General features: G+C 33.4%; 111 protein-coding genes, 1 tRNA gene and 1 riboswitch (2 of these 113 running past the window's edge). Of the genes, 34 read left to right on the top strand and 78 right to left on the bottom strand.

All coding sequences use genetic code 11. The features are described from left to right. The 3 genes from ACKI42_RS06780 to ACKI42_RS06770 form a co-directional block, all read right to left on the bottom strand. On the bottom strand, window positions 1–248 hold the 5' portion of the coding sequence (locus ACKI42_RS06780; RefSeq protein ID WP_407403751.1) for an NADP-dependent malic enzyme. The gene continues 2,041 nt to the left of window position 1, outside the view; 248 of the gene's 2,289 nt are visible here — the first part of the coding sequence; it begins with the start codon at window positions 246–248; its stop codon lies off the left edge, out of view. A 12-nt stretch (window positions 249–260) separates the two neighbouring features. Continuing rightward, on the bottom strand, window positions 261–1,112 hold the full coding sequence (locus ACKI42_RS06775; RefSeq protein WP_407403749.1) for a BadF/BadG/BcrA/BcrD ATPase family protein: 852 nt from the start codon (window positions 1,110–1,112) through the stop codon (window positions 261–263). A gap of 85 nt (window positions 1,113–1,197) precedes the next feature. Further along, window positions 1,198–1,461 (bottom strand): hypothetical protein, encoded by a 264-nt coding sequence (locus ACKI42_RS06770; RefSeq protein WP_407403747.1) that lies wholly within the window; start codon window positions 1,459–1,461, stop codon window positions 1,198–1,200. Between the two features lie 228 nt (window positions 1,462–1,689). Between ACKI42_RS06770 and ACKI42_RS06765 the strand changes: the two genes are divergently transcribed. Genes ACKI42_RS06765 through ACKI42_RS06750 form a run of 4 tightly spaced genes read left to right on the top strand, consistent with a single transcriptional unit; the run spans window position 1,690 to window position 5,735 of the window. Continuing rightward, window positions 1,690–2,148 carry a GtrA family protein gene (locus ACKI42_RS06765; protein WP_407403745.1) on the top strand — a complete coding sequence of 153 codons (459 nt, stop codon included), beginning with the start codon at window positions 1,690–1,692 and terminating at the stop codon, window positions 2,146–2,148. A 3-nt stretch (window positions 2,149–2,151) separates the two neighbouring features. Further along, a complete protein-coding gene (locus ACKI42_RS06760) occupies window positions 2,152–2,877 on the top strand; it encodes a lysophospholipid acyltransferase family protein (protein ID WP_407403743.1) in 726 nt (241 codons plus the stop codon). 43 nt (window positions 2,878–2,920) lie between these two features. Continuing rightward, the gene (locus ACKI42_RS06755) at window positions 2,921–4,690 is read left to right on the top strand and encodes an MFS transporter (protein ID WP_407403741.1); all 1,770 of its coding nucleotides are present in this window, start codon (window positions 2,921–2,923) and stop codon (window positions 4,688–4,690) included. Beyond that, window positions 4,680–5,735, top strand: coding sequence for a DUF3810 domain-containing protein (locus ACKI42_RS06750; RefSeq protein WP_407403739.1), 1,056 nt, complete (start codon window positions 4,680–4,682; stop codon window positions 5,733–5,735). Before ACKI42_RS06755 ends, ACKI42_RS06750 begins: the two co-directional genes overlap by 11 nt. Window positions 5,736–6,290: 555 nt before the next feature. Here the strand turns inward: ACKI42_RS06750 and ACKI42_RS06745 are convergent. From ACKI42_RS06745 to greA, 7 genes are all read right to left on the bottom strand, one after another. After that, window positions 6,291–6,364, bottom strand: a tRNA-Met gene (locus tag ACKI42_RS06745). 44 nt (window positions 6,365–6,408) lie between these two features. Next, window positions 6,409–7,692, bottom strand: a complete 1,284-nt coding sequence (locus ACKI42_RS06740) for a TlpA family protein disulfide reductase (protein ID WP_407403737.1) — start codon at window positions 7,690–7,692, stop codon at window positions 6,409–6,411. 61 nt (window positions 7,693–7,753) lie between these two features. Next, window positions 7,754–7,966, bottom strand: a complete 213-nt coding sequence (locus ACKI42_RS06735) for a signal peptidase (RefSeq protein ID WP_407403735.1) — start codon at window positions 7,964–7,966, stop codon at window positions 7,754–7,756. Between the two features lie 4 nt (window positions 7,967–7,970). Continuing rightward, window positions 7,971–9,968 (bottom strand): T9SS type A sorting domain-containing protein, encoded by a 1,998-nt coding sequence (locus tag ACKI42_RS06730; RefSeq protein WP_407403733.1) that lies wholly within the window; start codon window positions 9,966–9,968, stop codon window positions 7,971–7,973. A 55-nt stretch (window positions 9,969–10,023) separates the two neighbouring features. Beyond that, window positions 10,024–11,205, bottom strand: coding sequence for an ATP-dependent Clp protease ATP-binding subunit ClpX (gene clpX / locus ACKI42_RS06725; RefSeq protein ID WP_407403731.1), 1,182 nt, complete (start codon window positions 11,203–11,205; stop codon window positions 10,024–10,026). A 74-nt stretch (window positions 11,206–11,279) separates the two neighbouring features. Further along, a complete protein-coding gene (locus ACKI42_RS06720) occupies window positions 11,280–11,669 on the bottom strand; it encodes an HIT family protein (protein WP_407403729.1) in 390 nt (129 codons plus the stop codon). Window positions 11,670–11,687: 18 nt separating this feature from the next. Beyond that, window positions 11,688–12,158, bottom strand: a complete 471-nt coding sequence (gene greA, locus ACKI42_RS06715; RefSeq protein WP_407403727.1) for a transcription elongation factor GreA — start codon at window positions 12,156–12,158, stop codon at window positions 11,688–11,690. A gap of 230 nt (window positions 12,159–12,388) precedes the next feature. On the opposite strand from greA, the gene ACKI42_RS06710 reads away from it, so the two are divergent. Then, window positions 12,389–12,727 (top strand): hypothetical protein, encoded by a 339-nt coding sequence (locus tag ACKI42_RS06710; RefSeq protein WP_407403725.1) that lies wholly within the window; start codon window positions 12,389–12,391, stop codon window positions 12,725–12,727. 1 nt (window position 12,728) lies between these two features. Continuing rightward, entirely contained in the window at window positions 12,729–13,178 is a 450-nt protein-coding gene (gene dtd / locus ACKI42_RS06705; protein ID WP_407403723.1) for a D-aminoacyl-tRNA deacylase, read from the top strand. A 62-nt stretch (window positions 13,179–13,240) separates the two neighbouring features. On the opposite strand, the gene ACKI42_RS06700 is transcribed toward dtd, so the two are convergent. The 9 genes from ACKI42_RS06700 to ACKI42_RS06660 form a co-directional block, all read right to left on the bottom strand. After that, window positions 13,241–13,756: a hypothetical protein gene (locus tag ACKI42_RS06700; RefSeq protein ID WP_407403721.1), complete on the bottom strand. Its 516-nt coding sequence runs from the start codon at window positions 13,754–13,756 to the stop codon at window positions 13,241–13,243. A gap of 48 nt (window positions 13,757–13,804) precedes the next feature. Then, window positions 13,805–14,332 (bottom strand): hypothetical protein, encoded by a 528-nt coding sequence (locus ACKI42_RS06695; protein WP_407403719.1) that lies wholly within the window; start codon window positions 14,330–14,332, stop codon window positions 13,805–13,807. 8 nt (window positions 14,333–14,340) lie between these two features. Then, a complete protein-coding gene (locus ACKI42_RS06690) occupies window positions 14,341–15,711 on the bottom strand; it encodes a DUF4153 domain-containing protein (protein WP_407403717.1) in 1,371 nt (456 codons plus the stop codon). Between the two features lie 33 nt (window positions 15,712–15,744). Beyond that, window positions 15,745–16,230 (bottom strand): Coq4 family protein, encoded by a 486-nt coding sequence (locus ACKI42_RS06685; RefSeq protein ID WP_407403715.1) that lies wholly within the window; start codon window positions 16,228–16,230, stop codon window positions 15,745–15,747. Window positions 16,231–16,242: 12 nt separating this feature from the next. Then, complete coding sequence (locus ACKI42_RS06680) at window positions 16,243–16,539, bottom strand: hypothetical protein (protein ID WP_407403713.1); 297 nt, start codon at window positions 16,537–16,539, stop codon at window positions 16,243–16,245. Window positions 16,540–16,544: 5 nt separating this feature from the next. Next, the gene (locus ACKI42_RS06675) at window positions 16,545–17,381 is read right to left on the bottom strand and encodes a metallophosphoesterase (RefSeq protein WP_407403711.1); all 837 of its coding nucleotides are present in this window, start codon (window positions 17,379–17,381) and stop codon (window positions 16,545–16,547) included. Window positions 17,382–17,394: 13 nt separating this feature from the next. Beyond that, a complete protein-coding gene (locus ACKI42_RS06670; protein ID WP_407403709.1) occupies window positions 17,395–17,691 on the bottom strand; it encodes a hypothetical protein in 297 nt (98 codons plus the stop codon). Window positions 17,692–17,749: 58 nt separating this feature from the next. After that, window positions 17,750–18,040 carry a winged helix-turn-helix domain-containing protein gene (locus tag ACKI42_RS06665; RefSeq protein ID WP_407403707.1) on the bottom strand — a complete coding sequence of 97 codons (291 nt, stop codon included), beginning with the start codon at window positions 18,038–18,040 and terminating at the stop codon, window positions 17,750–17,752. A gap of 187 nt (window positions 18,041–18,227) precedes the next feature. Next, window positions 18,228–18,845: a hypothetical protein gene (locus ACKI42_RS06660; protein ID WP_407403705.1), complete on the bottom strand. Its 618-nt coding sequence runs from the start codon at window positions 18,843–18,845 to the stop codon at window positions 18,228–18,230. A 156-nt stretch (window positions 18,846–19,001) separates the two neighbouring features. Between ACKI42_RS06660 and ACKI42_RS06655 the strand changes: the two genes are divergently transcribed. Next, the gene (locus ACKI42_RS06655) at window positions 19,002–20,603 is read left to right on the top strand and encodes a class I SAM-dependent methyltransferase (RefSeq protein ID WP_407403703.1); all 1,602 of its coding nucleotides are present in this window, start codon (window positions 19,002–19,004) and stop codon (window positions 20,601–20,603) included. A 72-nt stretch (window positions 20,604–20,675) separates the two neighbouring features. Here ACKI42_RS06655 and ACKI42_RS06650 read toward each other — a convergent pair whose 3' ends face one another. Next, complete coding sequence (locus tag ACKI42_RS06650) at window positions 20,676–21,770, bottom strand: T9SS type A sorting domain-containing protein (protein ID WP_407403701.1); 1,095 nt, start codon at window positions 21,768–21,770, stop codon at window positions 20,676–20,678. Between the two features lie 200 nt (window positions 21,771–21,970). On the opposite strand from ACKI42_RS06650, the gene ACKI42_RS06645 reads away from it, so the two are divergent. After that, on the top strand, window positions 21,971–22,510 hold the full coding sequence (locus ACKI42_RS06645; protein ID WP_407403699.1) for a GNAT family N-acetyltransferase: 540 nt from the start codon (window positions 21,971–21,973) through the stop codon (window positions 22,508–22,510). A 68-nt stretch (window positions 22,511–22,578) separates the two neighbouring features. Here the strand turns inward: ACKI42_RS06645 and ACKI42_RS06640 are convergent, their stop codons facing one another. From ACKI42_RS06640 to ACKI42_RS06555, 18 genes are all read right to left on the bottom strand, one after another. Further along, complete coding sequence (locus tag ACKI42_RS06640) at window positions 22,579–23,343, bottom strand: enoyl-CoA hydratase/isomerase family protein (protein ID WP_407403697.1); 765 nt, start codon at window positions 23,341–23,343, stop codon at window positions 22,579–22,581. A 54-nt stretch (window positions 23,344–23,397) separates the two neighbouring features. Then, the gene (locus ACKI42_RS06635) at window positions 23,398–26,106 is read right to left on the bottom strand and encodes a DEAD/DEAH box helicase family protein (protein WP_407403695.1); all 2,709 of its coding nucleotides are present in this window, start codon (window positions 26,104–26,106) and stop codon (window positions 23,398–23,400) included. 138 nt (window positions 26,107–26,244) lie between these two features. Further along, on the bottom strand, window positions 26,245–28,737 hold the full coding sequence (paaZ, locus tag ACKI42_RS06630; RefSeq protein WP_407403693.1) for a phenylacetic acid degradation bifunctional protein PaaZ: 2,493 nt from the start codon (window positions 28,735–28,737) through the stop codon (window positions 26,245–26,247). Continuing rightward, window positions 28,734–29,504 (bottom strand): hypothetical protein, encoded by a 771-nt coding sequence (locus ACKI42_RS06625; RefSeq protein WP_407403691.1) that lies wholly within the window; start codon window positions 29,502–29,504, stop codon window positions 28,734–28,736. Before ACKI42_RS06625 ends, paaZ begins: the two co-directional genes overlap by 4 nt. 114 nt (window positions 29,505–29,618) lie before the next feature. After that, window positions 29,619–30,197, bottom strand: a complete 579-nt coding sequence (locus ACKI42_RS06620; protein ID WP_407403689.1) for a transposase — start codon at window positions 30,195–30,197, stop codon at window positions 29,619–29,621. Window positions 30,198–30,258: 61 nt separating this feature from the next. Further along, window positions 30,259–30,852, bottom strand: a complete 594-nt coding sequence (locus ACKI42_RS06615; protein WP_407403687.1) for a transferase hexapeptide repeat family protein — start codon at window positions 30,850–30,852, stop codon at window positions 30,259–30,261. A gap of 99 nt (window positions 30,853–30,951) precedes the next feature. Continuing rightward, window positions 30,952–32,160 carry a 3-oxoadipyl-CoA thiolase gene (pcaF, locus tag ACKI42_RS06610; protein ID WP_407403685.1) on the bottom strand — a complete coding sequence of 403 codons (1,209 nt, stop codon included), beginning with the start codon at window positions 32,158–32,160 and terminating at the stop codon, window positions 30,952–30,954. 95 nt (window positions 32,161–32,255) lie between these two features. After that, window positions 32,256–32,669, bottom strand: coding sequence for a hydroxyphenylacetyl-CoA thioesterase PaaI (gene paaI, locus ACKI42_RS06605; protein WP_407403683.1), 414 nt, complete (start codon window positions 32,667–32,669; stop codon window positions 32,256–32,258). 92 nt (window positions 32,670–32,761) lie between these two features. Further along, complete coding sequence (locus tag ACKI42_RS06600) at window positions 32,762–33,895, bottom strand: 3-hydroxyacyl-CoA dehydrogenase NAD-binding domain-containing protein (protein WP_407403681.1); 1,134 nt, start codon at window positions 33,893–33,895, stop codon at window positions 32,762–32,764. Between the two features lie 130 nt (window positions 33,896–34,025). Further along, window positions 34,026–34,289, bottom strand: coding sequence for a four helix bundle protein (locus ACKI42_RS06595; RefSeq protein ID WP_407403679.1), 264 nt, complete (start codon window positions 34,287–34,289; stop codon window positions 34,026–34,028). Between the two features lie 35 nt (window positions 34,290–34,324). Further along, entirely contained in the window at window positions 34,325–35,128 is an 804-nt protein-coding gene (locus ACKI42_RS06590; protein ID WP_407403677.1) for an enoyl-CoA hydratase/isomerase family protein, read from the bottom strand. Window positions 35,129–35,220: 92 nt separating this feature from the next. Beyond that, entirely contained in the window at window positions 35,221–35,685 is a 465-nt protein-coding gene (paaD, locus tag ACKI42_RS06585) for a 1,2-phenylacetyl-CoA epoxidase subunit PaaD (RefSeq protein WP_407403675.1), read from the bottom strand. Between the two features lie 64 nt (window positions 35,686–35,749). Further along, a complete protein-coding gene (gene paaC, locus ACKI42_RS06580) occupies window positions 35,750–36,499 on the bottom strand; it encodes a 1,2-phenylacetyl-CoA epoxidase subunit PaaC (RefSeq protein WP_407403673.1) in 750 nt (249 codons plus the stop codon). A gap of 130 nt (window positions 36,500–36,629) precedes the next feature. Next, a complete protein-coding gene (gene paaB, locus ACKI42_RS06575; RefSeq protein WP_407403671.1) occupies window positions 36,630–36,911 on the bottom strand; it encodes a 1,2-phenylacetyl-CoA epoxidase subunit PaaB in 282 nt (93 codons plus the stop codon). Window positions 36,912–37,006: 95 nt separating this feature from the next. Further along, window positions 37,007–37,942 (bottom strand): 1,2-phenylacetyl-CoA epoxidase subunit PaaA, encoded by a 936-nt coding sequence (paaA, locus tag ACKI42_RS06570; protein ID WP_407403669.1) that lies wholly within the window; start codon window positions 37,940–37,942, stop codon window positions 37,007–37,009. Window positions 37,943–38,055: 113 nt separating this feature from the next. Beyond that, window positions 38,056–39,141, bottom strand: coding sequence for a 2Fe-2S iron-sulfur cluster-binding protein (locus ACKI42_RS06565; RefSeq protein ID WP_407403667.1), 1,086 nt, complete (start codon window positions 39,139–39,141; stop codon window positions 38,056–38,058). Then, the gene (locus ACKI42_RS06560; RefSeq protein WP_407403665.1) at window positions 39,138–40,457 is read right to left on the bottom strand and encodes a phenylacetate--CoA ligase family protein; all 1,320 of its coding nucleotides are present in this window, start codon (window positions 40,455–40,457) and stop codon (window positions 39,138–39,140) included. The genes ACKI42_RS06565 and ACKI42_RS06560 overlap by 4 nt, the downstream gene beginning before the upstream one ends. Window positions 40,458–40,640: 183 nt before the next feature. Next, on the bottom strand, window positions 40,641–41,216 hold the full coding sequence (locus ACKI42_RS06555; protein WP_407403663.1) for a TetR/AcrR family transcriptional regulator: 576 nt from the start codon (window positions 41,214–41,216) through the stop codon (window positions 40,641–40,643). A gap of 334 nt (window positions 41,217–41,550) precedes the next feature. Here ACKI42_RS06555 and clpB point away from each other — a divergent pair, with 334 nt between their 5' ends. After that, complete coding sequence (gene clpB / locus ACKI42_RS06550) at window positions 41,551–44,145, top strand: ATP-dependent chaperone ClpB (protein ID WP_407403661.1); 2,595 nt, start codon at window positions 41,551–41,553, stop codon at window positions 44,143–44,145. Between the two features lie 102 nt (window positions 44,146–44,247). Here clpB and ACKI42_RS06545 read toward each other — a convergent pair whose 3' ends face one another. Beyond that, window positions 44,248–44,952 (bottom strand): FKBP-type peptidyl-prolyl cis-trans isomerase, encoded by a 705-nt coding sequence (locus tag ACKI42_RS06545; protein WP_407403659.1) that lies wholly within the window; start codon window positions 44,950–44,952, stop codon window positions 44,248–44,250. Between the two features lie 347 nt (window positions 44,953–45,299). On the opposite strand from ACKI42_RS06545, the gene ACKI42_RS06540 reads away from it, so the two are divergent. From ACKI42_RS06540 to ACKI42_RS06530, 3 genes are all read left to right on the top strand, one after another. Beyond that, window positions 45,300–45,776, top strand: a complete 477-nt coding sequence (locus ACKI42_RS06540) for a hypothetical protein (protein ID WP_407403657.1) — start codon at window positions 45,300–45,302, stop codon at window positions 45,774–45,776. A gap of 689 nt (window positions 45,777–46,465) precedes the next feature. Next, a complete protein-coding gene (locus ACKI42_RS06535) occupies window positions 46,466–47,194 on the top strand; it encodes a sensor histidine kinase (protein WP_407403655.1) in 729 nt (242 codons plus the stop codon). Between the two features lie 2 nt (window positions 47,195–47,196). Beyond that, the gene (locus ACKI42_RS06530) at window positions 47,197–47,838 is read left to right on the top strand and encodes a response regulator (RefSeq protein WP_407403653.1); all 642 of its coding nucleotides are present in this window, start codon (window positions 47,197–47,199) and stop codon (window positions 47,836–47,838) included. 59 nt (window positions 47,839–47,897) lie between these two features. Here the strand turns inward: ACKI42_RS06530 and fabV are convergent, their stop codons facing one another. The 5 genes from fabV to ACKI42_RS06505 all read right to left on the bottom strand — a co-directional run bounded on the left by fabV (window position 47,898) and on the right by ACKI42_RS06505 (window position 55,712). Further along, window positions 47,898–49,100, bottom strand: a complete 1,203-nt coding sequence (fabV, locus tag ACKI42_RS06525) for an enoyl-ACP reductase FabV (protein WP_407403651.1) — start codon at window positions 49,098–49,100, stop codon at window positions 47,898–47,900. 97 nt (window positions 49,101–49,197) lie between these two features. Continuing rightward, entirely contained in the window at window positions 49,198–50,079 is an 882-nt protein-coding gene (locus ACKI42_RS06520) for an SDR family oxidoreductase (protein ID WP_407403649.1), read from the bottom strand. Between the two features lie 146 nt (window positions 50,080–50,225). Continuing rightward, window positions 50,226–51,200 (bottom strand): D-2-hydroxyacid dehydrogenase family protein, encoded by a 975-nt coding sequence (locus ACKI42_RS06515; RefSeq protein ID WP_407403647.1) that lies wholly within the window; start codon window positions 51,198–51,200, stop codon window positions 50,226–50,228. Window positions 51,201–51,230: 30 nt separating this feature from the next. Further along, window positions 51,231–54,155, bottom strand: a complete 2,925-nt coding sequence (locus ACKI42_RS06510) for a M16 family metallopeptidase (RefSeq protein ID WP_407403645.1) — start codon at window positions 54,153–54,155, stop codon at window positions 51,231–51,233. A gap of 222 nt (window positions 54,156–54,377) precedes the next feature. Then, the gene (locus ACKI42_RS06505; protein WP_407403643.1) at window positions 54,378–55,712 is read right to left on the bottom strand and encodes a dihydroorotase; all 1,335 of its coding nucleotides are present in this window, start codon (window positions 55,710–55,712) and stop codon (window positions 54,378–54,380) included. A gap of 119 nt (window positions 55,713–55,831) precedes the next feature. On the opposite strand from ACKI42_RS06505, the gene ACKI42_RS06500 reads away from it, so the two are divergent. From ACKI42_RS06500 to ribA, 8 genes are all read left to right on the top strand, one after another. Next, window positions 55,832–57,292 (top strand): lipopolysaccharide biosynthesis protein, encoded by a 1,461-nt coding sequence (locus ACKI42_RS06500; protein WP_407403641.1) that lies wholly within the window; start codon window positions 55,832–55,834, stop codon window positions 57,290–57,292. Window positions 57,293–57,347: 55 nt separating this feature from the next. Continuing rightward, window positions 57,348–58,367, top strand: coding sequence for a sugar phosphate nucleotidyltransferase (locus ACKI42_RS06495; protein ID WP_407403639.1), 1,020 nt, complete (start codon window positions 57,348–57,350; stop codon window positions 58,365–58,367). Between the two features lie 92 nt (window positions 58,368–58,459). Then, window positions 58,460–59,305, top strand: coding sequence for a DUF4292 domain-containing protein (locus ACKI42_RS06490; RefSeq protein ID WP_407403637.1), 846 nt, complete (start codon window positions 58,460–58,462; stop codon window positions 59,303–59,305). After that, window positions 59,302–60,858, top strand: a complete 1,557-nt coding sequence (locus ACKI42_RS06485) for a peptidoglycan DD-metalloendopeptidase family protein (RefSeq protein ID WP_407403635.1) — start codon at window positions 59,302–59,304, stop codon at window positions 60,856–60,858. The genes ACKI42_RS06490 and ACKI42_RS06485 overlap by 4 nt, the downstream gene beginning before the upstream one ends. Window positions 60,859–60,890: 32 nt before the next feature. Further along, entirely contained in the window at window positions 60,891–61,103 is a 213-nt protein-coding gene (locus ACKI42_RS06480; protein WP_407403633.1) for a twin-arginine translocase TatA/TatE family subunit, read from the top strand. Window positions 61,104–61,117: 14 nt separating this feature from the next. Continuing rightward, window positions 61,118–61,729, top strand: a complete 612-nt coding sequence (locus ACKI42_RS06475; protein ID WP_407403631.1) for a DUF4254 domain-containing protein — start codon at window positions 61,118–61,120, stop codon at window positions 61,727–61,729. Beyond that, window positions 61,726–62,199, top strand: a complete 474-nt coding sequence (locus ACKI42_RS06470) for a hypothetical protein (RefSeq protein WP_407403629.1) — start codon at window positions 61,726–61,728, stop codon at window positions 62,197–62,199. Before ACKI42_RS06475 ends, ACKI42_RS06470 begins: the two co-directional genes overlap by 4 nt. Window positions 62,200–62,210: 11 nt before the next feature. After that, window positions 62,211–62,801, top strand: a complete 591-nt coding sequence (ribA, locus tag ACKI42_RS06465; protein ID WP_407403627.1) for a GTP cyclohydrolase II — start codon at window positions 62,211–62,213, stop codon at window positions 62,799–62,801. A 121-nt stretch (window positions 62,802–62,922) separates the two neighbouring features. Here the strand turns inward: ribA and ACKI42_RS06460 are convergent, their stop codons facing one another. Beyond that, window positions 62,923–63,453, bottom strand: a complete 531-nt coding sequence (locus tag ACKI42_RS06460; protein WP_407403626.1) for a hypothetical protein — start codon at window positions 63,451–63,453, stop codon at window positions 62,923–62,925. 113 nt (window positions 63,454–63,566) lie between these two features. Between ACKI42_RS06460 and ACKI42_RS06455 the strand changes: the two genes are divergently transcribed. The 5 genes from ACKI42_RS06455 to ACKI42_RS06435 all read left to right on the top strand — a co-directional run bounded on the left by ACKI42_RS06455 (window position 63,567) and on the right by ACKI42_RS06435 (window position 68,734). After that, entirely contained in the window at window positions 63,567–65,276 is a 1,710-nt protein-coding gene (locus ACKI42_RS06455) for a glycoside hydrolase family 3 protein (protein WP_407403624.1), read from the top strand. 32 nt (window positions 65,277–65,308) lie between these two features. Next, window positions 65,309–66,469, top strand: a complete 1,161-nt coding sequence (gene bshA / locus ACKI42_RS06450; RefSeq protein ID WP_407403622.1) for an N-acetyl-alpha-D-glucosaminyl L-malate synthase BshA — start codon at window positions 65,309–65,311, stop codon at window positions 66,467–66,469. Between the two features lie 260 nt (window positions 66,470–66,729). Beyond that, on the top strand, window positions 66,730–67,995 hold the full coding sequence (locus ACKI42_RS06445; protein WP_407403620.1) for a DUF2851 family protein: 1,266 nt from the start codon (window positions 66,730–66,732) through the stop codon (window positions 67,993–67,995). Window position 67,996: 1 nt separating this feature from the next. Then, the gene (locus ACKI42_RS06440; RefSeq protein ID WP_407403618.1) at window positions 67,997–68,218 is read left to right on the top strand and encodes a PspC family transcriptional regulator; all 222 of its coding nucleotides are present in this window, start codon (window positions 67,997–67,999) and stop codon (window positions 68,216–68,218) included. 3 nt (window positions 68,219–68,221) lie between these two features. Then, a complete protein-coding gene (locus ACKI42_RS06435; RefSeq protein ID WP_407403616.1) occupies window positions 68,222–68,734 on the top strand; it encodes a GNAT family N-acetyltransferase in 513 nt (170 codons plus the stop codon). Window positions 68,735–68,770: 36 nt separating this feature from the next. Here ACKI42_RS06435 and ACKI42_RS06430 read toward each other — a convergent pair whose 3' ends face one another. The 5 genes from ACKI42_RS06430 to ACKI42_RS06410 are packed head-to-tail and all read right to left on the bottom strand — an operon-like array spanning window position 68,771 to window position 71,890. Next, entirely contained in the window at window positions 68,771–69,505 is a 735-nt protein-coding gene (locus ACKI42_RS06430; RefSeq protein ID WP_407403614.1) for an SIMPL domain-containing protein, read from the bottom strand. Window positions 69,506–69,551: 46 nt separating this feature from the next. Next, entirely contained in the window at window positions 69,552–70,346 is a 795-nt protein-coding gene (locus tag ACKI42_RS06425; protein WP_407403612.1) for a hypothetical protein, read from the bottom strand. Window positions 70,347–70,361: 15 nt separating this feature from the next. Beyond that, window positions 70,362–70,892, bottom strand: a complete 531-nt coding sequence (locus ACKI42_RS06420) for a hypothetical protein (RefSeq protein ID WP_407403609.1) — start codon at window positions 70,890–70,892, stop codon at window positions 70,362–70,364. Window positions 70,893–70,910: 18 nt separating this feature from the next. After that, window positions 70,911–71,129 carry a hypothetical protein gene (locus ACKI42_RS06415; protein ID WP_407403607.1) on the bottom strand — a complete coding sequence of 73 codons (219 nt, stop codon included), beginning with the start codon at window positions 71,127–71,129 and terminating at the stop codon, window positions 70,911–70,913. A 14-nt stretch (window positions 71,130–71,143) separates the two neighbouring features. Next, entirely contained in the window at window positions 71,144–71,890 is a 747-nt protein-coding gene (locus ACKI42_RS06410) for a carboxypeptidase-like regulatory domain-containing protein (protein ID WP_407403605.1), read from the bottom strand. A 137-nt stretch (window positions 71,891–72,027) separates the two neighbouring features. Here ACKI42_RS06410 and ACKI42_RS06405 point away from each other — a divergent pair, with 137 nt between their 5' ends. Next, complete coding sequence (locus ACKI42_RS06405; RefSeq protein WP_407403603.1) at window positions 72,028–75,216, top strand: UvrD-helicase domain-containing protein; 3,189 nt, start codon at window positions 72,028–72,030, stop codon at window positions 75,214–75,216. 57 nt (window positions 75,217–75,273) lie between these two features. Here ACKI42_RS06405 and ACKI42_RS06400 read toward each other — a convergent pair whose 3' ends face one another. The 7 genes from ACKI42_RS06400 to folE form a co-directional block, all read right to left on the bottom strand. Continuing rightward, window positions 75,274–75,783, bottom strand: a complete 510-nt coding sequence (locus tag ACKI42_RS06400; RefSeq protein ID WP_407403601.1) for a ferritin — start codon at window positions 75,781–75,783, stop codon at window positions 75,274–75,276. A 126-nt stretch (window positions 75,784–75,909) separates the two neighbouring features. Then, window positions 75,910–76,377 (bottom strand): hypothetical protein, encoded by a 468-nt coding sequence (locus ACKI42_RS06395; RefSeq protein WP_407403599.1) that lies wholly within the window; start codon window positions 76,375–76,377, stop codon window positions 75,910–75,912. 211 nt (window positions 76,378–76,588) lie between these two features. Next, entirely contained in the window at window positions 76,589–77,536 is a 948-nt protein-coding gene (locus tag ACKI42_RS06390; protein WP_407403597.1) for a hypothetical protein, read from the bottom strand. 141 nt (window positions 77,537–77,677) lie between these two features. Continuing rightward, the gene (locus tag ACKI42_RS06385) at window positions 77,678–80,329 is read right to left on the bottom strand and encodes a 4-alpha-glucanotransferase (RefSeq protein WP_407403595.1); all 2,652 of its coding nucleotides are present in this window, start codon (window positions 80,327–80,329) and stop codon (window positions 77,678–77,680) included. Between the two features lie 126 nt (window positions 80,330–80,455). After that, on the bottom strand, window positions 80,456–81,622 hold the full coding sequence (locus ACKI42_RS06380) for a T9SS type A sorting domain-containing protein (protein WP_407403593.1): 1,167 nt from the start codon (window positions 81,620–81,622) through the stop codon (window positions 80,456–80,458). Window positions 81,623–81,759: 137 nt separating this feature from the next. Then, window positions 81,760–83,226 (bottom strand): cysteine--tRNA ligase, encoded by a 1,467-nt coding sequence (gene cysS / locus ACKI42_RS06375; protein WP_407403591.1) that lies wholly within the window; start codon window positions 83,224–83,226, stop codon window positions 81,760–81,762. Window positions 83,227–83,498: 272 nt separating this feature from the next. Then, window positions 83,499–84,164, bottom strand: a complete 666-nt coding sequence (folE, locus tag ACKI42_RS06370; protein ID WP_407403589.1) for a GTP cyclohydrolase I FolE — start codon at window positions 84,162–84,164, stop codon at window positions 83,499–83,501. 98 nt (window positions 84,165–84,262) lie between these two features. Here folE and ACKI42_RS06365 point away from each other — a divergent pair, with 98 nt between their 5' ends. Further along, window positions 84,263–85,420, top strand: a complete 1,158-nt coding sequence (locus ACKI42_RS06365; RefSeq protein ID WP_407403587.1) for a hypothetical protein — start codon at window positions 84,263–84,265, stop codon at window positions 85,418–85,420. A gap of 37 nt (window positions 85,421–85,457) precedes the next feature. Here ACKI42_RS06365 and metF read toward each other — a convergent pair whose 3' ends face one another. From metF to ACKI42_RS06325, 8 genes are all read right to left on the bottom strand, one after another. Further along, window positions 85,458–86,414: a methylenetetrahydrofolate reductase [NAD(P)H] gene (metF, locus tag ACKI42_RS06360; RefSeq protein WP_407403585.1), complete on the bottom strand. Its 957-nt coding sequence runs from the start codon at window positions 86,412–86,414 to the stop codon at window positions 85,458–85,460. 146 nt (window positions 86,415–86,560) lie between these two features. Continuing rightward, complete coding sequence (gene metH / locus ACKI42_RS06355) at window positions 86,561–89,263, bottom strand: methionine synthase (RefSeq protein WP_407403583.1); 2,703 nt, start codon at window positions 89,261–89,263, stop codon at window positions 86,561–86,563. Between the two features lie 82 nt (window positions 89,264–89,345). Continuing rightward, window positions 89,346–89,645, bottom strand: coding sequence for a four helix bundle protein (locus ACKI42_RS06350; RefSeq protein ID WP_407403581.1), 300 nt, complete (start codon window positions 89,643–89,645; stop codon window positions 89,346–89,348). Window positions 89,646–89,648: 3 nt separating this feature from the next. Continuing rightward, the gene (locus ACKI42_RS06345) at window positions 89,649–90,707 is read right to left on the bottom strand and encodes a homocysteine S-methyltransferase family protein (protein WP_407403579.1); all 1,059 of its coding nucleotides are present in this window, start codon (window positions 90,705–90,707) and stop codon (window positions 89,649–89,651) included. Beyond that, window positions 90,704–91,069, bottom strand: coding sequence for a four helix bundle protein (locus ACKI42_RS06340; RefSeq protein WP_407403577.1), 366 nt, complete (start codon window positions 91,067–91,069; stop codon window positions 90,704–90,706). The genes ACKI42_RS06345 and ACKI42_RS06340 overlap by 4 nt, the downstream gene beginning before the upstream one ends. Before the next feature lie 46 nt (window positions 91,070–91,115). After that, window positions 91,116–92,300: an O-succinylhomoserine sulfhydrylase gene (locus ACKI42_RS06335; protein WP_407403575.1), complete on the bottom strand. Its 1,185-nt coding sequence runs from the start codon at window positions 92,298–92,300 to the stop codon at window positions 91,116–91,118. Between the two features lie 25 nt (window positions 92,301–92,325). Next, window positions 92,326–93,873: an ACT domain-containing protein gene (locus tag ACKI42_RS06330; RefSeq protein WP_407403573.1), complete on the bottom strand. Its 1,548-nt coding sequence runs from the start codon at window positions 93,871–93,873 to the stop codon at window positions 92,326–92,328. Continuing rightward, a complete protein-coding gene (locus tag ACKI42_RS06325) occupies window positions 93,863–94,813 on the bottom strand; it encodes an alpha/beta fold hydrolase (RefSeq protein ID WP_407403571.1) in 951 nt (316 codons plus the stop codon). Before ACKI42_RS06325 ends, ACKI42_RS06330 begins: the two co-directional genes overlap by 11 nt. A gap of 60 nt (window positions 94,814–94,873) precedes the next feature. Next, window positions 94,874–94,984: riboswitch (SAM riboswitch) on the bottom strand. A 185-nt stretch (window positions 94,985–95,169) separates the two neighbouring features. Between ACKI42_RS06325 and ACKI42_RS06320 the strand changes: the two genes are divergently transcribed. Continuing rightward, window positions 95,170–97,782, top strand: a complete 2,613-nt coding sequence (locus ACKI42_RS06320; RefSeq protein WP_407403569.1) for an MGH1-like glycoside hydrolase domain-containing protein — start codon at window positions 95,170–95,172, stop codon at window positions 97,780–97,782. Window positions 97,783–97,826: 44 nt separating this feature from the next. Here the strand turns inward: ACKI42_RS06320 and ACKI42_RS06315 are convergent, their stop codons facing one another. Genes ACKI42_RS06315 through ACKI42_RS06280 form a run of 8 tightly spaced genes read right to left on the bottom strand, consistent with a single transcriptional unit; the run spans window position 97,827 to window position 105,038 of the window. Further along, window positions 97,827–98,246 carry an OsmC family protein gene (locus ACKI42_RS06315; RefSeq protein ID WP_407403567.1) on the bottom strand — a complete coding sequence of 140 codons (420 nt, stop codon included), beginning with the start codon at window positions 98,244–98,246 and terminating at the stop codon, window positions 97,827–97,829. 11 nt (window positions 98,247–98,257) lie between these two features. After that, entirely contained in the window at window positions 98,258–98,737 is a 480-nt protein-coding gene (locus ACKI42_RS06310; protein ID WP_407403565.1) for a DUF2314 domain-containing protein, read from the bottom strand. Window positions 98,738–98,764: 27 nt separating this feature from the next. Beyond that, complete coding sequence (locus tag ACKI42_RS06305; protein ID WP_407403770.1) at window positions 98,765–100,087, bottom strand: DUF58 domain-containing protein; 1,323 nt, start codon at window positions 100,085–100,087, stop codon at window positions 98,765–98,767. A 6-nt stretch (window positions 100,088–100,093) separates the two neighbouring features. Further along, window positions 100,094–101,119, bottom strand: coding sequence for an AAA family ATPase (locus ACKI42_RS06300; RefSeq protein WP_407403563.1), 1,026 nt, complete (start codon window positions 101,117–101,119; stop codon window positions 100,094–100,096). 9 nt (window positions 101,120–101,128) lie between these two features. Further along, complete coding sequence (locus ACKI42_RS06295) at window positions 101,129–102,286, bottom strand: hypothetical protein (protein WP_407403561.1); 1,158 nt, start codon at window positions 102,284–102,286, stop codon at window positions 101,129–101,131. A gap of 14 nt (window positions 102,287–102,300) precedes the next feature. Beyond that, window positions 102,301–103,098 (bottom strand): DUF4129 domain-containing protein, encoded by a 798-nt coding sequence (locus ACKI42_RS06290; protein ID WP_407403559.1) that lies wholly within the window; start codon window positions 103,096–103,098, stop codon window positions 102,301–102,303. Beyond that, window positions 103,091–104,053, bottom strand: coding sequence for a DUF4013 domain-containing protein (locus ACKI42_RS06285; RefSeq protein WP_407403557.1), 963 nt, complete (start codon window positions 104,051–104,053; stop codon window positions 103,091–103,093). The genes ACKI42_RS06290 and ACKI42_RS06285 overlap by 8 nt, the downstream gene beginning before the upstream one ends. Beyond that, window positions 104,037–105,038 carry a stage II sporulation protein M gene (locus ACKI42_RS06280; RefSeq protein ID WP_407403555.1) on the bottom strand — a complete coding sequence of 334 codons (1,002 nt, stop codon included), beginning with the start codon at window positions 105,036–105,038 and terminating at the stop codon, window positions 104,037–104,039. Before ACKI42_RS06280 ends, ACKI42_RS06285 begins: the two co-directional genes overlap by 17 nt. Window positions 105,039–105,065: 27 nt before the next feature. On the opposite strand from ACKI42_RS06280, the gene ACKI42_RS06275 reads away from it, so the two are divergent. Next, window positions 105,066–105,812 (top strand): RDD family protein, encoded by a 747-nt coding sequence (locus ACKI42_RS06275; protein WP_407403553.1) that lies wholly within the window; start codon window positions 105,066–105,068, stop codon window positions 105,810–105,812. Between the two features lie 68 nt (window positions 105,813–105,880). Continuing rightward, entirely contained in the window at window positions 105,881–106,171 is a 291-nt protein-coding gene (locus ACKI42_RS06270) for a GNAT family N-acetyltransferase (protein ID WP_407403551.1), read from the top strand. A 69-nt stretch (window positions 106,172–106,240) separates the two neighbouring features. Here ACKI42_RS06270 and ACKI42_RS06265 read toward each other — a convergent pair whose 3' ends face one another. The 3 genes from ACKI42_RS06265 to smpB all read right to left on the bottom strand — a co-directional run bounded on the left by ACKI42_RS06265 (window position 106,241) and on the right by smpB (window position 109,083). Next, complete coding sequence (locus ACKI42_RS06265) at window positions 106,241–106,981, bottom strand: YebC/PmpR family DNA-binding transcriptional regulator (RefSeq protein WP_407403549.1); 741 nt, start codon at window positions 106,979–106,981, stop codon at window positions 106,241–106,243. A 93-nt stretch (window positions 106,982–107,074) separates the two neighbouring features. Further along, window positions 107,075–108,547 carry an OmpA family protein gene (locus tag ACKI42_RS06260; RefSeq protein ID WP_407403547.1) on the bottom strand — a complete coding sequence of 491 codons (1,473 nt, stop codon included), beginning with the start codon at window positions 108,545–108,547 and terminating at the stop codon, window positions 107,075–107,077. Between the two features lie 77 nt (window positions 108,548–108,624). Continuing rightward, on the bottom strand, window positions 108,625–109,083 hold the full coding sequence (smpB, locus tag ACKI42_RS06255) for an SsrA-binding protein SmpB (protein ID WP_407403545.1): 459 nt from the start codon (window positions 109,081–109,083) through the stop codon (window positions 108,625–108,627). A gap of 118 nt (window positions 109,084–109,201) precedes the next feature. Here smpB and ACKI42_RS06250 point away from each other — a divergent pair, with 118 nt between their 5' ends. Beyond that, entirely contained in the window at window positions 109,202–110,824 is a 1,623-nt protein-coding gene (locus ACKI42_RS06250; RefSeq protein WP_407403543.1) for an ABC-F family ATP-binding cassette domain-containing protein, read from the top strand. Window positions 110,825–110,895: 71 nt separating this feature from the next. Here ACKI42_RS06250 and ACKI42_RS06245 read toward each other — a convergent pair whose 3' ends face one another. Then, window positions 110,896–111,711, bottom strand: coding sequence for a M48 family metallopeptidase (locus ACKI42_RS06245; RefSeq protein WP_407403541.1), 816 nt, complete (start codon window positions 111,709–111,711; stop codon window positions 110,896–110,898). Between the two features lie 311 nt (window positions 111,712–112,022). On the opposite strand from ACKI42_RS06245, the gene recJ reads away from it, so the two are divergent. Genes recJ through ACKI42_RS06230 form a run of 3 tightly spaced genes read left to right on the top strand, consistent with a single transcriptional unit; the run spans window position 112,023 to window position 114,695 of the window. Next, complete coding sequence (gene recJ, locus ACKI42_RS06240) at window positions 112,023–113,735, top strand: single-stranded-DNA-specific exonuclease RecJ (protein WP_407403539.1); 1,713 nt, start codon at window positions 112,023–112,025, stop codon at window positions 113,733–113,735. Further along, window positions 113,736–114,320: a nicotinate (nicotinamide) nucleotide adenylyltransferase gene (gene nadD, locus ACKI42_RS06235; protein WP_407403537.1), complete on the top strand. Its 585-nt coding sequence runs from the start codon at window positions 113,736–113,738 to the stop codon at window positions 114,318–114,320. Between the two features lie 36 nt (window positions 114,321–114,356). Then, a complete protein-coding gene (locus ACKI42_RS06230; protein WP_407403535.1) occupies window positions 114,357–114,695 on the top strand; it encodes a DUF3817 domain-containing protein in 339 nt (112 codons plus the stop codon). Between the two features lie 54 nt (window positions 114,696–114,749). On the opposite strand, the gene ACKI42_RS06225 is transcribed toward ACKI42_RS06230, so the two are convergent. Further along, window positions 114,750–115,343, bottom strand: the end of a protein-coding gene (locus ACKI42_RS06225) for a carboxypeptidase-like regulatory domain-containing protein (protein WP_407403533.1). Its footprint extends 1,167 nt past the window's final position; 594 of the gene's 1,761 nt are visible here — the last part of the coding sequence; its start codon lies beyond the right edge, outside the window; its stop codon occupies window positions 114,750–114,752.

Below are 115,343 nucleotides of genomic sequence, written 5' to 3'. Positions count from 1 at the left end.
ACCGCTGTACCATTAGAAATTACCGCTACCAAGTTTCCTTTTCCTGTATAATCATATACTGTTTCTGGATGATGGTGGATTTCCATACACGGTACGGCTACACCTGGTGAATAAGCTAATGATAAGTCTCTTTGCGATGAGTGGGGTTTAGACGGAATTACTTCAATCTTCCCTTTCGGCTCCGCTTTATGATAATCTAGCGCGGCTTGATTAAAGTTTTTCTCGTCGCGATGCGTTTTATTTGACATAGAATATTTTTTTTAAAGTATATATTGAATGTGGTAGTCTACTAAACTTTCTATAGGTTTTTGTACAACGTGTCCCACATTTAGATTAAATTCTGTAGCTACAGAACGTAATATTGGTTCATAGTAATAAGCAATTGATCCGATAAAGTTTATCTCGGATGCTTGTGCTTCTTGATAAGGTATAACTTGATACTCGAAGAAATTTTTCATCTCTTCGTACACCATCTTTTGAAAATAAGGATGCTCTTTTCTCTCGACAACAAATTTATTAAAATCTGCTAAATATGCATTGGGCCTAGAATTATGATACATATTTCTCAATGCTTCATCAATAGTAAGATGATACGTATTTTCAAATTCAAGATGCAAATCCAGAGGAAGTTTTTGCATAAAAAATCTTCTGACCAATTGTTTTCCAATGGCACTTCCACTTCCTTCATCACCTATCAAGAATCCTAATGAAGGTAACTGTATCTTCACTTGGTTACCATCAAAATAACAAGAATTAGATCCTGTACCCAAAATACAAACAATGGCAGGTTTCCCGTTATAAGCAGCATAGGCAGCTGCAGTAAGATCTTCCTTTACTGTAATGGTTGCTTTATTAAAAAACTTGAGCAGTTCTGTCTCAATGATTTCTTTGTTTGCCGGAATTCCGCACCCAGATCCATAGAAAAAAACTTTTGTGATAGAGTTTTTTACAGAACTCAAACTCGCGTTTTTCTCAATTTCTGGTACAATAAGATTCGCTGCAATATTGTTGGGATTAAAACCTATCGTTTCCGTTTTTAGAAAAACTTTTTTGAAGTCATCTAAGATTACCCAATCACATTTTGTAGATCCGCCATCAACGATTGCAACCATATTTCTTTATTTATAGTATGCAAAATTAGGAATTTATCTTTAAATAGAAATTAAAAACAATTGCCGATGAATAAAGCGTAAATAGTTAACTGTTGATTTCGTTTCTATTTTGATTATATTGTAATAACCAATCTTCTATCTCATCTTCCAAATAATTGGTCTGTAAGATAATTGCATTGATAAAATCATCAGGGATGGATTTGTCTTTTGTGGTTTCAAGCTCCTGAAGATCATGGTATAGATTTTCATACTCAGAATAAATTCGTCTGAAACGAGAATTCTGCTTTTCTAAAGCTTCTATATTTTCATGTTGAAGCTGAAATTTTCTGTACTTGTTTTGAGATTTCATACAAATATTTTATTGTTAGGTGTGTAAAAATTTGAGCCAAGAAATCATTCTCGCATTACAAGATAGGAAAAACCATCAACAGAAGTAGTTGAAAATGAATTTATTACCAGGTATCTTTCCGATTATTTGAAGTAATAAATGTAGAAATAATTTCTAATGTACAAAAAACTTTAACATCTTTTTTTACTGTTTAACATATAATTATAAATTTGCACTTTACAAAAAGAAATGAAAGAGCTACTAGAACGCCACAAGCAAATTTTATTATTTATCATCGCAGGTGGGTTAAGCGCCATTATAGAAATTGGAAGTTTCAAAATATTCAGTTCTCAGCTTCCTCAATTTTTCCCTCAAGAATTAGATTTCAACGGAATCCATTATCCACTGAGCAATATATTATCCACTAGTTGCGGAATAATGACTAATTATTTTCTGAGCATTTGGTTCGTCTTCGAGCGAGGAAAACATTCCAAAAGGAAAGAATTTTTCTATTTTATGGTAGTTTCCTTTTTTTCTACGCTACTTAGTTTGTTGTTTTTCCAACTATTCTACAGTTATATTTTTAAAAGTAATATTGATTTAATTTTTTATACCTTGAGCACAGAAATGATTAGCAAGATTGCTGCAATCTTATTGGTTTCTATTTTGAACTACTCTATAAAAAAGAAAATAATATTTAACGGATAACTTGTGGGAAAAATTCTTAATTACATTTGGCGAGGATGGATGGTGGTCTTAGCATTCGTGCTTACCATTACCTTAGGAATACCAGTTTACCTATTATCATTAAGCAATAACACCTTCAAATATGCACATATCTTTATTAGATTATGGTGTTATGGGATGTTTTTTGGGATGGGAATGAGATATGAGCTCATTAATCTTACCGATAAAAAAATTGATAAAAATAGGCAATACGTTATTATCTCTAACCATACTTCCATCATGGATATTATGCTTCCTTGCATGCTGTTTCCTCATCATCAGCTTTGCTATGTGGGTAAAAAGGAATTGGTGAAAATTCCGATTTTTGGAACTATTTTAAAGAGAATATGTGTGTTAGTAGACCGAGGCAGTGCAAGAAGTCGCGCCGAAGTTTACAGAAGATGTGCCGATAAAATGGAGGAAGGCAATTGTATAGTTTTGTTTCCTGAAGGTGGAGTTCCAGATGATACGTCCATAATTTTAGACGAATTTAAAGATGGAGCATTTACTTTAGCATCCAAACATAAATCCCCATTGGCCGTATTTACCTTTGTTGGATTAAAGGAAATGTTCCCATTTGATAATAGTAAAGGTCATCCAGGTAAAGTGAAAATTTACTTTAATGACGTCATAGAACCCATTACAACCCCTAAAGAGATGAAATTGTCTGCTTTTGAGACAATAAATAAAACTTTGATAGAGCATAGCTAAGAAAAAATGATTTATATTTGTTTTCTTAACAATATAATGCTTTATGAGCTCAAATCAGCAACAGACCAAATGGTCACAATTCTTATCATTAATTGTAGTATTCTTTTTTTGGGGATTCGTCGCATCAAGTAATGATATATTAATTCCGGTTTTCAAAAAGTGGTTTGTGCTTTCGCAAGTACAAAGTCAGCTTGTAGCCTGGGCATTTTATGTAGCCTACTTTGTGGGATCGGTGATATTCTTTATCATCTCTCTTAAAAGTGATATTCTGCAAAAATTTGGATACAAAAAAACTTTGGCTGTAGGTTTATCAATCTCCGCAATTGGAGCTTTCCTATTTGTACCAGCTGCAGCTTCTGCCAATTTTTGGTTTTTTCTTACGGCACTGTTCACTGTAGGACTAGGATTTTCTGTACAACAAATTGTTGCCAACCCACTCGCTATTAAAATGGGTAGCGCTGAGACGGGTGCTCACCGATTGACATTGGCTGGAGGGATCAACTCTTTGGGAACTACGATTGGACCAATTCTACTAGGAATTATCCTTTTTGGAATGGGTGACAAAGAAGATACTGCAACAAAAGATGCTTCTTTATCTAAAATTGAAGTTGTAAAAAAAGAATACATAGCTCACAAAGAAGAGCTTTCTAAAAATATATTAGAACTAAAAAACGATCAACAAGATGATCAAACTAAGGTAAATGAAGTAATTGGTTTAGTAGAAAATAATATTAAATTATTAGACGCTCAAATTTTATCTATTGATCAAAACCTGGTCTCTACCGATTCACAAATAGATGAATTCACGAATAAACTGAGTGACATTAAACAATCTTCTAGTAGTATTACATATCCTATAGCATTTGTAAAAGATCAATTAAAAGAAGTAAAGATGCCATTTGCAGTATTGGGTGTAGCTTTTATTTTAGTTGCAATATTTATGTTGTTTTCTAAAATTGAAGATCCAGCAAAAGAAGAAGTGGCAAACGAAAAATCTGAAGAAGACAATAAGCCCTTCAGGATTTTTGATTATCCTCAGCTTTATTTGGGAATGCTAGCAATATTCATCTACGTGGGCGTTGAAGTTTCCATTATTAGTAACCTTCCTGCACTATTGCATACCAAAGAATTTGGAGGCGTATTGGAGCACAATATAGCGCCATTCGTTTCTCTATATTGGGGAAGTTTGATGATTGGTAGATGGAACGGAAGCATTAACGTATTTAATATGTCTAAAACCACCAACCTAATCATGAAAATTGTTGTGCCATTTGTTGCATTTGCCATTATTATTTTTGCAAATGAGCTAAGTGGAAAAGACGTATCATCATTTTACATCTATGCATTATGGATTTTTGCCTTTATCCTAATGAGTTTCATTGGTGGTAAACAAGCAGGGAAAACATTAATGATATTCGGTATCGCTGGTGTTGTTATGACGTTCTTAGGTTTGGTGTATCCTGATAAAGAAATCGCAAAATACTTCTTAATTTCTGGCGGTTTATTTTGCTCTATAATGTGGCCTTCTATCTTTGACTTAGCCATTGCGGGTCTAGGTAAAAATACGGGTAAAGCTTCATCTTTCTTAGTTATGATGATTTTGGGTGGTGGTATTATTCCACTTATCCAAGGTTGGATTTGTGACTTTGACAAAACAAGTCCAGAAGGAATAGCAGGGTTAACATGGACTCATTTCTCTTACGTGATTCCTATTTTATGTTTTGCTTATCTAGCTTTCTATGGTTTGGTAACTCCTAAAATCCTGAAAAAACAAGGTATAGTAATGGGCGAAAATTCTAGCAATGCACATTAATTTTAAACAATTATATCATAAAAAAAGATTTTGGGCAGCTATTTTAGTTGTCCAATTTCTTTTGTTCTACCTATTCTCCAAAATAGGTGTCGCTATTTCCTTCTTTAGCACTTTTTTTAAGTTACAAAAAAAGCTACATCAGCTTTTGTTTTCTTGGATTCCCTTTTCATTTGGAGACTTATTATACATTGTTCTTATTCTATTTTTAATCTACAATTCAATCGGAATATTAAATTCGAAAAGGAGAGCTACTTCAATATTTAAAATAATTATAGTTCTCAACATTTTCTATTTTTGTTATCAGGTATTTTGGGGAATGCTTTACTTCCAAGAACCTTTACTTAATAGACTACCTAAAATAGAAGTTACTTTAGAAAAAAGAAAAAATTTGGCGCTTACATATTTAGAAAAATGCAAAAATTCGAGATCTAAGGTTCATGAAGATAAAAACGGAGTTTTTGCAATAAAAGATTGGCGAGCAATACAACAAGAAATTATAGTACAACAAAAGTATATACCAAAACAGTTTTATAATCATGGAAAAGAATCTATACTTTCTTTTAAACCTAGTTTATTTGGCCATTTAATGAGTTTTACTGGTATTGCTGGATACTATAATCCTTTTTCTGCAGAAGCCCAATATAATGAAAATTTGCCAGCAAGTTCTTTACCATTCACGCTCGCTCACGAGAGCGCTCATCAAATTGGTTTCGCACGAGAACAGGAAGCCAATTTCATAGGCTATCTCATAGGTACTTCGTCTAAAAACAATGAGCTAAGATATAGTGCTGAATTTTTCACGTTAAGGAGCCTACTAAACTCCATTGTTGTAGAGGATGAAAAATTTGTAAAAGGAGTTGTAAAACAATATTCTGAGGGGATGCAAAAGGACAGAGCATATGAAAAAGAATTCCAACTTCTGCACCAAGGGATAATTGATGAAATATTTTCCTTCACCAATAATATATTCTTAAAGAGCAACCAGCAAGAAGGTAGTGTTACCTACTCTTATTTTGTAAATCTATTGGTAAAATATGAAGAGTAGGTAATAAAAAAGAATCGTATCAAAAGATACGATTCTAAAAACACAAATGATGAAAAAAAATTTATTACCTTGACTTGTTCCCTCATTCAAGGCACTGTAAAAGTACAATAAAATTTCTTATTTCAAAATTATAATTAGTAGTTACCCTAAAATTTATGAAAACTTTATGATTGTATTATTTATTCCTCACACTGTAGAGATTTATCATTTTATAAAATAAATCATAATTATTATAATAATAATTAAATTCAATTATTATTTATTAATACATTTGTAACAATTCATTAATTATTTGAAATTTGTGAAAATTAAATAATTTTATAAGTATTTAATTTTTTAAAATTGGTATTTAATTTTATGCATGATTATTTATTCAAAAATCTTGATCATAATGCAATAAATTCTGTAGTATGATCAGAAGAACCTACTCATTTTTTGCTTTTTTTTGCAGACAACAGCTGTTTGTTAGAAATAATATACTGGTAAAATAGAATATTTACTCTGATTTTTGGTCATAAAAAAACCACAGAAATTTATTCTGCGGTTTTAATTTTGTAGCGAAGACGGGAATTGAACCCGTGACCTCAGGGTTATGAATCCTGCGCTCTAACCAACTGAGCTACCTCGCCGTTTTGGTGTTGCAAATATAGAAAAAATTTGCAACTCTCCAAAATTATTTTGCATTTAAATATTCTAAAACATCTCCAACATGGTCTGGTTTGCTGATAATCTTATTGTTAGCATCCAAAATAAAATAACTTGGAGTGGCATGAATATTATAAACTTCAGAATAAGTACTGTTCCAACCTCTTAGTTCGGAGTCATTAATCCATGGAAATGCTTTGATTCTACTGGTATAGGATTGTTTGTCAGAGTCCAAAGATAGACCAATTATCTGTACATTTTTTTCTTTTAGAGCATTATATTTTTCTAATAGTTTTGGTAACTCAGTTTCACAATGAGAACACGTTGAAGACCAAAATACAATCACTTTTTTGTCTGCTTTTACATCATAAATAGACTTAGCTGTTGTATTTACCGCAGATTGAAACTTATAATTTGGAAATATGGCTCCAATTTCTGTATTAGCGTTAGCTTTTAGGGTATATGATAATCGATCAGTGATCGTACATTTCAAATTATTAGCTAAACTCAAATATTTTGTTTTGAGATCTTTCATTTCATAAATATCAAATATATCAATCAATTCTGATAAAACCATTTGCCCTCTAGGCGTCTCCACTTTTAGTACCTCCAATAATTTGTCCACAGAATTAGCAACATTAGTATTACCACCCGTATTAAGATACGCTACTAATAAAGGCCTAACCATAGAAGATGCTTCTAGCATATCATTGGATGTATTAAAGAAGCTTATAATTTCTTCTTGTGTAACTTTTTTTGAGTTTTCGCCTGAAAGATATTTGTTGTAATTGTCATTATAGAAGTATATAAAAGGATGTTTGGAGGAATCTACACTTGTAGATCCAGATATTCTTCTCAATTCAGAAGCTATAGCCTTTCCAAAATCTGTATTATCCTTATAATATTCTTTTATTTGAACCAATGCAGGATAAATTATCTCTTTCTTCTGAGATGTCTCTTGAATTGAGTTCATCAATGAATTGGCTTCATCTTTATAATCAATATTTTTAATCTTACCATGAACAGCCTCAAACGTAATCATTACATTCTTATTTTCTGAAATAAAGGTAATAGAATTATTGCTTGAGGGAAAATACACCTTCATCATTCCAGAATAACTCTTTGGATACTTGAAAGTCCAAACATTATTCTTACTTTGTTCTTGGGTAACGATAACGTCTTTAGAACCACTTAAAGTATATAATAAAGCTTCTTTATCCTTAAAATCATTTGGAGCTTGTATACTGACAGTAAATTGCGCATTAAGAGCTAAAGCGAATATCATACTTGATAAAACGATTATTTTTTTCATAGTGTAAAAATAAAAAAACTCTCTGATTAATCAGAGAGTTTTATATATATAAATGTAGTAATTATAATTTTTGAGCTTTATATCTTCTACCGAAATAAACGATTCCAAAAATTGCTATTCCTCCTAAAATATATAAATATAAGTCAATCGGTGATTTAGGACATCCATTTGGATATTTAAAAGGATCACATCCAGGGCCGTTAGATTGAGCATTATAAAAATTAGCTAATACAATAAATAGTGCTAAAAATATTTTGTTAAAGTTAGTTTTCATATTGTTAATGTATTACTATTTTAGAATTTACAATTGTACCATCATTACCTATAATTTTTACTACATACATAGATTTCAAGCTTGCATCTAATTTTATAACGTAATCACTATCAGCCTTTACAGATTTCTCTGATATTACTAATTTTCCACTAGCATCAAACACTTCTATTGATGCTGATTTCCAATCTGGATCAAATCGAACAATATAATTTTTCACAAGAGGATTATAGGTAACCAAAGTTCTAGAAGATTTTTTCGCAATGTCTGTAGTACCCAAACTTGCATTTTGAGGTGCACCATAATATAATCCATAAGTTGAACCTGTCACAGGAATGATATCGCCTTGTCTAGCTTCAGCAACTTGTCCATCAGGTTTAGCATAATAAAAACCTACGCCTCCAGACAGTATATGAGAACCATTATTGATAAGGTTAACATTATCTCTAATTTCGAATTTTAGAGAAGCTATATTACTACCATAAACCCCTAAGTCAATTCTTTTTCCAAGAAAGTTAACTTCATTGGCTTGATTGATATACAATCTATAGTTTGAGGAAAAGTTTGGGTCTGTGCCTCCAGCAGAACTTTCTTCAAATGTTTGAATTATAGCATTTGAATCAGTCATAGCTTGTATAGAGTGTGAGGCTAAAGGATTTACCATATTCCCAGTTACCAAATCATTAGAAACAACATAGTAAGTTTCTCCAATTTGATTACCGGCAGCATCTAATGCGAGAATACCCAATTGTTTAAGAGTATTAGCAGATCCATTTTTATTAGCAGTTACAGAATATGGAGTTGTAATTCTTGCGTTGGTGCTAAATAACCTTAAGTTATCAAAATTAAGTGTTTGAGGCGTACCATCACTCAACTTAATTTTAAATGTTCCTAATGGCTTAATGTTCAGCGCGGGAATATTACCAGCAGGTGTTCCATTACTATTAAATGTAGCCGTTTGTGTATTAGCATATCCAGAAGTTGTACCAGAACCAGAGTTATAAACAACATTTTGTGGATTCACGGAGATTGCCACTAATTTACCTCCGAAATTATTATTATCAGTAACTAGTCCTCCTTCAATATAACCAATATAAGACAAGTCTAAATTTGTTAGATAAGGATTGGAAAATTGATATACATTTTTTCCCCAAGTGCCTACCCATGGAGTATTTGCACTCTCAAAATTATCCCAAATATATGTATTATACTTTTCTTGATAAATGTTTCGGTCATTACCTCCAGCACCGAAGTTCACATTACCAGGAGCTAGTTGGATTGATTGTCCTCCATTTATTCCATCAGCATAAGGAATCCCTTTGAAGGTGTGTAAAGTTTCAGAATTAAATCCAGCAGAACCTACAGAAAAATATCCTGTTCTATCGGCTGATGTTAAGACGTAGGTAGGTTCAAAAGTAATCCCTGTAACACTCCCACTAGTGATAGGTGCGTTTGGGATAGTACTTCCATCAAATCTTAAATTTGTATTACTCCACTTTAGGATTTCTCTTCCGCCCCATCGTGTATTATTAAATGTATTACCCGCATCAGCATTAAAGCTGGCTATTGTTTTACCGAAGAAAGGAATACCTATCTGTTGATATGATCCATGTTTAGTAGCAGCATATTCTTTATCTACAATTCCTGTAATTTTATCTTGAGTGATTCCAGTAATATAAAGTTGACCGTATTGAGAACTAACAGGAGAACTTGGATTATGAATTCTCACAATAATATTTCCACCATCACTTTTAGGATTATTATTTGTATCCAATGTTCTCAATACATCGGTACCTCCACTACCTACAATCATCATATTTCCATGAAGATCTATATTTCCACTACCTTTTGTTTGGACACCACCTCCATTATACACTAAGGTTCCAGAACTTACGTACATTTTAGCAGTATTATCTACATGTAGGAGTACATTTTCAATTGGTAATTGTGCCTGAGCGGAGTAGCTTATAGCAATCAGCCCAATCGTTAATAAATTTTTTTTCATTGTATTTTAAATTTGTGTTTATACAACATTGATTTGCAAAGATATATATTTATTTTTAATTTAAAATATTATCTTTAGTTAAAATTATCTCTGCATCTTCTCCTATAGAAAACATATAATCCTCTAAAACTTTTTCAGTAGTACCTCTCAGTCCTCTTGCTCCAAGTCCTTTTTCCATAGTCTCTTCAACAATTTTTTCAATAGCGGAATCGGTAAATACCAATTTTGTGCCATCCATTTTAAATAATTCAATAAATTGATTAGCAATTGAATTTTTTGGCTCTGTCATGATCTTTATCATCGTTTCTTTGGTAAGTTTTTCCAAATAAGTAATAATAGGAAATCTACCTAATAACTCTGGAATTAGACCAAAAGATCTTAAATCGATTGCATTTAGATTTTTTAAAATATAATCATCCTCATCAATCTTATTTATTTTTTCAGAGCTAAAACCAATTGCTTGTTTGTTCATTCTTCTTTCGATGATTTCTTTTATTCCATCAAAAGCTCCACCTGCAATAAATAATATATTTTGTGTATTTACCTGAATATACTTTTGATCAGGATGTTTTCTTCCTCCTTGTGGTGGCACATTCACAATACTACCCTCCAAGAGTTTCAATAATCCTTGTTGTACTCCTTCTCCAGAAACATCTCTTGTAAGACTTGGGTTATCAGATTTTCTAGCAATTTTATCAATTTCATCTATGAAGACAATACCTTTTTCAGCTTTCTCCACATCAAAATCTGCAACTGCTAATAATCTTGATAATATACTTTCTACGTCTTCTCCTACATACCCTGCTTCTGTAAGGATGGTAGCGTCTACTATACAAAAAGGGACATCCAACTCTTTAGCAATTGTTTTTGCCAATAATGTTTTTCCTGTTCCCGTTTCTCCAATCATAATTATATTGGATTTTTCTAGCTCAACCTCTTTATTTTCTTCCTTTGCATGGAGTAATCTTTTGTAATGATTATATACCGCAATAGACAATTGTTTTTTTGCTTGATACTGACCAATTACATATTGATCTAGAAAAACCTTTATTTCTTTAGGCTTTTTCAATTCTTCTATACTTTCTGCAGGTGAAAATCCAGAAAATGATGTGGAATCTTTCACAATAGAATGCGCCTGTTCTATGCAGTTTTCGCATATATAGCCATTCTGCCCAGCGATGAGCATTTGCACTTCATTTCTCTTCTTACCACAGAAAGAACATTGGTTTGAATTCATGTTGATATAAATATATAAATATAATTACATATAATCCAAATTATATATGTAATATAAAGGATTAATGTCTTTGTTTAAGAATTAACGATCGAATTTTGTATTTCTGAATATTCTTCTGGGGATAGTTTTAACCTTTCATTTTTAAAATTCATGTCCTCTACAGTCTGAAGAGGAATGAGATGAATATGTGCGTGAGGAACTTCTAGCCCTACTACCGCAACGCCTACCCTAATACAAGGTATTGCCTTTTTTACCTTTTTTGCTACATCTTGAGCAAATGCCCAAAGATTTTTATATTCTTCACTCTCCATATCGAAGATGAGATCAGTTTCTTTTTTGGGAATCACCAAAGTATGGCCTTTTACCAAAGGCATAGCGTCCAAAAAGGCAATAAAATAATCATTCTCCGCAATTTTGTAAGCAGGAATTTCACCATTAATGATTTTTGTGAATATAGAACTCATTATTGAGAGGTATCCTGATTAAAGCGTAATTTCTAGCACATCAAAAGATAGCTTATTACCATTAGGCAATACAATCTCTGCAGTTTCTCCTATTACTTTACCTAACAATCCCTTTGCGATAGGTGTATTCACTGAGATTCTACCCGTTTTCAGGTCGCTTTCATTATCTGGTACCAATGTGAAAGATTGCTCTTTTTTGGTTGCGTTATTCATCAATCTCACCGTTGTCAAAATAGAAACTTTTGAAGTATCTAACTGAGTTTCGTCAATGACTTTAGATGTAGTTACAATATCTTTTAGCTTAGAAATTCTCATCTCCAACATTCCTTGTGCTTCTTTTGCAGCATCATACTCGGCATTTTCAGACAAATCTCCTTTGTCCCTTGCCTCTGCAATTTGCTGTGTAATTTTTGGCCTTTCTATCTTTTCTAGTTGTTCTAGCTCGGCTTTCATTTTCTCTAATCCTTCCTTAGTTACATAGCTTGCCATAATATTTAAAATTTTGTTTTAGTATAAAAAAATAATCCGACATTTGTCGGACAATGTTTTTGCTGGTTAATTCGTTATTGATTTACAAATATATAAAAAATTATCTTGAAATGAAAAAAATATCATCATTCATATTTATTTACAGCTTGTTGATTTTCAGCTTTTTAAGTATAAATTCATGTAGTAGCAGTGAAGAAACGGTAAGCTGTTTTCCTAACACTCCTATAAGTGTGAATCTAAATTTAAATTATGCCAACTATAATAATTTAAATTACGTTGGAGGATGGATATATGTGGATGAACAACAATCAGGTACCAGAGGTCTTATTGTTGTAAGAACCTCGGATAGCCCTGCATCTTTCAAGGTTTATGATAGAAATGCGCCTCATCTTTGTCCCGATAATACTACTACTTTACAAGTAAAAGATGGCATCAGTATTATTTGTCCAAAAGATAATGCGACTTGGATTATGCTAAGTGGACAGCCAACATCTATTTCTAGCGTACCGCCAAAAACTTATTTCTGGAGTTATGATGCATCTTCTAAAAATCTTAATCTATATAATTAAAATGAAAACAGTTGTACAAAGAGTATCTCAGGCAAATGTAGGGGTAGATGGCAATACAGTAGGCGCCATTGATAAGGGCTTTATGCTTTTGGTAGGAATTGATGAAAATGATGAAAAATCTGATGCAGATTGGCTGGTACAAAAAATTCTGAATCTAAGAGTTTTTGCTGACGAAAATGAAAAACTAAATCATTCTATTTTAGATATAAAAGGCGAAATCCTGTGCATTAGCCAATTTACGCTGATTGCAGATTACAAAAAGGGAAATCGACCTTCATTCATCAAGGCAGCAAAACCCAATAAGGCAATCCCGTTATTCGAATATTTTAAAGAGCAGCTAGCAAAATCTGAGCTAAAGATTGAAAGTGGTATTTTCGGAGCAGATATGAAAGTTTCGCTCACCAATGATGGACCTGTAACTATTGTGTTGGATTCTATCACCAAACAATAAAAACAAAAAAATGCATTCCCTAATTTTAGAGAAAGCATTTTTTATTGATATCTAAAGATAAATTATCTTACAGGAACACTACTGAAATTAAGTGCAACTTTTAAATTCATATCGGTAGAAGTTTGATTTTTAAGCTCGTAGACCGTCCTTACTGTTACTCCACTACTTTTTACTACATCATCCAAAAATCCAGTATCATTATTCAAATCCAAATTTAAACTAGATGTTGAAGATGAAATATCCGTTCTGGAAGCGACTAATTTTTCTGATGATCCATTAGAAGAAATATAAACTTTCACAGATTTTATTGCGCTAAGATCACCGCCAACAGGAGTAACTACTGATAGTTTGGCATCCGACACTCTTACATCTTTTATTTGAGCATTATTGTTACCTCCAAACCAAGATTGAATATTAGTAGCTGTTGCTGTAGAAGATACTTCTTTCCCCGCTGGCACGCCTGTTGAAACTAGAACGTTTGCAGTGTAAGGAAATGTATTTTGAACGATAGATTGCACAGTTCCACAACTTACCAATGCAGCAGATGCTACAATGGCCATTGAAAATATATTTTTCATAATGATTTCATTTTTTATAGTTGGATATTTGCACAAATTGTACCAAATCTACTCTACCAACACAGAAAATTTGCCAATTGCCTTACCTTCAGCTCTATTGTTAATGCCAATGATTAACCAAACTTCTCCCTTTTTAGGCATCTTATAGGTGATTTCCTTTGAAAATGGTCCGTCCAACTCTCCGTTTGCTAATTTTATTTGATTAAATTGAACATTAAAATCTTTTTGCTCAGTTGTAATGCTTGCTCTAAGTTGAGGATTATTATATTTTAAAATTTTTATGATTAAAAGATTTTCTTTGTTCGTAAACTCTGAATCTAAAGTAAATGGCAAATGTTCACCATCTACTAACTTCACAATTGTTCCTGATTTTGAAGATTTATTTTGAATTGAATTTGTTACGACTTCATTATCCTTATCTATTGAATGACTTATTTTGATGTAAGCAGAATCTTCTTTATTGGAAGGTTCAGAAAATTCGGTTTCCATAACAGATTGTTTAGTAGTTGAAGCTACGGTTTCTTTTTTACAAGAAATTACAAATATGGGCAGAAGGAATATAATTAATTTTTTCATGCTATTTATTATTGAATGGTTTCGAAATATAAAATTTTAGACAGAAAACTATCCGATTTTTCCTCTTGAATTTTTTGTTTTACTTCTTGATAAAAAACTTCGTCATTGGATTTTTCTGCGTACTCTAACAATTCTTTTTGATTAAAATGAATTGACTGAAGATGGAAATCTTTAGCAAAATCTTTTCGTTTACTGTTTTGAGAAGTAATTACACTTCCCCAATTGACGTAACTGCAAACCAAAATTGTTCCGAATACACACCAAACCATCGCATTGAAAAGGTAAGCATTGGTTTTTTTATTCTGAATTTTTATAAATGTGAATACCAATCCCAACATGCCAACCATTATGAAAGCAATCACTCCCAATCTTTTGTACGTAAAGCCATAATTCAAGATATATTCTGTGTTTTTTAATAAAGTAATTATCATTAAAATTGCATTAAGCAGAATCCAAATTTTAGATATCAATTTTAAAAATTGAGCTTTTGTATCAAAATTAAAATAAGATTTAAAATAAAAAAGAAGCACAAAAATGGACATTACTATTGAAACGATAACCGCGGTTACTCTTTGATGCGTCTCGTCTGAAAGCTGATTGGGGGACTTTGGAAGCTCGTAAAATAGTTCTATCGTAAATGTGATAATAAAGAATAAAAGAAGTACACATAAACTTGTGATTGTTATAATACCACTCATTCTTTCTGTAGGAACATCGAGAAATGTAAAGGTAGATTTTTCCTTGTAATCATCAACTTTAAAGTCATTTTCAAAAAGATAATTTTGCTTGTAAATTTGCCTTTCCACATTAAAATTAAAATAATTAAAGGCAATAAAAAATCCAACAACCGAAATACAGAAAGCTTCCCAAATATTAATATCCAATTCGTAGTTTGTAAATAATTCTGCAAAATGCGTACTTCCAGCCGAATAAACTCCAAAAAATAAGAGAACTAATATTAACGGAAATAAGAAAAATGCAAACATTTTTTTCAAGCTTCCCGAATTTTGCCTTCTAGGAATCCATTTATCAAAACTAAATATTCTGCATAATGAGGTAGCAAAATTGGTAATGAATACAGGAATGAGTAAAATAATATTCATTCTTTTTTCTCGAGATCGATAAGAAAGCATTAATAAACAAGAAACCAAAGCCAAAAATGATGCATAGTCTCCGTACCAAGCAAATGCAAAGCTAGAACAAATGCTGAGTACGAATAATACCAAAAAACTAGAGTTTCTATGTGATTTGTTTGTCTTAAAAAAAGTGAGAAAGGAATAAATAATTCCTAAAATTCCCAAATTGAGTCCCACATTTTCTTCATAAAACAGGATTAAAAATATAAATGTAGAAAGAAATATATAGTGATGTGTTTTCATAATTATCAACGTTGAATAGTGAACGTACAGTCGTTAGAAACTAACAGGAGTTTCTTTTTGCCTTAGAAAATCTTTAAGATGATAAAAATTTTGCCACAGTAATTCTTCAAAATTCAGATGGTGAAACGTTTTCATCTCTTTGCCTTTATGATAGGCTTCATAATACATTTTGTAATATTCTGGGAAAACAAGCGTTCCCAAAAGCATCGTACCTAGTAAATAGGCTGTTTTTTTACCGTTGCCGAAAAGCAAATATTGCATAGCAATCTCATCTTGAATATTGGTAGAAAAATCGGTTATAAGATGGTAGACATCATGATTTTCCATTTTCGGGATCATTCTGAATCCATGTTTTTGATAGAAATCTCCCAAAACTTTCCCTAAAGAATCGTTCTGAAAATTGAGCAATTGCGCTTCTGAAAATTGCCATTGCCTTTTTTTCTTTTTAAAGTACTTTCTGTATTGCTTTTGAGAATTTTCGTACATGAAAAGGATAAACTGAACGCGAAGTTTTTTCATCGTTTTTTATATTTAATTAATAATAAATAAGCCAATGATTGCGTAGAGAAACGCAATCGGAATGTTGAGAAGTATAAATCCTATTGCTGCAAAACAATCTTTTTTTCGATCATCATTCAAATAAGAATAGATCAAAAGGAAAACAATAATTACAGAATTGATGATGCTTCCGTGGATGAGCAACATAAATCCAAAGATGGCAAAGTCTTCGTTTTGTGTAATTAAATCTCCTATTAATGCAATATTACCAAAGGCAAAAAAGAGCCAAAAAATAAATTTACCAAATGTGATTATTGAAGTATTTTTCATAGTAATTATGATGTAAGTGTGAAAACGGTGATTTCTGGTCTTACCATAAATCTTACTTGAAAAGAATGTCCCAATGCTCTATTGATATACAACATTCTGCCATCCAAAAGATCAATTTCTCCACTGATGTAATTTTTGTTTTTTACAGGGAGAATTGGCGTTACAAATCCTGGGATACGGCATTGTCCACCATGCGTATGTCCACTCAGAATCCAACCTTGGTAGCCATTCCAAATATCTTTATCGCAAGCATCAGGATTATGACACAGTACAATATTGGCTTTGGAAGCATCGTAAGCACTCATTACTTTTTCTGGATGAAAATTGGGCGACCACAAATCTTCAAAACCAATAAAATGAAGACCATCACAGGATTTTTGTTGATTATTAAGCATTGAAATTCCGTGATTTTCTAACATTTCAGAAATTCTAGATGCTTGCTCTGTATTTTTCCAATTTTTACCATAATCATGATTCCCTAGAATACCGAAAGTTCCCAATTTTCCAAGTACAGCTTGCTTCATTACCATTTCCAACTGAGCGAGTTCAGTTTCATTTCCTTTATTTACAAAGTCGCCAGTATAGACCACGAAATCTGGGTTGAGAAGTTTTGCTTTCTGAAAAGAATCAACTAGAAATTTAGGATCAAAACGGTTTCCAACATGCAAATCCGAAATTTGCATCAGCTTTTTACCTATAAGATCTTGAGGAAGGTTTTTTATTGGTAACTTTTTCTCTACAAATTCTACCCAAAATGGTTCTATTTGCCAAGCATACAAACTTGGGAATAAAGCCAATATACCAGCTTGAGCTACTCTTTTTAGAAATAATTTTCTCGTCATTGATTTACTATTTTTAATTTCCTGCGATTGGACTTCCGAAAATGCCAACAGCTATTTCTACCCAAAGAATCATAAATGCGAGGAATGCAATAATCATCAATATCATTTTTGATCTTCTAGGCTTTATTTTATTTATTATTAAATTTAAAATGAAAGCCAATGAAAATAGAAGTACAGCAGCGACCCCGAAATCTGAAATTGTCCAATTGACTTCTCTCGAGAACTGCATGGCAACATAAGGTAGAAGCAATAATATCCCTGCAATGGAATAAATTATTCTGCTTGTTTTGTTTTTTTTAATTAAAATCATAACTAATATATTTAAAAGTACTTTGAATTACAAAGTTTAAACTCAAAAAAATAGAGCGTTACCTTCCTATTAATTTTTCTAAAGCATCTAGATGATCATTAAAAGAACTTCTTCCCGCTTGCGTTACTCTGTATGATGTTTTGGGCTTTTTGCCTATAAATTCTTTCTTTACTTCAATGAAATTTGCTTTTTCTAAAGCATTACTATGACTTGCTAGATTGCCATCCGTAACTTCCAAAAGCGCTTTCATTTCAGAAAAATCAACCCAATCGTTTACCATAAGAATAGACATAATGCCCAATCTTACTCTACTTTCAAATTCTTTATTAAGTTGATTTATTTTTATCATTATTGATTAGTTAAACAGTTGGTTAGTTATTAAGTTTTATAGTTATTTTAAATAATAGAAATCTTGATGGAAGTTTTGGAAATTTTAAAAATAGTCACCTAATAATTTTGATAAATATCTAAACGTGTTGGTGAGATTTCTACCTAAGAATTAATGTCTCCAATTTTAAATCTAATTAACTAAATAACTACTTATACTTCTTATGCATAATTATTCCGTAGATAATATGCAAAACTCCAAAGCCAATAGCCCAAGTAATAAGTCCCCAACCCAAGAAAAACAAGGATATAATACCCAAAATAATTTCTAAGTATCCCAAAAACTTTACATCTGTGAAGGTGAAATTACCTGCATTGACAAGTGCTAAACCGTAGAATATCAATGTTGCTGGTGCAATAAGTGGGAATAAATGATGGTACAAAAGTGCCAAACATACAATTCCTCCTGTAGCCAAAGGCGCTGCAAAATTAATCAATAATCTTTTACTAGTGGCATCCCACATCTTTTTTCCTTGCTTTTTGCTTTTATTTCTAGTAAAAAAATAACCTCCAACAATCGCAAATAGCAAAACTAATATCGCAACCACCAAAAGTTGGTCTACTATTTCTGGAGAATAGATATTTCTTCTCCCATCTAGATAGTCTATACCGTTCTTTTCAAACAAAAAATAAGCATAAGCTGCACCCCAAAGTGCTACTACCCCAGCGAAGGCTCCTGATAATCCACTGAGTGAAATAAATTTTGAAGAACGCTCCATCATAGAGCGAATGTGTAATAAATCTTCGTGATACTTTTTTGATTCCATAAAAAGAACTTTGAATTACAAAGCTACAAATTCAATTGAATAAACCAAGTATTTTTTCAAGAATTTTTAAAATCTAAATTTTAGGATACAATTAACAAGCTGGCAAAGCCTTTATACAGAAAAAATCAATAACTTTAGTTTAAAGAAATAAACAAAATGGATAAAGATTTTTATCGTTCGATATTATTCAGACATCTAGACGGAATTGTAACTGCTCCTTCAGCAGTAGAGCTTATAAACAGCGGAATTGTACAATCTATCTTAGAATCTAAAGAAATTACCCTCAAAAATATATCACAAAAATATCCTTCTAACGATGGATATCTTAATGTTGCCTTGAAGACTTTGGCTTCACAAGGTTTCATTAAATATCAGATCAATCATATCAGCGATGAAATTGTATTATCTACTAATGAAGCCACTTCTACCCTTTTGAAATATGGACATTTGTACGAAAAAGTAATTCCGTTTTTAAAAGAAGCGTCTTCTATAAAATCCAAAATTGATGAAGCCGAATTTATTCAATTATTATCAGAATTAACGGAATCTTCAAAAAATAAATTCAACTTAGAGCCTGCAAGTAATGAGGAAGAAAAAGCAATTCAGACACAGATATTAACCCATATTGAAGGTTGTATTGTTGGACCCATTGTGGTGTATCTTGGGATGAATGGCATGTTTCATAAGTATTTTATGGAAACATCATTTCAAGCAGCCGAGTTTCATAAGAATGCAGAAAATTTTGAAATGATTTTAGACTTTCTTACTTACTTAGGTTGGTTTACTAAATCCAATAGCAATTACAAATTTACAGAAACAGGAATTTATTTTGCCAAAAGAGCGCCTTCATATGGAGTAACTGTTTCTTACCTTCCGTTGCTTAATAAAATGAATGATTTGCTTTTCGGTAATCCTTCCAAAATAAGAGAAATCGCTGAAGGAGAAGATGAAATTCATGTGGATAGAACGATGAACGTTTGGGGAAGTGGTGGCGCACATTCCAATTATTTTAAAGTTGCTAATGACTTTATCATCGAGATTTTCAACCAGCCCATCCATCTTCAGCCCAAAGGAGTTTTGGATATGGGATGCGGAAATGGTGCATTTATACAACATATTTTTGAAACCATAGAAAGACAAACACTAAGAGGTAAAATCCTAGAAGAGCATCCATTGTTTCTTGTAGGAGCCGACTATAATGATGCTGCTCTGAAAGTAACTAGAGCCAATCTTATTAATAATGATATTTGGGCAAAAGTAATTTGGGGAGATATTGGAAACCCAGAACGCCTTGCCAACGATTTGAAAAGTGATTATAATATTGAGCTTTCAGATTTGCTAAATATAAGAACATTTTTGGATCATAACCGTGTTTGGAATGCGCCAAAAAATGAAGATCCTACAAGAATTAGTACTTCCGAAGGAGCTTTTGCCTATCGTGGGAAAAGACTTGCTAACCGATTGGTGGAAGAAAGCCTGAAAGAACATCTTGAACTTTGGCTTCCTTACATCAAGAAAAATGGCTTGTTGATTATAGAGCTTCACGGTTTGCCATCTCAACTCATAAGTGAGAATTTGGGAAAAACCGCAGCTACAGCATATGAAGCTACGCATGGATTTTCGGATCAGTATATTTTGGAAGTGGATGTTTTCAGGAAAATATGTGAAGAGGTTGGATTAAAAATAGATAATCATCTATCTCGCAAATTCCCTAATAACGATTTGGCAACAGTTTCCATTAATCTTTTGAAAGCTTAAACTAAAGCATATCTAAAAAAATAGCCTGCACAATATTTTGATGCAGGCTATTTTTTTTTTTAAATTAAAAATCTATTTCTTTTCGATTTTTTTAGAGAAAGTAGTTCCATCTTGAAATTTAAACTCAATCATATAGATTCCTTTTACCAAATGATCTAAAGAAATACTTTTTAAATCTTTGTCGGAGAACGAAACAATCTTGGATCCAACCATATTATAAACCGACGCTTGAGTCACTTTATTTTTAGATTTTATATTTAAAATTTCCTGAGTTGGATTCGGGAAAATAGAAAAATCCGATGCCACCTGATTATTTTCTGAAGTACTAAGGCAACTTCCCAAAGTAGTTGTAATTGGGAATCTGCTTTGGCTTTCGCATAAACTTACGGTTTGAGATGCGTAGTAGGTAGTTCCACTGACCAAAGGTGTTGTAGATGGTAAAACACTTCCTCCTGTTGGTGTAGTATACCAAATAATATTGCTACCATTCACTACCAAATCTGCAAGCGTTTGCGCTGCACAAAAACTCTGAGTAGAAGATCCTGTAGGCGCTGTAGTAGCGCATTGTGTGAAATTGACGTTATCTAAATAAGCAAAATTGCCAGCTTGGTTCACATTGTTTTTAATCCCTTTAAAATTTACTTTATTGGTGCCTGCAGGTAATACTAGAGATTTGGTTACCCATTGTGCAGTTGTAGGTGTAAAAAATGCTGGAATTGTACCACCCGTATTCAATTCTCCAGTTCTTCCGATTTCGTAATCTTTAAATTGAGTATATGTTGCACCATTATCAGTAGAATATTCAATAATAATATGATCATCAGCAAATACAGTTTGTATTGCAGCGGGCATTGTATAACGGTTGGCAGCCGCAAAATCGAAAGTTACCTTTATTGGTGATCCATTGGTAACCAAAGTTGGAGAAATAACGTTGTAGGTAGATTGCCCTTGAGAGTTGTAGAAATTGTACATGAAACTCCCCACATTACCACTTGGCGAGCCCACATCTGGATTGCTTATCACAATAACCGCAGCATTAGTGGCATTCCATTGAGATTGTGTAGAACTAGAGCCAAAAAGCTCTGTAAAAGGCAAAGTAACTTGCGAAAACAAAAAATTGCTCGAAAACACTGCTAAGCCTAATAAAAAATATTTTTTCTTAATCATAAATAATTATTTTATATAAAAAACTTAATTAATTTATAAATATAATAATTTCAAGCAAACACTAATAATTTATTTTTGCGGTACTCACAGCATTACCTTACAATTTAAAAACATATTGTTCCATGGGATAAACCAAGTGAATAATAAAGAATCTGTTGATATTATGTCAACAATTTTCTTAAATTTAATAAAAATTAAAAATGATATTTGATACTATAGAAACACCTCGCCTTCTGCTTCAAAAATTGAGTTCTGAGGTAATGACTACAATATTTAAAGAAAATGATAAAAAAGAAATAAAATCGATCTTGGGACTTAATGATGATGAATTTGAATATCAGCAAAATATCTATAAAAAAGGATACGATTCTTATAACCAGAGCATGCTCAATTTTCAGTTGGTAGAAAAAATTAGTAATAAAATTATTGGAAATTGTGGCTTTCATACATGGAACCCTAAACATCAAAGAGCTGAAATTGGCTACGATCTTAGATTTGAAGAATACAAAAACAAAGGTTACATGAAAGAAGCGCTTGAGAAAATATTAGAATTTGGCTTTGCAGAAATGAAATTAAATAGAATTGAAGCTGTGATTGATGCGAATAATACTCCATCTTTGAAATTGTTGCAATATTTCAAATTTACAAGAGAAGGCAGAATGCGAGGACATTATTTGGTAGACGGAATTTTCGAAGACTCAGATTTGTATTCTTTATTGAAAGTAGAATTCACAAAATAAAAAAACTCAACCTTGTAAGATATTTATTCATTTCAAGGTTGAGTATTAAAATTTGAAAATAGTAAATCCTATTTTGCTCTTAGTCTTTCTTTAATTTTTCCGATATTTTCCTTGGCAGAATCTTCCAAAATAAGGCTTGCACTCATATGAATTCTTGCAGGCATCAAATCATTGAAATGATCTGTTCCTTCCCAAGACACTTTTTTTATCAACGCCAAAGCATCATCACTTCTACCAGAAAGAATGGTTAAAAACTTCTCTAGTTGCTCATCCATCTTTGAAATAGAATCTGAAACAGAATGATACACGTTGTGTTGTTCTGCCCATTGTGCACTTCTAAAATCTGCATCAATAGCCATCGCAGCAAACTGAGATTTCCCAATTTTTCTTTCCACATACGGTCCAATCACGAAAGGTCCAATCCCTAAATTAAGTTCTGTAAGTGCCAAAGCAGAATCTTTGGTCGCGAAACAATAGTCTGCACCACATGCAATCCCTACTCCACCACCAGTAGTTTTCCCTTGTACTCTTACCACTACAATTTTTCCGCAATTGCGCATGGCGTTCAATACTTTTGCAAAACCACCGAAAAACTTCGTTGAAGCATCTAGCTCTTCAATTGCTAATAATTCATCAAAACTAGCTCCTGCACAAAATGCTTTTTCACCAGCACTTTTTACCAAGATTGCTTTTACTTCTTTTTTGGCTCCTTCTTCCAGAATTGTTTGTGCTAAATTTTCTAAAATTGCACCTGGAAGTGAGTTGCTTTTTGCAGTTCCGAAAGTAATTTCGGCTATATTATTCTTAAATTCTGAAGTTACAAAATCTGTCATTTTTATTTTTAGTTTTTTATTGATTGTTGTAAAATTAATATTTATCTAATAAAATTATCGTGTCCATTTATTCAAATGTTCGATGTGTTTATGTTTGTTCATTAGTGTTTTGAAGCGTTCTTTTAATAAAATTTGCCTTCCTTCTATTGTTCTCGTATATATCAATTGGCAATTTGAAACTTCATTATTCCATATTTTGCGGAAAAATTCGGCACTTCTTTTATTTTTTGCAAATATTTCTGGAATTGCAAAATACGTAGTTTTGTCGCGACCAAAAAAACTTTTATTTTCTTTAATCAAATATCTAGGATTGTCTACCGGTGAAAGAGTTTCCTGCAAAAGACTAATGAATTGGCTATTCTCGTATCTATTACCACCAGAAAGATAACAAACTGAATTTCCATTGTCATCATTTTCAGAAATTATTTGTAATTTTTGGTAGGGTGTATTTATCAAACGTTCATTAATAGCAGTCTTTAAGACAACTTCACCATATTTTTGAACATTTTTTGCAATATTTTTATACTTTAAAAACTGTCTAAAAGCTCTATAAAATTTACCACCAAAGGTCAAAAATCCTGCAATTCCAAACAACGTAGTAAAAATGGTAAAACTCCGCGGATCGTTTATTCTATTCCAACTTTTAATAATTGTAGAAGCAAAATTACCCAAAAACATGAAAAAAGTGGAAAATAAAGTAAGTGATAAATTTCCTAAGGTTTTCCCTAAAAACTTAGACTTTATCGTTTTGAAATCTTTATCTTCATTAAAAGGAATCTGAATTTCTTCAATTAATATTTTTCCTTTTGATAAAGCTATTTTCCAACGATTCAGAATATCCTTTCTATTCTTAGCCAAAACCATGGTTTGATTATTCATCTCTGAAATCTGATTAGTTGTCACAATTTCTTTGAAGCCAAGACGATCATATTTATTTTCAATCACTGGATCGTTTGTATTCGAGATACCAACAAATGTTTTGAAACGTTTTTTGATATTAATATAGTCGCTTCCTCCTTCAGAATGATTAGGATCGAAACATACCAAATGCCAAACATTGCTAGCTTTATTTGGATTGGACTTATCTACACGAATGGCTCTGCCACGCATTTGATTAGATAAAACATATGAACTAATAAAGCTTGCCAAAACCAGAGAATTTATTTTGGGAGCATCCCAACCTTCACCTAAAAGAGATTTTGTCCCAATTAAAATATGAATTCCTCCACTTTCGAAAATTTCTGTTATCATTTGAACTATTTCATATCTTATACTTTCGTTTTGTTGTATTAAAACATAGTTTTCGTCAAATGCTAACGTCGAGTACTGAATTTTTTCAATATTTTTTCTTTCACAAATTACTAGGAATTGTGCAAGTGAAACTTTAGGCAAGATAACGATACTTCCCGTTAAGACCCCAATTCTTCTTTGTTGAGAGTTTTGTCTCCTAAGATTTTCAAAAATAGGAATAGCTCCTATTTTATCGATAACTAATTCGTTTGTTTTCTCACTTACTAAAAATTCTTTTCTAATGAAATCGGTTAAAATTAACATTCTCAAATCTTCACCAAGAGTAGAAAACTCAAATTCTGAAATTTTATTGATTGCATCTAGTTTTCCGAGACTTTGATTAAAAATTTGGTTTAAATTTTTAGTATTATAAAAGTTCACAAATTTATTCTCGATGAAACCATTATGACGAAGTCTATTTTCTAAGTTTGTGCGATGTTCTTGAAAATTTTGAAAATGTAGTGTATCCACAAACAAATAGAAATCCAACAATTCTTCCCACCAAAAAATTGTAATTTCCGGAACGAGGTTTTGATCATCATCCAATATTTCAAAGTGAATTTTAGGAATCTCGATTCCCTTATACTTTAAATAAATTAAACCCGATGAATAGGAAGAAATATTATCATAAATCCAATCTAAATTCTTTTGGGGATTTTGATAAATGGGATGAGATAAGATTGCATCCAACAAAGCCGAATCGTTAGAGATTTCCAATATCATATTTTCAGCACGTTGATAATGATCTTCTACGGTTTTTTGTTCTTGTTCTGTAGGCAAAGTAAAATATACAAAGTCTTGATGCGGACAAAGATCTCCTTCCAACATCAATTCGGGCACCGAGATTTCTACATCTACTTCGCCATTTAACTGAATATATTTCTGCCATTCCAATCCCGAAACTTCAAAAGGTGGTGTGGCAGTGAGTGCTACAATAGTAGGAGAAATTCCATTTTTTAATTCCATCAATGAAGACCACCATGCTTTTTTGAGGTGATGTGCCTCATCCAAAATAAAAGTTTTAACCTTTTGTTTTTTTAGTTCTTGTAGAACCTCCTTTATCGCTTTTGCATTGTAAGGCGTCTGGAAATCGTCAGCAGTTACCTCTTCATCATTATTGGCTTCTTTCTGATGATTACAAGCTGCATGAATACCTTGATAGGTTGTTACCGTAATTTTTTTTGGGTTTTTGAAATCTTTGGAAATCCAATCTACTTTTTGATCCGTTTGAAGAAATAATTCGTAAAATCGAGAAATCCATTGATCACGAATTGCTAAAGTGGGTGCTACAATTAAAGTTGGCTCATCTAGTCGCAACATAATTTCTAGCCCTAAGACGGTTTTTCCAGAACCTGGTGGTGCCACTACATGCAAATGATGGTCTGAAAGATTATCTTCCAGACCATCCAAAAAATGTTGTTGGTATTTTCTCCAAGGATATTTAAAAGTAATTCCTTCGGGAAAGTTTTTCATAGAAATTAGATGTTACAATAAACGTTTGTAAATTACAATAATTTCAAATAAACTTTTTACCGTACATCAAAATTCTTTTGAAAGAATAGTAAGTATAAAACTTTTAAATGTCGGTTTGTGAAAGTTTAATATTTCAATTTACAAAAGACCAAACTGTTTGAAGTGATAAGTAAAATGCTTTCTTTGGAAAAGCTCCATCATTTCTTTGTTTAATAATCCAAATCTAGGGTGGAAATGTTCTGCTTGTCCATTTTCTCTGTAGTAGACAAGAAACTCTTTCACGGCTTCTGCTAATCTATCTTTAGCTTCAGAAAGATTTTTATATTTTGCTTGCAAAACATCTCCTTCTTTCAATAAAGGATAATGCGCGCCTTGCTGAATTTCTTTGTTGGAATACAACCAATCTTGTAATTTTTCTAAGTGTAATTCTGGAATTTCTGGGAAGTCTGTAGATTGCAAATCACCGAAACCGTTTCTAACAACTTCTTCCAAATGTTCTACCATCAATTGAGGCGTCATTGTTCCGAATTGTGCTGGTGTAGATTCTGTAAGACCTTTCAATATCTTTTCAACATTTTTTGCTTTAAGATCAATAAAAGGAGATTGCTTAGCTACCAACGTCAAAATAGTTGCAACACAAACTACCTCATCTCTTTGGTTAACCACTTCTACTAACCACTTTACAACACCAGAAGGAATATTTCTTCCTTTTACTCCTTTATTTATTTTTTCTTTTGCTGTTAAATATACTGTAATGGTATCACCTGCATAAACTGGCTTGAAGAAACTTGCGTTTTCTAAACCATAATTTGCAATTACAGGACCTTTTTTACCAGAAACAAACAATCCTGCAGCTGCTGATAAGATAAAGTATCCGTGAGCAACCGTTTTGTCGAAGATAGTTCCTGTAAGAGAAGTTGCATCTGTGTGCGCATAGAAATGATCCCAAGAAACATTAGAGAAATTCACGATATCTGCATCTGTTACCGTTCTACCTGCAGTTTCTAGAGAATCTCCAACTTCTACTTCTTCGAAATATTTTTGGAATGGATGTTTATCCGAATATTTTTTCTCTGCACCTTGCTGATAAAGCTGAGTAATTGCAGTTACGATATCTGGAGAACCTTGGATCGCTGTTTTTTGTAAGAAAAAATGAAGACCATTTAGTCCACCCATTTCTTCTCCACCACCTGCTCTACCAGGACCACCGTGCATCATCGTTGGAAGTGGCGAACCATGACCTGTACTTTCCTTAGCCGAATCTCTGTTTAGAACGAAAATTCTTCCATGCTGAGAAGCCATTCTCCATGCTGTTTCTGCTACGAATTTTTCATCGTGAGAAACAATAGAACCTACCAAACTTCCTTTTCCACGTTTTGCCAATGCAGCAGCTTCTTCAGCATCTTTGTAAGGCATAATAGTAGATACAGGACCGAAGGCTTCAACATCATGAGAGATATTTTTGGTAAACGGACTGTCGTTTAAGAATAATTTTGGCGTCATAAATGCACCACTATCAAAAGAAGCATCTACTAGATCTTGTTTTCCGTCGTAGATCAGTTCTGTTTCAGATTTTAGGATTTCAATTTTTCTAAATACCTCATCAAATTGTTGTTTCCCTACCAAAGATCCCATACGAGTTTCCCTAGAAAGTGGATTTCCTATTTTTACTTGATCTAAAGCTTTTGATAAAGCATTCTGAACATCTCCAACTAAATCTTCTGGAACGATAATTCTACGGATAGACGTACATTTTTGTCCCGCCTTGGTAGTCATTTCGTTTCTTACTTCTTTGATAAATAAATCGAATTCTGGAGTTCCTGGTTTTGCGTCTAATCCCAAAATAGAACAGTTCAGAGAATCTGCTTCCATATTGAAACGTACGGCACCACCAGAAATATTAGGTAATGATTTTAGTTTTCTACCTGTAGATGCCGAACCTGTGAATAATACAGAATCTCCATCTTGTACAAAATCTAATATATTTCCTGGATCTCCACATACCAATTGTATTGCGCCTTCTGGTAAGAAGCCACTTTCTATCATATCTTTGAAAACTTCATAGGTAAGATAAGAACCAAATGGAGATGGTTTTACTACCGCTGGAACACCTGCCAATAATGAAGTTGATAATTTTTCTAGCATTCCCCAAACTGGGAAGTTGTATGCGTTGATCTGTACAGAAACTCCTTCCGAAGGCGTAAGAATGTGCGCTCCGATGAAAGTTCCGTTTGCAGATAATTTTTGCGTGTCGCCATCTACCCAAAAAGTAGTATTAGGCAACATACGTTTTGCCAAACCAGAGTACGCGAAAAAAGTTCCGAAACCACCTTCTATATCTACCCAAGAGTCAGCATGTGTAGCTCCTGTTTTATAAGATAGTTCGTAGTATTTTTTCTTTCTTTCGGCTAGATATAAAGCTACATTTTTCAGCATTTGTCCTCTATCATAGAACGTCATCGAGGATAAGTTTTTGTATCCTAAAGTTCTACCATAGTCTAAAGCTTCTTCGAAATCTAAACCTGCAGTATCTGATATGGCAACCAAATCATCATTCACTGCATTGAATAAAGGAATACCTTCTCCGTTACCTTCTACCCAACGGCCTGCTATATAGTTTTTTAGTTTCATTTTTTTATAAATTTTAGATATTCGTTGTAAAAACTTATTGTATTTTGTAAATATTTTCGTGGTTTACTAGAAGCTGAAAATTTAAATTTGTTATAGTACTCGTACATATTTTCATAATTATCATAAACAATAAATGGGAAATACTTTAAATTTAAGTGATTAATTTTCCCTGATTTTAATGGAGTTATAATTTCAAATAATTGCTCTTCAACATCTTTAATCTCATTTTCGTAAATATATCTATCAATTGAATTATGCGCAACTGCTCCAAAATAGTCAACATCTTCTTGTAATTGAAAAGAATCTATTAATGCTTGTCCGAAAAAAATTTGTTTTTCAATATCAACACTAACTTCACCGTGTGCAAAAGCTCCTTTAACAGGTATTTCTATTTCAATAATTCTTGCAAAAATCCAATTTAAAGATTCAATAAAAACCTTGAATGTTTCAATAGAATCATTTTTTGAAAAAATTATTATTGAGTCAGAAAAAGTAATTAATTCAATTGGCTTGTATTTATCATTTGAGAAATCTTTTTCTGTTATTTGAGGATTTATTTCTTTTCGTAAATTAGAAATCCCTAATAAACTTTTAAAAATTTCGCTGTGAGTATTTCTTAAAACTAATTCTTTAAATCCCAAAATATCGAAAAAAGCAACAAATCTCTTTTCTGTAGTTTGCCATTCGGATTTATCTTCATAGTTTTTTACACTTTTCAGCAGATCTGTATGTGATTTGCTTAAAACTCTAATTGTTAATGTAGCCATGTTCTAGTGTTTTATTATTTAAGAGGAAAAATTTTCACTAAACCTTCTTGCAAACTTCTATTTTTTTATAAACCTAACGGGTTTTAAAAACCCGTTAGGTTTGGTTTGTAACAATTATTCAAAATTTAAGAAATCATATTCAACACTAGATTGGTGATATTTTTTAAAAATTTCAAATGATTCAAAGTATTGCATAATCTCTTTCCTACTCAACTTACTATCTTTTTCTGGATTTATATATGAATGATATGAAGAGTATTTCCATTGTTCAATTTTATCTACGAGACTATGATTAACCGAATTATTATGGATGTAATGCAGAACTTTCAGTAAATATTTCTCATCTGTTATTTTCTTTCGCTTTATGGCATTCAGAAATAACGCACCTTTTCGGTTATACTTTTTATTAAATGCTTTAGCGTAAGAGTTCAAAAAATTACCAAATTTTCTCATTAGATATTTGTGTTCGTCCTCAACATTTAAATTTTCAATATTTTTAAATCTTAATAATAAATGAAAATGATTTGGTAAAAGACAATATGAATAAATATCTGCAATCGGGAGAATATATTTTTCTAATTGCTTCAAAAAAAATTGATAATTTGTTTCTTCACGAAAAATCAATTCTTTTCCATTGACATGAGAAAAAATGTGATAAACAGAATCAGATTCAAAATTTTCTGTGTTAATCATAATAACTTACCTAAAGACCTAACGAGTTTTAGAAATCCGTTAAGTCTAAATACTTTTCAATTTATTTTACATCATCCCAGATCCCATAATCCACAATTTTTGTAGGAATTTGTTTTACGTATTCTGTGTAAGGTTCGCAAGGTTGAATGGCTTCTTTGCCTTCTCTTGCTAGCTCTTGGTATAATTTTGTGCCTTCGGTTTTCCACTTGATCATTTCGTCTGAAACATCACGAATTACTTTTGCAGGACTTCCAACAATAAGTTTTCTAGGTTCGCATCTGAAATTAGCTGGAACGAATGCCAAAGCACCCACGATAGACTCGTCACCGATGTAGGCTTTATCCATAATCACAGCGTTCATCCCGATTAAACAGTTTTTCCCGATGTGCCCAGAGTGGATAATTGCACCATGTCCAATATGAGCAGATTCTTCTAAAATAGTTTCTATCCCAGGAAATACGTGTAGCGTACAATTTTCTTGAACGTTGGCGCCATCTTTAATAATAATTTTCCCCCAATCTCCGCGTATTACTGCGTTTGGACCAATATATACATCTTCACCAATTTCTACATTACCAATAATCACCGCTTGAGGATGAATATAGGCTGAAGGCTTGATGATGGGACGAATCCCGTGATAGGAATAAATATTCATAAGTTTAATTTGAAAATGAGGTAATTTTAATTTAGATATTTGAAAATGCGATAATTGTGTAAGAGTTATCACATCTTCAAACTATTAATTTAGCCCAATTTATATTTTTTCAATGACCATTGCATAGCCTTGTCCTACTCCGATACAAAGTGTGCAAAGTGCATATTTTTTGTTTTGCTTGTTGAGTTCTAAAGCTGCAGAACCAATAATTCTTGCTCCAGAAACACCTAGTGGATGTCCAATTGCGATAGCTCCACCATTAGGGTTGATTCTTGCATCGTCATCTGCTAAACCTAAGCTTCTAGTTACTGCTAATGCTTGTGCTGCGAATGCTTCATTCAGTTCGATTACATCCATTTCGTCTAACGTTAAATTTAGACGAGAAAGCAATTTGTTAGTAGCTTCTACAGGACCAATTCCCATAATACGAGGTTCTACACCCGCAACTGCTGACCCAACAATTCTTGCGATAGGTTTTAGGTTGTATTTTTTTACCGCTTCTTCACTTGCTAAAATTAGTGCAGCAGCTCCATCATTCATACCTGATGCGTTACCTGCCGTTACTGTTCCGCCTTCTTTTTTGAAAGCTGGACGCAGTTTGCCTAATCCTTCTAATGAAGAAGTTGGTTTTATAAATTCGTCTTTATCAAAGATAATAGCATCGCCTTTTTTCTGCGGAATTTCTACCGCAACAATTTCTTCTGCTAATCTTCCCGATTCTTGTGCTTTCGTGGCTTTTTGCTGAGACCAAAGTGCAAATTTGTCTTGGTCTTCACGAGAAATAGAATGCATTTCTGCTAAGTTTTCAGCAGTTTCGCCCATTCCGTCTACCCCATACATTTGCTTCATCTTTGGATTTACAAATCTCCACCCGAAAGTTGTGTCAAACATCTGAGAATCTCTACCAAAAGCAGTACTCGGTTTGGACATTACATAAGGAGAACGCGTCATATGTTCTACTCCACCAGCGATATAAAAATCTCCTTCTCCTGCAGAGATAGCACGGAAAGCATTGGCTACAGCCGACATCCCAGATGCACACAATCTATTTACAGTTTCGCCACCTACTTTGTAAGGTAAACCAGCCAAAAGACCTGCCATTCTTGCAACGTTTCTGTTGTCTTCACCAGCTTGGTTGGCACATCCTAATATAACGTCTTCTATTTCTTCAGCAGGAACTTCAGGATTCCTAGCCATAATTTCTTTGATAACAATCGCCGCCAAATCGTCTGGACGAACTTGAGAAAGACCACCTGCCAATTTGGAAATCGGTGTTCTTACATAATCTATGATATATACGTTGTTCATAATTTTAATTTGAGAATTCATTAATTTGAGAATTTGAAAATGATATATGGCGTACCAAATCATTATCAAATTGCCTCATTATCAAATTTTAAAATTTATAATTCGGTTACTTTTTTACCAATTTTATAGACTGTTCCTACAAATTTCGCCACCAACTCGTTGTTTTGGTTGGTAACATTAATGTCGTAGATCGCCGTTTTTCTGGTATTATTTACCAAAATACTTTCTGCTCTGAAAACATCACCTTCTCTTCCAGCCTTCGTGAAGTTGATAGTCACACTTAGTGCAACAGCAGCATTGCCATCGTTATTAGAAGAAAATGCAAAAGCAGAATCTGCAAAAGCAAAGGTGACTCCTCCGTGCACAGTGCCCAACCCATTCAGCATTTGTTTTGTGATCGTCATTTCAATTAAAGAATATTGCTCTTTAATATCAATAACTTTTATTCCTAGAAACTGAGAGAAGTAATCCTTCTCCATCATATAGTCTACAACTTGATTGGGTGTCATATTTTAAATTTGAAAATTAAACCATTTGAAAATTTGAAAGTATGTTAATTCGAAAATTAAAATTATTACTCATTTTCAAATTAACACATTATCTAATTCAACTTACTTAGTAATGGGCTTTGTCTGTAACGTTCTTCTTGGTATTCGTTGTAAAGATCCGTTAAGGTTTCAGATATTTTTTGGTAACCTATTTCTTTTCCCCAAGCTAATAATCCTTTAGGATAATTCACGCCTTTCTGCATTGCCAATTCTAGATCTTCATCATTTGCCACTTTCAATCTTTTGGCTTCTACTGCCTCATTGATTAACATAGAAATGATTCTTAAATAAATCTGCCCGTACAATGCTTCATCTTTTTCAGCAATTGGGTTTTGTGCATTTTCGCTATAATCATAGAAACCTCTTCCTGTTTTTCTACCATGAAGTTTAGCCTCAGACATCCTTTGTTGCAACAAAGATGGTTTGTATTTGGCATCATAGAAATAATCTTTGTAAACCGTTGTGGTAACAGAGAAATTAACGTCTACTCCAATAAGATCCATCAATTCAAATGGTCCCATTTTGAAACCGCCTAAAGTTTTCATCGCATCATCCACTTGTTCTGGAGTGGCAATATTTTCTTCCACAATTCTCAAGCCTTCGCCATAGTAAGGTCTAGCAATTCTGTTCACAATAAAACCAGGAATATCCTTCGCCAAAACAGGTATTTTTCCCCAAGATTTCATCAGATCAATCATTTCTTGAGGTAAATTATTCTCCGTTAATAATCCTGGAATAATCTCTACTAAAGGCATCAGTGGAGCTGGGTTAAAGAAATGGATTCCGATAAAACGACTTGGTATTTTCAGCTCTGCACTCAGAGATGTTATAGAGATAGAGGAAGTATTAGAACCAATAATACAAGAATCTGAAACATAAGTTTCTAGTTCTGTAAACACTTTGGTTTTTATGTCTTTGTTTTCGATAATTGCCTCGATAATAAGATTGCATGGTGCAAAATCTTGTAATTCTTTGGCAATAGAGATATTATTGAAAATTTCTTCTTTTTTGTCTGCAGTTATTTTTTGTTTTTCTACTAAACGGTTCAGAGTTTTGTCTAAACCTAAAAGTGCCTTTTCAGCCTGAGCAATATTTGCATCAAAAACTAAAACTGTACAACCATTGGAAGCTGCTACTTGTGCAATACCAATACCCATTGTTCCGGCACCTATAATTCCTACTTTCATATTTTATATTTGAAAATTTGATAATGAGTTAATTTGAAAATTATTTAAGCTTAGAGCTTGCAATAATTTTAGAAAGAATTAAAATGATTTCTTTTAATTCTGAAATTAATTCCTCTTTTGGAGATTGTAACTAAGGTGATTTTGAGCATAACAAAAGCCAATACTCAGTTTCATCTGCTTCTTTGGCAGCAATTTTTAATTTATGAATAAAATATGCTTTACTTTCTGCATTTTGAGCTTCCCATGCATTAGCGCCAATTGAAGTTCCAGATTTAAAAATTTGGTTTGCTAAAGGAAATTTTCTAGTTCCGTACAAATTTTCTAAAAATTCAACAATTTTCAATGCAAAATCAAAAGTTTTATTAACTATAATATTTTCTTTGTCATTTCTCATTTTCAAATTTTCAAATTAATTCATCTTCAAACTAATTATTTTCCTTTATATTCTGGTTTTCTTTTTTCCAAAAATGCTGAAACACCTTCCTTAAAATCTAAAGAATTAGCTGCTTCTTGCTGGTAAATACCTTCTAAATCTAGCTGTTCTGCCAACGTATTATTATAAGATTTGGCAAATGCTTTTTTGGTTAATCCAATTGCTTTGGTGGGTAACTGAGCCAAATTCATCAAAATTTCTTCTGACCTTGCTTCAAATTCTTCCTCATTGAAAACTTCTGCTACTAAACCTAGTTGTTTCGCTTCGTCTGCTGATAGCTTCTTCCCTGTGAAAGCTAAATAACTTGCTAACTGACGACCTAAAAGTTTCGGTAAGTAATATGTTCCTGCCGTATCAGGGATCAATCCAATATTTACAAATGCTTGAGAGAAATAAGCGGTATTTTTAGCAATTGCAAAATCACATATAAGAGCCAACATTGCACCTGCTCCCACTGCAGGACCGTTTACCAAAGCAATTATTGGTTTAGAATTATTAATGATAGATTCTACCATCGGATTATAATATTCTATCACGATGCGCTGGATCATACTTTCATCTTCGTCATCACTGCCTACAGAAAGCGCTTCTTTAAGGTTTTGACCAGAACAGAATGCTTTTCCTCTACCAGAAATCGCAATACAACGAACGTTTTCGTCATCATTACATTCATCAAAAAAATCTTTTAATTCCTTCAACATTCTCATATTCAAAGAATTAAAAGATTCTGGCTGATTAAGGTAAACGATTTTAAGTTTTCCGTCTAATTTATTTTCGATATCGAATTGTGAATACGTCATTTTTTTTAATTTGAAAAATTAGATAATTAATAAATTTGAAAATATATGTAATTGGTAATTATCAAAATAATACATTTACAAACTATCTCTTACTAGTGACATTTGAAATAATCAAATGGCTCTAAACAGTCGTTACACTGATAAGAGGCTTTACACAATGTAGATCCAAATCTACTAATTTGTTTGGAGTTGGTAGATCCACAACGTGGGCATTTTTTTGGAGTTCCGATATGCGTTTCGTTGGCTCCTTTCTCTGGCGGCGTAATTCCGTAAACACGGAGTTTTTCCCTTGCCTCATCTGTAAGCCAATCTGTTGTCCATATAGGAAACATTTTGGTGACTACTTTCGCTTCCCATCCATTTTCCTTCATCATTTTGATGATGTCTTCCTCTATGGTGAACATTGCAGGACATGCAGAATAAGTAGGTGTGATGGTAATATCACAAGTATTTTCGCCCGTTACCACTGCTTCCCTTACAATTCCTAATTCTACAATATTGATCACTGGAATTTCCGGATCTGGAATGGTTTCTAATAATTCTATTAAATCTGTCATATTTTAAAATGTACCAATTTATCAATCTAACCGTCTAGCAATTGGTAGATTGATATATTAATCTTTACCAAGTACATCCTGGATAAGCTCTTTGCATGTATTGTAATTCGCAAAGCATATAACCGAAATATTCTGTGTGATACCCTGTTCTAGATTTTGGTTGCATGAATGGATCTGTAGGATATTCTAACCCGAATTCTGCAAAATCTTTCTGGGTAATACTTAGAAAATCATTGTATAAAGCATCTGAATCTGGAGCAATATTAAGTGCTACCAAATCATTTTCGCCTTCTACTTTTGCGAATAAACCTTGAGTATATTCCCAAACGTTTCCTAAAGCTTTTACCAATCTGTTTTTACTTTCTTCTGTACCTTGTGCGAAAATTTTCATCCAAGATGCAGCGTGAGTGTAATGATATCTAACTTCCTTTAAAGATTTTTGTGCAATTGCCATCAATTCTTCGTCCGCAGAATTGGACAAAGCTTCGTACATCAATTTTTGGTATACAGAAAACACATATACTTTAAGAATAGTTTGTGCATAATCTTCGTTTGGAAGTTCTGTAAGATGTGCATTCACATATTCGTGCTCATATCTTAGGAAAGCCAAATCGTCTTCACTTTTACCATTATCGGCAACTCTAGAAGCGTACACATAAAAATTGTTTGCCTGCCCCAACTCGTCTAATGCGATATTGGTAAGTGCAATATCTTCTTCAAGATAAGGACCTTCTCCACACCATGCAGACAATCTTTGTCCCATGATAAAGCTATCGTCAGCAAATTTTAATAAATAATTATATAATGGATTCATTTTTTTTAATTTGAAAATTTGAAAATTAATTAATTTGAAAACTGATCTATCTGATTAATTGAAAGCTTGATTATTTTAACCTTGATTACTTCAACTTTCAAATTAGTACATTTTCAAATTATTTATTAATCTACATATTTTTAACGTCGTTCGGGATGTCGTAGAAAGTTGGGTGACGGTACAATTTGTCGTCTGCCGGATCGAAGAAAGCTTCTTTATCTACGCCTTCAGAAGTTACCATATATTTGCTTGGTACCACCCAAACAGAAGTTCCTTCTTTTCTTCTAGTATATACGTCTCTTGCGTTTTGCAAAGCCATTTCTGCTGTTGGTGCTTGTACAATACCAACGTGTTTGTGAGATAATCCCGGTTTAGTTTGAATAAACACTTCCCACATATCTAAATTTGCCATATTTTTAAATTTGAGAATTTGAGAATGAGGAAATTTGAAAATTAATGTACAATGATGACATTTTCAAATTATCACATTTTCAAATTAAATAATTTTTAAACTAATTTTTCTTGTTTCTCTGCAAAAGCTACCGCAGCTTCTTTCACCCAAGAATTTTCTCTTTGCGCTTTTCTTTTTGTTTCGATGCGCTTTTTGTTACAAGGTCCGTTTCCTTTAAGAATTGTCATAAACTCATCCCACGGAATTTCGCCAAAATCATAATGTTGAGTTTCCTCATTCCATTTCAAATCTTTATCCGGAACCGTTAAACCTAAAAATTCGGCTTGAGATACGGTAACATCAATAAATCTCTGACGAAGGCTATCGTTACTTTCTCTTTTCACTCTATAGTTCATAGAGATTTTAGAGTTTGGAGAGCTATCATCATTAGGACCAAACATCATCAAAGCTGGCCACCAAAAACGATCTAACGAAGCCTGAGCCATTTCTTTTTGTTGTTTCGTACCTCTACAAAGTGCCATTAGGATTTCATATCCTTGTCTTTGGTGGAAAGATTCTTCCTTACAAATCTTCACCATTGCTCTAGAATATGGGCCGTAAGAATTACCCATCAGCATTACCTGATTCATAATTGCAGCTCCGTCTACCAACCAGCCGATAGCACCAATATCTGCCCAGCTCAACGTTGGATAGTTGAAGATACTAGAATATTTTGCTTTACCTTCTAGCATATCTTCGTAAGTAGCGTCTCTATCTGCACGGATGGTACCATTACCCAAAGTTTCTGTTGCAGAATAAAGATATAAACCATGTCCTGCCTCATCTTGTACTTTAGCCAAAAGTGCCATTTTTCTTCTTAACGAAGGTGCTCTAGAAATCCAGTTGGCTTCTGGCAACATTCCCACGATTTCAGAATGGGCATGCTGAGAAATCTGACGAACCAAAAGTTTTCTGTAATCATCTGGCATTACATCCTTTGGTTCTACTTTATTTTCGTCTTGTACATATTGTACAAATTTTTCTAAATCCATTTTTTTTAAATTTGAAAATTAAATAATTTGAAAACTGATGAGGTCGGAAATTCAAAAATACGATACAATGATATCATTTTCAAATAAACTCATTTCCTCATTTTCAAATTGTCTTAGACATCATAATTTAGCATCACCACATTGGTAGTTGGGTGACATTGGCAAGTAAGTACAAAACCTCTTGCTACCTCATCTTCGGTAAGCGCAAAATTCTTTTCCATGAAAACTTCACCTTCTAGAACTTCTGCCTTACACGTACAACAAACTCCACCTTTGCAAGCAAATGGTACTGGAAGATTGTCTTTCAATGCTTTATCTAATATACTTTCTTTTTTAGAATTCAAGTGGAAAGAATACTCATCGTCATCAATAATTACCGTTACCATACTTTCTATATTGGCAATCGCTTTGAATTCGTCGCTCATTTCCTGAGAATTTTCTTCATCTGGAGCCGAGAAATATTCGTACAACACTTGTATAGCGGGTACTTTTTTATCTTTTTTAAGGTAATCTGAAATTCCTTTTATCATTTCAGAAGGTCCACAGATAAAATAGGTTGCTTCTTGAACGTTTATTTCAGAAAAACGATCAAATAAATGATCTAATTTTTCTGCGGAAATTCTTCCTTCAAATATTGGATCTTCATGCTTTTCACGACTTACTAAATAAACTACTTTTAGTCGTCCTTTGAAATCTTCTACCAATTTTTCAATTTCTGCTTTCTTCATCACGCAATCCATGCTTCTATTGCTGTAGAATAAGTAAGCATCGCTATTAGGTTCCTGATGAAGACTCTCTTTCAAGTTGGATAATATAGGGCTGATACCACTTCCTGCAGCCAAACCAATATAAGTTTTTGTATTGGTTGGGTGATAAGTAGTATTGAATCCTCCCATCGGTGGCATTACTTCTAAAACTTCATCCATATGAAGATGCTCATTGAAGTATCCCGAAACCTTACCCCCCTCTAGCAATTTTACCAAAACTTCAAGCGTATTGCTTTTTTCGCTTGGTGCATTGCAAATGGAGTAAGAACGTCGTTCCTCCACGCCATCAACCATTACTTTAAAGTTAAGATACTGTCCTTGTTTGAATTTGAATTTATCTTTCAATTCTTCTGGGATTTCCACAGATACATTTACTGCATCTTTGGTATCCTTCTGAACTTTTACAGTCTTTAATTTATAAAATGAATTCATTTTGTCTTAAGTATTCTATTAATTTTTCCACCTTCACACTTAGGAAGGGTATCTTGTCCGTGTATTTTCACTTTAGTAGTAATGCCTACTCTTCTTTTTATTTCGGCTTCCACTGCGTATCCAAAATTTTCTATAAAAATAGTATATTCTTGGCTATTAAGCTCCAAATGTTGAGATTTCAGAAAATCATCTGCAATTTCTACGTCTACATCTAATGCTACACACATTTGTTCTTTTTCTATTGGCGTAAGATAATAGTTGGGTACTACTCCTTGTACATGAGAAAAAGCTTCTTCTATTTGGCTTGGATATACATTTACACCTCTTACAATAAGCATATCATCAGATCTCCCCAATATGGGTTTCATTTTGATCATGGTTCTCTTAGAATTTTCATCATAATATAAACTTGTTATATCATTGGTCCAATAACGAAGAAGCGGCATCGCTTGTTTGGTAAGTGTGGTAATTACCAAAACACCTTCCTCACCAAGAGGTAAAGGTTGTTTTGTAATAGGGTCTAGGATTTCTGGGTAAAAGTGATCTTCCCAAATATAAGAACCACCCTTCTCTTCTACATCTTCCATAGATACTCCAGGACCGATAATTTCACTTAGTCCATAAATGTTAGTTGCCTGAACGCCTAGTCTTTCTTCAATATGGTGTCTGATAATTTCTGTCCATGGTTCTGAACCCAATACTGCATATTTTAAGCTAATATCTTCTGCTGCAATTCCTCTTTTGGTAAATTCATCCGCTATGGTCAATGCATAAGATGGGGAACAACAAATTACCTCAGGTTTGAAATCGATAATTAAATCTACCTGTCTAGAGGTCATTCCACCAGAAATAGGCAATACGCTCATTCCTAATTTTTCGGCTCCATAATGCAATCCTAAACCACCGGTAAAAATGCCATATCCATACGCATTATGCAATTGCATTCCTGGTTTTGCACCCGCCGCATTCAATGATCTTGCAACCACTTCACTAAAAAGATCTACATCATCTTTTGTATATCCTACTACAGTAGGTTTTCCTGTGGTTCCACTAGAGCAGTGTATTCTTTGCAATTCTTCCTTAGGTACCGTAAACAATCCAAAAGGATACTGATCTCTCAGATCTTGCTTATAAGTTATTGGCAGTTTTGAGATATCTTCGATGGTCTTAATATCCGAAAATGATATTCCGAGTTCATCCAATTTATTTTTATAAAATTCTGACTTGTCATCAAGATAATTCATCATGGTTACTAATCTTTCAGATTGTAACTTTCTCAAATCATCACGTTTTAAATATTCAACTGAAAAATCCATAACCTAACTAACATTTGTTAGGTGTAAATTTAAAATTAAAATTCATCATAGCAAAATTTTTATGACTTTTATCATTATTAATGGCTTTGTTTGTAAATAATCAATTGTTAATCAATAATTTAAATTTAAAACAATGAAATAATTTTAATCAGTTCACTTGGATAATACATAGCCAAAAATAGACTATTTACTGTTTCCAATAAGTCCAAACAGGATCTTATCTCGTATCTCGTTGGTAATTTCTTTGGTAGATTCTACATTTCTTTTGAACCAGAAATAAGAATTATTGAGCGTATGAAGAATAAATCTTGTGGTAAAAACGGGAGATTTCAGTTCCCACTTCTCAGCTTTATATATTTCGGTGATCATTTTTTCTACATCTAGCTGATACTTTTTTCTCAGCGCAATGAACTCAGGGAGTCTTTCCTCGAGATGCATCCAATCATTAGAATAAATATGCGTAACATCAGGATTTTTGAGAACAATAGTGAGATGACTTTCTATCAGGAGATTTAATTTTTCTTTAGGATCAAGGGAAGTATCTTTTACCATTTCAAGATTTTCGAAAAAATCCTGCGCAATACCAAAACATATCCACTCTAGAATCTCCTCTTTAGAACTTATATGCGCATATAAAGATGCCGCTTTTATATCTAGCTTTTTCGCCAAATCTCTCACAGAACTTCCCATATAGCCTTTTTCTTTAAAAAGCTCTATAGCGACGTCCAGTATTTTCTGTTGTTTTTCTTTTAACTCCATTTGATAATTGCAAAAGTAAGTAATCTGTTTTACATAATTCAAAAATAAATACGACGAGTTTACCTTAATATTTCCCAAAATAGATACAAATCGGAAATTTTGTCTTGTTAAAATGATGTTAAAATTACAATATTCGGAAATTTTGACTTATTTTTCTGTAAATTTAATAATTGAATAGTTTTTGAGATAAAGTAATAGAATTAAATGATTAAACAAAGAGGAAGACCTCAGAATTTAGATTTCAGCTTTTCAGAAAAAAGATTCAGTCATTCTGAAATCTGATGTTCCAATCTTTACGAAAACAAAGTATCAATCAACCTTAATATATAATAATATGAATCTTAATCAATATACTGTAAAATCACAGGAAGCCATACAAGCTGCGCAACAAGTAGCGATGGAGTTTGGCAACCAACAAATAGAACCTCAACATTTACTGGAAGGAATTTTCCAAATAGATGAAAACATATCGCCGTTCTTGCTTAAAAAATCGGAAGCGGATGCGAGTTTAGTTAGAGAAAGAAACAGAGAATTACTCCAAAAACTACCCAAAGTAGAAGGCGGAAATATTTATCTTTCTCAGTCTGCGAACAAAGTTTTGCTAGACGCACCGAATATCGCTAAAAAAATGGACGATGAATATGTGACCATAGAACATCTTTGGCTAAGTTTAATTGAAACCTCATCTCCCGTTTCGCAAATGCTAAAAGACATGGGCGTAACGAGAAAATTATTGGAGGGAGGAATCAACGAACTAAGAAAAGGCTCGAAAGCAACTTCTGCAAGTTCAGAAGAAACGTATCAAAGTTTAAATAAATACGCAAAAAACTTCAACGAACTAGCGGCTGAAGGAAAATTAGATCCCGTAATTGGTCGTGACGAAGAAATAAGAAGAGTTTTGCAAATTCTATCTAGAAGAACGAAAAATAATCCCATCTTAATTGGGGAACCTGGAGTAGGTAAAACTGCCATTGCCGAAGGAATTGCCCACCGTATCATTAATGGTGACGTACCCGAAAATTTGCAAGATAAAACGCTATACTCTTTGGATATGGGCGCATTGATTGCGGGTGCAAAGTACAAAGGAGAATTTGAGGAGCGACTAAAATCTGTAGTGAATGAGGTAACGAAAGCCGAAGGACAAATTATTCTTTTCATTGATGAGATCCATACTTTGGTTGGCGCTGGAGGTGGCGAAGGTGCAATGGATGCCGCTAATATCTTGAAGCCAGCTTTAGCAAGAGGCGAGCTGAGAGCAATTGGTGCAACGACTTTAAATGAATATCAAAAATATTTTGAAAAAGATAAGGCACTCGAAAGACGTTTCCAAAAGGTAATGGTAGAAGAACCTGATACCGAATCGGCGATTTCTATCCTTCGTGGAATTAAAGACAAGTATGAAGCGCATCATAAAATTAGAATAAAAGATGAAGCAATAATTGCTGCGGTAGAAATGTCTCAGCGTTATATTTCGGACAGATTTTTACCAGATAAAGCGATTGACTTGATAGACGAAGCTTCTGCTAAATTGAGAATGGAAATTAATTCGAAACCCGAAGAATTGGATGTTCTCGATAGAAAACTAATGCAAATGGAGATTGAGTTGGCGGCAATTTCGAGAGAAGGAAACCAAACCAAAATAGATCATCTAAAAGAAGATTTATCTAAAGTTTCTGAACAGCGAAACGAGATCAACGCAAAATGGCTGAAGGAAAAGCAAAAGTCGGAAGATCTCACGCAAATCAAAAAAGATATTGAAGCTTTAAAATTGGAAGCTGAAAGAGCTTCTAGAATTGGTGATTACGCCAAAGTAGCCGAAATACAATACGGAAAAATAAAGGAAAAAGAAGATGCTTTGCAAACGCTAGAACTAGAAATGCAAAATCATCAAAATGAACTGATCAAAGAAGAAGTTACGGCTGATAATATCGCAGAAGTCATTGGAAAATGGACAGGAATTCCGGTAACCAAATTAATTCAGTCGGAGAAAGAAAAACTATTGCACTTGGAAGACGAATTGCACAAACGTGTAGTTGGACAAGAAGAAGCGATAGAAGCTGTTGCCAACGCGATTAGAAGAAACAGAGCGGGATTAAGTGACGATAAAAAACCCATCGGATCTTTCCTATTCTTGGGAACAACGGGAGTGGGGAAAACAGAGTTGGCAAAAGCTTTGGCAGAACTACTTTTTGATGATGAAAATAATATGACGCGAATTGATATGAGCGAATATCAGGAACGTCACAGTGTTTCTAGATTGGTAGGCGCGCCTCCAGGATATGTAGGTTACGATGAAGGTGGACAATTGACGGAAGCCGTGAGAAGAAGACCTTATTCTGTGGTGCTTTTGGATGAGGTAGAAAAAGCGCATCCCGATGTTTTCAATACATTGTTGCAAGTTTTGGATGACGGAAGATTAACGGATAATAAAGGTCGTGTAGTGAATTTCAAAAATTCTATAATTATTATGACGTCTAATTTGGGATCGCATATTATCCAGGAGAATTTCGAGAATATTACCGATGATAATCAGGAAGAAATAGTGGATAAAACGAGAGAAGAAGTTTTTGATTTATTAAAACAAACTTTACGTCCAGAATTCTTAAATAGAATAGATGAAACGGTTTTATTCCAACCTTTAACCAAGAAAAATATTGGCAAAATTGTTCAGTATCAATTACGAGGTCTCAATACGCTTCTTGCCCAAAGAAATATCATGATGACTTCTACCCAAGATGCTTTGGATTATCTAATGAATAAAGGTTACGATCCAGTTTTCGGCGCTAGACCGTTGAAAAGAGTAATTCAGCAAGATGTTTTGAACAAATTATCTAAAGAGATATTAGCTGGAAATGTAAATGATGGCGACAGAATCACTATGGATTTCTTCCCAGAAACAGGTTTGGTTTTTAGACCTACAGAATTATAATTAATAATAAGAATTCTGAGCGAAGCCGAAGAATATATTAATATAAAAAAAAACCTCAGCCATTTTGGTTGAGGTTTCTTTGTTATAATTTGTCGGGAAGTATTATTTAATACTCACCAATTCTACATCAAAAATAAGGGTAGAACCTGCAGGAATTGCACCCCCAGCACCTTGGTCACCATACGCTAGATCCGAAGGAATGTAAAATCTGTATTTTGCACCTTTGCTCATCAACTGAATTCCTTCTGTCCATCCTTTGATAACGCTACCTAGATTGATGTCCATGGGCTGACCACCATTTTTATCGGTAGAATCGAAAACCGTCCCATCTAATAATTTACCTGTATATTTTACTTGTACAATATCTGATGCTTTCGGCATTGTTTTACCATCCCCTTCTTGTACTACTTCGTATTGTAAGCCTGAAGCTGTAGCTTTCACTTTTGGGTTACTTTTATTTTTAGCTAAAAAATCTACTCCCTTTTTCTTGTTTTCGCTAGCTTCTACTCCTGCTGCCGATTGCATTTTTTCCTGTTGCTTTTGCATATACCCTTGCATAAAACTGTTCATATCCTCAGCGGGTAATGATTTTGGCTTTCCTTCCATTTCTTCTTTTATAGCTTGCGCCATAATATCAGCATCTACTTTAAAACCTTCTTGTTTCATACTTTGTGCCATGTTAAGACCAATATAGTAGGAAGCTTTTTGGTCATCTGTGTATTTACTAGTGTCTTTAGATTCATTTTTATCAGAACAAGAGATGCCAAATGTTGCGATGCATAGCAATGCAATGGTATATTTTTTCATTTATAAATTTAAATTAATAATTATCGTATAAAATTTCAGCTGCAAATCTATCATTTTATTACAGAAACTTCCTTCTATAAAGGTTTATTTAGTTTAAATTTTCAAGGTTTGCTTAAATTAAAAATTTTAAATAAAAATTAAAAATTATCAATCATAAATAATTATCTATAAATATAAAATTAGTTAATTCATTTTATGACAAAATAAAGTTTAAGATAAATTCATTTATGAAAATTTAAAATAATGTACAATCCGTAAAATCACGATATTTTAAACCGTAAAATAGCATATGCTTTTCACAATTTTTTTTCGGTTCTTTGCTTTAACTAATAATAAAACTTTATACCATGAACAATCATCATATTGATGAGAATCCTTCTACATTGCCTGTAGAACACATTCGAAATTTAGTTGCTAACTATCGTAGCAAACAGCAAGCTTATATTAATCAGAATATGGGTTTTGAGGACGCTAACTCTATACATTTTGATCTCCGAACTCTGAAAAAATTTATTTCGGATATGGAGCTACTTGCAAAATTAGAAGATCCCAATATAACTGATGTGGATCTTGGTATACGATTTTATTATGCAGCCTATCCAGAGTTTCCAGAATCTTCTTTACCAGAAGACTACGCCTTGAGACACACTTTGGTTTTAATACCTACCATCAATAAAGAGGTAGAAGGAGAAATAAAAAATATGGATTATAACCCTCTAGAAAATAGCTTAGCCCCAATAGTCACCGATAGAGAGATCTTAGCACTAGCCCAAAACCATGGCACACTCTCTCCTCCCTCTACAAATTGTATAGAGTCGTATTAACAATTTGTATTTATGGATGAAGTTATAATATTTCTACAAAACTGTATTATCGCGAGTGAAGGCATTGCCGCCATTACTGCATTGGTGATGTTTCATCGAAGTAAAGAAAACCGATGGAAATATTTCGCTTTTTATCTGTTAATCATTTTTTTATGTGAACTTTTTGGGAAATGGGGGGACTTTATAATTGAATATAAAAAACCTCCTTATTTTAATTTTTTTGTAATCCCCTTACAATTTTTATTTTTCTATTGGTTGTATGCTATGAAATCGTTTGATAAACCTAAGTTATTTTACATGATTTCGATACTATATCTACTTTCTTTTATCCCAAGTGAATATTTATTACAAACTAACCAAGTTATTTTTTCACTCAACTATACTTTTGGGTGCCTTGTATTATTGATATTGATTATCATGGAGTATTATAAGCAAATTAATTCTTCTGATATTATTAATTTTTATAAAAATCAAATGTTTTATGTCAATTAGGGAGTAACTTTGTTTTACATCGGGACATTGCCATTCTGGACGTTTTTCGATTTGATAAGCAAGCATAAAGAAATGTGGAATTACTATTATTTATACTTTGCCACATCAGGAATTGTAATGTATCTTTTATTTTCAATATCATACCTATGGGGGAAACGGAGCTCTTAATCACTATTATTTTATTCAACCTTTTTTTTGTGGTTTTTATTGTTGCAATTATTATTTACATTAATAAATACCGTCTAAAAAAGAAAGAATACCTCAATGATATAGAAATAAACAATGAAATTCATCAAAAAGAATTGTTAGCGACACAGCTAGAAATTCAGCAAGCAACGATGCAACAAATCGGAAGAGAGCTGCATGATAATATTGGACAAAAACTCACCCTAGTAAGTTTGTACACGCAACAATTATTATATGAAAATAAGGTTGCAGAGGAAAGCGAAAGAATAGATCAGATATCAGAAATCATTAATCAATCTTTACAAGACCTCAGAAGCTTGTCTAAAACTCTGACAGATGATAATATAAACCAGAAAGAAATTATTACGCTCATCCAAGAAGAAGTAGACAACATTAATGCTATCAAGCGTTGTGATATAAAATTTACGCACAATTTTGAGCATTTAGAGCTAGAATTTATTCAAAAAAATGTGCTTTTAAGAATTACTCAGGAGTTTCTTCAAAATAGCATCAAACATTCTAAATGCAAAACCATGAAGATAGATCTCAGTATATCTGAGAAATATTTATGGAAATTAACTATTGATGACGATGGTATTGGGTTTGATACTGCACAAACCAAAAGCAATGGTATTGGACTCACCAATATGAAAAACAGAGCCAAAATAATAGGAGCCGAATTTTATCTACACAGTGAAATAAATGCAGGTACCCAACTTCAAATTGCCTTAAAAAAATAAATATGAAAAAAACAATAGTTATTGTAGATGATCATCTTCTTATTGCAAAAGCCTTGCAAGGCATCATCAGTAACTTCGATGGTTTTGAGGTCATTTATGTAGCAGAAAACGGTAAAGATCTTATTGATAACTTCGAGAGTGGGAAGGCAATTCCAGAGATAATTTTACTTGATATCAGCATGCCCATTATGGATGGTTTTGAAACAGTAGCTTGGCTAAAAGAGCATCACCCAAGCATCAAAGTAATGGCCCTAAGTATGCAAGGAGACGACAATAGTGTAATCAAAATGATAAAAAATGGTGCAAAAGGCTATTTGCTAAAAAATACGCATCCAAAAGATCTAGAATACGCACTAAACAACCTAAACGATAATGGATTTTTTTATCCTGATTGGGCATCAAAAATTATTTTTTCTAGCCTAAATAATGAAAAGAACGAAAAAACGATAAAAATTTCTGAAAGAGAAAAAGAATTTCTTTCGTACACCGTTTCAGAACTAAGCTACAAAGAAATCGCTGAAAAAATGGTATGTAGTCCTAGAACGGTAGAGAGCTATCGAGATCAATTGTGTGCCAAGTTAGACTTAAAAACAAGAGTGGGATTGGCGGTTTTTGCCATTAAAAATGGATTTGCAGAATCATAATAAAAGCCCTTCTAAAATTACATTAGAAGGGCTTTTTTTTGGGGTATTAAAATTATAAATTAAGCTTCTATGCTTGGGATTTGTACATTTTCATTAGCCTCTTTTTCATAGTCTATACCATCGATTTGGAAACCGAATAAATTAAAGAAATCTTTTCTGTATCCTTCAATATCAGAAATTTCTTCTAGATTTTCTGTAGTCACTTGTTCCCAATATTGAGCTACCTCGGCTTGAACTTCAGGATCCATTTCTAGATCATCTATTCTTATTCTTCCATTATCATCTAGCAATACTTCACCATTTTCCGTGTATAATCTTTCTGCGAACAGTCTTTGCATTTGCTCTATTGTTCCTTCATGAGTTCCTTTTGCTTTCATTACTTTGTACAGTAAGGATATATATAAAGGGACTACAGGTATTGCAGAACTAGATTGCGTTACCAATGCTTTATTTACAGAAACGTAAGAAACTCCATTGATGTCTTTTAACAAATCATTAAGTATAGGAACTGTAGCTTCAAGATCATTTTTAGCCTGACCAATGGTACCGTTTCTGTAGATTGGGAACGTTAACTCTGGGCCGATATAAGAATAGGCCACTGTTTTTACACCATCTGCTAAAACGCCAGCTTCTTTTAGATCTTCCATCCAAAATTTCCAATCTTCACCTCCCATTACTGCAACGGTATTATCGATGTCTTCTTGGTTTTCTATGGGTTGAATACTGATGTCTGTAACTGCACCTGTATGGAAATCTACTGTTTTGTTCGTAAATGGTTGTCCAATTGGCTTAAGCACTGAAGAATAAGCAACTCCTGTTTTGGGATGCGTTCTTCTTGGTGAAGCCAAACTATACACCACCAAATCTACTTGTCCAAGATCTTGTTTGATAAGATCTATTGTTTGTTTTTTTATTTCGTCAGAGAATGCATCTCCGTTGATACTTTTTGCATAAAGACCAATATCATTTGCTTCTTTTTCAAAAGCAGCTGTATTGTACCAACCTGCGGTACCCATTTTGCCTTCAGAAGCAGGTTTTTCAAAAAATACTCCAATAGTTGCAGCACCAGATCCGAAAGCAGCAGAAATTCTAGAAGCAATACCGAAACCGGTAGATGCACCTATTACCAAAACTTTTTTTGGTCCGTTTTTTATTTCACCTTTAGATTTTACGTATTCTATCTGATTTTTAACGGTCTGTAATGCACCATCTGGATGAGCAGTAAGACAAATAAATCCTCTTGTTCTTGGTTGAATAATCATTATTGTATTATTATTTAAAGCATTGCAAATTACGGAAATTTATGGAAATCTCATAGGATTTAAAAATCCCTGCTTAGCTTTAGAAGCAAAACTGCTTCTAGCTAGATTTTTTTGCTTTGATCATTGCCTCCAACATATCCCACATTTCTTTAGGAACTTCCTCCAGCATATTGAATTCTCCAGCGCCTTGCAGCCATTCTCCTCCGTCTATAGTCACCACTTCACCATTCATATAAGCTGAATAATCGGAAACCAAATACGCCGCAAGATTCGCTAATTCTTGGTGATCTCCTACTCTTCTTAATGGCACTTTCTTTCTCATATCAAATTTTTCTTGCAAATCTCCTGGAAGCAATCTATCCCAAGCTCCTTTGGTTGGGAAGGGTCCTGGCGCTATTGCATTAAATCTAATTCCATATTTTGCCCATTCTACAGCCAAACTTCTCGTCATGGCAAGAACTCCTGCTTTCGCACAAGCTGAAGGAACTACAAATGCAGATCCTGTCCAAGAATAAGTAGTAACAATATTCAAAACCGTACCTGGAGTTTTAGAATCTATCCAATGTTTACCAACAGATAACGTACAGTTTTTTGTTCCTTTAAGCACAATATCCAAAATAGAATCAAAAGCAGAATGCGTCAACCTTTCTGTGGGAGAAATAAAGTTTCCTGCCGCATTATTTAGTAGAATATCTATTTTCCCAAATTCTTTTAGAGTCGCCTCTTTCATTGATTCTACTTCATCCCAATTTCTTACATCACAAGCTATACAAAGGACTTTTCCACCTGTTTGTTCTTCTAATTCTTTAGCAGTTCCTTGCAATTTTTCTAGATTTCTAGAGGTAATTACCACTTTTGCGCCTAATTCCAGAAAATATTTGGTCATTGCCTTTCCAAGACCACTTCCCCCACCAGTTACAATGGCAACTTTATCTTTTAATGCGCCCTCACGCAACATAGGCTGTGTATATAAACTCATATTCTGTTTTTTGTAAAATTAACTAATATTTAAATGTAGGATTTATTTTCGAATAAAATTGAAATGCATTAAATACAATAAAAAAGCAACACCTAGTAAAAGATGCTGCTCAATTTTATGATTTTTTAAAATTAAATTGAATTGAATCAATTTAATGTTTCGGAATTTGCAATATTCGTAGGGTTTCCGTTGATATATAGCATTACATTTTCAAAAGCTTTTTCGAAGTATAGTTCGTAGCTATTTTCTTCCACGTATCCTAAATGAGGTGTACAAACCACATTTTCGTATTGAAACAAAGGAAAATTACGATCAAAAATAGGTTCATTTTCAAAAACATCAAATCCAAAATTAATTTTTTGTCCGCTTTTCAAAATTTCTTCAATCGCTCCGTTCTCTACCAATTCTGCTCTTGCTGTATTAATGAAACAAGCATTATCCTTCATCATTTGGATATCGTATTTTTTCACAATTTCGGAAGTTGCCTCATTTAGTCTTAAATGTAAAGTGATAATATCGGCAGTTTTGAAAAAATCTGCTTTCGAATTTGCTTTCAAAAAACCATCTTCTACTGCTTTATTTCTAGATTTTTCGCTACCCCAAACCAAAACTTTTGCTCCAAAAACTTGAGCATATTGCGCAATCTTTTGTCCAATTTTTCCGTATCCCCAGATTCCGATGGTTTTCCCATGGATAGAGGTTCCCATGTTTATTTGCCATTTCCCTTGCTGCATTGCCTTTATGGCTTGCGGAATCTTCCTTACGGTGTTCATCAGCAATGCCCAAGTGAGTTCTGACGGCGCAATAGGCGATCCAATACCTTCTGCTACAGAAACATTGTATTTTGTACAAAGTTCTAATTTGAGGTGATTTGAAATTTTACCGGTCTGACTGATGAGTTTCAGATGTGGTAATCTCGATAAAAGTTCTTCTGTAATTTCCGTTCTTTCTCTTATTAAAACTAAAATCTCAGTATCCTTTAGCTTTTCTGCCAAAACAGGAACTTCTTTCTCTGAAGTAGACAAAACAGTAACGTCTTGATTTTTTAACAAAGAAAAACATGCTAAATCTTTTACCACATTTTGATAATCATCTAAAATTGTAATCCTCACTTTCCCCATACTCTCATCTTTTAATTAAAATGCAATTATCTAATATCCAAATAACTCTTCAAGCGTAATCTTTTTTACCTCGCCTAATTTTTTCAATTCTTCCATCGGAACTTTCTTCTCAGATGCAACAATTGCGTAGGTGTAAGGCTTACCAGAAATATTGGTTGTATGGAATTTTTTAACGTCATTCATTGTTATACCATCTACTGAAGTGTAAACTTGTTTTCTATAATCATCATCCAGTCCCAACTCTTTAGCGGCAAGATAAGTATAGATAATTCCGTCTTGGGTAATCCTTTCGGTTTGAATATCTTTCTTTACCCCATTCTTTGCTAATTCTAAGTTGGCTGGTAGTTCTGGCATTTTGGTAAGCAATTCGTTCATTGCTCCTGTTGCGTCTTTAAACTTGTCTGCTTGGCTACCTACGTAGCTCATCATATAATAATCATCAGTCTTTTTAGATGGTGCTACATAATATCCGTAGGTACTGTAAGCCAAAGCCTTGCTCTCTCTGATGGTTTGGAAAACGATAGAACCCATGCCTCCACCAAAATAATTATTAAACACAGTATTAATAGTAGTTTGTTTAGGATCATATCTATTGGTATTTCTTATCCAACGTGTTTCCGCTTGTACCATTTCGTAATCTGTAAAAAGAACCTGATTTTTTGTCATTGGTACTTGCTTAAACTCTTTTGTTGCTTGCGGTTTGGCAAAACTAGAAGGTATTTTGTGTGCAGATTTCAATTTATCTGTTACTTCATTCAAGGTTGCAGGACCATAATAGATCACTGTTTGCTCATATTGATTAAGCTCTTTCAGCTTATTTACTAATTCTGTAGAAGAGATTGAGTGTAGCTCTGCATTAGAAAAGGTATTATTAAACTTATTTTTAGGCCCGTATAATGCATAGCTGGTAAGACCTTGAAGAATGGCACCTTTATTGAGTTTAGAGTCACTTCTCGATTTTGCAATTCTTGCCTTTAAGGCAGTAAGTGCAGCATCGTCTGCTTTCACATTAAGGATTAAATTTTCATACAATTGTACCGCTTTATCAAAATTCTCTTGCAATCCTGATAGGGTTACAGTAGTATATTCTTCACCTGTGGATACGCTGAAGTTAGAAGCTATTTTATAAAAATCTTTAGAAATTTGCTCAGCTGATTTTTTATCAGTTCCTAAAAACTGAAGGTATTGTGCAGCGATAGGCATTTTCATATCATTCAAAGATCCTATTTTATAACGATATCTAAGACGGTAGATAGCGTTATCCTTATTTTGTACGTATAAAACTTCTGCATTTCCTACTTTAGATTTTTGGATGTCTTTATTAAAATCCAAAAATACAGGCTGGGAAGGAGTACTTGGCATATCATCTACCATTTTCACAAAGGCAGATTGCTTATCTGGATTTGTTTCAACAGGAGTAATTGTAGGTTTCTCTATTTTTTGTAAATCTTTTCTTTCTCCTTTTCTTTTAAGGATCGCAACATAATTATTTCCAAAATATTTGTTGGCAAAAGCTACCACGTCTGCTTTAGTGATTTTGGATAAATCATTAACATAAGCAACTTGTGTTTTCCAATCTAACTCTGCAGTAAAGGCACTTACAAGAACATTTGCTCTACTGTTGTAGCCCTCAGTTTCCTCAATTTTATCCTTTTTGATATTATTGACAATAGAAGGAATCAAATCATCATCGAAATTTCCTTTTTTCAAGTTTTCGATCTCAGATAAAACCAATCCTTTTACTTCGTCCAAAGATTGTCCTTGTGTAGGCGAAGCTGATAAATACAAAATCCCATGGTCGATCAAAGTATAGGTGAATGCACTCGCTCTAAGAAGTTTTTGTTTTTTAACTAAATTTAAATCTAACAAACCTGCTTTTCCGTTAGTCAATATAGAACCTACCAAATCTGCAAGAAGTACATCCTTGTCTTTATTTCCAGGAAGCCTATAGCCTAAAGTTACACTTTCAGCATCTGGCCCTACAATTTCTTTAACAATAGGTTGTGCAATTGATGTTTCTGGCTTAAAGGTATATTTTGGAATAGTTTTAGACTTCATATAAGAGAAATCTTTATCTATTTTGGCAATGATCTCATCGGGATTAAAATCTCCCGACATGACAATTCCCATATTATTAGGAACATAATATTTATTGAAATAGTTTCTGATTTCCACCAAAGAAGGGTTCTTCAAGTGCTCCACTGTCCCGATGGTAGTCTGCAAACCATAATTATGATTTTTGAATAAGCTAGAAAATAATGTTTCGAAAACTTGGTTACCGTCATTATCCAATGTTCTATTTTTCTCCTCATACACTGCTTCCAACTCTGTATGGAAAATTCTAAGAATAGGATTTCTAAAACGCTCTGCTTGCACCGCTAGATACTTATCTATAGAAGAAGAAGGAACATCATCTGTATATACTGTTTCCTCGAAATTTGTCCATGCATTGGTACCTTGCGCGCCCATACCAGACATCATTTTATCGTACTCGTTGGCAATAGCATATTTGCTGGCTACTCCAGAGATAGAATCTATTTTTTTATAGATTACCTTACGTTGAGCTTCATCTTTGGATTTATTATACTGCTCATAAAGAGCGTCAATTTTATCGAGTTCTGGTTTTTCTTTGCTCCAATCTAGAGATCCATATTTATCAGTCCCTTTGAAGAGCATGTGTTCCAGATAATGTGCCAAACCTGTATTAGTAGAAGGATCAGTTTTACTTCCCGCTTTTACAGCTACATAAGCCTGTATTCTTGGATCTTTTGGGGTAGGACTTAAGATTACGGTAAGACCGTTCTTTAAGGTATAAAATCTTGAGTTGGTAGGATCATTTGTTACAAATTTATAAGTGTAACCTCCACTTTTAGCCTCTTTCCATTCATTGGATTGGGCGTACGCGTTGAAGGATAATGCTGCAACCAGTAATACGGTAGAAATTCTTTTGATCATATATTATGTAAAATTGGGTGAAATAATTGAATTTTTCAATTGTAAATTTAAATGCCAAATTATCAAAAAGATTTTATTTACCTGCTGATTTTTATGATTTTATTTTAGTTTATAAAAATAACCCCACAAAAAACTCTCACTTCCAATTGTAGTTTTTACCATTTCTATTGTAAAAAGTAAGTCACAAATAAAAGTGAGAGTGGAATTTTTTTTCCCAATTATTTAAATCTCAAACAACATTCTCTCTGCGAATTTTTGTTCGCTAATTTTTCCGTTATCGTAAACCAGATTTCCGTTGACAAAGGTTTTATCAATTTTTGTAGAAAACTCGGTGCCTTCTAATGGACTCCAACCACATTTTGATAGGATATTTTCTTTTGCGACTGTCCATTTTTCATTCATATCAACCAAAACCAAATCCGCTTTATAACCTTCCTTAATAAATCCTCTTTTCTCGATTCTAAAAAGGATTGCAGGATTGTGAGCCATCTTCTGAACAATTTTTTCTAAAGTGATCTTACCATTCTTATAATTTTCTAACATTACATTCAAAGAATGCTGAACCAATGGCGCTCCAGAAGGACATTTGGTGTAAGAATTTTGTTTTTCTTCGTAAGTATGTGGCGCATGGTCGGTCGCAATCACATCTATTCTGTCATCTAACAAAGCTTCCCAAAGTCCATCTTTATCAGCTTGGGTTTTTACGGCAGGGTTCCACTTAATATACACCCCTTTTTTATCGTAATCTTCATTGGTAAACGTGAGATGATGTACACAAACTTCTGCAGTAATTTTTTTATCTTTTAACGGAATATCATTTCTAAATAAAGCCGTTTCTTTAGCGGTTGAAAGATGGAAAACGTGCAATCTAGCGCCTGTTTTCTCTGCCAATTCGATTGCTTTTGATGATGAAATATAACAAGCTTCTTCACTTCTTATCAAATGATGAAATTTAACCGGTATATCTTCGCCATATTCTACCAAATATTTTTCTGTATTGGCTCTAATGGTGGCTTCGTCCTCACAATGCACCGCAACAAGCATTTTGGTGTCGCTGAATATTTTTTCTAAAGTTTGTGGATTATCTACCAACATATTTCCTGTAGACGAACCCAAAAACAATTTTATTCCAGGAACATTTCTAGGATTGGTTTTTAGCACTTCTTCCAAATTATCATTGGTTCCACCCATCATAAAACCATAATTGGCGTACGCTTTTTCTGATGCAATTACATATTTAGCTTCCAACAATTCTTGAGTTACAGCATTAGGAACTGTGTTGGGTTGTTCTATAAAACTTGTAGTTCCACCTGCAATTGCTGCCCTAGATTCGGATTCTATATCGCCTTTGTGGGTAAGACCTGGCTCGCGAAAATGAACTTGGTCATCTATCACACCTGGCAAAAGATATTTGCCTTCGCCATCAATTATTTTGTCGGCGCTTTCTTCTAAAATATTTTGAGAAATTTTCGAAATCAAATCATTTTCCAGCAAAATATCACTTTCCACGATTTGTCCTTCATTAACGATTTTTACGTTTTTTATTAGCGTTTTCATTTTTACTTTTTAAATAGGAGATTTACTTATTATACAAAATTAACGTTTATGAATGAATTTTTATCTCACGATTCAAAAATCAGTTTCTAAATATTACATTTGTAGTAAATTTCAGAAAATTGTATAAAAAACTACTTGGGCAAACAGCGCTCTATGGATTAACTACGGTTATAATTAGACTTTTCCCCTTCATCGTAAACCCAATTATTACAAGGACATTTGGCCCTGAAGCATATTCTCCTTTTGCAGATTTTTATTCGGTGGCTGGGGTCATAGCTGTATTACTTACACATGGTATGGAAACTACCTTTTTTCGCTTTTCGTTAGACGAAAAAGATGATAGAAAGCTGACATCTACTGCATTTTTCAGCGTGGCATTTTTCAGTTTGGTATATCTCTTTGGTTCGCTTATTTTCAAACAAGATTTAGCTAATGCATTTAAAACTCCAGACCAAGTAAATCTTTTGACGCTTCTTACCATCACATTGGTTCTGGATGCGTTTTGCGCAATGCCATTTGTACTGCTTAGAAAAAACGAAAAACCATTAAAGTACGCTATCATTCGTATTTTCAATGGCGTTGTCAACTTTTCTATAGTCGTATTTTTCATTGCTTATTTACCAATGCATCCTGAAGGAATTTTTGGTTTAAAGTTTGATCCAAAATTTGGTATTGGATATGCTTTTGCGGCTAACTTGGTGGCAAGTGCACTTACTTTTATACTGCTATCTAAGGAAATTTTAATGGCTAAAATAAAATACTTTTCATGGGATCTTTGGAAAAAAATGATTAGCTACTCTTGGCCTATTACAATTGCAGGATTAGCGGGAATCATCAACGAAACATTCGATCGACAATTTCTTAAATTTTTGCTTCCAGAAAATATAGGAAGACACGAGTTAGGGGTATATGGGGGTGTTGCAAAAGTAGTGACATTTGTTATCTTATTTAGACAAGCTTATTCATTGGGTGTAGAGCCGTTCTTTTTTAGTAATTCTAAAAATGCAAACGCCAAGCAAACTTATGTGAAACTTATGGATGTTTTTATAGCAGTAAACTGTATGATTGTATTATTCTTAACTGTAAATATTGAATGGATTTCGCACTATTATATAAGAAATGAAGCTTATTATGAAGGAATTCCTATTCTTCCTATTTTATTTTTTGCAAGTTTGTTTTTAGGAATTTATCTCAATCTTTCAATTTGGTATAAACTAAACGACCAAACAATTATTGGAGCGTATATATCAGCAATTGGTGTTATAGTAACTATTGCAATCAATTTTTATTTTATCCCAGATTACGGATATTGGGCTTGTACATGGGCAACTTTTGTAAGTTATTTTGTAATGATGCTAATTTCTTATGTGTGGGGACAAAAAAAACATCCAATACCTTACAATGTGTTCCAAAACTCAGTAATTATACTGATAACTATTATCATTTCTTTACTTTGTTACCAATATTTAAAAGAAACCGTTTGGATAGGTAATCTTATATTTATACTTTTGGCGGGCATTTTGATTAAAACTCAGAAATTAATTCCAGAATCGCTACATAAAAAGTTTTCAAAACAATAAGACTTTATAAGCGCATTTTGCTTTAACAAAATTTTTATTTAATAAACATTCACATATGAAAATCATAGTTCCTATGGCGGGTCGCGGCTCAAGATTGCGCCCCCATACTCTTACCGTTCCAAAACCATTAATCCCAATTGCTGGTAAGCCAATTGTACAAAGATTAGTAGAGGATATTGCTAAAGTTGCAGGAGAAAAAATAGAAGAGGTAGCATTTATTATTGGAGATTTTGGTGATGAGGTAGAAAAATCTTTACTTCAGATTGCCGAAAGATTAGGAGCCAAAGGAAGTATTTACCATCAGCTAGAACCTCTTGGTACTGCACATGCAATAAAATGTGCTGAAGATTCTATGCAAGGTAATGTTGTAGTGGCATTTGCTGACACTCTTTTCCGTGCAGATTTTATCTTAGACAAAGAAGCTGATGGAGTAATCTGGGTAAAAAGTGTAGAAGATCCTTCAGCATTTGGAGTTGTGAAATTAGACGGCAACGATACCATTACAGATTTTATAGAAAAGCCAGAAACTTTTGTTTCAGACCTAGCTATTATTGGAATCTACTATTTCAACAGTGGAGAAAAACTGATGGACGAGATCAACTATATCATCTCTAACGACATCAAAAATGGTGGCGAATATCAACTTACTTTAGCACTAGAAAACCTAAAGGCAAAAGGAGCGAAATTCACAGCGGGTAAAGTTAATGATTGGATGGATTGTGGTAATAAAAATGCTACTGTAGAAACCAATTATAAGATATTAGAATACGAAAAAGAAGAAATGGCAACGTTTGCTGCTTCATCAGTAATCGAAAATTCTCTTATTATTCCTCCTTGTTTTATCGGAGAAAATGTAAAAATTTCAAATTCTAAAATTGGACCTGGTGTCTCTATCGGAAATAATACGATTATTGTAAACTCGAATATAGAAAATTCTCTTATTCAAGAAAAAACAACCATCAACCATGGTAATCTTTCCAACTCAATGATCGGTAATTCGGCTCAATATTTTGGGGTTTCAAGAGAAATATCGTTGGGCGATTTTTCAGTCTTAGATTTTATCAATAAAGATTAAATATCATTATATTAGCAAATCATTCCAAACCACACAACTCATATTGTGTGGTTTGGCTTTAATATTGCAAAATGTTATAATAAAAAATACATATGAAAAGATGGATAGCACTTCTATTGGTAGCCACAGTTATTCTCTCTTGTAAAACAAGAAAAATTGCTGATCCCAATTCTTCTGAAAATGATAGCATAAAATCTGTAGGTTCCGAGAAATATACGAGCTCTGAAAAAGATAAAAATATATCAGATAGATTAGCATTCTACGAAAATATCTACATCCATCCCAAATTTGAGTATGTAAAAATAAATAGTAAAATAACTTCGGATAACATCGGGGTAAGCCCATTGGATGCCACAATCTATATTGAAACCGACAAGAAAATATGGGCGAATATTACATTTCTTATAATTCCTGCGGCTAGAGCTCTTATCACACCAGAGGGCTTAAAAGCGATGGATCGTTATAACAAAAATTATATAGATTCTGATTTCGAATACCTTAATAACCTACTTAATACCAACCTGATTGATTACAAAAGTCTTGAGAAGATTCTTCTTGGTAGAACGTTTTTATCAGTAAGCGACAGAAACTCGAAAATAATAAAAAATAAAGAAGGTTATCAACTCGCTTCCATCGTGAACCAAAAAATTGTTACCAATGATCAGGTGCGAGAATATAAAGTCAATATGCAATATTCTAATGATTATAATTTAATTTTTGTAAAATTGCAAGATGTTAAAAGTAATGATGCAATAGAAATTGAATATGACAATTGGGTAACTCTAGAAAGTAAGATTAAACTTCCTAATTATGTTAAAATAATTATAAAAGGATCAAAAAACAGCCAGATTGTAGTAGAAAACACGAAATTTGGATTCACAAAAATGGAAACACCTTATTCAGTTCCAGCTAATTATAACAAAATTGAGATTAAATGATTAAAAAATTTAGCTTTTTAATAGGGATTTTGTTGTTCTCTTTGCACTCGGGGCAGAAAAAAGAGCAGTTACAAACGCAAAATGCCGAGCTTAAAAAACAAATTGCACAAATAAATTCTGATTTAGCAAAAACAAGAAATGAATCTAAACTTTCTTTATCTTATCTAAATAGTGTCAACGAGAAATTAGCACTTAGAGAAAAAGTATATACCAATACTCAAAAGGAAAAAAGATTTATAGAAGATGAAATTTATCTTCGCCAATTGGAAATTAATAGACAAAATAGGGAACTTGCGGTTCTTAGAAAAAACTATGCACAAGTACTTGTAAATGCGTATAAAAATAATGGGGTACAAAATAAAGTAACTTTTATTCTTTCTTCAAAAAACTTTGGAGAAGCTCTAAGGAGAGTACAATACTTGAAACAATATTCGGATTATCAAGATAAAAAAGCAGCTGAAATTACCAATGCAGCTATACTGCTAAAAAATACAGTAGCTTTAAAACAAAAATCTGCAAACGAAAAGCAAAATCTACTTGTCAATCAGCAAAAAGATCTTACAACAATTAATGCTGAAAAAGCGCAAAAAGCACAGCTTGTTGCTGAATTTAAGAATAACGAGACCAAACTTAGTGCGGAACTAAAGCAAAAGCAAACACAATCTAAAGTTTTGGAAGGGCAGATAAGAGCTATTATCTCAGAAGAAATAAGGATTGCAAAAGCTGAGGCGGAAGCTAAAAGAAAAGCTGAGGCAGAGAAAATTCGTTTGGCTAAGATTGCTGCAGATCGCGAGAAAGCTAGAATTGAAGCTGTAGCTAAAGCAAAAGCCGATGCCCTAGAAAGAGAGAGAAAATTGGCTGAAGCTGAAGCCAAAAAAGCTTCTGAACTTGCTTTAAAACGTGCTGAGGAAGAAAGAAAGCGTACAGAAGATGCGGCAAAAAGCGAAGCTAATGCGAGAGATGAAGCTAGAAAAGTAGCAGCAAAACAAGCTTCAGATGAAGCAGCAGCAAAATCTAGAATCGCAGCAAATAGAGTGGCAGCCGCAAAGGCAGCAGAAGCAGCTTTAGAAAAGAAAACAACTGATGATAAAAAAGCGGCAGAAACAAAGGCAATGACCAACTATGGCGTTTCTGGACCTGCGGCAGGTAATAATATTACCGCTAATAAAGGAAGGCTAGCAATGCCTGCAAGCGGATCTATAACGCATCGATTTGGTAGACAACCCCACCCTATTTTCAAGAATATTGTGGAGGAAAATAACGGAATTAAAATTTCGGCGGGGAAAGGATCTTCAGCAAGAGCAGTTTTCCCTGGTATTGTATCATCTATTACACCATCTTCTGATGGTACAAAGACGGTAATCATCAAACATGGGGAATATTTTACCATCTACTCTAATCTTAGTACCAATGCAGTATCCAAGGGACAGCAAGTCTCTGCAGGAACGGCAGTTGGAAATATTGCTCAAGATTTCGATGGCTCTTATACATTAGATTTCCAAATTTGGAATGGAACCACACCGGTTGATCCATTAGGTTGGGTTTCCTATTAAAAAAAAAAGTAACTTTGTAAAAAATTTAAGAGATGCAAACACTTACCATATTAGCCTTATCTTGGCAACACATATTGATTGTAGCAATCCTACTCGTTTTATTATTTGGTGGAAAAAAAATCCCTGAACTAATGAGAGGAATGGGATCAGGAATTAAAGAATTTAAAGATGCAGTAAAAGAAGAGGAAAAACCTGTTTCAAAAACAGACAATTCATCATCTACTCCTAATAATACTAGCAACTAAGAGTTCTTTAAAAAATGAATTTTACCGAAAATGCATGGATAATCTTCAATAAATCTATTGAAGATTATCATATTTATGATTCTACTCATACTCCAATTAATAACAATTATCCTAACGATAGTTTGGAACGAATTTTGTATGCTAAAAACTGGATTGACACCGTTCAATGGCATTTGGAAGATATTATCCGAGATGAGAATATAGATCCTGTAGAGGCTCTAGCATTGAAGAGAACGATAGATGCCTCAAATCAAAAGAGAACAGATCTAGTAGAGTATATTGATAGTTGGTTTTTTGAGAAATTTAAAAATATTACCCCAAAAGGAGATGCAAAAATTAATACAGAAACTATTGCATGGGCTGTAGATAGGCTATCAATTTTATCTCTAAAAATTTATCACATGTCTCTTGAAGCCAATAGAAAATCTGCTTCTGAGGAACATCGTATCAACTGTCAGACGAAACTAAATGTACTATTAGATCAAAAAGAGGATCTATGTATATCGATTGAGCAGTTACTTGTAGATATTGAAAATGGTGATGTTAAGATGAAGGTATACAAGCAGATGAAGATGTATAACGATGATAGTCTTAACCCAATCCTTTATCAAAAGGATCAAAAATGAAACAATTATTTTTAGTAGCAATATTGGTTGCGATCGTCAATACATCTTGCGCTACGGAAAAGCTTAATACTTCTCCGCTTTCTAGTAATTTTTATAGCGAAGCAAAAACTGCTCAAGCTGAGATTGAATCCAACAACGAAATTAATATCAATATTAGAGATAATGTGAACGCTTCTGAAATCACCAATTTAATTTCTACATTTCCAAACTTTAAAAATAAAGGACTAAATGAGCAAATTCAAATATTGAAATACAATTTGCAGAATTACCTGTATGCTATAGATGCAGGAAACAGATCTGGAAAAAATAGGAATATCAAAAGCGTAGAAAAGTCCTATAAAAATATTCAAAAATTGAGAAGTAGTCTTGATAATGATGACAACGAACTTTTGAATAGATATTTAGTTAAAATAAAAACCAACGTTTCGGTAATTGAAGATTCTGTAAACGGTAATGGTAACAAAAAATAAATACCTACTTAATGATCAAAATTCAGGCGGAATCTAATGTCCCAACCGAATATGGGATTTTCCGGATGATAGCTCTCTCGGAAGAATCTACAGATTGGATGCCTCATATGGCGCTTATTGCGCAGAATACAGATTTTTCTCAACCTATAAATGTGCGTTTTCATTCAGAATGTATAACAGGCGAAGTATTTCATTCCAAAAAATGCGAATGTGGTCAGCAACTCGATGCAGCAATGAAATATATGCAGGAAAATGGTGGAGTTATCGTCTATCTGAGACAAGAAGGGAGAAGCATTGGGATTATTAATAAGCTAAAAGCTTATTCTTTGCAAGAACAAGGATTTGACACGGTAAAAGCTAATTTGGAATTGGGTCTACCTGCAGATAACAGAGATTTTAGTGTTGCTATTGACATTTTGAATATACTTAATGTTAAAAATGTTAACTTGCTTACCAATAATCCTGAAAAAGTGAAATTTGTAGAACAAAGTAAAGTTCGACTTAATTCTAGAATTCCTTTGCAAATTGCTTCCAATGAGAACAGCAGAGAATATCTACAAACAAAAAAGGATTATTTTGGACATATGCTAAAGGACGAGTAATTAAAAACAAAATAAATAAAGGTAAAACTAATAAAAGTTTTATCTTTTTTCTATTAAAAACTAAAAAAAGCTCCAGAGTAAATTCTAGAGCTTTCTTTTTAAATATTTGAAAAGATATTTATTATTTAATAATAAAAGATTTTACATTATAATCATTTAGATTATAATATTTTACAACTGCATTATAGTCTTGCAAGTCTACAGCATTTGCTGTTTTTGCAGCACTTGCCGGAACCAAAACTACTCTGAATGTTTGATTGTTCAAATACTGATTTCTTTCCGTTGCTGACATCTGTGTAGACTGGTCAAAATTTGCTGACGTCATAATGTTTACTTCATTTGTATTGAAATTGAAGTTGTAATCTAATTCTCTACCTGTTGTAGGAGCTGATACATTATCTAGAAAATACGTTTTTGGTACGCTAACCCAATAATTTCCTTCTTTTCTGTAAACCAATACTACATCCGTATTTTGGATCGTAATATCCATACTTAGGGTATAATTGTCAGCACTTGTAAAGCTACCTGTGGCATCTCTCATCTGCGAATAAGTGTCATAATCAACACTATCATAGTTGTCATCATTACTATCACAACTGAATATGAATAAGCCAACAAAAGCTAGCATTAAAATCGGAAAAAACTTTTTCATTTTTAAAAATTTAGAATATTATATTTTAGCAGAATCAAAACATATACCAAAAATGTATAAAAGATGCGTATGGTTTTTTTTTTAATTGTATTTTTGTTCTTAATCAATCTATCATGAAAAAAGTAGTTACCAATATACTATTGTTTATCACAGTTATTAGTGCTAACGTATATGCGCAATATCAGCCCAAAAATGCAACAGCATCAGATGTACAAAATGCAAACATTTGGGTAAATAAAACTTACAATTCGCTTTCACAAGATGAAAAATTAGGGCAATTATTTATAGTAGCATTATATACCAACAAGGATGAAAATCACATCAATACGGTGAGAAAAATCGTAACCAATGAGAAAATTGGAGGACTTATTTTGATGCAAGATGATGCGGCAAGAGAAATAAATTTGGTAAACGAATTTCAAAAACAATCTAAAGTTCCGTTGATGATTGGTATGGATGCCGAATGGGGAATTCATCAAAGAATTGCCAAGGCACATAAATTTCCTTGGGCTATGGCATTAGGCGCTATACAAGATAAAAAATTAATATATGACATGGCTGCCAAAATTGCCGAAGACTGCCGTAGAATGGGCGTTAATTGGGACTTTGCACCCGTTGTGGATGTAAACACCAATCCTAATAATCCTATTATTGGGAATAGAAGTTTCGGGTCTGAAGTGGATAATGTAACAAATTCTGCACTTGCCTACTCCAACGGGTTACAAGATCATCAGATTTTGGCGGCGATAAAGCATTTCCCTGGTCATGGAGATACCAACACAGATTCTCACTTGGATCTTCCCGTAGTTTCTCATTCTTTAGAAAGGCTAAATGCTGTAGAGCTTGCACCGTTCATAGCATTGAAGGATAAAGGGATAGGTGGCGTAATGGTGGCGCATCTCTATGTTCCTAGTTTGGAACCTAAAAAAGGAATACCTGCTTCTGTTTCCAAAAACATTGTTACTGGATTATTAAAAGAAAAACTCGGGTACAAAGGTCTAATTATTACCGATGCTCTGAATATGGGCGCAGTGGCGAATAAATATAAAGCTGGTGAACTAGATGCAATGGCTTTTGAAGCAGGAAATGATATTATGCTTTTTTCTGAAGGAGTTTCTGAGGGAAAAAGACTCATCCAGAAAGCCTTGGAAAATGGTACTATTTCTCAGTCTCGAGTGGAGGAAAGTGTAAAGAAAATTTTATTGACTAAATATTATTTAGGTTTAAATAATTATCAACCAAAAAATCCTGAAAATGTAAATTTGGATATCAATAATGATACGCATAAAGTTTTGGTTCAAGATCTGTATGCAAATGCACTTACAGCGATAAAAGATGATAAAAAACTACTTCCATTGAAGCAAAATGCAACCTATTATTATGTGCCATTAGAAGAAGCACCTTATCAAACTTTTGCAGAACAGTTGGCTAAAAATGCATCAATCATAATTAAAAAACCTTCAGAAATAAATACAATTCCTGCCAATTCTACGGTGATTGTAGGTTTTCACAAAGACAATTCTTCAGCTTACAAACCATATAAAATTTCATCTGAATCTAAGAAAGTTTTAGATGAACTTAATAAAAATCAAAGTGTGATTCTGAATGTTTTCGGTAGTGCTTATGCATTGAAAGATGTAAATAGTAACACTACTTCTACCGTTTTGGTAGCTTACGAAAACAATGAAGATTCTATGAAATCAACTGCTGATGCTCTATTTGGCAAAACAAAAATCTGGGGAAAAATTCCTGTACTCGTAAATGAAAATCTAAAACCAGGAGTGGGTTTAACGATAGAAGCAATCCGATCTCAGAAAAATTAAATAATTACTCCATCTAAATAAAGATAATTACAATGAAAATAGGTATACTTTGCTACCCAACCTACGGAGGAAGCGGAATTGTAGCCACTGAACTCGGCATGTCACTTGCCAACAAAGGCTATGAGGTACACTTTATCAGTTCTGCATTGCCCGCAAGATTAGATATTACCAATCCTAATATATTTTTCCATAAGGTAAACGTTCAGACTTATCCACTTTTCCAGTATCAGCCTTATGATATTGCGTTGAGTTCTATGATCTACCGAGTGGTGAATCTTTATAAGCTAGATCTTCTGCACGCACATTATGCAATTCCGTATGCGTATGCGGCGTTTACAGCGAAGCAAATGTTGCAAGAGGACAACAACGACATTCCTTTGGTAACGACGTTGCACGGCACTGATATTACATTGGTAGGACAACATCCCAGCTACAAACATGCGGTAGAATTTTCTATCAATAAGTCGGATGCAATCACGTCGGTCTCAGAAAGTTTAAAGAAGGATACGCTTCAGTTTTTTAGCATAAAAAAAGAAATTCAGGTGATTACCAATTTTATTGATAATTCTGAATTTGATGAACCTAGCGATTGCCAGAGAACACAATTCGCAAGTTCGGACGAAAAGATACTGATTCACGTTTCCAATCTTCGCCCCGTAAAAAGAGTGGAAGAAGTTTTACAAATCTTTAAAAACGTAGAGAAAAAAGTAAAATCTAAATTAATTATCATTGGAGAAGGTCCAGAAATGGAAAAAGTAAGTCAGTTTTTGGAGGAAAATCCAGAGCTAATTTCGAAAATACGTCTTTTGGGAAAAGTGAACGATTTGTATAGAATTCTTCAGCTTTCTGATGTTTTTTTATTGCCATCTGAGCAAGAAAGTTTCGGGTTGGCAGCATTAGAAGCAATGGCAGCTTATACGCCTGTGGTCAGTTCTAACGCAGGAGGAATCCCAGAAGTAAATATACAAGGAGAAACAGGATTTTTGGCAGAAATAGGAAACGTAGAAGCCATGAGCAACTACACGATAAAACTTCTTACCAATGAAGAATTGCTTGCCCAAATGAAAATTAATGCAAAAGAACAAGCGAAGAAGTTTGATCTAAAAAACATTCTTCCCATCTACGAAAATATGTACAAAACAACAATAGAAAAATTCAAGGAGGAGAAAGAAAAAACAGCAATTTCTAACTAATTTTTCTCTATTTTAAATATTAAACTACTCTATTTCGGGGTAGTTTTTTGTTTTAAATATTATTTTATTTAAAATAATCTCTCGAGTTTCTAGCCTCGATAGAAGCGACATCCTTTTTTTTGAGAGGAAAATGGGATGGAAAAAAAAAGATACAGCGGATAGCGAGTTTGGCTTCTAAAAAAAACATTGAAAATTTTATTAGACTATGTTAACTTGAGACCGTTTTTCTTGCTAAATTAGTGTTACACAACACTTTGAAAATGAATGAAAAATTATTGCAGTATCTCTGGAATTTTAAAATATTTAATAAGTATAATTTTAAAGATACCGAAGGAAATAGCATAGAGATCGAGGATTTTGGGACTTGGAACACCAATGCAGGGCCCGATTTTTTGATGGCAAAAATAAGGATTAAAGAAATCACGTTGCATGGAAATATAGAGCTGCATATGAAATCTTCGGATTGGATTTTTCATCAACATTCTACCGATGCTAACTATAATAATATCATCCTTCACGTGGTGTATGAAGAAGATGCTGACATTGCTGAACTGAAAATAAACAACATCTCAACTCTGGAACTGAAAAATCATATTGATGCTAACATTATAGAAAAATATAAGAAATTGCTGACGGAAACTCAGTTTATCGCTTGTGAAAATATTTTTCGCCCCGAGAAAATTCCATTTTTATTTTTTGAGGAAAGTCTTGTGAAAAAATTGGAAGATAAATCGGTAGAAATAGAGCAAGAACTGAAAAAATACCAGAATAATTATGAGGCCGTTTTGTTTCATAGCCTTGCGTATTCTTTTGGATTGAAGGTAAATGCCGAACTTTTCAAACTAATTGCTGAAAGTGTAGATTTCGGAATCATCAATAAAATAAGGCAGAATAACGTACAACTGGAAGCATTGTTTTTTGGAATTGCCGACTGGCTAGAAAACCCTGAAGATGCACCAATGAAAGTGTGGCAGACTGAATACTATTTTCTGAAAACCAAGTTTGGAATTTCGGATCTTAAGATTCGTCCTAAGTTTTTGAGACTTCGTCCGCCCAACTTCCCTACTATTCGGCTATCGCAATTGGCGCACCTTTATTATCAGGAAAAAAATCTATTTTCTAAAGTCATAAATGCTACAACCACGGAAGAATTATTACAAATATTTACAGCTGTAAAAGCATCAGAATATTGGGATAATCATTATAATTTCGGGAAGATTTCGCCTGTACAATCTCCAAAATTAATCAGTAAAGATTTTGCAGAATTGATTCTTCTCAATTCTATCTTACCTTTGAAATTTGCTTACCAAAAATATCATCAGGAGGAAATAACAGATGAGATCTTGGATTATTACAGAGAATTATCTGCTGAGAAAAATAGCATTATGGTAGGTTGGAAAGATCTGGGTGTAAAAATAAAGAACGCGTTGGAGTCTCAAGCATTGATTTATCATTACAAAAACTATTGTACACCAAAAAATTGCTTAAATTGCAGCATAGGATTTAAAATTTTAAAAGAAGAATAACATGTTTGATAATTTACGCCACAAGATGGAGAGAGAATGGTTCGGCGTCCTTACAAGAATGGGAGCAAAACTGGGAATTCCGGTTTCTAAACTGAGAGTTTTCTTCATCTACTCTACTTTTGCTACGGCAGGATTCTTCTTTTTAATCTATCTAGGTTTGGCTTTTACACTTTGGGTAAAAGATATCTTCGTTACCAGAAGACCTAGCGTATTTGATCTATAAATTATGGAATTTTTACACATCACAAGCGCTGTAGACTACAGAGTTGAAGCCATATACAACTCGTACTCTAATACTTTTCCGCCTGAGGAAAGGAGAGATCACAAGCAATTTTTGGATTTGTTTTCTAACGATAAAGTACGCGTAATCTCTGTATTGAATGAGAATCAGAATATCGGATATCTAGTACTTTGGCAACTAAGTAATACTACTTTCGTAGAGCATTTTGAGGTTTTCCAAGAATTTAGAAGTAAAAAATTAGGTTCTAAAATCACCGATTATTTATTTGAAAATCATGATAAAATTATCTTAGAAATAGAACATGAAACGTTGAATGATTATGCAAAAATGAGATATACATTCTATCAAAAGAACGGATTTTCTATCATCGATGAAACCTATGTCCAGCCAAGCTATGGTGAAGGAAAACCACCTTTGGATCTTTGGCTTTTGGCTAATTTTCAGCCTGAAGACATCAAAGCATTGAAAGAAGAAATCTATGATGTTGTTTATCACTAAAATAAAAAAGCCAGAATCAAGATTCTGGCTTTACTTTTAATCTACTTCGTATTCTAATTTTATTGTAATACTTGCTTCTTTTTCTTTTGAAGAAGTATTGAAAGTTCCTCCATAAGAATAATCTTCATTAGAATTGGGTGCGGTTATCTGGATAACGCCTGCGGATGCTTTCTTAAGATTTCCTAAGCTGCTCCCAGAATTTTCTGCTATTTTCTCGGCTCTTTCCTTAGCATCTTTTGTGGCACTGGCAATCATTTCTTGTTTTACAGTTGCCAATTTGGTGTAAAAGTACGAAGGTGAAGAAGAGGTAAATTCTATTCCTCTGTTGATAATTTCAGTGATATTTCTAGACAAATTTTCTATTTTGCCTACTTCCTTACTTTCGATAGATACTTTCTGAGTAAGATCGTATCCTACAAATTCGCCTTGGATATAATTTCCACTAGTGTCATTATAGTTTGTAAATTTTTTCTCTATATCTACTGAGGAAAACACAATTTCAGATTGTTTTATTCCTTTAGATAAAAGATAATCGTTTATAACTTTTCTATCCATCGCCAGCTCATCGTAAGCAGATTTTAGATCATAATTATTTTTAGAAAAACTACCAGACCACGTAATAAGATCTGACGTAAATTGTTTGGTTCCCAACCCTGTAACCGCAATGGTATTTTCAGATTTGTTCCGATTTTTCACGGCATTTCCGAGTAATCCCAAACCTACCACAAAACCTAAAGAGGCAATGGCAATAGAAATAATTGTTTTGTTCATTTGATGTGTATGTTTCTAGAATTACCATCAATATGCATTCCGAAAACTAAGAACTGATCTTGTGATTCTTTTTATATTGGTTGAAAGAACCCATGAGAATCATTGTAATTTCTTCTTTTTTGAAATTTTTTCTAAATCTTTTGGATAGATGATTTATTTTTTCTGTGTACAATAAAAAATGATCTATTCTTTCTTCATTCATGCCATACTTTGTAAGAAAAGATAAGTTGATTTCTGTTTTTATTTTATTTAAAAAATCTTGAGATTCATAAAAGTCAGGAGTTGTTATTTTTGGCTGAGATGCTTTATCTATAAGACCAATTGCAGTGGCAACAACAGCTATTATATCTACATTTACGGCTGAAAAATCGTTTCCCTGAAATGTTTTTGGAGCATCATTTCTAGGCAAAGGATCTTTCAAACCTGCCTTTATATAATCGTACACATGAGTTTTCATAGAAGCTACTTTCTTGGAGTCGTTGTAATGCTCGCTATCTTTTTTCAAGTCTCCAGTAGGTTTTATATTTATTTTCACTTCAGGAATTAATGTCTCTGCCCTCAATATCATCACTTTCATTAAAGAATTTATATCCTCTTGGGTTACAATTCTATCGGTTCTATAATAACCTTCTTTCACGAAACGAATCTCGTCATTTAATTTTACTTCTATAGAAAAACGACCAGAATAATCAGTAATTACAGATTTTTGAGAATTAACATTTAATACAAAAACCGAATTTATAGATGTGAAATCTTCACTCGTTACAAGTCCTGATATTTTTTGTTGAGAAAATGCACTGACGAAAAATAGGGTTAACAGTGAAAATAAAATTTTATTCATCGAAAAATTACGTATTTATATTTCTGAAGTTTTCAATCGTGCTACATAAATTGGGATTACATCTTCAAATTTCAACATGACTTTAGATAGATTATTTGCTTTGATATCGGCTCGAACTTCTGGTTTAATGATAAAACTGAATTCTAAAAATTCATTTATTTTTAATTTTGGAATTTCTGCTTTTATAAAATAATCATCTTCTAAACCTTTTTTAACCCAAAGGATATCATCCTGAATATCTTCATATTTATACCATCTTTTTTGCCTTCTTGCTTTACCACTTACCAAGTCATAAACGCCTTGTACATTCACTGCACCCGAAAGTGCTGCAACAACAACTTCTTTTACTTCTGCTGGTTTTTCACGAGGCTTTTCTGGAGATTTTGGCAATCCAATATCTTTTTGGAGTTGAGCAACTTTATCTTCTTTATTTACTTTTTTAGAGTCATTCTCCAAATTTCCGGACAATCCAAAAATATTCACAGTTTCTATTTGTTCTGGAATTCTAACTAAAATGATTGATAATGGAGAATTGGCGAGATTCACTTTTACCGCGTTTCTTTCTTATCCAAATTTAGAAAATCTAATCTCATCGCCAATTGAAGCGTCAATACTAAACTCGCCTCTCTCGTTGCTCATTGTTTTTTGATCGTTTGCTGTATTGACAACAAGTACTGAAGTGATTATCTTATCGCCTTCGCTCCGAATGGTACCAAAAATTTTTGTTTGAGAATATGATAGCGCAAATAATAAAGCAAATAGTAATGAAAAATTTTCTGACACCAATCTTCATCTTTTTATTTTTTGATAAGTGGTGCCCTGTAAGCATCGATCCTTTCTAGTACAGCTCTATGAAATCTATTCATATCTGCATGGTCCAAATATCCGTATTTAAGTATCTTTTTGCGTTCAAAGCCACCAGCTAACACATATTGTATAAAATGAAGACTTTGCTCAGGATTGATTTTTAAGTCTGTAAAATATTTCTCTCCTAATGATTTTTGTAAATAAGCCATCAAATCTATATCGTCCCATTTGTCTTTCACTTTCCCGATATTGAAACCTTGCCCTTTGGGTTGTACAAATTCTCCAGGTTTTGCCGCCAAAATTCTAGGATCAGATTTTTGGGAAATGTAGGCAGCCATGTCACTTTTCAGCTTTTCTACTTTTTTGGGAGGATTCATGGTTCTGGAATCCATTTTCAAATCTCCCGTTAGTCCTTTTTTGATCTCTACTTCTTGTATGAGTGCTGCTGCTCTCTTTAAAGTAATATTAATGGGTTGAGAAAGATTTTCTGTACTCACACTTACTTGCTCTCTTTCGTAGCCTACTTTTATAAATCTTAGATTATCTCCTGTTCTACCAGATATCATAAAATGCCCATCTTTATTAGTACTTACCCTCTCGTCGGTTCGTATATTAATCACAGTAACATCTATGATTTCTAGTTTTTCTTCGGTAACAATTTTTCCAAAAATATAATCTTGAGCCGAAATTTTTAAAAATAAAAAGAAAAATAAGAGAAATAGTAATTTTATTTTCACGGAGTAAGGTTTTATGGAGCAAATCTAAATTATTAATTTAGAGAAAAGTAAAGTTTAACCACAGTTAACGCTTTTAGTATATTTTTTAGAGTAAATCTTTTTTAAACTGTTAAAAAGCGCTGTTTTTTTGTTAAAATATGATTGAATTTTTGGTTAAATTGCACACAAAATCTATCGTTACCATGCAAAATTCTTATACTGTAATCAACGCTTCGGCAGGCTCGGGAAAAACCTATGCTCTTGTACAAAGATTGCTTATGATTTGCTTGAAATATCCCAACCAGCAACATTCTATCCGTACCGTTTTGGCACTTACTTTCACCAACAAAGCTGCCAACGAGATGAAGGAAAGAATACTATCATGGCTAGGAAACTTTACGCAACCCAATTTTGCGAGTAATGCAGACTTACAAAATATCCAATCTTCATTTGAAAAAGAAGGTATAAGAATAACACTAGATGAATTGCATGTACGTTCTCAAAAACTGCTAGACTACATTTTGCACAATTATTCTACTTTGAATATTGGGACGATAGACCGTTTCAATGCGCGTTTGGTGAGAAGTTTTTCTTATGAATTGGGTTTGGCGAAAAATTTTAATCTGGAAATTGACCCCGAACCTTACCTGATAGAAGCGGTAGACAAAATGCTAGAACAAATAGGTGAAAACGATAGCATTTCTAGTTCTTTCATGGATTATATAGATTATAGCCTTGATAATAATGAGAGAGTAAATCTTAATAAAAATCTGTACGATTCTGCAAAAGAATTCGTAAAAGACATCCATTACGAACATTTAAAAGAAAACAACAGCTTTGATAACGCTAAGTATGAGGAAATAAAAGATACGCTGAGAAAAGAAATACAAGCCAACAAAAAAAATGCGATAGAATTAGCACAAGAATCTTTGGCTCTTATAAAATCTAGAGATATTGAAATTGAAGATTTTGCCAATGGTAAAAATGGTATAGGAGGTTTTTTTGTGAAAGCGTACGAATTTTATTTAAAAAAAAGAGATAGCTTTCCGTTTCCTACAAACGAGGAAAATGCTAGAAAAAATTTTCTGAAAGGCGCTGCCACAAAGGCAAAGAATAGAGAGGCAGATATTGTTGAAATCTTGGACGAATTGATAAAAAATAGAATGTTCCAAATTTTACTCTATATCGAAACTCAAAAAAAGGAAAAAATTCTCGCCGCGCTTTTACCTTTAAAAGTAAATAAAGACATCCAAGATGAACTAAAAAAAATTGAGATAGAAAACGATTTGGTTTTGCTTTCAAAATTCAATATCATCATCAACGAAAATCTTAAAAATGAACCTTCGGCATTTATCTATGAAAAAGTAGGCGCGCAGTTTCACCATTATTTCTTCGACGAATTTCAGGATACGTCAGCATTACAATGGCAAAACTTTGTACCGTTGAGAGATCATTGTGTATCGTCTGATAATACTTCATTTACCATTGTTGGCGATCCAAAACAAAGTATCTACAGATTTCGAGGTGGAGAGAGCAAATTGATGCTAGATATCATTAATAAAACGGAACCTTCTCCTAAGGATGCAGATTTGTTGGTTCTAAAAGACAACTGGCGAAGTGCTAAAAATATTGTCTTATTTAATAATGAACTGTACCAATATCATTCTAAAGACTTGATGGAGGAGCATCAGGATATTTTCGGAATTGGAGCAGAACAAAATCCAAAATCTACGATTGAAGGAAGAGTAAGAATCAATTTAATAGAAAACCTAAGCAAAGAAGATTTCTACAATGATGTTTCTAACAAAATGCGTAATGATATCCAACAATGTTTAGACAATGGTTTCCGTTTTTCTGATATTACCATTTTGTGTAGAGGTAACTTTGATATTTTTAGTTATTCTCAAAAATTGGGAAACCTAAAAGTAAATTATCACGGCGAAAGTACCAATATAAAAACTATCTCTGATAAAGGTCTTACACTAGAATTATCTAATACTTTGCAAGCGGTAATTTTCTATTTGAAATGGGAAACCAACCCCAAAAGCAAACCTTTTCTTATCATGATGATGTTTTATCTCCATCGGTTGGAAAGAATTTCTATGCGCGATTTTAGTCTTGGGATGATGGAAATTTTAGCATACGAAACGCATGAAGAAATAATTGCTTTCATCAAGGAAAAATATGCTTTGGAGCTGACACAAGATCAGTTTCCGAAATTTAACCTTTATAATTTTGTTGAATATTATATTAATGAATTTTCTGTAGAAGATAAGGAAACAGATTTCCTACTGAATTTCTTGGAAATGCTTTTTAATTTTACTCAGAATGCTGGTGCTAGCACCAAAGAATTTTTGAAATATTGGGACGAAGAAGCCTCGAAATACACCATACAAGCCTCAGATAATATAGATGCAATACAAATTATGACCATTCATAAGGCGAAAGGTCTTGAGTTCCCGATTGTATTTATTCCCTTAGAAAATAAAAATTCTGATGGCCAATTTAACAATTGGTTTGACACGCATGCAGACGATGCCTTGAAATCGGTAAATATTAATCAGTTTAATAAAAATTTGGAAGCTTATGATCCAGAGATTCAAGAATTTAATAGTGTTAATGGTTATAAAAATCTAGTAGATCGACTGTGTTTGCAATATGTGGCGACCACTCGACCTGTAGAACAACTTTTCTTCTATCTGCAGAAAGCCAATAAAACGTCCAACCATCTAGAAATTTTAGATTTTATACAATCTAAAAATCCTGAGAATTTAGATGAATTTGATTTATATGAAATAAATGCAGAATCTCTAAAAAAACACGCCAAACATAAAGTTGCCACTTACCAAAGTCAGGATATACAAAACTTGAAAAGTAAGCATGAGAGCACAACATCTATAAAAATTGCAACACCCTCCAAAAATTATCAAGAAAGAAATAAAAAAGTGCGTACCGGTATTTTTGTTCACGAATTATTATCAAAAATAAAAACCGAAAAAGATATTCCAAAAATTCTAGAAAGTTATATGATGGAAGGTCTCATTACAGGTGAAGAAAGAGTAATCATCGAGAAAAGTTTGCTAGATATAACTTCAGAATATGCCGAATTTTTTGATGAGAAATGGGAAGTAATCAGCGAGAAAGATATTATGATTTCCACTAATAGCGTGAGCAAAATCTACAGACCAGATAGAATATTGAAAAGCGATGAAGGTTGTATAATCCTCGATTTCAAAACCGGTAGAGAATCTGCCAAAAACGATAAACAGATAGAAACTTACCAAACAGTTCTAGAAAATTTGGGATTAAAAGTTTTGAAAACACAATTGATCTATGTTAAATCCTAAGCGGGGCACCAAAGGTGCCGCCGCTTAGGATTTCAAATATCAGCCTAAAATAATAAATTACGCTGTAGGATCTGCAACAAAAACTCTCTGAGATAATTCTTGATCAAAAAGGTATAATGCAGAAGGATTATCGCAAACCATTTTAATTTTGGTTACATACTGAGAAGCACTTGCTTCTTCTTCTACTTGCTCGTTGATAAACCATTGTAAGAAAGAAGTGGTAGCAAAATCACCTTCGTCGTTGGCATTTTTTACAATATTAAAAATACTTTTAGTCACGATTTTTTCGTGCGCCAAAGCTTTCTCGAAAATATCTGTAGCACTTTCAAATTCATGTGGAGGTTTTGCAATTTCTCCCATGATGATTTCTCCACCTACATCGTTTAGAAAATCGAACATTTTGTCTGCATGCATCAATTCTTCTTTGCTTTGTACTCTAAAATAGTTGGCAATACCATCTAGATCTCTACTAGAAAACCACGCAGACATAGAAAGATAATATTGAGAAGCATATTGTTCGTGAGCAATTTGCTCGTTGATTAGTTTTGCAATTTTTTCGCTTACCATAATTAAAAATTATATCCAAAAGTAGGTATTTTAAAAACCAATTCAAAAGATTTCATAAAATTTAATATAAAAAAAGGGCAGAATTACTTCTACCCTTTCCACATTAAAATCAAAAATTATAAACTACTAGTTTACTTGAGATTGAGAAGCTTCTTTCAATCCGTGCTTCATGATATTTCTCTTTCCTTTCATTCCTTTTTCCTTCATCATTGCTCTTCTCTGATCCATTTTTGCTTTATTTGTAGCTTCCCATTTTGAAAACTGCTCTGCAGACAAAATTTTCTTCATATCATCATTCATCTGCAATTTTTTCGCCTTCATTTCCTCCCTCATCGCTTGTCTTGCAACGGAATCCTTTTCGAATTTCACTTTCATTTCCGCCTTTCTTTTTGCATGCAAGTCTTTAATTTGAGAAACCTGACTTTGGTTTAGATTAAGCTCTTTCTGCATTTCTTGCATTCTTGCTTGCTCTCTCTGCTCCATTTTTTTATGCATTTCTTCTTTCGTCATCTTTTTATCTTGTGGTACAGTTTGTTGAGCCATTGCAAAACTCCCCATTCCTATAAATGCTATTGCTAATATTAATTTTTTCATTTTATTTAAATTTAATTATTTATATATTTATTGTTTTGTTACATTTGTTTGATGATCAAAAAAGGCGTAAGTTAAATGCAATATTCATAAAATTTGTTAAAGTTTTATTGTTATAAATTAACATATTTTGAAAAAAAAAGGAGATCAGGCAACAAAACCTAATCTCCAACACTCAAAACACAAATTATGAACTTTCGTTTTTTCTAAGGCTTCATCTAAAACCTCCACCCTTTACCTGGCCATTATTATGCTGTTGTCTCGGACCCGAATTTTGTATTCTCGGAGCAGATTTCTCATTTCTAGATTGATTTCTAAAACCATTGTTACCCCTTGTAGAATTATTCACAACTTTAGGAGTTTCTTGTCTAGGGTGATTTACTCCCCCATTGCGGAATCCCCCATTGTTAGAATTTCCTCTTCCTCCATTATTAGGATTTCTTACCCCGATATTACTATTGCCTAGAGATGAATTGATCTGGGAGACTCTACTAGGGTTTCTAAATCCATTATTAGAATTAGCCTTTACACCACCTTCTCTGAAACCATTGTTTCTAGCTGAGGCAAAAACTTTGAAAGAAGGGTTATCTAGTCTTCTAAATTGACTTCTATCTACTCTGTATACATTTACGTTTACATTTCTATATCTTGGCATTACTGCATATCTTGGTACGTAGTAGGTTCTTCTATAATTTTGAAAATAAACCGTTGGACGATGTCCTTGATAATAGTTGTTTTGGAAGATTACAAAAACTCTTGGTCCTAGAATTCTTTCCATCGCGTAGAATCTATCATAATACCATCTATCAGGGTTGTTTTGGTAAAAATTATTCCAAGATGAGAAACTAGAGTACAAATTATTTAGATATAATATTTGATCTATTTGTGCTCTACTCAATCTATTTTGCTGGAAAAAAGAATTCCAATTGATATTGATAACACTATTTCTGTAGTCGTTGTAGTAACTTTGGTAATACTCTTGCGGATAATAGTTTTGCGGATAATTGTAATAATAATCATCTGGGAAATTATTTTGATCATAATCATCATAACCGTCATTATTTCCGTAATAGCTATCATCTCCCCAGCCGTTGTTTGGATATTGTTGTGCAAAAGTAAAAGTACCTGCTACTAATAATAAACCGAATATTATTTTTTTCATTTTATTTAATTTTATAGATCAACAAATACCAACTTGTCTTTCTTATCTTTTGGATATAAATAAAAAAAAGAAGTTAAACCCTAAAGTAAAACTTCTTCTAAAAATATTTTAACGTATTGATTTACAATAATAAAACTTTAATTAAGACCTACCACTATCAACTACCCAGCCTTTTATTTTATTGTTAAATTTTTCACTCTCCAAAAGCACATTCATATTAATATGCATTCTATATCTCCAATAATGAGGAAAAACAGCCGGATTATTTATTCGCTCATTATCCATATTTGGGTTGGTAAGTTCTCTGTCGGTTGCCAAAAATTCTTGTAATGGGAAAATAGCCAACATGGCATCATTATACAGATGCTGTTTCATAATTATTTCAGCTAACTCAGGTTCTAGGATTTTAGGCGCCTCACCATACTGATTTAATTGATGATTATAGTAATTCTGTGTAAGATCTGTATCTTCCTTCCACCACTGTCTCAAAGTAGAACTATCATGCGATGATGCCGTTACCACATTTAGGTAGTCCGCATTTTTTGGATCGTAGAAAGAGATATTATCTGATGGCATTCTTTGGACTTTTAGCGCAACTATTGCAAGTTCATCCATCACCTCAGGAACACAATCTGGTACCATACCTAGATCTTCTCCACAGATTAACATCCTAGTAGAATTGAGTATTACAGGAAGTTTTTCCATAGCTTTCTCTTTCCACAAATAATCTTGTCTCTTGAAAAAATAATCATTATAAAGTTCATAAATGCCAGATTTTTCCCCATCCGAAAGATAGTGATAGGAGGCGGTTTGATAGACATTGAATCTAGGGTGATAAACCTGTTCACCTTTTACTTCCTCTGTTAAAAATAAAACATTAGCGCACAAACTAATCAAACTATCCTGAATAGATCCCTCAGGATTCTCGGAAAAATAATCTGTAAGCTTTCTTTGGGTATCGAACTCAATTTTAAAATAATAAGTACCGTCTTCATTCGAATCTAGAAAACGAAATACGAATTCTTTATTTTCACCGAAATAATCAGTTAAAATCTGATCATTGATATAAGGTCTACAATATCGATTATAATTAAAAGGGATATTCCTTGCATTAAATTCTTCCTGTGAAACTGGCACTGCAGGATAGAAATAACCTAGTATACCTTGGGTTGCAGAAATGGGCATTCTCCAAATTCTGAAAAACCCCAAAATATGATCTATTCTCATGGCATCAAAATACTGCTCTAATGCTTTGAATCTATTTTTCCACCATTGGTAATTATTGGCTTTCATCGCTTCCCAATTATAAGTGGGAAATTCCCAATTTTGACCCAACTCCGTAAATTGATCTGGTGGTGCACCTGCCTGGAAATCCATCCCAAAAAGTTCAGGTTCCGTCCACGCCTCTACAGAATGTCTGTAGATGCCTATAGGCAAATCTCCTTTTACAGAAATCCCTAGTTGATGTGTATATTCTATAGCATCTGTCAACTGAAGATGAAGCTGATATTGTACCCAAGCATGAAGCATTGTAGCTTCATAATAATCGCTTTTTGGGGAGAAAAATTGGTTGATCTCCTCCGCTCTGCAGATGGAATGTGATGTCCAAAGGTTGAAATTGGGTGTATTATTTTCATCTCTTAGTACACAAAATGCTGCATAAGGAATTAACCAATGTTCGTTGTCTTTGATAAATTTTTTAAATAAATGATCATTAAGAATTACTGCGTGTTCTGCTTGAAAAATGGCCTTCAAATACTTCCATTTACCAGCAATCATTTTCTCATAATCAATTAATTCTAAACTATTTAAATATAATTTATCTTCATTATAACTAGTAACTAAGTCTTTAGGTATTTTGAATTCTAAATTTTCTAAATAGATATATTGAGGATGTAATGCATAAACAGAAACTGCTGCATACGGGTAAGAATCCGTCCAAGAATAGTTTGCCGTAGTATCATTGATAGGCAATATCTGAAGAACACTTAGAGAAGTGTTACTCGCCCAATCTGCTAATTTTTTGATATCAGAAAATTCTCCTACTCCAAATCCCTGCTCTGTTCTTATAGAAAATACTGGGATTGCAACGCCTGCAGCATGATACATTTGGTAAGCACTGAATTTGAAATAATGATCATTCTGTACATGCAATATTCCTTTCTGCGAATTGGGGGAAGCCATTCTGTTTTCCCCAGTTTCCACCTCTACTATTTTTCCTAGTTTATTATCGAAAATAGCATATTTATATTCAATTGTTTGAGGTTGTTCTATGCGTAAAGATAGTTCCCAAACTCCATAACTAGTATGAAATAATGGTAAAGCTTTATCATATTCCCAACCACCAAGTTCAGTACTATTACCTATCAAAACAATACACCAATCTGGGTTATATATAGGTGCTTCTATCCTAAACAGATGCGTACAATTTTCCTGAATGACATTCTTTTGAGGATTGAAATTATAGAGTTTATTATAAAATACCTTATTATTTAGATAGTTTTCGGGAAAATTTTTATTGTTCCAGACATCCTCAATTGCTAGTGCCTTGAAGCTTTCTGGGATAGATAAATAGTGCGGACTAAATTCTGATCGCACAGTGTTTCCATTTTTATCAACAACTTGATAATGATAGGAAACAGTTTTACTAAAAATCTCAATTTCTACATTCCAAACATCTTGGTTTACTAAAAACATTTTATATTTTTTACTAGGCATTCCCTTTTCTAGCAACACCCAATCTAATGTTTCGCCCAAGTTAACCTTATAATTAACTTTAAAATATAATTTCATCTACAAATTTTTCTATAAAAATACATCATAAAATTTAAAAATTTAAATTGTCTAATTATTTATTTAATAAAAATGCCCTTTCTTAAAGTCAGAAAGAGCATACTAGCAATCTTATTATTTAATCTATTATTTGGTAACTACTATTTTTTTAGAAAGAATAATATTTCCTTTTTCATCGGTGAGGGTTGCAATATAAGAACCCACTACAAAATTGGTAAGATGTATTTGGTTATCTACTCTACCATTGGTTGGAGATATCTGTTGTTTCAGGTTTTCTCTACCTGCAATATCAAATATTTTTAGGGTTAAATTTCCTTTAACCTGATTGTCATTAACTTTTATATTCAATATATTTTGATCTACTTTTGTTGGGTAAATATCTATGTCTAGCGTACTAGTGGAAATATTCATTTTTTCATTTAAAATATATTTACTCGCCAAATCATAAATAGGCTGAGTATTTTCTCCTGAAATCTTTTGAGCAACCAAATCTTTTAAATGTACCTCAAATAAAGATCCGCCTTTTGCGCTAGCAATCACAATATTTCCTTTCGCATTTACTGCTGCGCCGTTCACCGAATATTTCTCTGGTAAACCTTCTATTTTACCAATAAACTTAGCCTGTAATTCTTTAGTTAAAATTTTAAATACATTTCCGGAAGTTGAAAATACATAGAAATTATGGTCTGCATCTGCGATAATATCACCACCAAAACCTGTTTCTACAACAGTAAATGAGTTTTTACCATTAGAAGAATCATCTTTTACAATCCCTAAATCTTTTACGGAATATTGATTGTTTTTCTTGCTAATTTGAATAAACTGCGTTCCAGAATTATTCATTGCGTAGATAGAACCATCAGCACCCGTAGTCATCCTTGTAATGTGAGAATTGATATCACAAGCTGAAACTCTTGCAACTTCGTTTTCTACTAATATTGTCTCTTTAGTTTTTGGATTGTACACATAAATATTAGACGAAAACATAGGCATATAAACAAGATTTTCGCTATTTGGCTCCAAGGCAAGAGCTGCTAATGTGGTAGATTGTGAGTTTCCATAAGCGTTCTTATCTTCTGTAATCGCAGATTTTCTAGCTTGAGAAAAAATCTTTGGTTCAGCGTTTACCGAAAATAAAATCTCATCACCATTACTTTTTGAAAGATCCAAAGATCGAATATCGTTGAACTGAATAGTTGGAGAAATTTTGCCTGTGATAGCAAAAAAGTCTTGCTGTGCAGAAAGTGTACTTCCTAGCAACAACAAGACTATAGGGAATAAATGTTTTTTCATTTTGTAGATTTTAGAGTCTTAACCATTTTGTAATGACTAAGTTAACAAATTTTTGTATTCGCTGCTCAAATTTTCTACTATTTTGAAAAAGCATCATTTTTTTATTTAAAAATATTTATTTTGAGAACTTAATAATGTTAATTGATCACGTAAGAAGTTCCTTCTCTGCTGTCTTTAAGCTCTATTCCTTCTGCCAACAATTTGTCTCTAATTTGGTCTGAAAGATCGAAATTCTTAGATTTTCTAGCTTGATTTCTCAATTCTATTAAAACTTGAAGAGTCTGATCCAACTTCTCATTATTGTTTTCTTCAATCTGTTGCAATCCTAAAACGTCAAAAATAAATGCGTGTAATGTAGATTTCAAATCTTCTAAATCTGCAGAAGAAATTGTTTCTTTACCCTCTTTAAGGGCAAAAATAAACTTCACAGCCTCGAATAAATGCGCAATAAGAATTGGTGAATTAAAATCGTCTGTAAGCGCTTCGTATGCTTTGTTCTTCCAATCTGAAAGTCTGAAACCAGATTCTACTGCATCGTTTGCAGAGATAGATTGCAATACCTTCATCGCTTCCATTAATCTTGTAAAGCCTTTCTCGCTTGCTAACATTGCGTCATTCGAGATATCCAAAACACTTCTGTAATGCGCTTGTAAGAAACAAAATCGTACAATAGTTGGATGAAAAGGTTTCTCGAAAAAATCGTTTTCTCCAGAGATTAATTGCTGTGGAAGGATGTAATTTCCTGTAGATTTACTCATACGTTGAGAATTCATGGTCAACATATTGGCATGCATCCAATAGTTCACAGGTTCTACATCGTTACAAGCTTTACCTTGAGCAATTTCGCACTCGTGGTGAGGAAATTTTAAATCCATACCGCCTCCGTGGATATCAAATTTGTCTCCTAGATATTTTGTACTCATCGCAGTACATTCTAGGTGCCAACCGGGGAAACCTTCTCCCCAAGGAGAATTCCAACGCATAATGTGTGCTGGAGAAGCTTTTTTCCAAAGGGCAAAATCTTGTGGATTTTTCTTTTCGCCTTGTCCATCTAGATCTCTAGTATTTGCGAAAAGCTCTTCTATATTACGTTTTGATAACTCACCATAGTTGAGTCCTCTTTTGTTGTATTCTAAAACATCAAAATAGACAGAACCATTACTTTCGTAAGCGAATCCTTTTTCTATAAGCTTTTCTGTAAGTTCTATTTGCTCTACAATGTGTCCTGTTGCTGTAGGCTCGATATTGGGTGGAAGAAGATTGAACCAATCTAAAACTTTATGAAAATCTACCGTGTACTTTTGTACAATTTCCATAGGTTCAAGTTTTTCTAGACGCGTTTGTTTTACGAATCTATCGTTGTTTACATCGCCATCGTCTGTAAGATGTCCTGCATCTGTAATATTTCTCACATATCTCACTTTGTACCCAAGATGCATCAAACTTCTATAGATAAAATCGAAAGATAGAAAAGTTCTTACATTCCCCAAATGCACATTGCTGTAGACTGTAGGTCCGCAGACATACATCCCAACGTTACCTTCTAGTATGGGTGTAAAGATTTCTTTTTCTGCTTTGAGTGAGTTGTATATTTTTAGTTGCATATTTTTTATTATTAAATGATGATGATTAAAAAATGAGTTGTCATTGTTTATTTGGTTCCACATTATTGATATGATGTGAATATTGCAGCCCGACTTGAGCGGAGCTCTTTTTTCGTAAGCTGAGCGAATGCTCAGCTTACGAAAAAAAGCGGGAGCGGTTGGCGGAAATAGCTGCCCAAATAAAAAAGTTTAGCTATAAACGTATATCTAGCTACAACAAATAATTGTGGTGCTGAAAATGGACGTTAAAACTTTTCTAAATATAATCATTGTTAATCTATTTTTGCGTGGCTTCCTACATAATGTAGAAATTCTTGGCGAGTAATTGGGTTGGTTCTGAAAATCCCAGAAAGCTCTGCGGTAATGGTAGAACTCGCAGTATCTTTGATCCCTCTACAATTCACACAAAGGTGCTTAGCATCTATAATACAAGCTACATTGTTGGTTCCTAAAGCTTCTTTTAGCGCATTAACAATCTGCATGGTCAATCTCTCTTGTACTTGAGGTCTTTTGGCGTAATAATCTACAATTCTGTTGATTTTTGATAGCCCAATAACATCGCCGTTGGATATATAAGCAACGTGCGCGCGCCCAATAATAGGCAAGAAATGATGCTCGCAGAATGAATATACGGTAATATCTTTTTCCACCAACATTTGGCGGTATTTGTATTTGTTTGAAAAAGTGGATATTCCTGGTTTGTTTTCAGGTAAAAGCCCTCCGAAAATCTCGTTCACATACATTTTGGCTACACGTTTTGGAGAATCCTTCAGGGAATCGTCTTCCATATCTAGACCCAAAGTTTCCATAATCTCGCCAAAAAGTGCTGTGATTTTTTCTATTTTTTCTTGTGGCGATTTATCAAAAGCATCTTCTCGTATAGGTGTATGTTCTGTTCCTGTGAAAATATCATCATCGTTATCGGTAAAATCAACCATTTTTTATTTATTTTGCAACAAAAATACGGATAAAATTAATTTCTGTATTTCATATCTTATCAAATAAATGTTCTAATCCTATATATTTTAGCCTACAAATGATGATTACGGTTGAAGAAATGAATAATTCTGCACAAAAAAAAGAGTTTCTAGATTTCCCAGATAGACTTTATAAAAACGATAAATCTTATATAAGACCGCTAGATAATGATATAGAAGCAACCTTTGATCCTTCAAAAAACCCTTTCTTCGAACACGGCGAGTGCAAGAGATTTTTGTTTAAAAATGATAAAAATGAAACTGTTGGTAAAGTTGCGGTTTTTATAGATCGTCAATACATACAGAGCCAACCCACCGGCGGAATTGGTTTTTTCGATTGCATAAACGACCAAGATACTGCTAATTTTATTTTTGATTTTTGTAAAAAATGGCTACAAGATAAGGGCATGGAAGCGATGGATGGCTCCATTAACTTTGGAGAAAGAGATAAATTTTGGGGTATTTTGGTAGATGGCTATTCTGAACCTTTGTACGGAATGAATTATAACTTTCCTTATTATAAAGATTTGTTTGAAAATTATGGTTTCAAATCTTATTACAATCAGTTGTGTTTTAGTAGAAAAATACATGATTCTACCTCTAGAATTTTGAATTTGATGCACGCCAAGCATTCTAAAAACCCAATATTTTCTGCGAAACCTGTCAATAAGAAAAATATAGATGATTTTGCTCACGATTTTTTCGTCATTTATAATAAATCTTGGGAAAGCCATGGTAGTGGAAAACAAATGTCTCTAGAAGAAGTAAAAAAGACCTTTAGGAATATGAAACCCGTGATGAACGAACATATCGCATGGTTTGCTTATGAGAACGGAAATCCTATTGCCATGTGGATCAATATCCCTGACCTCAACCAATGGTTTAAATTTCTAAATGGGAAATTTGGATTGTGGGAAAAACTAAAATTCTTGTATTATAAAGCTACGAAAACCAATACCAAAATGGTAGGACTAATTTTTGGCGTAGTACCAGAATGGCAAAACAAAGGGATTGAAGGGTATATGATTATAGAAGGTACCGAGCACATCCGAAAAAACACGAATTTTAAAGATTTTGAAATGCAATGGATTGGAGATTTTAACCCCAAAATGCTAGGACTTGCCAAACATCTGGAAACAGAAACTACCAGAACGTTTTCTACTTACAGATATTTATTCGATCGTGATAAAGAATTTGAAAGACATCCTACCCTATAAATCAACAACCTCATCAGTCCGATGAGGTTTTTTATTTTTAAAACAAAGCATTCGCTACTTTTTGTGTATTGCTGGAGTTACTCATGGTGTAAAAATGCAATCCTGGAACGCCAAATTCCAGCAATTCTTTACATTGATTAATACACCATTCCAAGCCAATTTGTTTAATGGCTTCTTTATCTTTCGCTTTCAAAACTTCCATGGCTAAAGTTTCTGGCAAGTCAATATAAAAATTCTTAGGAATAGATGTTAAATGTCCAAAAGTAGTCAACGGCTTAATTCCCGGAATAATAGGAATGTTGATATCCATTTCACGACATTTCTTTACAAAATCAAAATATTTTTGATTATCAAAAAACATCTGCGTCACGATATAATCTGCGCCCAATTCTACTTTTTTCTTTAGATAGTAGAGATCCATTGCTAAATTCGGAGACTCAAAATGCTTCTCAGGATAACCCGCAATTCCGATGCAAAAATCCATATTCTGAGTTTCTTGCAGCTCATCATCCAAATAATTCCCGTGATTAAGACCGTTAATTTGCTCAATCAATTCCGAAGCGTAAGAATGTCCACCAGGTTCTGAAGCAAAAGTTTTTTCCGTTTTTATAGGATCTCCACGAAGTACCAAAACATTATCAATCCCCAAAAAATTAAGATCAATCAACGCATCTTCCGTATCTTCTTTCGTAAAACCGCCACAAATCAAATGCGGAATTGCATCAATTTTATAATGATTTTGTATTGCCGCACAAATCGCCACCGTTCCAGGTCTTTTTCGCACTTGGTACTGCTTCAACAATCCATTTTCCTTTTGTTTATAAATGTATTCCTCTCGATGATAGGTTACGTCTATAAAGGCAGGCTTCATCTCCACCAAAGGATCCAAAGTTTTGAAGGTACAACCCACGTTTTGCCCTTTCAATGGAGGTAAAATCTCCACCGAAAACAACGGCTTTCCGTTCGCTTTTTCTATATGTTCGGTAACTTTCATTACTTATAATTTTAATTTTTTATTGGGCGTATCCCTTGCCAAAGCTTTTGCCAATACTCGGGTCGCTACGTTCGCTACTATCTTTTATTCCAATGCTTTTTCCTTTGCTTATAAAAGGATATCCGCTACCATCGCTTACGCAACTTTTAGTCTGCCAAATTTGGAGAAAGCCATTTTTTAGCATAATCCAAATCAACATTTTTACGTTTTGCAAAATCTTCTAATTGATCTTCTTTTATTTTTCCAACTCCAAAATATTTGGCGTGGGGACTTCCGAAATAATAGCCAGAAACCGCCGCTGTTGGCCACATCGCCAAACTTTCGGTAAGTGTTACGTCAATATTTTCTTTCACTTTCAATAAATCCCAAATCGTCAGTTTGTCCAAATGATCTGGACAAGCGGGATACCCTGGAGCGGGACGAATTCCTTTATATTTCTCTGAAATTAAATCTTCATTACTCAAATTTTCATCGTAAGAATATCCCCAAAAATCGGTTCTTACTTTTTTGTGCAAATATTCAGCAAAGGCTTCTGCAAAACGATCCGCCAATGCTTTCACCATAATGGCAGAATAATCATCGTTTTCGTCCTCATATTTTTTAGCCAATTCATCGGTTCCAAAACCTGCAGTTACACAAAAAGCACCAACATAATCGGTTTTATTAGACGATTTTGGAGCGATAAAATCCGATAAAGCCAAATAATCTTTCCCTTCCGACTTTTTCAATTGTTGACGAAGTGTTCTGAAAAAGAAAGTTTTTTCTCCATTCTTTAATTCAATATCATCTTCCTCATTCGAGTTGGCTGGAAAAACTCCGAAAACTGCTTTTGCAACCAATAATTTTTCATTAATGATTTTTAGAAGCATTTTTTTAGCATCATCAAATAATTCTGTCGCTTGAACTCCAACAACTTTATCAGTTAAAATCTGTGGATATTTTCCGTGCAAATCCCAACTCCTAAAAAATGGACTCCAGTCGATGAAATCAACCAATTCTTCAAGATTTTGACATTCAATCACTTTTACACCCAAATTTTTCGGTTGGAAAATTTCTTCTTTTTCCCAATCGATTTTAAATTTTTGCTCGCGAGCTTCTTTAATGGAAACATATTCTTTGTCCACTTGACGATTCAAGAATTTCTCACGAAACTCCTCGTAATCGTTTCTTAACTCTAATTTATATCCGTTTGATTTTTCTTTATTTAAAAGCGAACTCACAATACCAACCGCTCTAGAAGCATCATTAACGTGAACGACTGTATTTCCGTATTTCGGAGCAATTTTTACCGCAGTATGCGCTTTAGAAGTTGTTGCACCACCGATCATTAAAGGAAAATTAAGATTTCTTCTTTCCAATTCAGCAGCGAGATGTACCATTTCGTCCAAACTTGGAGTAATCAAACCACTCAATCCAATCACATCTACATTTTCATCAATCGCCGTCTGGATAATCTTTTCGGCAGGAACCATAACGCCCAAATCTATTATTTCATAATTATTGCAACCCAAAACCACACTCACAATATTTTTTCCAATATCGTGAACATCGCCTTTTACAGTTGCCATCAAAATTTTTCCGTTCGCTGGTCTTGTACCATCTTTTTCGGCTTCAATAAAGGGTTGAAGATACGCTACGGCTTTTTTCATCACACGAGCAGATTTTACCACTTGCGGCAAAAACATTTTTCCACTTCCGAATAAATCACCAACAACGCTCATCCCCGTCATCAAATTAATTTCGATAACGTGCAATGGTTTTTCGGCTTGTTGACGAGCTTCTTCCACATCTTCTTCAATAAAACGATCAATTCCTTTTACCAAAGCGTGTGTTATTCTATCTTGTAAAGGCATATCGCGCCAAGCCAAATCTTCTGCCTTTTCTTTTTTGGTAGACTTTACCCTTTCAGAATAATCGAGCAATCTCTCGGTTGCATCATCTCTTCTGTCGAGCATCACATCTTCCACCAATTCTAATAATTCTTTTGGTATTTCGTCGTACACTTCCAACATTGTAGGATTCACGATTCCTATATTCATTCCCGCTTTGATAGCATAATACAAGAAAACAGAGTGCATCGCTTCTCGCACTGAATCGTTCCCACGAAACGAAAACGAAACATTGGAAACGCCACCACTCACTGAAACGTGAGGAAGATTTTCGCGAATCCATTTTGTAGCTTCAATAAAATCGATGGCATTTCTACGATGCTCATCCATTCCCGTTGCGACAGGGAAAATATTGAGATCGAAAATTATATCTTCCGCAGGAAAACCAACTTTATTTACTAATATATCATAAGAACGTTTGCTAATTTCCAAACGTCTTTCGTAATTATCAGCTTGTCCAACCTCATCAAAAGCCATCACAATTACTGCCGCACCATAACGTTTTACTGCTTTTGCGTGCTTGATAAATTCCTCTTCACCTTCTTTCAAAGAAATGGAATTCACCACCGCTTTTCCTTGTACAACTTGCAATCCAGCTTCCAAAATCTCCCATTTAGAAGAGTCTATCATAATCGGAATTCTAGCAATATCAGGTTCTGAAGCAATTAAATTCAGGAATTTCACCATTGATGCTTTTCCATCAATCAAACCATCATCAAAATTAACGTCTAAGACTTGCGCACCACCTTCCACTTGATTTCTTGCAATATCAAGGGCCTCCGCAAATTTTTCTTCTTTTATTAATCGTAAAAATTTCTTAGAACCCGCCACATTGGTACGTTCCCCAACATTAATAAAATTGGATTCTGGAGTGATAATGAGTGGTTCTAAACCTGATAATTTTAAATATTTGGGTGTCAGTTGTTGATTGTCGGTTGTTGGATATATGTTATTTCCCATCGTTTAATTTTTTGTAATAATTAATAAATCCATTAATTAATTTTTTGCAAATAAGAGCTTGAAGGTTTAGGACTTCAAATTCTTATTTTATAATATAATTTTGATCCAATGCTATATAAATTTGAGTTTCTAATTCGAAAAGCGAACCTTTCTCGATATACAAAAAATGGATGGTCTCTTTAGAAGATTGCCTACCACATCCTTCAGCAATATTAGAAGGTATAGAAACAGAACTTCTTCTCATTTGATTGGTTAAACCAAACTGCTCTTCCTTAGGAAATTGCTTTGAAGTGCTATAAAATAAATTGGTAAGCTTTCTAAACTCTGTCCAAACTTCTAATTTTTGTGAAATCCATTTTTCTCTATTATTAAAATCCGACAACCATCAACTATTAACTCTCAACCGTCTTGGTTTATAATTCTTCGTTAAATCAGCGATTGCTTTGATGTGTGGCGGCGTTGTTCCGCAGCAACCACCGATAATATTAATGAGCCCTTTTTCTAGATACTCTTTAATTTGTTCTGCCATTTGTTCTGGAGATTCGTCGTATTGACCGAAAGCATTAGGTAAACCTGCATTGGGATACGCAGATATACCGAATTCTGATTGTGCAGAAATGGCTTCTAGATAAGGCGTTAATTGTTTTGCACCCAAAGCGCAATTAAAACCAACACTCAACAAATTAAGATGAGAAATAGAGATTAAAAATGCTTCTGCAGTTTGTCCGCTCAAGGTTCGTCCGGAAGCGTCGGTAATGGTTCCTGAAACCATAATTGGAATTTGAATTCCTCGTTCTTCTTGAATTTCATCTATCGCAAAAAGTGCGGCTTTCGAATTTAAAGTATCGAAAATAGTTTCTACCAAAAGAATATCAGAGCCTCCGTCTAGCAAAGCTTCTGCTTGTTGTTTGTAAGCAACTCTTAATTCGTCAAAAGTAATCGCACGATAACCAGGATCGTTAACGTCTGGACTTAAACTTGCAGTTCTGTTGGTTGGTCCGATAGATCCTGCAACAAATCTAGGTTTATTAGGATTTTGAGCCGTGAATTCATCGCAAACTTGACGAGCAATTTTTGCCGATTCGAAGTTAAGTTCATAGACCAAATTTTCCATATGATAATCCGCCATTGCAATAGTTGTCCCCGAAAAAGTATTGGTTTCGATGATGTCAGCACCAGCTTCCAAATATTTACGATGAACTTCAGCAATTGCTTGTGGCTGGGTTAAAGAAAGCAAATCGTTATTTCCTTTCAAGGGAGATTTCCACTCTTTAAATCTTTCTCCTCTATAATCTTCTTCTTCAAATTTGTATCGCTGAAGCATTGTTCCCATCGCTCCGTCGAGAATGAGGATTCTTTCAGAAATGGCTTTATATAGTTTTTGGTTATTGGCTAACGGTTGTCGGTTATCAGCAACAACTCGATTAATATTTTGAGTACTCATTTTTGAAATGTTTTGTAATAGTTAATAAAACCATTTAATAATTTTTTGCAGGAAAGAATTTTTTCTGCAACAGATTTAAAATCTTCATCAGATATATAGTTTTGATCTAATGATAAGTATAATTGTGTTTCCAGCTCATAAACCGAACCTCTTGCAATATGTAAAAATTGAATAGTGTCGTTTGCTGTTCTTCTTCCACAACCTTCGGCAATATTTGACGATATAGAAATAGCAGCTCTTCGAATTTGATTAGTTAAACCAAATATCTCTTCTTTAGGGAATTTCTTTGTGAGAGTATAAACTAAATTCACCAATTTTCTAGACTCTTGCCAAACTTCTAATTCTGTATATTCCTTTTTCATCTCACTATTTTTACCAAAAACTGACAACTATCAACTGATAACCAATTTAATCTAACGCTTGTTTCAAATCGGCAATAATATCTTCTACATTTTCTAAACCTACGGAACAACGCACCAAACCTGGCGTGATTCCGACTTCGTTTCTCTCATCATCAGAAAGTTTAGAATGTGTTGTAGAAGCAGGATGTGTAACAATTGTTCGGGTATCTCCCAAGTTAGCAGAAAGCGAACACATTTTTATTCTGTTCAAGAAATTTCTACCTCCTTCAATACCACCTTTTACTTCGAAAGCAACAATGTTTCCACCTAATTTCATTTGTTTTTTGGCCGTTTCGTAATTGGGATGCGACGGTAAGAATGGGTATTTCACCAATTCAACATTTGGATGATTTTCTAGAAATTCAGCTACTTTCACGGCATTTTCACAATGCTTTTCTACTCTAATAGCAAGCGTTTCTAAACTTTTGGAAAGTACCCAAGCATTGAAAGGTGACATTGCCGGACCTGTATTTCTAGCAAATAAATAAATTTCACGAATCAGATCCTCGCAACCCACCGCTACACCACCTAATACGCGACCTTGACCATCAATTAACTTCGTTGCAGAATGCACGACGATGTCCGCTCCGAACTTAATGGGTTGTTGCAAATAAGGCGTTGCAAAACAGTTATCCACAATGAATAGTAAATTGTGTTTTTTCGCAATTTTGCCCATTAATTCTAAATCTAAAACTTCAATCGCAGGATTGGTCGGCGTTTCTAAATATAAAATTTTGGTATTGGGTTGAATGTACTTTTCGATATCGTTTTCTTCCTCAGCTTTGAAATACGTCGTGTTGATGGTCCATTTCGGAAAATATTTTGTAAACAACGTGTGTGTAGAACCAAACACGGATTGGCAACTTAATATGTGGTCGCCCGCGCTTAACAATGCCGCCAAGGTGGAATAAATGGCCGCCATTCCTGTTGCGAAGGCGTAACCCGATTCGGCTCCTTCCATCTTGGCAATTTTATTAACAAATTCCGTAACGTTAGGATTCGAAAAACGGCTGTATAAATTCTTTTCTTTTTCTTCTGCAAAACTGGCGCGCATATCTTCTGCATCTTCGAAAACGAAGCTCGACGTGAGATACAAAGGCGTTGAATGTTCATCAAATTGAGAACGTTCCGTTTGCGTACGAACCGCAAGGGTTTCGAAATTTTCTGATTTTGGATGATGTATATGACTCATTTTGGTAATTTAAAATGTTGATTTCTTATTTCGTTTCACTCAATCTTAAAATATCTCCGAAAACTCCTCTTGCGGTAACTTTTGCTCCAGCTCCGGCCCCCATAATAACGATAGGATTTTCAACGTAACTTTCTGTATAAATTTCAAAAATGGAATCCGAACCTTTCAGTTGTCCTAAAGCGGAGCTTGCGGGAACGGAAATTAGTTTAACATCTAATTCTCCTTTGTCTTTATTCAAATCGCCATGTAAATCGCCAACGTAACGAAGTACATGATTCGGTTCTTGATTTTCTTTTATTTTTTGATATTCTTCATCTAATTCTTGCAAACGAGCAATAAATTCTTCTTTCTTGATATCTAAAAGATTTACAGGAACTAAATTTTGAATGTTGATATCTGAAAATTCATTAATCAAATCTAGTTCTCTCGCTAAAATTAAAAGTTTGCGCGCCACATCATTTCCAGATAAATCTTCACGTGGATCGGGTTCTGTAAACCCTTTTTCCATTGCTTCTTTAATAATGGTTGAAAATTTCTCTTCTCTTAAACAAAAATTATTGAAAACGTAACTCAAAGTTCCTGAAAAAACGCCTTTTATTCTGGTAATATTTTCCCCTGAAAGATGCAGTAATTTAATCGTATCAATCAACGGCAATCCTGCTCCTACATTGGTTTCGTAAAGATATTTTCTATTTTTTTTGCTTAGTGTATATCTCAGATTTCGATACTGCTCTATCGGCAAAGTATTAAATACTTTATTAGACGAAACGAGATCGAAACCATTTTCTGCCAATAGTTGATAGTTTTGTACAAAATCGCTACTTGCTGTATTATCCACCACAATGAGGTTTTCTAACTGATTTTCTTGTGAAAACTGAATTAATTCTGACATATCTGATGTCGAAGTTGCGTTGGCAACTTCAACTTTCCAATTTTCATCGAAGCCGAATTTATTGTAAGCAATCTTTTTGGAGTTGGCAATTGCAACAATTTTAAGATCTATTTTTTTTCTTCTTTTTATTTCTTCAGAAGTTGATAAAATTTGGTCTATTAAAGCTTTTCCTACATTTCCGTGTCCGATTATTGCCAAGTGAACTGTTTTTGGTTTTTTGAAAATTTCAGCTTCTATGACATTTTTAGTTTTTTCATCTTGTGAAGATGCCACTACGATATTCACTCTATTTTGGCTAGCAATCTGATTTAGAAGTAATGGAAATACATTATTTCTAGCGAGTTCTGATAATATTTTGTTGTAGTCTTTGGTTACAAAACCCAAAACAGAAACATTATTAATACTATAAATTTGAGAAACTTTTCCATCTTTTCTTTCAGGTGCGAATTCTTCTATTAGGCAATTCACGGCTTTCTCAGAATCTGCTTCATTTACTAATATCGATAAACCGTTTTCTATCGCTTGTTGAGAAATTACGCCTACACTTATCCTTGCTAATGTAAGCGCTTTGAATATTCTCCCGTCTACACCAATTTCACCCAAGAAATCTTCTCCTTCAAATTTTATGATGGATCTGTGTTTAAAAAATTTAATCTCGTTGCTATCACTATTATTTTTCATGATCGAAAATTGTATTTATTATCATATTTAATTGTTTGTATTCCATTAAAAATGCGTCATGACCATGGATAGAACTGATTACGAAATGACGCACATTTTTATTTTTATTCTTTAGGAGTTCGAAAGTCAATTGGTTTTCTGAGGCAGGGTAAAATAGATCTGTATCTATGGATACAATACTAATGTTTGCATTGATACTACTAATCTCCTCTTCGGTAACACTCATCGTTGTTAATAAATGATTAACAAGCCAGTAAGCCTCTAAACTAAATCTATCGTTAAGCTCTTTACCATGATATTCTAGCCAATTTTGAGATTGAAGTTGCTGCTGCATTTCATCTTTCTCCCTCTTAAATCTAGAATTGATAGATTCTGGAGTTCTATAGCATAACATGGCATGCATTCTTGCTTTTTCTAACGGTTGATGGGTTGACTCTAATAGACACTTTTGAATGATGCACTGAGCATACATCCAATCTGTAGTTTTGTAATTTGTAGCAATAGGAATAAATTTTTCTGCAAGATTTTTTTCTAACGCCATCATTTGCCAACCGATAGAGCCACCTATAGAGCCACCAATTAGAGCATAAAGTTTATGTATATTGAGATATTTTAAACCATTTAGGAATAGTTGTGCTATGTCGCGAATGCTAAAATCTTCGTATCGATCTAATAATACGCCATCATATCCATTGCCTGGAATATTAAAGCATATAATAGTAAACTGGGAAGTATCAATTGTTTTTTGATTTCCTACAAGTGTTTTCCACCAGCCTTTTTCTCCCGCAACATCAGAATTGCCAGTCAGCGCATGGTTCACCATGATAATAGGTGCCGAAAATAAGCGTTTGCCAAAAAGCTGATAGCTAAGCGGAATTTGATATTCTTTATTAGAATAGGTAGTGTAGGATAAAATAAAGGTTTTCAGTTCTGTTTTCAATTTATATAATCTTAAATAAATTTGAAAATGCCACAGGAAATGGCTGAATAGAACTTCAGTAAGTTATCTGTCCAAAAAAATAATTTTGGTAGAACGTAGCACCTTCTTTACTTTCCTAAAGGGTTGCCAAGGCTTCATAGGGTCTAATCCCTCAACCTTTCTTGATAACATTTTCAATATGTGTATGATCGAATGGTACAAAGGTATATAATTTTCATTAAATAATTATAAAAAAATAATGATCTTCCTCTTTTCTCAATGATAAGCTTCTGATGGAGAGTATTAATATTTAATTAGCTTAAAATAATTGCTTTTATTTATCAAAAAATATACCTTAGCGTGGAAAATGTTGAATTATGAATGTTGAAAAACAAAGACTCCAAGATCCAAATTGGCGCAATTGGGGACCTTATGTAAGTAATAGACAATGGGGAAATGTACGTGAAGATTATAGTCACAATGGTGATGCATGGAATTTTACTACCCATGATAATGCTGAGAGCTATGCCTACCGTTGGGGCGAAGAAGGTATTGCTGGACTCTCGGATACCAAGCAACTCTTTTGTTTTTCTATGGCTTTTTGGAACAAAAATGATAAACAGGTCAAAGAGCGATTTTTCGGACTAAGCAATCCGCAAGGTAATCATGGTGAAGACATCAAAGAGATTTTTTACTATCTAGATAACACGCCAACTCATAGTTATATGAAGATGGTCTACAAATATCCCATTAATGCTTTTCCTTATGAAAATCTGATCGAAGAAAATGCTAGAAGAAGCAACTTGGAGCAGGAATATGAAATTATAGATACGGGAATTTTTGACAATGATGAGTATTTTGATATTTTTATTGAATACTGCAAATCTGATACAAATGATATTTTAGTCAGAATCAATATCTGTAATAGGAGTCATAACGATGCTCCACTATTTGTAATGCCAACTGTTTGGTTTAGAAACAATTGGAAATGGGGATATAATGAATATCAAGGACAATTTGACACCCATGAAAATGGATGTATTAATATACACCATGACAGTGTAGAAATAAAAAAATTCTACTCTAAGAATAAAAATGCCGAAGCTGTTTTTTGCAATAATGAAACTAACTATTCTAGAATCTACGGCAATCCTCATGTAGATAATGCCTACTACAAAGATGGCATCAATAATTATATTATTCATCAGCATAAAACCACCAATCCAGAAAAAAAAGGGAGCAAAGCAGCATTTGTAATAGAAACTATTATACCTGCAAAATCATCAGAAATCTTTGAATTTAGATTATCACCGCATGAGTTAGACGATGCATTCTTTGGATTTGATGAAATATTTGAAGGGAGAATTACTGAAGCCGATAGTTTTTACGAGACTATACAGCAAGATGTACCCAATGAAGATGAAAAAAATGTGCAAAGACAAGCATTTGCTGGTCTACTTTGGAACAAACAATTTTATCATTATAATATTGGAAAATGGCTAAAAGGAGACCCTAATAATAATGCCCCAAGAGATTTTAATAACCATGTTAGAAATACAGAGTGGGAGCATCTACACAATAAAGATATTATCTCTATGCCCGACAAGTGGGAATATCCTTGGTATGCAACTTGGGATCTAGCTTTTCACTGTGTTCCCTTTGCCATTATTGATGGAGATTTTGCTAAAAATCAATTGCTTTTGCTTACCAAAGAATGGTATATGCATCCCAACGGACAAATGCCTGCTTATGAATGGAATCTAAGTGATGTAAACCCGCCAGTACACGCATGGTCGTGTTTTAGAGTTTTTAAAATAGATGAAAAAAATAATGGAAAACCCGATTTATTATTTTTAGAAAAAGTATTTCAAAAATTGCTACTCAATTTTACATGGTGGGTCAATAGAAAAGATAAAAATGGAAAAAATATATTTGGAGGAGGTTTTTTGGGTCTTGATAATATAGGAGCTTTCGATAGAAATATGGAGCTTCATGATGGCGAGCATCTAGAGCAAGCTGATGGCACCAGTTGGATGGCAATGTACGCACTCAATATGATGCGTATCGCGATGGAATTGGCTCAGTATTATCAAGTATATGAAGATATGGCGATTAAATTTTTTGAGCACTATCTTTATATTGCAGAAGCCATGGAAAATATGGGTAATGATAAAACTGGTCTTTGGAACGAGGAAGATGGATTTTTCTACGATGTATTACAGTTGGCAAATGGTGAAAGTGTGACGCTAAGACTGCGAAGTATTGTAGGACTAATCCCACTGTTTGCAGTAGAAATTATAGATCACCATATTTTGGAAAAAATGCCTAATTTCAAAAAAAGGATGGATTGGGTACTAAAAAACAAACCAGAACTTGCTAATCTTGTTTCTCATTGGGAAGAAGAAGGCAGTGGAAGAAAACATCTAATGAGTATTCTACGTAAAAATAGACTGAAAAAAGTGCTTTCTAGGATGCTAGATGAAAAAGAATTCTTAAGCCAATATGGTATTCGTGCTATGTCTAAAGTATATGAAGAAAATCCATTTGTGTTTTCTGTACACGGTGTAGAAAATATTGTACGCTATACGCCAGCGGAAAGTGATAGCCGAATGTTTGGAGGCAATAGCAACTGGCGTGGACCGATTTGGTTTCCGATTAACTTTCTTATTGTGGAGAGTTTACAGCGTTTTCACTTCTACTACGGAAATAGCTTTACGGTAGAAATGCCTACAGGTAGTGGTAGCAAAAAAAATCTGGATGTGGTTGCCCATAATATTAGCAATAGATTGTGCTCTATATTCTTGAAAGATGAAAATGGGCAAAGAGCCTTTAACGGCGGAAACCAAAAATTTAATCATGATGAATTTTTCAAAGACTATATCACCTTCTACGAATATTTTCATGGAGATAATGGGCGAGGAGTTGGAGCTTCTCATCAAACGGGTTGGACGGCCACTGTAGCAAAACTGATGAAACATAGGATTGCATAATATCAAAAAAGGCTTTCAGAATAGTCTGAAAGCCTTTTTAACGATTATACTTTTTCACCATTCAAGTAGACTTCAAAGCCAATTTCCACATTAGGTTCTAAGGTCTTTGAAACCGAACAATATTTTTCGAAAGAAAGTTCTGCCGCTTTTTGGGCTTTGTTTGCATCTATTTTACCTTCCAAAAAGAATTTCACCATAATAGATTTAAAAGGCTTAGCGTCATCCACCACCACTCTTTCTCCTTCTACCTCAGCTTTGAAATCTGTAATTTCTTGCCTTTGCTTTTTCAAAATAGACACCACATCTATCCCACTACATCCCGCAACAGCCATCAAAATACTTTCCATAGGAGAAACTCCTTTTGCACCAGGCTGAGAAGTATTATCCAATAAAATAGAATTTCCTTGCGAATTGCTACATTCAAATAAATAATCTTCGTTCAGTCTATTTAATGTTATTTTCATAATTTTTTATATTATTTTTCATAAATCATTCCTTCAGGATCGATTGCTTTTCGATCTATTTCAGACATGCTTTTTCTTAGAACTTTCACAGTAAATGCACCTCTTATTGTATCTCCATCATAATACATCCAATCTGATATTCTATTAAATGGCACCTCAACAGAATCACCAAATTTAACATCTTTTACATCAATAGGATTATTTTGTACCACACCATAATACCTTCCATTAACTTTTTGAATTTCTCCAATCCACAAATGCTCATTTCCTTTTACTGTTGGAAAACTCTCCTTTAAGGTATAATTATAACTATTTGGATTGTTATTTTCTAATGCTATATCAAAACAATGAATTGATTTTTGTGCTTTATCTATAGCTTCGTTCATTGCTCCATCATCACTCTCTACAAACGAAACATCAGGTTCCGAATCTCGTTTCAGAGTAGAATATTTTTTCTCACAAGCAACATTTAATAAAAGTAAAAAGATCAATAAATTACATTTTTTCATGGTAATTTTTTACAAAATCCCTCTTGCCTTGATCTCCAAATATTTATTAATCACATCTACATTGAGATTCTCGGGCAAAGTATATACTGAGTAAATTCCGTATTTTTTTAGTTCCTGAATAATTAATTTTTTTTCAAATTCAAATTTTTCAGCAATCACTTCATCATAGATTTCCTGCATATTTTCTGGATTTTTGTGAATAAGAGATTGCAGCTCTGCGTTTTTAAAGAAAACCACTACAAGTAGATGATTTTTGGCGATACCACGAAGGTATTTCAACTGGCGATTGAGACCATCTAACGTTTCAAAATTGGTAAATAGCAATACCAAACTCCTTTGGTTGATAGAATACTTAACTTCTTGATACAATCTATTAAAATCACTTTCGGAAAAATCTGTTTTAATATTATACAAAGATTCTGATATTTTTCTTAGCTGACCCGATTTGTTATCAGCAGCCAATTTATTTTCAGATTTTTTAGAAAAAGCCATCATCCCTGCGCGATCTCCTTTTTTAAGTATAATATGCGATAAAGCCATCGTTGCATTGATGGAATAATCCAAAAGACTTAATCCATTAAAGGGCATTTTCATCGTTCTCCCTTTATCAATCAGGATGAAAACTTTCTGCGCTTTCTCATCCTGATATTGGTTTACCATGAGCCTATTGCTTTTGGAAGTCGCTTTCCAGTTGATGGTTCTGATATCATCTCCGGGTACATATTCTTTGATCTGTTCAAATTCCATGGTGTGGCCTAGCTTTCGTATTTTTTTCATTCCTCCCAATAAAAACTCATTTTGCAAAGCCATCAATTCATATTTTCTAAGATGGATAAACGACGGATAAGCTGCCAAATGAGCGTCTTTTTGAAATGAAAATCTTTTTGAAACCAATCCTAATGGAGAAGAAGTAAAAACATTCAGCGCACCGAAATGATATTCTCCACGCTCTTTTGGTTCAAGTACATATTGAAATAAAGTATTCTTTCCCGCTTCAATTTTTCTCTCAATAAGAAAATCGCGTTTCTGAAACTGAAAAGGAATTTCATCAATAATCTTGCAATGAATAGGGAATCCAAAATTATTTCTAATATCAATTTTCACAGGATTTTCGTCTCCATTAGAAAGTTTTTCCGGTAATATTCTTTGTGCCAAAATAGCTTCTTTCTGAAGAAACAAAAGTAAATAATCTACCATTGTTGCTAAAAATAGCACAAGTAAAATGCAATGCCCAACGATAACGAATGGCGAAAAGAAAAACCCGAAAACATACAAAATTCCCACTCCTATAAGTGCGAAGAAAAAGCGAGTATTGATGTATAAGTTTTTCATCATAACCTACCTAGGAATTTCTATTCCTTCTAAAATTTGGCGTATAATTTCATCAGCAGACAAACCTTCCATTTCTCTTTCCGGAGAAACGATAACTCTGTGTCGCAATACGGCAAAACTTGCCTCTTTGATGTCTTCTGGCGTTACAAAATCTCTTCCCCTTAATGCTGCAAAAGCTTTAGATGCTGTAAGCAAAGCTAAACTTGCTCTTGGCGAAGCACCCAAATATAAAAACGGATTTTCTCTTGTATTAATAATAATTTTCGCAATATATTCTAGCAACTGAGATTCTACAATCACTTCCTTTACCAAATTTTGGTACGTTGCCAATTGTGCAGCAGTTACTACAGGATTTATAACGTCAGTTTTATCTTCTAGCCTATTATCATGTTGTTTTTTGACAATGGAAATCTCTTGCTCCAAATTGGGATAGCCAACATTTATTTTAAACAAAAAGCGATCGAGTTGCGCCTCAGGAAGTCTGTAAGTTCCTTCGTGTTCTATTGGGTTTTGCGTGGCAATCACTAGAAAAGGAGCTTCCATTGGATATCGTATCCCATCCATCGTAATTTGTCTTTCTTCCATTACCTCAAATAAAGCAGATTGAGTTTTTGCAGGCGATCTATTAATTTCATCAATTAGAATAAAATGAGAAAATATAGGTCCTTTTTTAAACTCAAATTCAGAATTTTTTACATTAAAAATAGATGTTCCCAAAATATCAGAAGGCATCAAATCTGGCGTGAATTGTATTCTACTGAAATCTACCGCTATGGTTTTAGCAAGCATTTTTGCTGTAATAGTTTTGGCAACTCCTGGCACCCCTTCTACCAACACATGACCATTAGAAAGCAGCGCAGCCAATAAATGATCTATCATATCATCCTGTCCCACGATTACTTTTGCTAATTCTGCCTTTATTTTATCTAGGCTCAATCGCAATTCTATCATATCTATTCTAGAGTTGAAGTTGTTATCCGTTTTCTCTAAGTTTATAGTGTGCTTATTGTTTATATCTTCTTGGTTTTCCATAGTGTTTTTTTATTTTAAAATATCATCTAATAACTTATTCATCTTAGAGAGATCTTCCTTCATCACCGAGGCATAAGGATCTTGTGCTATCTTAATCAACGATATAGCTTCTTTTATTTTATCTATCGGCTGCCCTGTTTTTATCTGAAGTTTCTTAAGAAAATTATCATCCAAATTGGCAGTATCCATCAATAAGTCTAGTCTTACTTTATTCAAAAAATATTGAGCTTTTTTCGCCATCATATCATGAAAATCACCTTCTTGCAGATACAAGTTTCCAATACTTTTCACAAAATCTACTGAAGTATTTTCCAAAGGTTCTATGATGGGAACAATGCGTTGTTTTCTTTTGGCATTAAAAAAAACAAATAATACTAATCCTCCTAAGAAAATCCACCAAGCATACTTCAAAGGAGGGTTAGACAAGATGAACCTCATGAAAAACTGAGATTCTTTGGTATTGCTTTCTACGAACCAAAGTGTTTCTTGATCCTGAATATAAGAAAATACATCTTGGGCATATTTTACATTTCCAGATTTTAGTAAGTAATAATTCGTTAGAAATAAAGGTTCCGAGTGTACATAGATATTACCTTTTCCTATTTTGGCTTTTATGAAATTTGCCTGATCTTTATTTTTTTCTTCAACCGTTTTACCCAAAATTTCCACTTGTGGTTTTATGTAAGAAAAACCTTGACCTGATGGAAATTTATCCAATTTTATATAATCATTTTGATATTTTTTATCTGTAAGCTTCAATACATTCTCTTCGGCAAAAGCAATTTCAGAATCGTAATATCCAATGCTATCGGAGATTTCTTTGGGTAACCTCGCACCAATAATCATCGCGTCTGAGCCTTTGGCAACTTCATCTAAGATCTTATGCCAAGATTCTTCGTCTATATCACTTTCTATTATTAAAATATTATGATTCTTTCTATTATTCTTATCGTAATATTCGTACGGACTATCTTCTATTTTATAAAGTTTATTTTTAAATAAATATTTAGCTTCTTTATTAAATACAAACAATCCAAATGGTGTTTTTTTGTCAACATCAAAATTTTTTCGCCAATCTGTAACCTCTTTTTTATTGACTTCAAACAATGCCAAAATCACCATAATAATGATGAAAAGCAAGGCATATATTTTGAAAGTTTTATTCATAAAAAGAATTTTATTTAAAGTTTAAAAGATTGAAACTGATTCTTGTAATATTGATATCTTTCTTTATCAATAGAGAATTCTCCATACCATACATAATTAAAAATCTCGACTAAATCTGAGAAATCGCTTTTTTGTTGCGCTATCTTCAATTCATCAATGTAGTCTTTATTGGTTTTTTCGAAGTTCCAATTGATTAATTTTTTATCACTCATCTTTTTAAGTAGATACAAAAACTGATAACGTATCGCTGATCTATAATCTTTCTGAGACTCTAATTTTAAGATGTTTTCTGGGAAATTAATTTCATGAATATTCTCTACAAGCTCTTCTCCTACGATGGATACTTTTTTGTTTTTCTTACCAAAAAATAGGTTCCCGTTCTTGCCAATTATAAATTTTATCAAAAAATAAAGTATAAATCCTACAGCAACAATTACAAATAACCGAAAAATATGTGTAGCAAATCCAATTGATCCAGAAGGATTTACATTACCAAATATCGCACGAATTATTGCATATACTTTCCTCATTAATTTTTCTAAAAAAGACTCTCTTGGCTGTATAGTGGTATAATCATATTCTTTCCCTTTGTACCTAGAAGGCATATTCTCTTGAAATTTTTTAGGGAAAATTACATTTTCTGATTGTGGACGAGAAAGTAAAACCGAATCTGCTGGATACATATTGCTGTAGTGTCCCGTAGGCAAGATTTCTTCATAATAATCGTCCTCAGAACCCAAACTGTCCTGAACTTGAGAAGACATTATCGAAAACGAAAAGAAAACGAAGAGAAATACGATATATTTATTCATTGATGCCAATGGTATCTATTTCGGATAATTTTACTTTTTGGTGAAGATCCGTTCTGCTATCATAATACATCAAGCCAATACCCACGTATATTACATTAGAAACGATAAGAGAAACCAGCATTGATATCCCATAAATTACAAAGATAATTATTCCAAAAACTCCCGTAAATGGATTTTGCACGAAGGCAGAATCACTAGGCGCAGTAAGTAATGATGAATACAACATTAACATCGGAATCATCGTAAATATCGTGGAAATAATGTACAAAATAATAGAAATAATAATGGTTGTTCCCCAATATTTCCAATAGGGAGTTTTTTCTCGACCATTGGGATAAGAAAATTGTGATCTTACTGCTAAGCTAAAACTATCAAAAAACCTTCTTTCACTATTGAAATAATCGTAGGTCAAAAATAGGTTTATATTGTATATTGTAGGGATAACAAAGAAGAGCAAAATTATCCCAATGAATATAAAAATGAGAACATAGGTAAATGCAACCACCAAAACTGATAAAGGAGCCACAATAAAAATTATCCCTAAAGAAATCTTTATAATTTTATTTAAATTTTGCTTAAAATCTTGAATAATTTCATCTGTAGTAACGCTTTTCTGTCCATTAGCAATTCTTTTTAGATAAAAAACAGGAAATAGATAATTAATCACCATCATCAATAATCCTAAAATGATCAGCACAATAGTAACTCCAATGATAACACTCAAATTATCATTAAAGTACGTTTCAAGATAGGTAGATTGGCCAGCCATATTAGAACCCAAAAAATTTTGGATGATCTCTCTGTATCCAAGTGTAGAGATAACTACCATAGAAATCAGTAGCAATCCATTAATAAGGAGATAATTTTTGAAATAATTTTTTCCGTACAGTTTAAAAAAATTAAAGCTATCGCCTATAAGAGTTCCAAAATCTCTTTTCTTATAAAATTCCATCATCTGATAATTTGTTTTGGGTATATATTTGTGTTGTTTGTTTATAAATAATTTTAGGATAGATACAGTAATAAAAACCTATTATCCCAAATGAGCCAAATATAATAATGATATTCAAAAATAAGGGCATTTGTAACGCGTGTCTAGTTACGTATCCTTCTATTATACCCGCACAAATAGTAAATGGTATTGTGCTCAGAAATATTTTGAAAGAATCTTTTAATCCTATTTTTAAAGAATTGAAACGAGAATAGGTTTTAGGAAACAAAATAGACGCTCCCAAAATTAGGCCGCACATGGCTTCTACCACCATTGCAAAAATCTCGAATACACCATGAAGCCATATTCCTCTAGCACTATCCTGAAGTGCACCATAATCATAAAAAAAGTATTGAAATGAGCCTATCATTACGCTATTAGAAAGCAAAGCGTACAAAGATCCAACTCCGCCAAAAAAACCATATAGGTACATCTTGGCTCCTACCACAACATTATTAAATATAATACCAATAGTACTTCCCCACGTAGAACCACTTTGATAAATCCCTACTGCATTGCCTTTTTTAATATTTTCTATAGTTGTATTTACATACTCATCACCAAGAATAATAATTGCAAATTCTTTGTCATAGATTGCAGAGACTACTCCAATAGAGGTGAACAATATAAAAAATATAAATGAGTACATCAGATATCGTTTGTATTGATACACCAACAAAGGAACTTCAGTCCCGAAAAAATAGAATATCTTATTGCGTTCTACCCTTTTGGTTTTGTATACTTTTTGAAATATATGAGAAGACAAATGATTAAGGTAAACCGTCGTATTACTTTTAGGGTAATACGTTTGGGCAAAGGATAAATCATTGATTAGGTTGATATAGAGTGTGGACAAATCATCAGGATTTTTTTTTATATTTCCTTTGATAACCTGCTCAATTTCCAACCATTTTTCTTTATTTTGTTTAATGAAATAAATTTCTCTCATAATTGTAAGGCTAAAATAACAAAAAATATGTCTCAAATTTCGATTACTACTTCACAAAATGTAAATATAAATTTTATACTATCGAGTATAGGAGAAAGAATGGCTGCATTTGTGATAGATTGGCTTATAAAAGGCGTATATATAGCTGCAATTTTGTATTTATTTTACTCTATTTTCAATTTGGGTAATTATCTAAATTCTTTAGATCCTTGGTCGCAGATAACGATTTATATTTTATTGATGTTTCCTATTACCGTTTACCCATTGTTATTCGAAAGTATGATGCAAGGGCAAACTCCAGGTAAAAGATTTATGAAAATAAGAGTGGTAAAAATAGATGGATACCAAGCAAGTTTTGGAGATTACTTGATAAGATGGGTTTTTCGAGTTGTAGATACATCCATGCTCATTGTGGGCGCTTTGTCAATTATTTTAACCAAAAACAACCAAAGGTTAGGTGATATCGCTGCAGGAACAGCAGTAATATCGCTTAAAAATTCAATTAATATTTCTCATACCATTTTAGAAAATATTCAAGAGGATTACAAACCTACTTTCCCACAAGTGATTGGGCTGAGTGATAATGATATGAGAATCATCAAGGATAATTATGTAAAAGCTTTAAAGTACGACGATAGACAAATTATCACCAAACTATCCAACAAAATAAGAGAGTTGCTAAAACTTGAAATAGATTCTACAAAACTTACCGAGAGACAATTTATCGGAATTGTAATTAAAGATTATAATTTCTATACAGGTAAAGACAGCTAAACATTTCGCTTTTCTATTCTTACAATCAATACGGTTTAATTTTTGCTCCAATAATCAAAATATTAATTATGAATTTTGAAAACAAAAAATCTGGCAATGGCGGCTTGATTACTTTAAACAAAGAAAACCAAGAAGTTGGCAGACTTACCTACACCATCTTCCCTGAAGAAAACAAACTAATAATTTCTTTTGTAATGGTTCATAAAGAATTTGAAGGTCGTGGTATGGGAAAGTATCTCGTTGAGGAGGGTATAAAATTCGCAAGAGAAAATGGCTGGAACGTGTATCCACATTGTTCTTATGCAAGATCTGTGATGACGAGAATGAGAGATGTGGAGGATGTCTTCCTAAAAGAATAATAGGTCCTACTGTCAATTATGTTAACAAAAAAAAGAGGTGAAAATCAAATTTCACCTCCTTTTTATTTATTATAATGAATCTAAAAGTTCATCTGTAATTTCCATATTATGATAGACATTTTGTACATCATCATCTTCCTCAAAGCGATCTAGCATTTTCATATTTACCTTGAAATGCTCTTCTGAAACCTCTTTACTTGTATTAGGAATTCTTTGTAGTTCTGCACTTTTCACCTCTATACCTAGTTCATCTAATTTGTGAGATAAAGATCCGAAATCTTCAAAAGCAGTAGTTATCATTACTTCTTCTTCGTCTTTATCTACTTCTTCGGCTCCACCATCTATCATCTCCATCTCGAAATCATCCCAATCCATTTTGATTTGAGTGATGTCAATACTGAAAATTCCTTTTCTGTCAAACACAAACGCCAACTCACCATTTTTACCCAAGTTACCATCAAATTTATTGAAGATAGCTCTTACGTTAGCAACGGTTCTCGTAGGATTATTGGTAGTACATTCTACAAAAAAAGCAACACCACCTTGTCCATATCCTTCATAAGTGATTTCTTCATAGTGTTCTGCATCGGCACCACTTGCTTTTTTGATTGCTCTTTCTACATTATCTTTGGGCATATTGGCACCCTTCGCATTCTGTATACATCTTCTTAATGCAGGATTGGCATCAATTTCAGGTCCTCCTGCTTTTACTGCTAGTGCAATATCCTTTCCTATTTTTGAGAAAGTTTTGGCCATCTTATCCCAACGAGCCATTTTAGAAGCTTTTCTATATTCAAACGCTCTTCCCATTATATATTTTTATTTTTAACAAAATTACTCAAAATCATCAACAAAAAAAATACCTCCAAATAATTGGAGGTATTAATTATAGAGAAAAATTAATTATTTTTTCTTTTTAGCAGTAGCTTTTTTCTTAACTGCTTTTTTAACTGGAGCGTCTGCATAATCTTTCTTAGCGATAGCATTCCACTCGTTAGCATCTTCGATAGCTTTTACAACCACTTTTCTGTCAACTTGTCTTTCAGCATCAGAAGCTTTTTCAGATACAGTTGCTTTAGCTTCACCAACACCAATAGATTTAAGGGCATTTGCATCTACACCTCTTGCATCTAAAGCAGATACTACAGAGGCAGCTCTTTCTCTAGATAATTTCAAGTTGTAAGCTTCAGCACCTTTAGCATCAGTTCTACCTTCTAACAAGTAGTTACCACCATCTTTTTTGATTAGATCAGCAGCAGCGTCTAATGCATCTTTAGATGTAGCTTTGATTGTAGCTTTGTCGAAATCAAAGAATACACTACCTAATCTAGTTTCAACTTCAGTAGCTGTAACTGTTTTAGGTTTAGGACATCCGTTGTATTCTGGAAGACCTGGAACTGTAGGACAAGCATCATCTTTGTCTAAGATACCGTCGTTATCAGTATCTGGCCAAGGACAACCATTGTTTTCAGCAGGACCTGCAACTGTAGGACAAGCATCATCTTTGTCGATAACACCATCACCATCAGTATCTGGCCAAGGGCAACCGTTGTTTTCTACTGGACCAGCAACTTCTGGACATTGGTCGTCTTTATCTGGAACTCCATCACCGTCAGTATCAGGACATCCTTGGAATTCTGGTAAACCTGGAGTTTCTGGACATAAATCGTCTTTATCTAAGATACCATCTTTATCTTTATCTCTGTTACCAAATCTAAAGTTTAAAGTAGCAGAAGTCTGCCAAAAGTTTGCAATAGTAGATTTGTCTCCTGGAGTTGAAACGTAATCTCCTTGTACACCTAAACCGAAGTTTTTAGTAATCCAAAAGTTTACACCTGCACCTGTAGAAACTGTAAAGAAATTAGCTTTTCCGTTTTCGTTACCATTTTCACCGTTAGAGATTACTTCACCTCTATAATCAGCTCTTGGGAAAGAAAGTGCAGTATAGTCATGTCTAAGGTAGTTAGCACCTACTCTTAAGTAAGGATCAAACCAAGACTCTTCGTCCCAAAGAAGACCAGCTGCTTTAGCTTGGAAACCTAAACCAGTCATCAACATGAATTCTTTACCCATGTTAAATCTCTTGTTATCAACATTCCCAACAGAAGTCTGCCAATCGATTACTAAACCTTTACCAATATTTCTTGCAACAGTTAATTTTGATAATGGTGGAGTGATCGAATTATTGTTCATGTTGAACATAGTCTTCGTCAAGTTTGTTGCAGAAAAAGTATTACTAAAATTTCCTTTTACTGCTTTATGATTTTCCGCATGAGCACCAACTCCGATCATCCACGGGTTGTTGGTTGTCTGTGCGAAAACAGTAGTAGCAACAGTAAGCGCTAAAACTGAAATTCCTAATTTTAAATTTTTCATAGAATTAAATGATTAAATAATTGATAATGCAAAATAAATATAATTTTTCCTTATAAACAAAGTTTTCAGGATGATTTTTAACTTTTCTTTAATATTCTATCAAGGGTTCGTTTATTTTCTCTATCTTTAATAGCCTCACGCTTATCAAATAGCTTTTTCCCTCTCGCTAAAGCGATTAGCACTTTAGCTCTCCCTCTATCATTAATATAAAGTTTCAATGGAATAATAGTATTCCCAGCATCCTTTAGTTTTTTTTCAAGCTTTAACAACTCTCTTTTGTGCAACAGCAATTTTCGTTCCCTTTTTGCTTTGTGATTATAAAAAGTACCCAATTTGTACTCATCTATCATCATATTAATAAGGTATAATTCTCCATCGATAAACTGACAGAAGGCTTCCGTAATGGAAGCTTTGGAAGAACGCAAAGATTTTATCTCTGTACCCGTAAGTACCATCCCAGCCTCGTACTCCTCCATTATTTCGTATTCGAAACGGGCTCTTCTATTTAATATATTAACTGTTTTTTCGATCTTCATATAGGTAAAATTTCAAGGATGAAATATATAAAAAATATGATGTTTAAAAACTTGAGTATTACATTATTATAATTTACCCAAATTCTTTTCGTATTTTTGCGCAAATTTACAAAACTATATGTTAACAGTATCAAACTTATCTTTACAATTTGGAAAAAGAGTCCTTTTTGACGAGGTAAACATCATGTTTACAAAAGGAAATTGCTACGGTATCATCGGAGCAAATGGAGCTGGAAAGTCTACATTCCTTAAAATATTAACAGGAAAACAAGATCCTACTACAGGGCACGTATCTCTAGAACCTGGAAAAAGAATGTCAGTATTAGAACAAGATCACTTTGCATACGATCAATATACTGTTCTAGAAGCTGTACTTAGAGGAAATACAAAATTATTCGATATAAAAGAAGAGATGGACGCTTTGTACGCCAAAGAAGATTTCTCTGATGAAGATGGAATTAAAGCAGGTGAACTAGGCGTAGTATATGACGAAATGGGAGGTTGGAACTCTGAATCTGATGCACAAACCATGTTATCTAACGTTGGAATCAAAGACAGTATGCACTACCAACTAATGAGCGAACTAGAAAACCAAGACAAAGTAAAAGTACTATTAGCTCAAGCTCTATTTGGTAATCCTGATGTTCTTATTTTGGATGAGCCTACTAATGACTTGGATATCGAAACCATCGCATGGTTAGAAGATTTCTTAGCTGTATATGAAAATACAGTAATTGTGGTATCTCACGACCGTCACTTCTTAGATACTGTATGTACGCACATTGGAGATTTAGATTATGCTAAATTAAACTTGTACACAGGTAACTACTCTTTCTGGTACCAAGCTTCTCAGCTTGCAACAAGACAAAGAGCGCAGGCTAACAAAAAAGCAGAAGAAAAGAAGAAAGAACTTCAAGATTTCATCGCAAGATTTAGCTCTAACGTAGCAAAAGCAAAGCAGGCAACGGCTAGAAAAAAGATGATTGATAAGTTGAACATCGACGACATTAAGCCATCCTCTAGAAGATATCCTGCAATTATCTTTGAGATGGAAAGAGAAGTTGGAGATCAAATCTTAGATATCAAAGGTCTTGAAAAAACCAAAGATGGAGAATTGTTATTCTCTAATATTGATCTAAATCTTAAGAAAGGTGATAAAGTAGCTGTATTATCTAAAAACTCATTGGCTATCACCGAGTTTTTCGAAATATTAGCAGGAAATATTGTAGCAGATAAAGGTGCTGTAGCTTGGGGAGTTACAACCAATCAATCTCACATGCCTTTAGATAACACCAGTTTCTTCCAAGAAGATATAAACTTGGTAGATTGGTTGAGACAATTTACTAAAAATGATGAAGAGCGCCATGAAGAATTTATGAGAGGTTTCCTAGGAAGAATGCTTTTCTCTGGAGATGAGGCTCTAAAATCTTGTAAGGTACTCTCTGGAGGAGAAAAAATGAGATGTATGTTTTCTAGAATGATGCTTCAAAAAGCAAACGTTCTATTATTAGATGAACCTACCAACCACTTAGATCTAGAAAGTATTACTACTTTAAACAACTCATTGAGTAACTTCAAAGGAAACTTACTTCTATCTTCTCATGACCACGAAATGTTGTCTACAGTTTGTAACAGAATTATAGAATTGACACCTAAGGGAATTATTGATAGAGAAATGACGTATGATGATTATCTTGCTGACAAGAAAATCAAAGAACTTAGAGAAAAAATGTATTCTTAAGAATCAATTTTTAATCACAAAAAAACCTCGAAACAAGTTCCGAGGTTTTTTTGTGGTCTATTTTAAAGTTTTTATTTCGTTAATTTTGTTGTAGGCAAAGTAATTGCACCTGGATCTTTCCACAGACCATCTTTCTCAGCACGCTTTTTTATCGCATCTGCTCTCTTGTTGCTATCTGGGTGAGAGTTGAACATCTTTTGGAACCCAGACTGAGCCGTGCCTCCTTCGGATAGTAAAGCTAATTTCTTGAATGCAGAATAAGCACCCATCACATTATAATTATTAGCTTTCATAAAATCATAAGAATAAGTATCTGCCTGTGATTCTTGCTTTTTGCTGTGCGAAGCATCTAAAAATTCATTAGCCATCTTCCCGATTTGGCTATCACTTAGTGTTGCCACAGCAGATGATGCAGAAGATGCAGCATCCATAGCTGCAGCTTTGAGATAAGCTGACTTCATAGCATCTTTTGTGTCTTCATTTTTTACGTGACCAATTTCATGACCAATAACTGCCAAAAGCTCATCATCTGTCATAATATCCATCAAAGAAGAGAATACACGTACACTACCATCAGCACATGCAAATGCATTGATATCTTTTACTTTATATACTTTATAATTAAGATTTAGGCCATCTTGAGATTTGTGTTTTCCGAAAAGTTTATTCAATCTTATGGTGTATGGATCTTTTGGCCCTGCAATCGGGTTATTTTTATCCATATAATCTACAGATTCTTTGGATAATGCAATGGCATCTGCATTAGAGAAAGTAAGCGCTTTAGACCCTTTAGATACTACGTCTACAGCCTTTCCCAAACTGATTTTTTGCGCATTTACGGTTTGCATTGCGCTTAGCACAAATGCTCCCAAAATAATTTTTTTCATAAGTGTAAATTTATTTAGCCAAGATACTGCTTTTGTAGAATTAGAATTATATTTTTCTGGTTGTAGGTTGAAATTATTTAAAAGCTAAACCTCATCTCAATCATAAATCATGCATCTGCTTCATTTTTATTAAATAAAATTTAGTGTTAAATGCGTTATAGTGAGTAAAAATTCATTTGAATCTTATTTAAAATAAACCTAAAAACCTCATCTAAAATATCTTTTATAAGATATTTTTAGAGTCCTATTTTATTTAATATTAAGAGTTTGATTGAATCGTTTTTAAAATATATTTTCCCTATTTTTGTGAAATGAGCCAAAAATGGATTTATAAAACCGAACCCGATGAGGAAGTAGTAGATGGACTAAGTTCATCGCTTGGTTTTGGTACTTTCGAATCCAAGTTGTTAGTTCTCAGAGGTATCGATAACTATCAGAAGGCAAGAGAATTTTTCAAACCTAACTTTACAGATATTCACAATCCCTTTTTGATGGCAGATATGCAAAAAGCAGTAGAGCGTGTTGCATCAGCGATAGAAAATGGAGAGAAAATATTGGTTTATGGAGACTACGATGTGGACGGTACGACGGCGGTAGCACTTACTTATCTTTATCTAAGCAAAATAGTTCACAAAAAATATTTGGATTATTATATCCCAGATAGAAATTCTGAAGGATATGGGATTTCTTCTGAAGGAATAGATTTTGCCAAAGAGAACGATTTTTCTTTAATAATAGCATTAGACTGTGGCATAAAATCCATAGACATGATAAATTATGCTAAAGAAAAAAATATAGATTTCATTATCTGCGACCATCATCTTCCTGGAGAAGAAATACCTGATGCGGTAGCTGTGTTGGATCCCAAAAGAAGCGACTGTAGATATCCCTTCAAAGAGCTTTCTGGTTGTGGCGTAGGTTTCAAACTTTGCCAAGGGCTGAATACCATCTACAAGATTCCGGAAACAGAATTGTACGAACTCACAGATCTTTTGGCAATATCTATTGCTGCCGACATCGTATCTATGACGGGAGAAAATAGAGTTTTTGCGAAAATGGGAATTAAGATTTTAAGAAAAACCCGAAATATGGGTCTTAGATTACTAATCCCTGAGGAAAAACTTTCAAATTTTGAAATTGCTAATATTGTTTTTGAAATTGCTCCAAAAATAAACGCTGCTGGAAGAATTTCTCATGGTAAAGCTGCTGTAGAATTGATGGTTTCTGACAATCTAAAGCATGCTGAAAAAATTGTAAGCGATATCATGAATCTAAATGACGAGAGAAGAGAATTGGATATGAGTTCTACTCATTCGGCTTTAGATCAAATAATAGAAACAAAACAAGAAGACAACTACGCAACTATTGTATATCATCCAGAATGGAACAAAGGGGTGATTGGCATTGTAGCATCGCGACTTATAGAAACCTACTACAAGCCAACTTTGGTTTTTACCGATGGTAATAACGGCGAAATGGTAGCATCTGCAAGATCGATCTCAGATTTTGATGTACATGAGGCGCTAGATCTATGCTCAGAATACTTCCTGAAATTTGGAGGTCATCACGCCGCTGCCGGTCTTTCTATGGAAAAATCTCAGTTTGAAGATTTTAAAAAGAAATTCGAGGAAGTGGTAGCATCCAAGATTCAAGAGCACCAAAAATCACCATCAATTACCGTAGATTCTGTGGTAAAAGCAGATGATATCAACCGGGATTTCATCAGTTTTCATCGCAAACTTTCTCCCTTTGGCCCACAGAACATGAAGCCCAATTTGGTGATTAAAAACCAAAGAATAGCGGGTTATCTAAAAACGATGGGTAAAGAAAATAATCATATAAAATTTTATATAAAGCAAGAATCTACGGGTAGAAATATAGAGTGTGTAGGTTTCAAGCTGGGTCAATATGCTGAAGAATTTAGGACAAAGGCTTTTGATATTGCCTTTACTTTAGAAGAAAATCATTGGAAAGGGAACGTAACCCATTACTTAAATATAAAAGACGTAAAATTTATAAATTAAATGAAAAAAGTTGGTCTTTTTTTCGGATCATTCAACCCTATTCACATTGGTCATTTGATATTGGCGAATTATATATTAGAAAATTCTAATATGGATGAATTGTGGTTTGTGGTGAGTCCGCAGAATCCTTTTAAAGAAAAAGCATCTCTACTGAAAGATCATAATAGATTGGATATGGTAGAGCTTGCCGTAAAAAATTATCCGAAAATGCGTGCGTCTAATGTAGAGTTTTCTCTACCAACGCCTAGCTACACTATAGATACGCTAACTTATCTTAAAGAAAAACATCCAGACTACTCTTTTAGTTTAATCATGGGTGAAGACAACCTCAGCAGCTTACACAAGTGGAAAAACTCTGAAACATTAATCAACAATCATCATATCATTGTATATCCAAGAATCTTTGAGGGTGAGAAAAAAGATTCTGATTATCTGCAACATGATAATATATCTATGGTGAAAGCACCTGTCATAGAACTTTCTGCCACAGAAATACGAACCATGATAAAAAATGGTAAAAACGTGCGCCCAATGCTTCCTCCAGAAGTGTTTGAATACCTAGATGGAAGTAATTTTTATCATTAATACTTCCGCTAGCTCAATTTTATAATTTTTAATTAAATGAATTTTTTAGAACAACTATTCTCGAAATATCCAGAAGAAAAAGTCATCAAATGGTTTAAACAAATTTGTGTTGCTGAAGCATGGTCATGGTTTTTCTTATTTACAGCTATGGTATGGATCCGTGAGGATCCTGAAGGTATTATTCCTATTATCTACATCAGCACGATTGGAAGTATACACGGATTGTTTTTCACCCTTTATCTTCTATTTTTACCTTCCGTTAGAAATATCTACAAATGGGATGATGAAGATTATGTATTTGCCTTAATCTCCGCGTTTTTTCCTTTTGCTACTGTTTGGATAGACAAAAAACTCGCAAGATTTGATAGAGAATAACATCAAAAAAAAAAGGACTTTCTACAAGTCCTTTTTTTTATTTCTATAAGTGTATTAATTATCCCTTTTCACATGTCCAGTCACGTTGAGAGTTCGTGTAATGGTAGTAATTGGAGAATATATATCTGTATACGTTCCATTAATTGTAAAATCGATATAATCTCCGACAGCTCCAATATGATTTATCTTTATGGTTAAATTATTCCCTTGCGCCGAAATTGGCATATTAGGAGAATTCGGGTATACTGTAAATCCTGTTGTATAAGTTCCCACAGTGTTCATATTATCTCCTTCTAGATTAAAGTAAGCCCCACCAACCAAATTTGCTGTACTGCTTATTTTAATGTTTGTACCTATAATGTTAGTTAGAAAACTAGTATTACAATATTGTACAGGCTGGGTATCTATTTGATAATTTACAAACTCTGTGATTGCAGTACATGTAGATATATTTCCCAAATTGGTACTAGGATAAGCGATAGTGAAATATACATCTCCACTGTTTTGCAAAGCATCTAGATCATATCCCGTCACTATCATTTGAGAACCTATGCTACAACCAAGACTAGTAAAACTAAATGCTCCATTATTAACGATAGAAATTGAACTAAAATAATTATTGATATTCGTGTTTTTCATTTCTACATA

It is taken from the genome of Chryseobacterium sp. (assembly GCF_045629545.1).
In the GTDB taxonomy this organism is placed as follows: Bacteria; Bacteroidota; Bacteroidia; order Flavobacteriales; family Weeksellaceae; genus Chryseobacterium.
This window is presented reverse-complemented; position numbering and strand designations above follow the sequence as displayed.

Coding starts and splice junctions, on each gene's coding strand:
- ACKI42_RS06340 (WP_407403577.1), bottom strand. CDS start 91,069: ATGAAAAAGGAATATACAGAATTAGAAGTTTGGCAAGAGTCTAGAAAA.
- dtd (WP_407403723.1), top strand. CDS start 12,729: ATGAAAACAGTTGTACAAAGAGTATCTCAGGCAAATGTAGGGGTAGAT.
- ACKI42_RS06315 (WP_407403567.1), bottom strand. CDS start 98,246: ATGAAAATAACATTAAATAGACTGAACGAAGATTATTTATTTGAATGT.
- ribA (WP_407403627.1), top strand. CDS start 62,211: ATGATCAAAATTCAGGCGGAATCTAATGTCCCAACCGAATATGGGATT.
- ACKI42_RS06470 (WP_407403629.1), top strand. CDS start 61,726: ATGAAACAATTATTTTTAGTAGCAATATTGGTTGCGATCGTCAATACA.
- ACKI42_RS06460 (WP_407403626.1), bottom strand. CDS start 63,453: ATGAAAAAGTTTTTTCCGATTTTAATGCTAGCTTTTGTTGGCTTATTC.
- ACKI42_RS06395 (WP_407403599.1), bottom strand. CDS start 76,377: ATGAAAAAATTAATATTAGCAATAGCATTTATAGGAATGGGGAGTTTT.
- ACKI42_RS06765 (WP_407403745.1), top strand. CDS start 1,690: ATGAAAGAGCTACTAGAACGCCACAAGCAAATTTTATTATTTATCATC.
- ACKI42_RS06405 (WP_407403603.1), top strand. CDS start 72,028: ATGATTGAATTTTTGGTTAAATTGCACACAAAATCTATCGTTACCATG.
- ACKI42_RS06680 (WP_407403713.1), bottom strand. CDS start 16,539: ATGAAAAATACTTCAATAATCACATTTGGTAAATTTATTTTTTGGCTC.
- ACKI42_RS06245 (WP_407403541.1), bottom strand. CDS start 111,711: ATGAAAAAAATTATTTTGGGAGCATTTGTGCTAAGCGCAATGCAAACC.
- ACKI42_RS06305 (WP_407403770.1), bottom strand. CDS start 100,087: ATGAAAAACTTATACATCAATACTCGCTTTTTCTTCGCACTTATAGGA.
- ACKI42_RS06440 (WP_407403618.1), top strand. CDS start 67,997: ATGTTTGATAATTTACGCCACAAGATGGAGAGAGAATGGTTCGGCGTC.
- ACKI42_RS06545 (WP_407403659.1), bottom strand. CDS start 44,952: ATGAAAAAATATACCATTGCATTGCTATGCATCGCAACATTTGGCATC.
- ACKI42_RS06390 (WP_407403597.1), bottom strand. CDS start 77,536: ATGAAAAAAATAATATTCGGTTTATTATTAGTAGCAGGTACTTTTACT.
- ACKI42_RS06665 (WP_407403707.1), bottom strand. CDS start 18,040: ATGATAAAAATAAATCAACTTAATAAAGAATTTGAAAGTAGAGTAAGA.
- ACKI42_RS06615 (WP_407403687.1), bottom strand. CDS start 30,852: ATGAATATTTATTCCTATCACGGGATTCGTCCCATCATCAAGCCTTCA.
- ACKI42_RS06345 (WP_407403579.1), bottom strand. CDS start 90,707: ATGAGTACTCAAAATATTAATCGAGTTGTTGCTGATAACCGACAACCG.
- ACKI42_RS06385 (WP_407403595.1), bottom strand. CDS start 80,329: ATGAAATTATATTTTAAAGTTAATTATAAGGTTAACTTGGGCGAAACA.
- ACKI42_RS06595 (WP_407403679.1), bottom strand. CDS start 34,289: ATGAGAAATGACAAAGAAAATATTATAGTTAATAAAACTTTTGATTTT.
- paaZ (WP_407403693.1), bottom strand. CDS start 28,737: ATGAAACTAAAAAACTATATAGCAGGCCGTTGGGTAGAAGGTAACGGA.
- ACKI42_RS06495 (WP_407403639.1), top strand. CDS start 57,348: ATGAAAATCATAGTTCCTATGGCGGGTCGCGGCTCAAGATTGCGCCCC.
- ACKI42_RS06555 (WP_407403663.1), bottom strand. CDS start 41,216: ATGGAGTTAAAAGAAAAACAACAGAAAATACTGGACGTCGCTATAGAG.
- greA (WP_407403727.1), bottom strand. CDS start 12,158: ATGGCAAGCTATGTAACTAAGGAAGGATTAGAGAAAATGAAAGCCGAG.
- ACKI42_RS06290 (WP_407403559.1), bottom strand. CDS start 103,098: ATGAATAAATATATCGTATTTCTCTTCGTTTTCTTTTCGTTTTCGATA.
- ACKI42_RS06435 (WP_407403616.1), top strand. CDS start 68,222: ATGGAATTTTTACACATCACAAGCGCTGTAGACTACAGAGTTGAAGCC.
- ACKI42_RS06445 (WP_407403620.1), top strand. CDS start 66,730: ATGAATGAAAAATTATTGCAGTATCTCTGGAATTTTAAAATATTTAAT.
- ACKI42_RS06695 (WP_407403719.1), bottom strand. CDS start 14,332: ATGAAAAAATTAATTATATTCCTTCTGCCCATATTTGTAATTTCTTGT.
- smpB (WP_407403545.1), bottom strand. CDS start 109,083: ATGAAGATCGAAAAAACAGTTAATATATTAAATAGAAGAGCCCGTTTC.
- ACKI42_RS06280 (WP_407403555.1), bottom strand. CDS start 105,038: ATGAGAGAAATTTATTTCATTAAACAAAATAAAGAAAAATGGTTGGAA.
- ACKI42_RS06560 (WP_407403665.1), bottom strand. CDS start 40,457: ATGGATTTTTCAGTTGAATATTTAAAACGTGATGATTTGAGAAAGTTA.
- metF (WP_407403585.1), bottom strand. CDS start 86,414: ATGAAAGTTACCGAACATATAGAAAAAGCGAACGGAAAGCCGTTGTTT.
- ACKI42_RS06475 (WP_407403631.1), top strand. CDS start 61,118: ATGAATTTTACCGAAAATGCATGGATAATCTTCAATAAATCTATTGAA.
- ACKI42_RS06380 (WP_407403593.1), bottom strand. CDS start 81,622: ATGAAAAAACATTTATTCCCTATAGTCTTGTTGTTGCTAGGAAGTACA.
- ACKI42_RS06320 (WP_407403569.1), top strand. CDS start 95,170: ATGAATGTTGAAAAACAAAGACTCCAAGATCCAAATTGGCGCAATTGG.
- ACKI42_RS06300 (WP_407403563.1), bottom strand. CDS start 101,119: ATGGAAAACCAAGAAGATATAAACAATAAGCACACTATAAACTTAGAG.
- pcaF (WP_407403685.1), bottom strand. CDS start 32,160: ATGAACAACGTATATATCATAGATTATGTAAGAACACCGATTTCCAAA.
- ACKI42_RS06275 (WP_407403553.1), top strand. CDS start 105,066: ATGTCTCAAATTTCGATTACTACTTCACAAAATGTAAATATAAATTTT.
- ACKI42_RS06640 (WP_407403697.1), bottom strand. CDS start 23,343: ATGACAGATTTTGTAACTTCAGAATTTAAGAATAATATAGCCGAAATT.
- ACKI42_RS06600 (WP_407403681.1), bottom strand. CDS start 33,895: ATGAAAGTAGGAATTATAGGTGCCGGAACAATGGGTATTGGTATTGCA.
- ACKI42_RS06700 (WP_407403721.1), bottom strand. CDS start 13,756: ATGAAAAATATATTTTCAATGGCCATTGTAGCATCTGCTGCATTGGTA.
- ACKI42_RS06365 (WP_407403587.1), top strand. CDS start 84,263: ATGATGATTACGGTTGAAGAAATGAATAATTCTGCACAAAAAAAAGAG.
- ACKI42_RS06565 (WP_407403667.1), bottom strand. CDS start 39,141: ATGAATTCATTTTATAAATTAAAGACTGTAAAAGTTCAGAAGGATACC.
- paaC (WP_407403673.1), bottom strand. CDS start 36,499: ATGAATCCATTATATAATTATTTATTAAAATTTGCTGACGATAGCTTT.
- ACKI42_RS06490 (WP_407403637.1), top strand. CDS start 58,460: ATGAAAAGATGGATAGCACTTCTATTGGTAGCCACAGTTATTCTCTCT.
- ACKI42_RS06285 (WP_407403557.1), bottom strand. CDS start 104,053: ATGATGGAATTTTATAAGAAAAGAGATTTTGGAACTCTTATAGGCGAT.
- cysS (WP_407403591.1), bottom strand. CDS start 83,226: ATGCAACTAAAAATATACAACTCACTCAAAGCAGAAAAAGAAATCTTT.
- ACKI42_RS06635 (WP_407403695.1), bottom strand. CDS start 26,106: ATGAAAAACTTTCCCGAAGGAATTACTTTTAAATATCCTTGGAGAAAA.
- ACKI42_RS06480 (WP_407403633.1), top strand. CDS start 60,891: ATGCAAACACTTACCATATTAGCCTTATCTTGGCAACACATATTGATT.
- ACKI42_RS06230 (WP_407403535.1), top strand. CDS start 114,357: ATGAATTTTTTAGAACAACTATTCTCGAAATATCCAGAAGAAAAAGTC.
- ACKI42_RS06775 (WP_407403749.1), bottom strand. CDS start 1,112: ATGGTTGCAATCGTTGATGGCGGATCTACAAAATGTGATTGGGTAATC.
- ACKI42_RS06510 (WP_407403645.1), bottom strand. CDS start 54,155: ATGATCAAAAGAATTTCTACCGTATTACTGGTTGCAGCATTATCCTTC.
- ACKI42_RS06520 (WP_407403649.1), bottom strand. CDS start 50,079: ATGAGTTTATATACACAGCCTATGTTGCGTGAGGGCGCATTAAAAGAT.
- ACKI42_RS06425 (WP_407403612.1), bottom strand. CDS start 70,346: ATGAATAAAATTTTATTTTCACTGTTAACCCTATTTTTCGTCAGTGCA.
- ACKI42_RS06770 (WP_407403747.1), bottom strand. CDS start 1,461: ATGAAATCTCAAAACAAGTACAGAAAATTTCAGCTTCAACATGAAAAT.
- ACKI42_RS06660 (WP_407403705.1), bottom strand. CDS start 18,845: ATGGAATCAAAAAAGTATCACGAAGATTTATTACACATTCGCTCTATG.
- ACKI42_RS06485 (WP_407403635.1), top strand. CDS start 59,302: ATGATTAAAAAATTTAGCTTTTTAATAGGGATTTTGTTGTTCTCTTTG.
- ACKI42_RS06690 (WP_407403717.1), bottom strand. CDS start 15,711: ATGAAAACACATCACTATATATTTCTTTCTACATTTATATTTTTAATC.
- nadD (WP_407403537.1), top strand. CDS start 113,736: ATGAAAAAAGTTGGTCTTTTTTTCGGATCATTCAACCCTATTCACATT.
- ACKI42_RS06670 (WP_407403709.1), bottom strand. CDS start 17,691: ATGATTTTAATTAAAAAAAACAAAACAAGCAGAATAATTTATTCCATT.
- ACKI42_RS06265 (WP_407403549.1), bottom strand. CDS start 106,981: ATGGGAAGAGCGTTTGAATATAGAAAAGCTTCTAAAATGGCTCGTTGG.
- ACKI42_RS06505 (WP_407403643.1), bottom strand. CDS start 55,712: ATGAAAACGCTAATAAAAAACGTAAAAATCGTTAATGAAGGACAAATC.
- ACKI42_RS06655 (WP_407403703.1), top strand. CDS start 19,002: ATGGATAAAGATTTTTATCGTTCGATATTATTCAGACATCTAGACGGA.
- ACKI42_RS06330 (WP_407403573.1), bottom strand. CDS start 93,873: ATGAAAAATAATAGTGATAGCAACGAGATTAAATTTTTTAAACACAGA.
- ACKI42_RS06755 (WP_407403741.1), top strand. CDS start 2,921: ATGAGCTCAAATCAGCAACAGACCAAATGGTCACAATTCTTATCATTA.
- ACKI42_RS06270 (WP_407403551.1), top strand. CDS start 105,881: ATGAATTTTGAAAACAAAAAATCTGGCAATGGCGGCTTGATTACTTTA.
- fabV (WP_407403651.1), bottom strand. CDS start 49,100: ATGATTATTCAACCAAGAACAAGAGGATTTATTTGTCTTACTGCTCAT.
- ACKI42_RS06735 (WP_407403735.1), bottom strand. CDS start 7,966: ATGAAAACTAACTTTAACAAAATATTTTTAGCACTATTTATTGTATTA.
- metH (WP_407403583.1), bottom strand. CDS start 89,263: ATGGGAAATAACATATATCCAACAACCGACAATCAACAACTGACACCC.
- clpB (WP_407403661.1), top strand. CDS start 41,551: ATGAATCTTAATCAATATACTGTAAAATCACAGGAAGCCATACAAGCT.
- ACKI42_RS06430 (WP_407403614.1), bottom strand. CDS start 69,505: ATGAACAAAACAATTATTTCTATTGCCATTGCCTCTTTAGGTTTTGTG.
- folE (WP_407403589.1), bottom strand. CDS start 84,164: ATGGTTGATTTTACCGATAACGATGATGATATTTTCACAGGAACAGAA.
- ACKI42_RS06685 (WP_407403715.1), bottom strand. CDS start 16,230: ATGAAAAAACTTCGCGTTCAGTTTATCCTTTTCATGTACGAAAATTCT.
- ACKI42_RS06720 (WP_407403729.1), bottom strand. CDS start 11,669: ATGAGTTCTATATTCACAAAAATCATTAATGGTGAAATTCCTGCTTAC.
- ACKI42_RS06455 (WP_407403624.1), top strand. CDS start 63,567: ATGAAAAAAGTAGTTACCAATATACTATTGTTTATCACAGTTATTAGT.
- paaB (WP_407403671.1), bottom strand. CDS start 36,911: ATGGCAAATTTAGATATGTGGGAAGTGTTTATTCAAACTAAACCGGGA.
- ACKI42_RS06250 (WP_407403543.1), top strand. CDS start 109,202: ATGTTAACAGTATCAAACTTATCTTTACAATTTGGAAAAAGAGTCCTT.
- ACKI42_RS06650 (WP_407403701.1), bottom strand. CDS start 21,770: ATGATTAAGAAAAAATATTTTTTATTAGGCTTAGCAGTGTTTTCGAGC.
- recJ (WP_407403539.1), top strand. CDS start 112,023: ATGAGCCAAAAATGGATTTATAAAACCGAACCCGATGAGGAAGTAGTA.
- ACKI42_RS06750 (WP_407403739.1), top strand. CDS start 4,680: ATGCACATTAATTTTAAACAATTATATCATAAAAAAAGATTTTGGGCA.
- paaA (WP_407403669.1), bottom strand. CDS start 37,942: ATGGATTTAGAAAAATTTGTACAATATGTACAAGACGAAAATAAAGTA.
- paaI (WP_407403683.1), bottom strand. CDS start 32,669: ATGACACCCAATCAAGTTGTAGACTATATGATGGAGAAGGATTACTTC.
- ACKI42_RS06645 (WP_407403699.1), top strand. CDS start 21,971: ATGATATTTGATACTATAGAAACACCTCGCCTTCTGCTTCAAAAATTG.
- ACKI42_RS06620 (WP_407403689.1), bottom strand. CDS start 30,197: ATGATTAACACAGAAAATTTTGAATCTGATTCTGTTTATCACATTTTT.
- paaD (WP_407403675.1), bottom strand. CDS start 35,685: ATGACAGATTTAATAGAATTATTAGAAACCATTCCAGATCCGGAAATT.
- ACKI42_RS06590 (WP_407403677.1), bottom strand. CDS start 35,128: ATGACGTATTCACAATTCGATATCGAAAATAAATTAGACGGAAAACTT.
- ACKI42_RS06515 (WP_407403647.1), bottom strand. CDS start 51,200: ATGGGGAAAGTGAGGATTACAATTTTAGATGATTATCAAAATGTGGTA.
- bshA (WP_407403622.1), top strand. CDS start 65,309: ATGAAAATAGGTATACTTTGCTACCCAACCTACGGAGGAAGCGGAATT.
- ACKI42_RS06400 (WP_407403601.1), bottom strand. CDS start 75,783: ATGGTAAGCGAAAAAATTGCAAAACTAATCAACGAGCAAATTGCTCAC.
- ACKI42_RS06530 (WP_407403653.1), top strand. CDS start 47,197: ATGAAAAAAACAATAGTTATTGTAGATGATCATCTTCTTATTGCAAAA.
- ACKI42_RS06730 (WP_407403733.1), bottom strand. CDS start 9,968: ATGAAAAAAAATTTATTAACGATTGGGCTGATTGCTATAAGCTACTCC.
- ACKI42_RS06295 (WP_407403561.1), bottom strand. CDS start 102,286: ATGAATAAAACTTTCAAAATATATGCCTTGCTTTTCATCATTATTATG.
- clpX (WP_407403731.1), bottom strand. CDS start 11,205: ATGAATTCAAACCAATGTTCTTTCTGTGGTAAGAAGAGAAATGAAGTG.
- ACKI42_RS06540 (WP_407403657.1), top strand. CDS start 45,300: ATGAACAATCATCATATTGATGAGAATCCTTCTACATTGCCTGTAGAA.
- ACKI42_RS06260 (WP_407403547.1), bottom strand. CDS start 108,547: ATGAAAAATTTAAAATTAGGAATTTCAGTTTTAGCGCTTACTGTTGCT.
- ACKI42_RS06740 (WP_407403737.1), bottom strand. CDS start 7,692: ATGAAAAAAATAATCGTTTTATCAAGTATGATATTCGCTTTAGCTCTT.
- ACKI42_RS06675 (WP_407403711.1), bottom strand. CDS start 17,381: ATGACGAGAAAATTATTTCTAAAAAGAGTAGCTCAAGCTGGTATATTG.
- ACKI42_RS06625 (WP_407403691.1), bottom strand. CDS start 29,504: ATGGCTACATTAACAATTAGAGTTTTAAGCAAATCACATACAGATCTG.
- ACKI42_RS06335 (WP_407403575.1), bottom strand. CDS start 92,300: ATGAGTCATATACATCATCCAAAATCAGAAAATTTCGAAACCCTTGCG.